The sequence below is a fragment of the Bacillus sp. AF62 genome, from assembly GCF_050312695.1.
GTDB lineage: Bacteria > Bacillota > Bacilli > Bacillales > Bacillaceae_G > Bacillus_A > Bacillus_A cereus.
Genome location: NZ_JBNPJZ010000122.1, coordinates 1 through 115,343, shown reverse-complemented (window position 1 = coordinate 115,343; position 115,343 = coordinate 1). Strand labels below are relative to the sequence as shown.

The following is a 115,343-nucleotide window of genomic DNA, read 5'->3' as shown; positions in this document are numbered from 1 at the left end:
TGTTCAGGCATTTCAAGTACTTTCGCCAAGTCTTTTGCTGTTTTTAAAATATCTTCACTCGTAATTCCCTTCACCCTTGTATACGTAATTGTGCGAAGAGATTTATTATTAACAACTGTTTTCCCTTCTCGATCTAAAATTTGTCCACGTGGAACTGGAATACTAGTTATTGCATTTTGACTACTTTCCACTTGGTTCTTATAAGCCTCTCCCTCAACGATTTGTACCTTTCCTAGCTGCATAATAATAGCTGAGAATAGTACAAATATGCAAAGGAACATTATATTTAATCGAATAGATATATATGTCTTCTGCTTCTTGCCTTTTTGTTCTTTCATAAATCCTCCATTTAATCCTTTCAGAAATTGCTACAAATACTAAAAGCATTCCTTATATATTAGATACCGATAATCGGTTATAAATATCGCCTCAATTTTTTGCTTAATCCTTGTAAGCAACCATTCCTTTTCGTTTAGCTACGGAATTAATAACTCTCCCTTCCTGTTTTCTCTCTATTTTTTTGCCACTTGCATGAGAAGTGCTAAACTGTATAATGACTCTTATTAAACTTACATATAAACTTGCTAGTAAATTTTCATGCTAATTATTCCTTTCTTCATGCTGTAATACTTAATAGACAACCTAAACAATAAAGTTGTTCCACATTTACAAAAAAAATAATTAAATATAAGATGAAATAGGCTACATAAGGGAGGGTTATATGTTACATATAAAAAGATGGAGATTTTTTGCGGTTTTTTCTATCGTAGGTTTGATTTTACTAATTTTATTAAAAATCAACTTCATTTCAATTACTATCGCAACTTCTTCAGCTGAAAGAGGAAAGATTTTTGATCAAAATGGTGTAATACTAGCTACAAATAAGAAAGTTAAGTCTCTATATTGCACTTCTAATGACGAAAAGCTATCGAAACAAGATACATCAAACACATTAGCTTTTTTTAATCAATTTTCAAGCGAGTTTCAACATGATATTTCTACAGAGAACATAAAATCTCAATTACAACAATCTTGTAAAAAGCAGACTATGAATGATATACCGTTATACTCTGATATAACTGAGAATGAACTTGCATTCATAAACAAAAACAAACCCAATAATGTAATAATTAAAGATGAATGGATTCGATATTATCCTAAACACGAAATTGGTTCACAGGTAATTGGGTATGTAGAAAATGACCTTAATTCAAAGCATATCGCTGTTGGAAAAAGCGGGATTGAGCTGCAATATGAAAATGATTTAAAAGGAAAACCAGGTAAAACTCTTATTTTTAAATTGAATAATAAAAAGTTCTTATGGAACATTCAAAAAGTACAAAAAGGAAAAGATGTACGGCTAGCTTTAGACTTTGAGTTGCAGCAAAAAGCAGAAGAAGCATTAAGATCTCAAATTAAGAAAACACCTGATGCTAAAGCTGGTTATGCTGTAGTGAGCGATGCAAAAACTGGCGCGATTTTAACTATGGTCAACTCGGCAGTTTTTGATCCAAATATATTAAATACACATGTATCTTCTAGAAAAGAAAACATTAAATCTCTTTCGCAAAATAAAGCAATTCAAAAATTAAAGTATGGTGAATCTTATGTAAATATGGCTTCTACTATAAAACCACTTACTATTTTAATTGGATTAAACGAAAAGCTTTTCCAACCCGAAGATACTTATTTAGATAAAGGGACTTTTCAGTATGATAATCAAAATAACATTACGAATGCACCTGGAACGCCAACAGGTGAGATTACACCGAGGCAGGCTATCATTAATTCATCTAACACATTTATGACAGCAAAAGTAGCTCTGCCCCTATTCAATCAAAATAATGGGAATATAGAAAAAGTGGCACATATATGGACAGATTATTTAATGCAATTCGGCCTACGTTCTAAAACCGGGATTGATTTACCCTTTGAAGAAGACGGACAATATGAATTCCATCCATCTAATAAGTTTGAAAATGGGATCTCCGCTTTATTAAACGCCTCTTGGGGAGGAAATGAAGTGCATACCTCTCTTCAACTCGCTCAATATGTAGCAACTTTGGCAAGTAAAGGTGATAAATATAAACCTCAAACTGTAAGTGCAATTATTAGTCCGGACGGTAAGGAAACAAAAAAGTTTAAACCAATTTTAGAAAGTTCAAATCGTTACCCGATGAACTTTTGGAGTGTCGTGCAAGGTGGAATGAGTCAAAATATAGAGGAAATTAAAAAGTTGCCCTTTGACGTCGCAGGTAAAACAGGTATTACAGGTTTTCCAAATGAGCAAGAAAGAATGATAAATCATTCTCTTTTCATTGCATATGCTCCTACCGAAGATCCACAAATTGCCGTTTCTGTCGTTATTCCTGGTAGTAATTCAGAAAAAAACATCGCTGCTCTCGTTACATCAGAAATTTTAGAGTCTTGGCATACACTTCAAAAAGAGAATAAAAACAAAGAGGAAGGTTCATTAAAGTGAACCTTCCTCTTTTACCAAATAGAATCTATATTTATTATTTTCCATTCACCATTTTCATTTTTTTCGAACATAAATGAATACTTAATATCAGTTAAAACATACTCTTTTTGTACGTATCCAGTATTGCCATTAATTGTCGATATTTTTATATATCCATCATTTTGCACTTTTTCTGGAATCCAAGCTTTTACCATTTCATTAGATATTTCATATAACACTTGTGATTCTCGTTTTGGTTCAGCTAAAATTTTCGTTTTATTTCCAGTAACCGTTGCATATATAAAATGCGCTTGCTTTGGTTGGTTACTTTCTGTCAATCCACTTGGTACTTTGTATACTTTTTTTGTATCATTTGCAAACTCTCCCCCCATTGTAAGGGCGACTTGCAACTCATGAAAAATATCTTCATCAAACTTCAGTTCATCCTTCTTATAACTCTTCCCTTTAAATAGAACTTCATCATTTAACGCTTTGTACAAGTCATTTTCATTTTTTGAGTTCGTACTTTGATATAGTTCATTCATAAATTGTTTTAATGATGGATCTTGAGCAGACTCATCTTTTGTTTTAGGCTTAATTTGAGTACTACTTTGTACTGGTGATTTATTATCATCAAGCCAAGGTTGTTGAACAATGAAAAATAACATTGTACAAACTAAAACAACTACAATAGGTAATGCTTTTTTACGAAATGGTCTTTTATGTTTTACAAAATCCACTTCATTATTTTCGTATATAGACTGCTTTATTTTAGAAATAAATTCTTCTTCATCTTTACGATTCTCCATTGGGCCTTTTTTTATTTTTCTATACCAGTCAGGATTTTGTTTATTGTTCATCACTACTACCCTCCCCTATTAATTTTGAAACCTTACTTCTCGCTCTACTTAATCTCGATTTTACAGTTCCAATGGATACTCCTAATGTTTCAGCCATTTCTTCATAAGATAATTCATATTTTGCGTCCAATATAATTATTTCACGGTGCTTTTTAGGTAGTTCTAATACAACCTTCCACACATCATTCATTTCTTCTTGCTTAAAAAATTCTTGTTCTGCTGACAGGGATTGCTTATCGTCACTAAAAAATCCTATTAAAGATATCCTTTTAAAATAAGAGGATTTCAAATAGTTTATTGCCGTATTTCTTGTGATTTTTAATATCCACGTTTTAATAGATGACTCCTTTCGAAATGAATTCCAATTTTTAAACACCTTTATAAATACATCTTGCGTGATATCATCTGATAAGTGTGGATCTTTCGTAATAATAAATGAATAATTCCATACATCTTGCCAATAATCTTTTATAACATAGTCCAGCTCATCATGATTACACTTTTCAATAAACGTCTGTTCCATTTCCACACCTCAAACTTATTTGAATAAACATAAGACTGCCCTCACTTTTTTATTATGGTTTCAATATATAGACAAGATACAAGTTTCATTTGTTCCATTGTTTATCTTTTTCAGGCAGAATAATACTACTAAAAAACAAGTAAAGCATACAATGATAAAAATCCACTCACAACAATCTGTTTTTTTGAATTTAATGTAGCACTCCACTTGTCCATTTCAATTTGCTATCTCCTTCTATTTACCATTAGCAATGCCAACTTTTCAGAAATGAAAATTAAGATAAGGCATTAACTTTCTAGAGTCGCAGCAAAAAAGCATTCTCGATTAGAAAGAATGCTTTTTTGAAATTTAATTATTCTATATTTTCCCCAATGTATATCTTTGAGTTAAGCAAACATGTAATAAATTTAGTCAAAAAATTCACCTTATAATTAAGTATTATTTCTGAAATACATGTTTTACTTTTTCACCTGGAACATTACTTCCTCCTCTTCCTTTTACATCTTCAATCATCATTGTAACAATCATGTCTGGCGCATTTGCATCGAAAGCTGCGAACCATCCCAGTTCTTTTCCGTCTGCTTCTTTCGACTCTTTCAGTTCTGCTGTACCAGTTTTACCAGCAAGCGTTACACCATCAACCTTTGCAACTCTCCCTGCACCATCAGGGTCATTAATGACTTTGATTAATGCACTCTTTAATATCTCTTGATTCTTTTTAGAAACCACATTTTCTTTCCAATTCCCTGCTACTTTTGCTTCTTTTAAAAGATGTGGCGACGGAATATTCCCTTCATTCACAATCGGTGCATATGTTAATGCTAAATGAAGTGGCGTCATTAATACTTGTCCTTGTCCATAGCCCGTGTCTGCTAGTTGAATATCGTTTTTTATCCCATCTTTTGCAATGATTGAAATAGGAAATTCGTATTCGATTGGTAATTTTTCATGAAATCCGTACTTTTTAAATTCCTTTACATACTGATCTTTTCCCATTTTCAAAGCTTGTTGAGCAAAATAAATATTATCAGAGTACTTCATTGCCTTATCAAAATCAATTGGACTTGCATCCTTTACACGCGTTACATAGTAATTTCCCCAAGATGAATCTTTTGTCCACTTCAATCCTTGAATTTTAAATTCTTCCTTCGGATTTATTGTGTTTGTTTCCAAACCAATTGCACCTGTGATCGTTTTAAATACGGAACCTGGTACAAATGCTTGTGTAAAGCGATTCGTCATTGGTAGTTTCGAGTCGTTACTCCATGCTTCTCGTTGGGCTTTCGATGCTCCTCTAACTATTATATTTGGATTATAAGCAGGGCTACTTACAAGTGCGATTGTTTCACCTGTTTTAGGATTGACCGCTGCACTAGACCCTGCTTCAGTTTTCATCTCATTAAAGATTTTTTCTTGAATTGCAGCATCAATTGTTAACGTAACATTTTCTCCTTCTTTTGCTTCTTTTTTTGCTACGTTTTTAATCTCTTTCCCCTTCTCATCTTCTATAAATACGCGTCCACCCTTTTCACCACGCAATTTATTTTCTAACACTTTCTCTAAACCGGTCTTACCTACTAAATCATCTGCTTGATAACCTTGTTTTTGAAGTGATTTTAACTCCTCCGCATTCACCTTTCCTATATATCCAGTTAAGTGTGCCGCTACTTCACCTAATGGATACGTACGAATATTTACTGGACGAGATGAAACTCCTTCTAATTCAATATAATCATTCTGTCTGGTTCCCTCTTTTAAAATACCAATTGGTACAAAGGAGTCTGGTTTTATCCATTTTGCTGTGAGCTTTTGTTCGACCTCTTCTATAGACATATCAAGTAATTGTGCTACTATTTCTTTCGTTTGCACTGCTGTTTCGCCTAGTTTCTCTGGAATAATTCCAACCTCAGTTGCTTTACCATTCGTTGCAAGCCCTTTTCCATTGCGATCATATATTTCTCCGCGTTTTCCTTGCTCTATTTGCATACGTACTTTGTAATCTTTTTTCATACCTGGGAAGATGAAGTCTGGTGTCCAATCTGTTTTCCAAGACTCTTTATCTTTCACAAGTTTTGCTTCATGGATGAATGAAACTGGTCCTACATCCGTATCCATCTTAACTTCAAAAAGAAAAAGCTCTTTATCTTTCGTATTCTCTCCTTTCATTTTAACTTTTAAATTCTTAGCTCCAATCCCCTCATAGATTTTTTGATATTTTTCTGTGAATTCTTTTTTAGAAATCGATTTTTTTGCATGATCTGATAAATGATCATACATATTTGCAAATTTTTTATCATTCCATAAATTGATATATTCTTCAAATGCTTGTTTTGGCGGTTCGTTTTTATTACATCCTACCAACAAAACTGCGAAACAAACGAAAAGCAGCATCCATAATTTTTTCAATTCAATCTTCTCCCTTAGTTAAAAATGATGATTCCTTTCTTAATTTATTTAATAAAAAATGTTTTAACGCTTAATAGACAGTGTAAGTAATGACATTGTTCCATATTTACAAAAAAATTAATTTACGCTTAAGTTGCATTGGAAGAAGGAGTTTTGTAAGCTTCTTACAAACTTAAGGAGCGCACATATTTAGCGAACGTTATCATTATTAATGGTGTTTTAAAAAATACATTTGAAATACCTTTTAGTTCGTTTTCGCCGATTTTTCCTTTTTTCTTTATAGATTTTTGATACAAAAAATAGAATCCTAATAATAAGGATTCTACATCAATAAATAACAAAAATTACTTAGAGTATAAGTATCATTTTCATCACTTCGAGCCGTTAATAGGTAGATTTATTTTTCTTAATCTGGTGGTGAGAGGATTCTATCCATTTTGGGTAACGAATCAATAGGGACTGATGATGTAAGCCCCTCGTTATTAGCTCTTTCGCGTATAAGTCCCTTTTTATTCATTTTTTCAGCAGTTGTTCTACTAATAAATAGTAAATTACTAGTAGCAGTATCCATAGAATCCCCAAAATTAGTCGGTAACTTTATGTCGAGCTTGTTATATCTTTGTATGAGTCAATTATAGAGCTTCTTGTTTGTTCGTTTATCGCGCCTACTTCTATTGAAATTCCATTTGCTGGAGAGTCTTTTGTACTAAATAATGAACATGCTCCTAACACGGTAATCGAAATACCTGCTACTATTAATAACCCGAGTCTTTTTTCATTCTATATTCTCCTTATTTTTATTTTTTTGAATTGAATTAAATGATTGTTTTATACATTTTCTTCAAATATTGAGCACCAACAAAGTAGAAGTATATAATTTGTAAAACTAAGAAACAAACCAATACTATAACGGAACTACCCAAGACTGAAAAATCAGCTAACTTTTGCAAGGCCATAAAAGCTATGGTACTATGTATAATTGCTATTACAATGGGTAAAAAGAATAGTAATACAAGTTGATGTGACACAATTTTCTTTAATTCGAGTCTACTTAAACCAACTTTTGCTATCATTTTATATTGCTACTGATTTCGTTCTAAGTCCGTGTATAATCGGAAATATAAAAAACTTGCAGCAAATGTAAAGAAAACAATGCCTATTAATACACTCATAATGGATGCAAGTCCAAAACCTTGTTTCATCACTATCCATGTAGATATTAAAGAAGAAAAATTAAGGACTATTTCCTCTTACAGGTACTCCATTTCCATTTGTAAGTTTTGGTGGAAGTTCTTTAATGGTCAATTTAATAGCAATAGGGATATTAATTAATATTTCAATTTTTAATAAAATTAATTTTTATAATTATAATATATAATTTTCTAGTTTTATTTAAAAAATTTTAAATTCGACTTCATTTATTAATCTATCTTTAAAGAGCTTCTAATTATTTTTTAAACTTTCTAAAAATTAATATCTATGTTCATTTTAATACAAAAAAGGCAGGCATAAATATATGCCTGCCTTCCGTTCTCATAATCAATTAAACCTAAAACAACGTGAGGTTAACCAAATCTAGGTACTGTCTTCTACGCCCTATTTTTTACTTTTCTAAAACAATTTCTGCTATTTCATTAGCATATTTTTTAGAGTCAAATCCATCATAGTTACTTAGTACTACAACAGACAAATATTCTCCTGGAAACCGCATAAAGTGAGAACGGTAACCTGCCCAGCTTCCTGAATGCTCCAAGTATCGACACTTAAAATCTTCTGCAACTCTCAGCCCAAAAGCATAATCTTCGTTTTCAATAATCGTCTCTCCAGCTGGAGAAAATTTCGGGCCTATTTCTCTCATTCTTTTAACAAGTTCTTTTCCGCCAACGGTGCCTGTAGTTAAATTTTCTCCCCATCTTACAAGATCTTCAACATTTGTATGAACTGCTCCATCCCCTGTATGTTCCCAAGGGCTTTCATAGACCATATATGCTCCTTGTTCATTCTTTGAATACCCTTTAGCAATTGATATAGTAGTTGGGTAGCAATCCACAATTGTTGTGTCTTTCATATTTAAAGGGTCAAAAATACGTTCCTTTGCAAACTGACGTAAAGACTTCCCGCTTGCCTTCTCTACCACTAGTGACAATAAAAAATATCCTGTATTGCTATACTCAAATTTTGTGCCAACAGGGAACTTTGCAATTTGATGACCATTAAGGTGTTTTAGCGATTCTTCCACAGTTAATATATCAGTAAATTTAATATTTTCTGCTTGAGCCAATTCCATATAATCAACTAGTCCACCAGTGTGATGAATTAGATGTCTCAATGTTACAGGTTCAGCATATGTTCCTATACACGGGACGAATCTTACAATTGAATCATCTAAACTCAATCTTCCCTCTTGTTCTAAGAGTAATATAGAAAACGCTGTAAATTGTTTAGAAACTGAGGCAATATTAAAAATACTTTTTGTGGTTATAGGTAAATTTTCCTCTATAGAAGCTAAACCGACTGCACCTTTATAAGTCACACCTTTATCAAAACAAGCAATATATGCAAAGCCAGGAGCTTTTGATGAAAACTTTTTTAATAATTGTTTAATCGATGTATGCGTCTTTTCATTATATGCATTATTCACCTCAATCACATCCCCTTTCCTTTAAATGATTAGAAATATATTATCCTGTTATCTTTTTCAGTTACAAATTAGAACAAAATCTTGTTCTGGGGTTACTATAAAATTTTAGCTTGCTGGCCACGGGATACCGCCAGCATTTCAGAAAAAACCCACGCTAAGCTATAAACACAATAAGCTGTCCATATGGACAGCTTATTTACATAATTTTCGAAAGCTGAAGTTAAAAGTTTTTAGTTTCTTGCTCACTTAAAGCACCCGTTACTTTAAGTGTATTTCTTCACAACCTTATTTCTAAAATTAGAAAAAGATTTTACTCTTTTTTAAAAATAAAGCCAGTAGTTAATCAACGAAGGTTCAATCTTAATATTTTCTTGATTTAATGATAATAGAAGATGGTCTCCGTTTTTCATTTATTAATTCTGGCATTTTTTCTAATCCTGTTGGAGTTGACTCTGGCTCAATAATTTTCTCTATTACAAGACCGTTGTCTATAAGAGTATTAATTAATGTTGAAATTGTTCTGTGATATTTAACAACACCATCTATCCACCAATGTTCCTCCCTTTTTCCTTCTTCTTGGTAATTATCTAATGCCCAATGTAATCTATTTCCATTATTATCCTTAAACCAATTATTCATTTCCTTTCGAGCTGTTACTATTGGATGTTCTGTTGAAAAGATAAATTCACCATCATTTTTTAGCAGACCTCTTATTTTCTTAATTAGATGTGAATAATCTTCTATGTAATGTATAACTAAAGAACTTGTTATTAAGTCAAATTTTTGATTTGGCAAATTAAATTCTTCTATTGGTACACACATATAATCTATTTTTTCATTTTTGTTATACATTTCAGCTTGTTCAATCATATTTCTTGAGATGTCCACTCCTATAACTTTCGAGGCACCATTTTCTACACAATACATAGAAAAGTGACCAGTTCCACATCCCAAATCTAATACAGACTTATCTGTAAGATTAGCAATTATAGATTTAATTGCTGGCTGTTCAACAAAATCATTAAAGGTAAATCCAGCTTCACGTAATGACTTATACTTTTTAAAGAAAAACGGATTATCATAAATGTTTTGTTTCATTATATACCTCCTATAATACAATCTATATTTTTTATATTCTAGGGGACATCCAAAAATTCCTATATTAACCAAAATACACTTCAACTAACCTGCCATTTAGTTGAATAAGGAACAGTGTATATTCTATACAGGTTAGGTTGACATAACGTCTCATTATCGGTAGCAAGGAAAAAGAGGAACCCTACTCTCTCAAGGAAACCTCCTTTTTTCGTTCTATGGACCTATGCATTTTTTCATACATTCCTATTCTAGCGCGGTTTTAGGTTTCTCGTTTGTTTTTGGATCAACAAAAAAACTGTATTAAATCTTGTTTGATCCTAGGGGTCACTATATATGAACACTACGTATTTGACTTTCTCAATGACCAACATTACTTAATGTGGTAAAATAATATTCGGATGGGAATCCAATGTTATTAAAATTAAAGTGGTTATCAAGTCGGAGCAAGGCACTTTAGGGTGTCTTTTCTTTTTAAAATATATAAGCGCACCATCCCTTTCCTAATAGAGGTCCACTCATGCCTCCTTACAGGGAGAATGATAAGGCATTTTTTATTTACCCAATTACCGAACTCTCACATGTTTTAAATAGTTACAATACTTGTATTGCTTCAATAACATATAATCATTCTTAAGAATGTCATTAAAATGTATTAATAGATTCTAGTGTAACAAAATAAATTGTGCTATGATGCGAGCAAATATAAAGCTATCTAACGGAGGGATTCACATGCCGCATGTTGTGTTTCGTGGAATTACTACTGAACAATTAAAACACATAAGCAAGCCATTAGTAGAAGAGCTCGCAGAGATTTGTGAGTGTGGTACGGATAATTTTACGTTGGAACTACCAAGTTCTACGTTTATATTCAATGGAGAAGAAATAGAAGCGTTTCCTCTTATTGAAGTGAAATGGTTCGAGCGTGGACAGGAAATTCGTGATCGATTTGCCAAGGCCATTACTACATATGTAATGGATTTTGGACTTCCAGAAGTAGAGGTTGTATTTACGGTTTACACAGAATCAGCGTATTATATTAACGGGAAGCATTGTGCAAGTTAGAGCTATTTGAAAGATTTTTGTAACATTTATAAGGGGTAGAACCACATCGCTATCAAGCTAACTAGACAAAATACCCCCTAAAAAGAAAAAGGCGTTATTCTTTTTGAGAAATCATAGGAAAGGATAACGCCTTTATATCAATATGGGGTATAGCCGAGATACGTGTAAAAACAGGTCATAGACTTACGTTTATTTCCAATTACGTTTGAAATCAACTATTATTTTTCTATAAAATTACAGTTTAGATGATATTTAGCTAATTGTCTAAAGAAAATGTATGCATAGCTTTGCTGTGTGTTTTATCAATGTAGTTTTTAAATAATGTTTGGTCAAGTTGATACTAATACCCTCGATAAACGAAAGAAAATTAAGAGTGTTCCGAGAAAAAGTAATTAAAAAACGATCTTAATTTATTAAATTGAGTTATCCTTTCATACAAAAATCTGATTATTTATGTAATTGGCATTCCATTAAAACGCTCATTTGCAGAAGAACATTATTCAAGTGAAGCCCTCTATAATTCAATTACAACACCTTGAAAGTTTATGATACTATCCTGATCATACTTTTTATATTTAATGTTTTAAGGAAAAAAGCTATACTATAAGCGAAACTAAAAATCAGAAAGAAAATACCAGAACATGGAAAATTATATGCTATTTATCCTTACAGCACTCCTTATTATAATGATGCCTGGTCCCGGTTTTGCTTTAGTTACAAAAAACACTATCTCTCATGGTAGAAATGGTGGGATAAAGACCGTCTTAGGAACGGTATCTGGAATGATGATTCATACAATAATGGCTACACTAGGACTCTCTGCTATCTTAATGAAATTTGCTATACTATTTACATTAATAAAATATGCTGGGGCATTTTATTTAATTTATTTAGCTGTAAAGTCAATTAAAAGTGCCTTTTCTAAAAAAGAAGATATGTCAAGTTCAATGGAAATAAACTCTAAGGATATTGGAACGGTTAAAAGTTTTAGACAAGGATTTACCACGGCAATCTTAAACCCAAAAACGGCTGTATTTTTCCTTAGTTTTCTACCCCAATTTATTGTGAGTAATCAAAGTCATTTCTTCCAATTTCTTTTGTTGGGATTCACATTTACGACTTTGACAGCAATATGGTATTTATTTTATATCTCTCTAATACGTCAATTAAGAACTTTTTTAAGAAAAGAAAAGGTGAACCGTACAATAGAGGGTATTATTGGCACAGTATTATTAGTATTTGGAGTTAGGCTATTTTTCCAAAAATAAATATGTAATAGAGAGAGTTTAAAACTTTCGGTTTTTCCAATAAATGAATCAATATAAAAAGTATGGCTTTCAAACAGTAAAAAAGTGAACAAACGGGTGTGTTTGTGAAATAAGCTTCAATAAAATAAAAGTTTACATTGGAGTTTTGAATCATTTATAACTAATTTTGTAATAAATTTCTCAATATAGATATACTTGTTAATTACAGTTCTAATATTCAAAATTAACAAAAAATAATTTATAATAACAATATGATGGTTATCCTTTTTTTACTCCTTTTGCTAAAGATAAGATCGTGTTTCCGGATCTTATCTTTTTATTTTTGGATTTTAGATACAAGAAAAGGAATCCTTAATAGCTTAAGGATTCTGCAACAGGAAAGAACAAACACATAATAATAAAAAGAATTACTTATATTATAAGTTAAAAATAAGACAAATATGTTGAGAAAACTCGGAATGGATCGAATATTTATATGTACTTATTTATAATTGATTAAGAGTTGGAGTAGTAATCTGTCATCTGTTCCTTTTTTAAAGAAGGTTGATTTCAATCTTCTATTTTTTTGTTTTTTCCTCTTCTCTCGAAAAAAAGAAAAAGAATTACTTAAGAATTGTGGAAATTACTTGCTTGTAGACTAGTTGTTGCTTACCATGAACCATCATTAGGACGGTAAATTTATCTGTTGCAAGGATCTGCCCACGTACTGGAACGCCATTCTTTAAAAATACAGTAACTTCCCCTCTATTTTATCTTGGTATGGCATGTTTGTAATAATGCTAGGAATGATAGCACACAGTTATGTTTCCCATAAAGGTGAAACAGTGCATAACCAAAATATTAGTGCTTAATTGATATTTTAAAATGTACAGTATCAACCCTTTTCTAGCTAGTAAAAGTAATGTTATTATTATAAGTTTTATGTCAGAAATTGATTAAGTAAAAGAATATGAACAAAAGCCGATACCCTTAATATATAGAGGAAATCGGCTTTTTCTTTATAAAAATTTTTCTTAGCTTCCTTTACATTAAAGGGCTAGTTTGTATATTTGAGGAGATGTGCGAGACAGGTGTATATTTAGGGTAATCTAATATTTTCCATTCGAATATGATAGAATAGAAGTATATCCAAAATGGAGGAATAGCAAATGAACTCAAACACAAAACAGTTTATTTATGATATCCAGCAAAGAAAGAACAATTATATAGAAAATGCTTTAATAGCAATACAACATCCTAAAAAAGAGCAATCTGAACAGGTCATTCAAAATATAGTAGAGAAGATGGATATGATGATTAGTCTAGTTACTACGTACATGAGGATTGAATCTGGATCTACGGAAGAATTAAAAGAACTTCAGAAAGAAATTATCCATGCTCAAGCATATATCCAAAAACGAAAATTTGAAGAAACACAGAGATAAAACCCTGTGTTTTTATTTGATGCTCTATGACGCTAATCTGTTATAAATAAAATTACATGTAATTTTATTATTGTTTTGGCATAATCCATACAATTTGTTGAATGCGTACAATATATGGTGCCGTATCTTCAATGAGCAAATGATCTGGTTTCACATCTTTTAACTTTCCTCTTACATTACCTCTTACAGTTTCAATAACCACATGTTTACCAATTACTGATTGTAATGTCTGATATACGTAGGGATTAGGTGTACTTACCATATGGTGTTCACTCAAGTCATTTCCTTTCGAATAACTCATTCTATAAGACTCCTTTCTAATTTGCATTCTTTCTCCTAATATATGATATAAATCTTATAAATATGCTAGAAGGATAATTCATTATAGGAACGGAAATAACATTTTAATAGGGTACGGTTTCTATTTCTACATTGCTAAAAAAATGATTTATATAAAGTTACTTTTACCAGTTAACAAGAGATGATAAAGGGATATTTTGAATGTACATCTAGTTTGTTCCTTTTAGGATATGTATGATTTTAAATACGCTCTTTATTAGAATAGTGCTCATACTTTTTTTGAGATTCTTTCGTAATACGTGCATTAAGTAAAATTGCTAACAATAAAAACACTCCATATTTCTCCCCTTTAGCTCCTATGATAATCACACTACTACAAACAAGTATTATTAATAGGATAAACGAAACTGAATAAATACGGTCATAATTCTTTGACATCTTTTCGTATTTTATGCGTTCTTTCCTTGCATCCATCTAAATTCCTCCTTTAAATTATCCATTCCACTATCAAATAAATCTCGCCCTTAAAAAGGAAACAATATATCGTTATATAAATTAGTTTGTTTTTTTATCAACTAATTTATATAACATAAAAAGAAACCCTATCAATATTAAGCTTTCTACCATGATAATCCCGACCCTCTCCTTCCTTTTAACCCCAACACATCAGATAAAAGTTATGTATATCCCATATTAGCTGCAGCAAGCAAAAAGGATCCCCCTTTTCTTAAAGGCTGATCCTTTTCTCCTTGCATGCAACTATTTTTACCTATTCTTGATTAATTAGAATAATAGCTGGTCCAGCTACGCGAATTCCACCAACTTCGATTTTTTCATAAGGCTCAACTGTAATAGAAATAATCCCTTCTCGCTTCTTTAATTCATTACTTAATTCTTTTGTTAACATTTTTTTCATGTGTGGACTCCTTCTTACTGCTTAATTTACTATTGTTATGTAAATAAAATAAAAAATGGTTTCTTGGTCTGGAAACCATTTTTTGTAGTTTACCATATGGTGTTACCAGTTCGTTTATCAATTTTACGTAAAGAAGATAAACAATTACTATTCACTGTCTCAGTAGATGTAAGGAACTCTTAAAGATGGCGGTGAGATTGATTGTTTTTTCTTCTAGAAATAATGACTTAGATAGTATATTACCTAAAACAATGAAAGCCCTACCTCTCTTCCATCCTTACGGCTCCTTGTCCGTGCCAGTGTGAATCAGGATTGCAAAAATCAAGTGACTATTTAATCGAGTTATTTGATGAAACTTCGAAAGTTCGTAAAAGAAATTTAAAAATAAAAATGGATTAGATTGAAGTAATAACAAAAGAGGTTCCTACTCTAAAAGTGAGTTGAAGAAATTTAATGTCTTTGAAATGATTTGCTTTTAATACTCATCACATTTCCGAAAAAATTCAGGATGTTTTCGGCGGATATAATACATTGTCTATAATGAACCTTAACAGAAACTTTTTATTTGATTTTCAGTGATCCCTTTAATTAATTCTAGTTCACTGATCAAAAACTTATATGCATCATCCAACAATTTTTTTTCGCTTGTATTCAGTGCTTTTTCTTTCTTCATACGCATTAAATCGCGTACAACTTCAGCACCTTCTTGTATTTCACCCGTTTTTATTTTGTCCGTGTTCACTTTATGCCTTTGCTTCCACGGCAGTAATTTACATGATTCTTCATGCTGAAAAATGTGTATAATGTGCTTTAATGCAAGTATATCAGTAACTGGGCGTATATTCGAATTTAATATTTTACCCTTAGGAATCATGACTTGCATCTTACTGATCGACATTTTTATGACATAATACTGTTGTTTTTTCCCTGAGAATTCTTTTTCTTCTATGGCTTCAATTATACCTGCTCCGTGCATTGGATAAACAATGTTATCGCCAATTTGAAACATATAATCCACCTCCATATGTGGTAACCTTCTCAAGCTTAACACATATGTTGTTTTTTATCAAATATTTAATAATATCACAAGTTTATTTTTGATGTCAATCATTTTTTTCTTCAGAAGTTAAATCAAGTAAAACAGCCGCAAAATAATAGAGAGCGTTCCAGATTTCCAATAAAAGAAAAGGGAATTCCCGCGCGTATATTCTGAAATCTCTACCCATTAACTTAGATCAGTTTTTCCTTGAAAACGGCCAAATCGATCCCTTATTTTTTTCAATCTTATATGGTACTCCAAAATCTCAATTCTTGCTTTTTCAGCAAGAGGGGCAATTGGTCGTAAGTCTTTTAATCCCCAATACTCAACCACTACATCAAGTACTTGATCAAAATATTGTAGTGGTCCATAGTTTGCTTCTTTTGCAATGACAGCCATTCTATTTTCAAAATCAGGCATGACGGCACCTGGCATTTTAAAATTCCTAATCACATTGGCAATATGGTAGCAATAATTTGGTTCCAATTCTAAATGTGTTCGAATAACATCTCGATAAAAAGCATAATGAAGTGTTTCATCTTTTGCAAGACGGCGTAATAATGTAGCAAGATCTGGATCATGCTTACTTGCAACCTTAGCAACATTATTGTAAAACACCATCGTTGCAAGTTCTTGTAGCGTCGTATACGTCATGGCTTCGATTGGTGTATGAAAATCAGGCTCAAACCCACCCTCAACGACTGACTTTCTTAATTCATGTATACGTTTAGGGTTCACACTTCGAGTGAGTAGTAAATATGTCTCCAATAAATTCGAATGTTGATCCTCTTCTGAAGTCCATGTGTGAATAAAGTCCGTAATAACAGAAAGGGATCCTTTAAAAGTCGCAGATAAATACGTTGTAAACCATGGTAAATTCACTTCTGTTAATAAAGCTGTTTCAATGGCTGTAATTACACCAGAAGGAAGAGTAACTTGACTTTCATCCCAAGGAACTCTTTTAAAGTCCATTCCCTTATCCCATGGTAAAAACTCATGATAACCCCAGTCTATCTTCTGAGCTCTTATTTTATGTTGTTCATACAGTTCTTTTAAACGTGGTTCTAATCGGAAATCTAAATCATTTGTTAGCATCTATAAGTGCCCCCTTTTCTTATCATATAAATTGTCATTCTATTTTTACTCTTAAAATTTTCTACAAATAAATATTACGTTCCTTTTTAAATTCAAACATAATAAATTTGTAACAAAATTCTTTAAGAGCGCTATATTTTTATATGATTTTTTTATCAAAAGGAGGACCGTTACATCTATTTTCTTTTTATAAAATCGATACTGAGGCATACAATATGTTAGTTAGCCTAAATAAAGAAACTAACCTCAGTAAATACAGAATAACATTCATGGATGAAGATACTCGTCATGTTATAAATCTTCGTGAGTGTGAAAAGGTGCATACTTATAAAGAATCGTTTTATAATAAAGATAGATAGTGTTTTATACACACTAACAACTACTAGATTAGATTAAGCACTTGATAACCAAATACAGTGGATGAGATAGCCTTAAACGACAAATCCCAACTAGAACAATGTACATTGGCTATGTATGGTGAGTTAGACCAAATTTTGTTATACAACAAAAAAAGGAAGAGGCGATAAACATGCAGTCAACGGAAGCGCATATGAAGGAAAAACAACGTAGAGAAAAAATAGAAATTATATTTAGTCACAGGGTAAAAGGAGAGAGTTATTTTCACGGCTCTTCCTATCGATGGAAAAACATTGTATATCAAAATTATAATAGGATACAACAAAATGAGTTGGAAGTTGAACAACTCATCTCAAAAATAGAAAAAGCAGGGATTCGTTTTACGCAGCACCGTTCACTCATACACTATCCCGTCATTGATTTTGTAAAATATATAGCTAAGATTTATAAGGAACCACTCGAAATACAATAATCATATTTAAAGGAAACCTTTATAAAAGGTTTATTTTCGAGGCTTTTTTAACTAAAACCTTAAAAAATCATTACAACATTCTTTTTATTTTCAATACTCTTCGGTTTTGTTATAATATCAACCATAGCGTATTATATTCGTTTGTATATTTTCATATTTTGGGGATTTTATTACACAAAAAGACAACTCTTAATTGGAGTTGTCTTTTATTTTTCTCGATATACACAATACTATTCTGATACAAAAACATCAAGATTCTTACAACCAAAGAAAAAGTAGGATTTCTAATAAGAGAGATCCTACTTTATTTCCTCATATTCCGTCATTATTTTATGAAACGTGTTTTTCTTTAGCTCTAACATTTGCATAAACATAGTAACTGTCTTTTCTTCACCTTTACATTTATTACAAAAAATGTTATTATTAAAATGAATTATTTTTGTTCGGTGTAAAGGATTTGTAACTTTTCACCTTTATAATCACTGAGAGCAAGGATAGTATTACAATGTGTGTGTTTACACACTAGGAGGCAATACAAATGGAAAAAGGTAATGTAAAATGGTTTAATGGCGAAAAAGGCTTCGGATTCATCGAACGTGAAGGTGGAGACGATGTATTCGTTCATTTCTCAGCGATTCAAGGCGAAGGTTACAAAACTTTAGAAGAAGGTCAAGCAGTGACTTTTGATTTGGAGCAAGGTCAACGTGGACCTCAAGCTTCAAACGTACGTAAAGCTTCTTAATTTTACAAACCAGGGAAGGCAGGCTCTTTTATGAGAGTCTGCTTTTTTTCCGTGAAACAAAGAATCCCCCACTCATAAAGGACATGAAAACAGTAAATCAAATGGTAAACCAAGTCTAGCATATACTTACGGAGTATCCTAATTTAATTTTTGAGCTACCAACTTTATAAGCCTTTTTTTCTAGCATAAAAGTACCCCCTAAATAAAATTTTTCTTTTTTTACAGGTAATTTCTTTGAAAGGTCAGCTTATTTTTTTTAGTTAATGAGATATGTGGTGGTATCTTGCTATTTAGATATGCAATTAGGCATTTTCTATTTATTTAAATTTCCCACTATAATACCAAAACAAGTAATCATTTGTTTCTTTCACAATCGCGCCTGATTGTTGAAGATCATATTATAACTTAAGCCCCTGTAGTTGAAGTATAGGAACGATTAAAAATACGGTTATATAGGCTTTTATTCATATATATCACACCTGTAACGTATTATGTAAAATCTTGAAAAGTCTTTATATAGCTATTTTTATTATCTTTGCATAATAATCTGTATCATCATCAATATTCAAAGGAAAAGCCAAGAAACGTTGATTTCACAGTATTTCTTGGCTTTTTATTGTGCACTCAACTTTGAACTGCACCTCCTTGTTAGATGTGTCTAGCAAATGGGGTGCAGTTCAAACGTAGTTTGAGGGCGTTTGGAAATGCTTGTTGTACTAAAGGCTACTTCACTTTTATTTGCTTCGCAGTGTTTATTTCTTATTAATCGAGCTTTTTAAGTTTAAACAGGATTTCTTATTTAACTGATATCGTACAGTTTTATTAAACTGCTGCTTGTCTCAATTCCTCTAAGTCTTCTTTAGTGAAATGGTATATTTCATTGCAGAAATGGCAATTCGCTTCTGCCTGTCCGTCTGTATAAATCATGTCTTGAATCTCTTCACTTCCTAAACTGATTATGGTATTGGCAACTCTCTCTTCAGAGCATTGACACTGGAATTGAACCGTCATTTTTTCTAGAACTTTTACATTTCCTTCACCAAGTATTTGCTCAAGTATTTGTTCCGGCGCCATACCTTTAGCAATCATAGAAGAGATTGGTGCTATTACTTTGAGTCTTTCTTCTATTTCGCTAATTACTTCATTCTCTGCGCCTGGCATAAGTTGTATGATGAAACCACCGGCTGTTTGAATTGTGTTATCAGGGTTCACTAGCACACCTACTCCTACAGCAGAAGATGTTTGTTCGGAATTAAAAAGATAAGATGTAAAATCTTCACCTATTTCACCAGATACAATGGGGATTTGCCCCATAAAAGGATGTTGTAATCCTATATCTTTTGATATTGTCATCAATCCATCTGTTCCTACAGCTCTTTTCACATCTAACTTTCCTTGGTCATTAAGGTCAAAATGAGTTTGAGGATTGGATACATAGCCTCTAACTTCTCCTTTGGCGTTTGTATCAACGAGAATTGTGCCAATAGGTCCGCCACCATTGATTTTCACTGTTATTTTTTCTTCACCTTTAAGCATTGCTCACAACATCACACTAGCAGTCATTGATCGCCCTAGTGCAGCTGATGCAGTTGGCCACGTATTGTGGCGACGTTGCGCTTCTCCAATTGTTCCGGTTGTATTGACTGCATAAGCACGTACTTGTTCATTATAAGCTAGTGCTTTTACTAAATAGTCTTTCATTTTCTTCTTCCTTCCTTTATTTAAATCAATTCCTGTGCCAATAATTTATAAACATTAAGACGCTTTTCTTGTGAATGAGGACTGCTACAAATCATCGCTTCGTCAAAACCATAATAAGTTTGTTCTTCTTGCAATCTTGCGGCAACTTCTTTTGCCTCTCCGACTAAATGGATTTTACGGTTTTCCTTCATAATCATTCGATCCATTTCTGTCAATGGATAATCATGGGCTTCCTCAGGCGTCATAACTTGCCCAATTTTGCCTCTCATAAACAGTAAGCGAAAAATATCTTGTGGCTTTGCTTCAAACTCAGCTTCGTCTTTTGTTTCCGCTGTTGTCACCATATAGGAAACCTTAATTTGTGGTTTTTCCATAAAAGCTGACGGTTGAAAATTCTTTTTGTATTCATCTAAAATTTCTTTCGTCATCTCACCATTAAAAAATTGTGCAAAAGAATAACCAACACCCCTGCGCCCAGCTTGGATGGCACTGTTACCACTTGAACCCAAAAGCCAAGCTTCTGGTAAAACGATTTGGGACGGTGTTGCGATAGTTCTATGATACAAATGATCTTCAGGTACTTCGTCGTTGATCAACTGCAATGCAGTATCAAATTTTTCATACATTTTATTTACCATCGGTTGACGTCCCTCTGATAATGCATAAGTAGCGTATTGATCCCCACCAGGAGCTCGCCCCACACCAAAATCAATGCGCCCTGGGGAAAATGCACTTAAGGTTTTAAACACCTCTGCCAGTTTTAACGGAGAATAATGCATAATCATCACTCCTCCGGTTCCAATCCGAATGTTTCTCGTCTTAGCAGTCAGATAAGCTGTTGAAACTTCAGGAGCTGAGCTTGCAAAAACATTCGTATCAGGACCTGCATGATGTTCTGCCAACCACATACGATGATAACCTAATTCATCGCCTAAAACCGCTAGCTCCTCCGCCTTTTTCAAAGCATCTGCAGCCTTATTCCCTATCGTAATAGGAGCTTGGTCCAAAATACTTAATTTCATATAAATCCCATCCTCCAGATATAGTTTTGCTTCTACAAATCCATTTTCTTTTCTTTACGCAATTTTTCGGGTGTAACATCATTTCCGAGAGGGTCAAGTATCTTCATCCCTGAAAAAGTATTAATAACTTGTCCGCGAATTTCGCGTAAATAATCTTCACGCAATACTTGTTGCTCTACGCGTTCAGCGTTTGTCAAACCTGCTTGTCGCTGTTTTTTCGCCAACTCATTAATACGCCCTAATATATTAATCATTTATTCCTCTCCATTCTCTTTATTAGTTTTAGATATAAGGTCATTCCCTACTTATTTAGTTAGTGCAGGAAAATGCGGTACTACATATTCACCCAATTCTTGAATTACTTCAGTAATCGGACGGTTTACATTTTTTAAAACAAGAATGACATGATTTACCCCCATACTTTGTAACGCATACAGGTAATCAATTAAAAACTTATGACCTGATGTAAAACCGACTTTGATTGGAATTGGATATGGTGAAGCCATTTGATTTTCTAATAAATTGATAACTAAAGGCTGGAAGAACGGCTTGAAACTGACTGTTAGTTTACGCCAAAGCTTAATAAGCTCCAGCTGTCGATTGGCCTCTTGGGCATAGAAAATCCAGCCGTCTGTATTTTCTGCTAACCACTCCACTGTTTGACCTGAATATCCTGTACTCAAAATGGGAATATCATTTAAAAGCGGCTTAGGAATCACATCCCCGTCTATTAGTCCAACTCGCTTTGACTGTATTTTGGGAAATGATTCTTGCCACACTTTTCTCATAACCAAAATGGACTCCCTAAACAATTCATCACGTTCATCTCGTTCTACTTTAAATGCAGGAAATTCGATAGGGCGGTCTCCAGTTGCAACACCAAATAAGAAGCGTTGCTTAGACATGTCATCGAAAGATGCAGCTGATTTCGCTAAGTGCAGAGGATGTCGTAATGTAGTGACTACACTAGCAGTACCAAGCGCTATTTTTTTCGTATGTGCACTTAAGTATGCTAGTAATAGGAAAGGATCATACAAAACTCCATTATCTCCGAAATTCGAATCATAAAGTGGTGAATCTCTTACAAACAACGAAGCAAACCCTAAATCTTCTGCTTGTTTTGCCAGTACTGTTTGTTCTGTTAAATCCATTGTCCCGAGATTTTCCTGAGAAATCTCAAAAGGGAACGAAATGCCAAGCGTCAATTTATTTTCTTTAAATGTTCGTGTAAAACCTTGATGCGATTTAAATTTATCCAAATTTAATCCTCCTGACTTTGGCTCTTTTCTGTTATAAAACCACTTTTTCTTTTATCCATTCCTGCAGTACTTGCACTTCTTGTTGGTAGCTCTTATTTATTTCTTCATATTAATTCTCTATCTCGGATATTAATACTGATATCTAGCCCGAATACTACATTCATATTTTTTCAACTCTAAAGTTATCGAGAATACTACACATCGCTTTCAAAATTCTTCACACATTCCAATAATGTTAATCTAGGGCGTTCTCATCTGTTCCAACTGGTGATTTAAAAACGAGTCAAAGATGTTCCATTATTTCTACTTCCCCCTAACCAATTTTCAAAGTCAATCGTATCCCATACCTCTTTTCCATCTCCTCGAACAGGAAAGTCATCAATTCTTACTTTATGATTTGTATGACTGTTAGCTATCAAAAGTAACGACTAATCAAGTAAGCTCGTAATAGCTACTAAGTGGCGGGTGGTTCACTTGAATAACACTTATTAAGTTAACAGTGAAATTAGTATGAATAATCAAATCCTCAATAAAATATAGAGGAAAAATTATAATTATATTGAATATAATAACGTGTTTTTAAATATACCTTTAAAGGGGTGTTGTCGATGAGAAAATACTTCTATTTGATTGGGCAAAAAAACAAGAGGATAACGTTTCACTAGCCCATAAACAACGTGGTTCCTCTTCAATATTAGAAGGAGAGTATCAGGTTGAAGAAAATTTATTTAAATCCTATTGACAAAAGTAATTGGGAAGAAGCAATTAGACTGTCTGTTAAAGAAGAACAACAAACATTTATTGCATCCAACCTTTATTCTATCGCAGAAGTTCAATTTCTAGATAACTTCTATGCAAAAGGTATTTATCTTGATGAAAAAATGATAGGATTTACTATGTTTGGGATAGATTCTGATGATAATAATTATTGGATTTACAGACTTATGATTGATGAAGAATTTCAAGGGAAAGGTATAGGCAAACAAGCTATATACCTAATTATTGATGAGATAAGACGAAATAATTACACCAATATTCCGTTAATCATGATTGGATATAATCCTGAAAACCTTACTGCAAAATTTGCATATAGAAAAGCAGGATTTATTGAAACCGAATTATCATCTTGGGGTGAACAGTTAGCTGAGTATTCCCTATAAGCACTTAAATTTTCCACAATGACTTTTAAACTTAAAGAAATGGGTCAAATAGTTGAGCAATATAAGTAGAAATGATTAAACTTTTTATAAAAAATAATCAACTGAAAATATTAAGAGCGTGTTTTGGTTATTTTTTTCAAAACACGCTCTTTTCTTTGTCTACCTGCTAGATTCAGCAATGAAAATATTTTTAAAAGGATTTGGACTGTTAGCACTACACATACTGTTTAAACTGACAGCCAACGTATGTTTACCGCCAAGTGTACCTTCAGTAAAAGTAATGAATCCTGGAATGTCACCTGTATGTTCCCATATTGGGGCACTGCTTGGAAGCTTAGTTTCATAAATTCCAAGACCGCATGAATAAAAAAACAATGATTATATACATATTGGAAATAAATTTATTTTACTAATAGTGAATATTCACCATTTTTATCATCAAATTTATACACATTCAGATAATATTTCCCTGGTTTCGCTACGAATTTTCCCTTTATAGTATTTCCTTCATCTTCACCACAAGCTACGTAATTTTGCATGTCTGATTCATGATAAAGTACCCATGTCATCCCAATATTTTGTTCATTTACCACAGAAATATCTACTTCTTTTGGATCTGTAACATTAAACGTATAAACATCTGTTTGATCAGGAGTAACCAGATTTCCTTTTACAAGCGTATTAAACGGGAGTACCTTCTCCTCTTCATAAGATTCACCTGTTTGCGGATCTTGTTTTACAGTAACTTTTGTATGTTCTTTACTTTCTTTTCCTCTACTATCTTTCACAGTTAGTTCCACAGTATATGTTCCTTTTTCTCCATATACGTGGGTAGGATTCGCTTTTGTACTTGTTGAACCATCCCCAAAGTTCCATAGATAAGAAATAACTTTTCCATTTTCACTTGTTGTACCATCGCTATGGAATTGAATTTCTTCATTTACTATCCCGCTGTATGGTCCATTCATATTTACTATAGTAGTCGTTTTTTCTTTTTCCTCTGTCGCAACACCATGGAAAACAATATCATATTCAAACTGATTAGCTGCATTCACACGATAGTTTACAAAAAAGGCTGTAACTGTTTTATAGCCGCTCCACCCTTTTTGGGATAACTGCTCTAAAGTTTGGTTTACTTTTTTACTCATCGTTTTCCAATCTTCAGACTCACCTTTTGATGTACCCCCTGTGTACTTGCCTTCCACGGTAAATGTATTAAAGAATTGCGACTCGTGTTTGGTAATTTTTTCATCTTTTATATTTGCTACATCCACAATTTCGTTTTTCACTTCCGCTAACGGCTTTGGTGCGTGTTGAATTAAATAATCATTTGTTACTTGCGGTACATTATATTTATCTTGATTATCAATCAACTGTTGCATATACGTTTGATATTCTGCATTCAATTGTGTATTGTTGCTTAATGCTTCACGATACGAGTCATAATTTTTCACATCGTTTGCACGGATTAAATCTTGAAGCTTATCAAATGTTTCAAATTGATGATTATACAAATATGACTGTAGTGCAAAGGAATACTTATAAAAGTCCCATGATCCATATTTTGCGAACAAGGTTTGCTTTGCTGTATAACGGCTTGCAGGATCAGGTGACAAGCCACTTATCATACTTTTACGCGGAACAACATTATTTGTACGTGTAGATCCTGCAAAAAATTCTGCATTCCCTTCTTGGAACCAAGTTAATCGTTCATTTTGATACATTTCTCCACTTCCAAATAAACCAGGAACCTCATACCTTCCTTGTAAATAATGAGTGAATTCATGACGGAATAACTCTTCTAAACTATAGATACTCTGCTTTGGCGTACGCTCATATGTAAAGAAGGTTCCCTTCTCTTCAATGTAAATTCCACCGTTGTTTGTTTCGTATCCGTATAATTGTCTATTTAATTGATATTCATCGGGATCATTATAAATTACTATCGTCAATACATCGTCTGCATTCCCCGGTTCTAATGCTTTATCATTCCCAATTACCCGGTAATATTGTGCTTTTACTTCTTTGGCTGCCCAATATAATCTCTTAATTTTTTCTTCTGTTACTTTATCGCCCGTCTTAAAGACAATAGATCCGTCATCAAATGTATATGTTTTAGGTAAGTATTGTTGTTTCCCTTCTTCACGTATTTTCTGTAAATCTACTGTATTTCCACTATAATCTTTTCCACCATAGTTTGTTTTAATTTGTTCTACTGCTACAAAATAAGGCCCACTTAGATGAGGATACAAGCTCATCGCTTGTGTAATAACTTCCAATCCTTTGTATGGATTACTATGAAATTTCCCTAAACGACCTGCATAATAAATGCCATTATTAATTAGCCAACTATTTTCATTTGTTATATTCCCCACGAGAGCAATTCTATTAACCTCATTTATAAAGTTATCCATCTTTCCATACCACATTGTTTCATAAGGTTTCTTATTCGTATCCTGCAAATAAGACTGTATATCATAATCAATTCCTTTTACAATTTCATATACAGCTTGTCCTTTCGCATAATCACTTACATACGTAGAAAGGTTATCATTATACTGTTTTAAAATATTTACCGCATACTGTACTGTTTCAGTATCACTAGAAGCATTACCAATTAATTTTCCATACGCAGCAACTACTCTATCTTGCTCGGCTGTACCTAATGCAAAGTTTAGATTTTTTGCAATCGCTTTTAATGCTGGTAAACATTTGTCATGGAAGCTTCTCTCTTTTAAGTAACTTAATTCATTATTATAATATCCCACATAAAAAGCAGAACGTAGTACTTCAACAAATGTTTCAATGCCCTTTGAGTCCTCTTTAGTAAACGATTTTCCTCGTTGTCCTAATTCATTAATGATAACGTTCATGCGTTCTTTATTCTGATAAAATGCTTTCGTATCTTGATTAAATTGAAATAAATCAGTAATTTGATTCCAAGAAATTTTTGAGAGTGTATCAATGAGTTCTCTATCAGGCATTTTATTTAGTTCTGCCAGAGTGTAGCTTTGCTTTAATTGACTTTCATCACGTTTCATAGCCAGAGTAGGTCGTTGCGAAAAATCACCTACCTTTAAACGCTCTTCAAAAGTCAATATTTCTTCAGTTTTTGTAGCATGTACCATTTCATCTTTTGAATTTTCTGTCCCAATGGGTTTCATCTGTAAGATATTATAGGGTACTTTTTCTTCTGCTGATACCTGTGTTTGAATACTTCCAAATGATAATGCCACCGTACTAATCCCAATCATCATTTGAGTAAATTTTAAATTCTTGTTCATGATGTTTCCTCCAATTATATATTCCATCACATAATATAACATTTCGCATACATCAATTATTTAAATATGTAATATTTCATATTATATTAAATGCATTTATAAATAATATAATTCAGAAAGTAACATTATTGAATTACTTTCTTTTTCCCATCCTTTCATATGAATTAATTAAATTTTTTTGTTTGGGATTTACATATTCGTTATACGAAACTAATATCTCTAGTAAGGTCTCGCTAGATATTTGAAGATAATAGTTATAATTCATCAAATATAAATATACCTAATTAAATATCTATATAGCGAGATAATACCACATGTTTGTATACACAATTTTACAATATAAATACTACATTAAGAGTCAACCTATGACATAGAAGTCTTAGTCACTTACTCAAAAAAATTAAAAAATCAACACTTACCAATACCTCTGTAGGTGTGGGTGAGTGTTGATTTTTAACTTTATTTAGAAATGTAAAATGCTTAAAAATTCTACCTATGTAATTTATAAACTTACAAATTATAACGTAACTAATCCTATTCAACACATACATAGGGTATTAGCAGTTTTAAATTTTTTATCATCTAAAAAAAGAATTATGTACTTTTATACCGATACATTCTAAATAATGACACTTACAATTATTTAAGGATGTGAAATACCGATGGGTATAACTGCAAATATTTTTTAGTAATTTCATGAATCGGGAAATTGAATCAGTTGTAGATTCAGTTTTAAATAAGGGATATTTTATAATGTAGGATTATGTATTAATGAAGAAATAATTCTGTTTACAAGATCATCTGTTATCCACTCTGTTTGCATATCATTGGAATCTTTTTGATTCATCGAATCAATAAACTTTTTGAATTTGGGAAATAAGACAATGGAGGTAATCCAATAAATTGCATGGTTTGTCGAAAAGAAATAAAAAATCCCTTGTTCTTTCCCTTCCAATAAGATTTCTTTTAATTGTTCAAAATTCCCAATAATATATGGTTTGATTTTTTCTAATTGTGAACTTTCGTTGATAATTTCCTCATATGCAAGAGTTCCAATTTCAGGATGTTGTTTTATATGTGTAATAAAGAAAGTTAAATATTGTCTTAGAGCAGTTTTAGGATTATTTTGCGTTTCTTCAAGAAAATTGGGTAGTTTTTTTCCAAAACCATATTTTTTAAATACCTCTAAGTAAAGGTTCTCTTTTCCGTTAAAGTAATACGAAGCCATAGCAACATTCACTTTTGCTTCTTTTGCAATTTCATGGATACTTGTACCATCATAGCCACGTTCTCCAAATTTTTTCTTAGCCGCTTCTAGAATATTTTCAATTGTTTGTTCGCGAGATTTTCCCATTCTATACACCTCAAATAATAAATGATTTCAAAAAAAATATGTGATTTAAATCACATATTTTTGAAATTCAATTATATATTTAAAATGATGATTTAACAACTGATCAGATATTAAGTTCTTTTTATAAGAACCTTTTCTCTCCATTAATGAATAGAGATGGAGAGAAATAAAATTTGTCTAAAAAATATTAAACTTATCTTTAAGTATTTGATAATATTGTTTCTCTGTTATTTCTTTTTTAGATTTATTTCCATGTTGGGTTTCTGTAAAGCTTTGTTTAGTAAGTGCAATATGACCATGATCAATCAATTTACAAATAATATTCCCCTTATTTACTGGCGATTCCGGATGCTCTATAACCATATTTTGTATAGCATTCACTTTTTTTTCATTAATTGCATTTAAATAAAAAGCATAACCAATAGACCAGGTATCAGTAAGATCAGAATCCAGAAAATGAGAAGTTTCTCCATTTTTTCCTTTCTTCATTTCAAATACGTGAGTCCCTTTCTCTGTGTTTTTTTTACGAACACGATATTCTCCCGTCACAGAAGTTACACTTTCACCATGAATAGGAACAGGTTGTAAAGGAAGATACGATGCAAAACCAGCATCTATTATATAGTTTTCATTTTTGTGCTGTAAAACGATGAGTACATGGCCATCATCAGGATTCCATTTTCTTATTTTCGGATCATATAGAGTTCCAGCTACTCGATACACATTAAATCCACAATCACATAAAAAATAATATAATAAAGAATTAATTTCATAGCATAATCCACCACGATTCTTTAAAAGCAGTTTTTCTTCAATATTATTTCTAGAAAAATCTTGCATGTTTCCTTCCATGACATCTATGTTTTCATACGGTAATAAGTGCCCCATCTGTAAAAGAATTGTATGCAAATCTTCAAATTCCACATTTTCTTTTGGTTGAATTCTCAATTTTGAGAAAAACTTCTTTTGTAACTCAGTTAACATAATATATCCCCTTCCATTCACAAAAACATCATTATAATAATATATTAAGAATATAAATTATATATTATGCAACTAGAATAACAAATTTTAGGGAATTATGCACATCGTCAGCGTGCACAAAAAGTATATATGAATTTGATTTTCTGAAATTTCTAAGACTACATTATAGATGTGCATAGCTAAAAACTATTAACTCAAAGAATTTGAGAATATGGACATTTTAAGCGAGATTGAGATAATTATATTCACAAAAGAATTGATGCCAATTTTATGATTTTGAAAATAAAAGTCCAAACAAAAATAAAAGACGCTCAAATGAACGTCTTTTATTTTTGTATAATAAGATTGCTCTCACATTTACGACAAGTAATTTTCTCTTCTTCAAAAATGAATAGATTCTCAGCATCACATTCTGGGCATACAACTGCAAATGGTGTTTTTATATTTTTATAGCATAGGAAAGATATGACTGCCAGGAATAGAGCAGGTATAACAAGCATCATCAGTAAGAATAGTCCTGCAAAAACGCCTGTAATCATGGAAAGCGGTTTCATTAGTTTTCTACCCACGGAGTTTACTTGATTATCCTTCTTACGAAAAGCAGTAACAAGGTAAGTATTGGTTTCTCTTACCGGCTCAAATACTTTTATCGTATTGTAATCTTGTTCATTCATAGTGGGATAGGAAGTGTTTGGTCTTTGAAATCCTCGTTGTTTATAATAGTTATTTGACTCTGCTATTCGTGGTGTATACGAGATTCCAGTGCCAGGTACATAAGTTGTTACTCTTGATTCAGGCGGAACGGTTCTTCCTCCCGAATCAGTGTATGTAAAGTTAATTTTCACACCCGGAGAAACTTGGATAATTCTACGAATCTTATAACCCATAATATTGTATCCTCTCAATCTAATTATTAGAAATCTTTACTAATTATAACAGTTTCAATCTTATCATTAATATATTAAGATTTAAATGAATAAATGAAAAAGGGGGATACTGCGCTTTACTAATTTAAGGCACCTTAAGGAGTCTTCCTCAGATTTGATAACCACTTTAACTTAATAATATGGATTTATATTAATTACCATTAGTTTAAGTATTTTTTACTTTCAAACATAACCCATAAAAAGAGAGCACTCCCTGTAAGTGCTCTCTCATAAAAAGTATCGGTAAATGGATTTATAGCCAATTTGCACACCGTTTTTAAAATGGATTTACAAAACGGATTCTTTCTAAAATGTTTTTAATGTTTACTTTCTATATACCAAAGAAAATACATTCATTAACGAGCATTTTGTATTACTTTTATTAGGTCATTTATATTTTCAACTTTCTGCTGAAACTGACTAATTCTACTATGTAGTAATGAAGGATTTTTATCTTCTCTTGAAATAACTCGTTTTAATTCGTGTTCTAATTTATCATACACATCAAAGAAATTATCAAATTCTACACTTGCAAGTTCTTCATTTTCACGATAAAATCTTTTAGCTTCTAAATAAGTTATATATGATTTATTTAAAAATCCTAATGAAATTAGATATTTAGAATTGTTTTCTTGATAAATAGCAATATCACATGCTGTTTTAATATCAGAATAAGTTTTTTGAATGAATTGTTGTAATTCGTAAATATTATACTTTAGTTCGTTATTCATTTAATTCCCTTCCATCCCATCTATTCTATAAAAATTTTCACTTTGATAAAAATAAGAATGTATTATTGTTACTGTATCCACATTTATTAATTTTTTTCTTGTTCCGTAATAATAAATCTTGAAAGCAATTCAGTTAATGCTTCTACCTTTTCTTTCATCCTGTTGGATTGAATTGAAATTTCTTTGATTGAAACTGCTTGTGATTGAATTGATTGTACTGTTTGAATTGTTTCTTTTTCTACTTGTGTTGCAGTATCAGATACTAGTGAAAGAGACGCATTTACTTCTTCTGTGCCGGCAGACATCTCTTCTGTTGCTGCAGAGACTTCTTGAATTTGACTTGTAATTTTATCAATATCTCTCATAATAGATGAGAATGTTTGATCCGCTTTGTGGGCCGCTTCTTTTCCTTCTGCTGCCTTTTGTTCTCCTTTTTGCATGACTTGAACTGTATCTTGAGTATCTTGTTGAATAGATTTAATTAAATGGTTAATTTCATTTGCGGACTCTTTAGACTTTTCAGCTAAATCTCTCACTTCTGCTGCAACCACTGCAAATCCTTTCCCATTCTCTCCAGCACGTGCCGCTTCAATAGCAGCATTTAGAGCAAGAAGATTCGTTTGCTCAGCAATATTAGTGATTGCATCCAGGGCTGTATCAATCTGTTGTGTACGTGTAACAAGTCTATCTATTACTTTTGATGTTTCCTCGACAACATCATGCACACTGTTCATTTGAAGAATAGAGTGCTTTATCACTTCACTACCGGTATGTATTTGTTCTGTGGTTGTTACTGCTACTTCAGCAACTACTGCTGAAGATTCAGCTACTGTTTGCACACCAATTGTTATTTCTTCCATTGAGGATGAACTCTCTTGAATGCTAGTTACCTGTCCTGCTATTTTTTCTTTTACTTCAGAAATGGTCTGAACAATCTCATTTGAAATATTAGATGCTCGCTTTGTGTCTTGTAAAACCCCCTCCGTAGAAGAAATCACTTCTTGTGTTGTCACCTTAACATTCGCAATTAATTGTTGTAGGTTATCTAACATACTATTGAAAGACTGTACAATAATTCCTAACTCATTATTTGCTTTATAAGACGTACGTATTGTTAAATCACCTGCAGCTACTTTTTCCATATCATTTTGTAATAAAATAAGCGGTTTTCGTATAGTAAATCTAATAATATATCCAATAAATATAACTATGACAATTGCTAAAATTGATATAACCACAAACATTATCATTGTATTTTGAGCACTATTATTATTAACTTTCTGTAACTGGTTTGCATTGTTGCTGTTATATATAATTAGTTCACGAATTGACTGAATTGTTTTTTGCATATTAGGTTCAATTTCTTTTAGATAATAGGCATATGCTTCCTCATTATTGGATTTCCCTAATTCTTGCGCTTTTTTCATCAGAGTTCTTAATTCATTAAATGCTTCATGAAATTTGCTATATAGTTCTTTTTCTTTATTAGAAATAACTTTAGTTTCAAACTGCTTTAATAACTGATCGTTTTCCTTTCGAATTCCATCCATTTCTTTTATTAAATCGTTCATTCTTTTTTCATCTTTGGACACCATTATTTCCATAAAATTCATATTAACATGATAAAAGTTAGATTCTACAATTCCTATCCATTCAATAGGCAATAAGCTGTCCTCATACATATTAGAGGAAGCATTCTTTCCTTTTTCTAGTCCCGAAAAACCTATTAGGGATAATACTATACAAGCGATACTTGATATAGCTATTAATATGTTTAGTTTTGTACCAACCCTACTGTTTCTTAATAATTCCAATTAAAACTCTCCATCCTTATATATAATTAAATTGATATATTGTATAATAATAATCTAGTATATACGATATTTATTTTTAAAATATAAAAAAATGTATAATTCTTAAAAATAATAAATATCGAATTTTTCAAGAAGTATATTCTATTGACTCGATAACTATATATTATTTAATTAATACTCCCCTAGATTTTATAGCGTTTGGCTAATCTAATCCTTCGTTTGATGTGTAATTAAAAAGACACCTTAATTTAAGGTGTCTTTCAATTTATTAAACAGCAAGAAAATAGCACAATAATCATTTTCTATCTTTTTGATATCTGTTTCATGGTTATCTTTCTTGTATTATGTAACATTGGTAATAAATAGAAATATAAAAACTATTGAATTGGTCCTAATAACCCCATAATTTCTTCAGCTTTTGGATTTTTAATGCTGTAGTAAATTTCTAACCCCTGACGATTTCCCTTTAAAACCTTCCCTCTCATTTTAGATAAATGTTGGGATACTGTTGATTGTGGAATGTTTAAAATTTCGGTCATTTGGGTTACATTTAGTGTTTTATGTTTAGAAAGCTCACTGATCAGTTTTAAACGCATTGGGTGTGCCATAACTTTTAAAAGCTCTACATCTTCTTCTAAAATTGTGTTCTCTACGTTGTGATTTACAAATCTCGTCATAGTATCTTCTCTCCCTTATTTGTTTTCTTCTGTTGTAGTGTAACTTCCGTATTACATAATATTAGTATGTTTGAATGTTTATCGTTAAATATATTAAATAAATTATACAACTTTAGTTTGTGCCGTTAGTGGAGTTAATGTGTGGTTCGTATGAAGTTTTTATTTACTATTTTCTATTTAAGTGTGAATGCTCCTTTGGAGAAATTAATTATTAAGATGACAACTTTTAAAGTGACAAAGGTAGCCTTTCAACACTTTGAGCGTAACTTCGGGGTGTACCCTCCTAAATGTCCAACGCTTGGACGTTCTCTTGGTACGATTGATATTTTACGCAGGAACCGAGTGGTACGGTTTTCGCACTCTATTTTCTCCCCACCACCTCCTATATCAAGTTATCAAAGAACTTCATATAGCTAGAAAAAAATTTATGTACATAATCAAAAAAAGACAAACTCTCCAAGATGAAAAGTTTGTCCAAAACCGTGACCCCTTTGGTTCAACACTATAAAATTCAGTTCCGACAAGAATCTTTCTTTTTTCATATCCCACGATTTTTGCATCAATACTAACAATAGTGGATTAGAATAGTGACTTAATACTTGCTAGTACAGTAAGTATACCTATTATAATGACAAATACATTGCTCATCTTACCTCTATATTTAGCTAGTACAGGCACTTTACGAATTGCATACATTGGTAATAGACATAAGATAGCAGCAACTAGCGGACCGCTAAGGGCATCAATGATTCCAAGAATACTTGGATTTGTATAAGCAACATACCAACATGTTAATACAACAAAAGTAAGAATCATTGTCTTAACTGTTTTTTCTCCTATATCTTTCCCACGTTTTTTACCGGACTTGATAATCATGTCACGCATTACCTCATACGCTCCTATATAATGGCCAAGGAAAGACTTTGTAATAGCCACAAATGCAATCATAGGAGCTGCAATAGTGATTACTGGCGAATTAAGCTCATTAGCAAGGTATGATAGGATTGACAAGTTCTGTTCTTTTGCCACCTTAAGATCATCTGGAGTCAAACTTAAAGTACTGCTCCAAACAAAGAACATAACAACAGCGAATGTCATGATATAACAAACTTTTTGTATTTGGGCACATTTGGCATCAGTAGCTTCTATTCCATACGTAGCTCTCTGTTTCATAACAAATGACGAAATCATAGGCGAATGATTAAACGAAAATACGATGATTGGAAGTATCATCCATATCGTTCCTAAATATCCTGTTCCTGTTGAGGCAGTAGAAACACTTGAAAAACTAAGCATTGACGTATTCCACTGTGGAATCAAAGATATTGCGATAAAAAGTAGAGAAGCTATAAAAGGATACACTAGCATGCTCATGATCTTTACAGTTATATCTTGACCAAAATTTAGTATAGCGATAAGACCGAGTACTAAGACAATCGATAAAATGGCCCTTGGAGGCTCCGGCATGTGCAATTGATGCACGATAAAACTACTAGCGGTATTTGTAAGTGCGACCGAGTACATCAGCACGATCGTATAAATGGAGACAAAATATACAATGTTAAAAATGATACTTGCCTTATTTCCAAAATACTCTCTTATAGTACCTGTAATCCCCTCATCAGCAGAGTTCGAAGCGTAAATCATTTTAGCAAGCGCCCTATGTGAATAATACATAACAGGATAGGCAAGTATGGTAATTAACAGCAATGATAATAAACCACCTGAACCTGCATTAATCGGTAAAAAAAGTACCCCTGCTCCAATTGCTGTTCCAAAAAGGCTCAATGCCCAGGTAGTATCCTGTTTATGCCACTTTTTAGGGTCTAGATAATTCTCATTTTTTACTGCAGTATTATCAGCTTGAAATTCTATGTTTTTTGCAGTATTCCCATTCATATAATAATTCCTCCTTGTGTCCTATTCTCAATTCTCTATTTAAGGTATAGGAATATAGACCGTTCTTGAAAAATGAATTGCTTATATAGTGCACCACAACAAATATCCCTCTTCTAAATTAATCAAAATTAAAAAATTAGCGAAGCATCAACCTGAAGGGTTTGTTACCACTTACAAAACATTTTAATTATATAGTAGTATATTTTATTGATAATTCCCCCAACATACAGGCATCCTTAAGCGAACAATAGAGTATAGAATGTTAAATATTTCACAATATAATCGATAGCTGTTTATTAATTGGATTGTTTCTCCCCAAAGATTTTATTTTTAATGGCAATCCCTGTAGGTGTAGCCGCAATTCCACCTAAACCTGTCTCTCTTAATTCGCGAGGCATCTGTCTTCCAACTCTATACATCGCTTCAATAACTTCGTCAGCATTGATGATATTGTTTACGCCAGCTAATGCGATGTCCGCTGCTGCTAAAGCATTTGTCGCTCCAATGGCATTTCTCTTTACACAAGGAATTTCTACCAAACCAGCGACCGGATCACAAACTAAACCGAGTAAATTTTGTAATGCAGTCGAAAAAGCTTCAGAAGATTGCTGTGGCGTTCCACCCGCAGCTTCTACCGCAGCTGCAGCCGCCATCGCTGAGGCACTTCCTACTTCAGCTTGACATCCTCCGTACGCTCCTGAAATACAAGCGTTGTTTGCGACTATAGTTCCAAATAACGCTGAAGTGAATAGAAAATGAATCATATCTTCATGACTTAACTGCAACGTATCTTTAATACTAAATAAGACCCCTGGAATTGTCCCACTCGCACCTGCTGTTGGAGTTGCACAAATAGCTCCTAATGCAGCATTTACTTCATTAACACCGATAGCACTTTGGATCGCTAACACCATCAAATCTCCAGAAAGAGCTTTCCTATTTTCTCGATAGTTTTTAATTTTAACAGCATCACCTCCGGTTAAACCGGTTGGAGAAAATACACCGTCACCCTCAATACTTTTATTTATAGCATTTTGCATAGTCGTTAAATTTCGTTCCATTTTACTCCAAACTTCTTCATAAGAAGTTTTAGTTTGTTCGATTTCCTGTTCGATTGCTAATTCATAAATTGGCTTTTGGCTTTTATTAGCTGCATCCACAATTTCTTTTATGGCCATATACATATTTTTCACTCCTTAATGTAATTAAAGAATAATAAGATTAGCTATATTACTGAAACTTCCTAATTCCTTCTGAGCATTACCAGGCAATAGCGAATCTAAAGCGAATGCATATAAATATTTTGTTTTATCTTCCAAACTATGAAAGTTGTTAATTTCCACATCATATTGTTTAAAGATCCTGCGTAAGACAAATTCAAAGTCAGCTCTTTCTGAAATCGCAATAACAACTGGTAATGGCCCCGGCAGATCTAAGCTAAATCCATCAATTTCAACATGTTTGACTTCAATCAATCCACCACCGACCGAAATACCCATCGTTCTAATACTGCAACTTTCATCCTCTACATATACATCTGCCGTATTTGGATGACCGGCAGGACTATCACCCGATTTTTCAATAAAGGTAATGTCAATTCCTTTAGATTCTGCTATTTTAATAGCATCTGGCACTTTACTGTCATCGGCAGCAAAGCCTAATATACCAGCAATAATTGCAAAATCAGTTCCGTGACCTTTATGGGTTTCAGCGAATGATTCATAATACTTTACTACAACTTTTTTTGGAAGACCTTGAAATAATTTATTAGCAACTGTTCCAATAGCCAATGCACCTGCAGTATGTGAACTTGAAGGACCTATCATAATGGGTCCAATCACATCAAAACAACTTTTGTATTTAATAACCTTTTTTTCTTTAATAGATGCTACATTTATATTCATATAAGCACCCCCATAATTTATTATTTTTAATTGCAGTTGTATCTAAGTTATTAGAATGCTCAATTCAAAATAAGATCCGTTTGATAACGCTTTCTTTCTTGAGTTGAATAAACTTCCCTTCTGATCCACAACCCTCCGTATAGCAATCATATCAGTATGTCCAATTTTAGAAAATTACTGACAAGGTTTGTAGAATTTTCGAACCAAATCGAGGTTTGATTTTTTCTCTAGAGGTAATATATTATTTCTCGACGCCCTCATTATAGCTTGTATATTTATAAGTTTAATCTTTTTATATTTTCAGAAAGATCGAATAGACAGAATTTTGAATGGGTAATAAATTACACTTAGTATTTAGCAATTGTGTCCTTTTTTTGAAGCTGTATTAGTTAGTAGAAAAGCAAAAATAACACAGAGTTCCTTTCATAAACATATTGATTATATTGGAAAATCATTATAAAGATACTTATATTGTCCTTTGTCGGAACATCTTATTTCGGACAAGAAAGCTGTTGCAATAAATAATTCATTCAGATGAAAAGGAATACATTAATGAAATTTAAAACCACTTCCGTATACTAATTACACAATTTGTATAAATATTAATTATCAGAAAAAATAAACTTCCCATTCGGATCTTAACATAAAGGATACATTCCAAATAACAATGGAGATTCTGCTTTATCAATTTCTTTATACGTTATATTTCCCTCTTTACCTGCAACAGCAACTTGTACTTTTTCATTTGTTTTCACATCTTCTGCACCTATTGCACCACCCGCCAATAATCCTGTACTTAACAGACTCTCGTGAACAAAAGTTAGAGAGTTATGGAACAAAATATAATGTGTATGTACATACATTTCTTTTAAAAGAAGTTTTGTAGTATGCAACTGAATTAAAAAAATATAGATTTTTATGACTCTTTTTAGGGGATATAGCAAAGTGGGATCTTTTATATGCACATTGCTATACCGAACTAGATTTCAGCATAGTATTTTTTTGCAACTCATTGATTTTTACCAAACACGTATAAAAACCAACAATATGAAAATAAACGACTGGCTAAAATTTTACTTTCAATAAAATAAAAAAGAACCTGCAAATTTGCAGATTCTCCTGATAATGATTTATATGAGTAAGACTCGGAAATATAATACAATGATTCAAAAATAAGTTCAAGTAAATTCAAAGAACCCGCTGGAGTTCGAGTTCTTTCAGAAGTGATGATGTTTTCTAGGCTTAGCAAAGTGAGAAAATACAAGAATATAATACATCGAGATTTAGAGAATTTCAATACTTAAATTAGAGGTTATTTTAATATGATGGAACATCAGCATTTTGAAGGAATAGCAATGAATACCTTATACATTCCCAGTCTACATAACGCTTTATTATCAGTAGAAAGAAAAAGGAAAAGGAAAATCCCTACTTTCACAATAAATCCGCCTTGCTACTCTATTCATTTTTTGATACATTCCTATCCACCGTTTTAGGCTTCTCTTTTGTACTGTGTTAGCCGAAAAATTGTATAAATCATAATTCGTTTTTCTTCCACCTGTTTCACCCTTTCTACACCCTAGTTTTACAAAATAAGAAGTCATCAAAACTTATATTTATTACTTTCTGTTATCTCCTTTCTCTTGTTCTATGCATAGTCTATCTGAATTTTTATTAGCTGCTAAAAAAAGAATTTACAGGACGATTAAAAAAAGCCAAGTGCATTGCACTCGGCTTTATGGTCGATTAAACAATTTTACTTCAGACGTATTAAATTGATGTAGATAGTCTTTAGTAGAAGTATAGCCTGAATTCATGAGTGTTTTCTTTTCTTCTTCTGTGATATCGAAATTAAACGACGGCGTAAAGAATGTATTGATAAATACAGTGCGGGCAGCATCTTCTTTGGTTGTTTTTCCGCTCTCATGACCTTTAATCATCGTTTGAGACAAATTCCATGCAAAATGAATAAGAGAATGGCCAATATGATGTTCTGTTGAAGTTGCGATATGTTTTAACATGGCAATCTCGGCCTGAGATTCTAAACGGAAACCCAGCGTTTCTTTGTTGTAGACAATTTCATCTGCAGGATCAAAAAAAGATGCATTTTATTTCGTGTGTAAGCTTCTTAGTGTAGAATGATCCTCCGTATTGCTTACCAGTTTATTAACCTCGTCAATCGTATCTGTGGTCGTGAAGTGTTCTTCTTTATTCACAAAACTTTTCCGATCAAATAAACGAATTGGGTAGTTATCGAGTACACCTCCGTCTACATAATAATCTTTATCCCATTCTACAGATTTAAAAAAGAATGGGATGGACATCGAAATCCGCACAGCAACTACTAACGGGACATCAGGTGTCGTTTCGCGAGAAAACGTACGAAGCTGGTGTGTAGAAATGTTCGTTCCTTGGAAAAACACGTCTTTTCCTGTTTTGTCATATAACTGCTGAAAGGTTGTGTCCTTACTCCCTGTCCACTTTTCAACGATCTTTCCTACCCACTCAGTGAAGAAATCCCCTTTATAGATACCAAAACCATCAAAAAATAAACGAATATTATCTTGTACAATCGAAAAATCATCATCTTTAAACGCTTTGAAATTCATGTCTTTGTGGATTTTCACAAGATCTGCGAATGGAATGGAAAGACCTAAAAGTAATGCAGTAATCGCTCCTGCTGAAGTCCCCCCAAATCGTTGTATTTCTGGTAAAATCCCTTCTTCATTTAGTGCACGGATGGCACCTATATAAGCGCTTCCCTTTACCCCGCCACCTTCAAATACTAAGTTACGAAATGGATATGCCATTATATACCTCCAATAGAGAAATTTCCGATCTGTTATAGTATCGGAAGTATATTGAAATATATTCCAAATGGTATTAAGAAAGCTTCATGCCCTCCGATACGTATGGCGGAATTATCTTTATTCAATGGATGAATTGTTTGAAAGAGAAGGAATCTGCTTGGAATGGTAATTTAGTAGGATAGGAAACAGGAAACGGAGCGTGTCTATGGATGCACTAACTAATACCCCTTTTTGAATCGTATATAACGTAACTTCTTTTCCGATGTATCCTCAAAGTAAAATCACGAGCAAAAAACCAAGAAACAATCTACATTTCATAAATCCCTCACCATCTATAACATACAATCCAGTGAAATAATTTGTTTCAGATACGTAGAAATATGATTTAACCAGCGATCAATAATCAGGTCTTCTTACCCTAAATATACTTGAATCTATTTGTTTCCATACCGGAAGAGTTAAATCATTTTGTTCCCATTCATGCAATTAAACGGATATGTATAATTGCATATCTGTTTAATCACTTTTAGTGCTATATTTTAATAGCGATGAATGCTATTATTTCATAAGTTGTCAACAAGCGTTATGTATGTATGAGAAAAAGGAAGGAGCCAAATAGGTCCCTTCCTTTTTCTACTAATTAAATAAATTACCCTCTGGTAAAAATTTAATTAGTGATGCTCCTTTACAAGCATCTGATTATGCATTAAAAATGCTAGCTTTGCTTGCTGTCGGAAAAATTAAAGAGGATAGCATTAAGTTATTAAGAGACAAAAATTCATCAACACGAAGACAGATTCGTCTTGGCTAGATAAATTTGGTGATAAATACAGAAAGTAACTCTTACGATTCAATGATTCCTTTTCCTGCCTTCTACCCTTGCCACTTCTGTTTCATGACTTGTAAATATAGATCTTCAAACTCGTTAAAATGGACGCGAAAAGCACCTAATGTATCGATATAAGCAGTAATCACATCTTCTTTATTAAAATGGATCCCTTCCTGTGCTATATCATAGCTATCATCAAGGCTGTATAAATCAAAATATTCCTCTTCCCAATATACGCCTCTGTTTACTAATAAACGAGTGGAGCAGGTAAGCGCTTGTTTTACATTACATTTCTGAGCTACTAACTTTTCATTTAAGACTGAAAGAAGGATGTTTACCGAATGTTTTTCATCAACTATGCGGCTATATGACAGTAAAGCCGATTCTATATATATCAGTTTTGCTTTAGACATTAAAGATATCTCCACAATTTCATATGGCGGGTGATCATTTGCTGCAATCAACCTATCGCACCATGAAATAACCTCCTCTCTATTCCAAAGCCCGCAGCCTAGTCCTAATGCATACAAGTGGGATAACTTTTGATAAGATTTCAATATGTTTCACCTTCAATTTAACTGTATTGTGGGATTACATTCATTTTGGAAATAATCACACTTAGTAATAAATACAATAAGCTGCCCAAACGGACAGCTTATTTGCATTAAAAACGCTACACATAAACTTTTGCTTTTTTTCGACGAATAAGCCACCAAACTAAAGATAGCAGTACTAGAGGGAACGGAATTACCTAAATAAAGAAAAATACTTTCCAAAAATCGTGCATCGTACTACCAGGGGAATCTGTTGCCATCCCGCCAATAAAAAAAGACAATGGAATGACAAGTATATTTATACCTAAACTAATCATTAGAAATGATAGATTCTCCTTCCAGGTTATTGGTAATGCAGCCACGATAAATAAAACCAATGCAGTACCCAGTATAAGAAACAGTGCTCCAAAAAAAAATACAAAGTATAAAATACCATTGATTAAAGGTTCCACAATAGCCCTCCTAAGGATTCATCCTATAGAAACACTCATGTTATTTAGAAAGTCAGGATGCTAAACCTCTTAGTTCTCTTTCAATTTCTTCATCGCTATAGTCTTCTTGTCTTCTACCATTTTATCAGCTTAGAATACTTTATCTACATGCTTATATTCTGGACTGCGTTAGGACATATGTTTCTATTGTACAACCCGCTAGCAAGAAACTCACACTTAGCCCTGCTAATACGATACCTTTAAAGGCTCTGTTCATATTCATTTATCCCTTTTATCTTTTCGTATTTTTTTCTCCATCCATAGACAGTCCATTATGAACGTTTTCATTATAAGTATTGTCTGCTGTTACTGTTTTACTTTCCTTACTATCTGTTTCGGCCCTGATTCTTCTCGTTTACCGTTTCAGTATTACGCTTCAATTCGCATTATCATTACATAAAAAGGACATACCTATTCATATATACCCCTTTATTATTTTATAAAGATTATACAAAAATTAACAATTAATCATTTACTCAACAATAGATAATATGGATAAAGAAAAAATACTAGAGAGTATCACAGTGTAGTAGTCTCCTAGTATCTTTTCATAGTATTTTAACGGCTATGCAAATGAGGAGGGATAAAAAAAGACCTCTTACGGAAAGATAAGAGGTCATCAAGAAGATAAAAATGTTGTATTTGAAACACGCGAGTTTCTAATTCATATTATAACACAATATATTCATATATTCAATATATACATAAAACGAAGGATATATGTTCAAAAAACACACGGAATATTAATTTGGAACAGTATATTTTATTCTTTTAACCTATTTCTTCTACAATGCCGTGATTGTAACAATGAATGGTCTCCTCTATATACTGATGAGCAATTGTAGCAAGTTTTTCTAAATTCTCTTCCGTTACCTCATGAGTAAACAGAACAAAATTACTGTCGGATTCGAAGTTTGTTGAAATGGAACCATCGATCCGTTATGAAATGTTGAGCTTGCATCTCCTAGATTCCATGTAAATATTCGCTAATTCCAATCCCCTTTCGTGTCTATTTTATGTTTAATATAGTCTCGTACCGTATAAACGGGAAATGTTGTTAATTTGAAAAGAGAGCGGAATAAAATTTCTTTATCGCCTCTGTTCTTTCTTCTGTATGATAGAAAAAACGGAGAAAGATGGAATTTTATCTATCCTCATCACTTGTTAGAAAATTCTAATTTGATTAAATTAAAAGAAAATGATATATTGATTTTAGAATAATAATCCAATTAATGGATGACAACCTGATACCTGTAAGTGGACTATGACAATGTCAGATAAACGGGAGGAATTTAATATGAAAAAATTATGTTCATTTGCTTTAATCGGTGCCTTAACCTTTTCGGGTTTTATCGTTTTAGACAGTACGCTACCTGATAAAGCGCGCGCTGAAGTAAATACGATTAAGCAAGCTTCAGCTGTTGTGGATGATTGGCCATGGCAGACGTATTTCTTATTGCATCACAACGTGGACTATCTACAAGAATTAGCCCCTGGTACGTTAAAACAAGGTGATACGTTTGATACGACGGTATATATAGGCGGAAAAGATGTAGGTGTTGTAAAGATTTATCGATTGAACGGAGAAGGTAAATTGCAACGCTACAAAACCATTTCTGCAGGTGAGGCTGGACACCACTACTATTCTAGGTTCAAAACACCAATTACAACGGTTTACACACCAGGTACATATGTGGCAGTACTAAAAGTAGATAATTCATATTATTATGGTGGCTCCTTCCAAATTACAAAGTAAAACATATAGGTATATTTGTCTGAAACGCACTGGGTTACGGTGCGTTTTTGTTATCTAACAAATAAATGATCATGCGGGAAGTCAAAGCATATTATCGAAACGGAGCTGAATGTGATGAAAATTGTAACAGTTAATGCGGATGCAACAGTCCATGTTGGTATTTTAAAAGGGATGACAGGATGTGTTACTAGTTATGATGCGGATACTGGGATGGCCGAAATCTAATTGGATCCATTTACAACGGTTATAATTAGGTCTGTATTTCTAACGCAATAAGGTTTGTATAGGACTCTTTAGAAAATTAATATTTGATTTTTATAGTGACTCAATACATTGATTAAAACTGAGTTACATATTTTAAAATTATCAACAGGAGAATCTGCAAATTTACGGGTTCTTATTTAAAACATAATGCCAGAAAAGCTGAGGTGAATAAAGTGCAAATTTTAAAACCTTTAAAACGTGACGTATACATTTTTCTTCCATTGTCTATTTATTTTTCCTCCATTTTTATTTCATTCTATATCATAGAGAATACATTCAACTTGCTAAGTTTTTTACCAGCACTTGGAACCCTGTATGTCTGGGTAACTAGTGTGATAGACATTAAAAATAAAAACTACAAAATAAAAAAGCATCTGAACTAGATGCTTTGCTCTTAATGTTATAGAATATTGACGCCCATGACCATACAGCTACCAAAAACAATACATACCAAACCTAAAAATATTAAAAAATCTGGCAGATCAAAATGTTCGAGTAACGCGCCTATTAATAATAAAAAGGGATATACTAGAATTTCAATCCAGGTTACGCCCCCTGCTTTCTTTATTTCTCGGTAAGATACAACGCTGACAAGTAAAACGCCTACTACAATCAACCCTATCCCTAACATCATCCATTCATCCTTTTGAAAATTTAGTATTTCACTTTCATATACTGCTCTTTTACGAGCACCAATAATTCCCTCAATTTCTTCTCTACAGGATGTTCTTGATTTTCAGATACTTCTCTCCCGTATGATGAAAAGCTTTGTGAGCAAGCACTAGTTGTAACTTCCAATTTCGCGTATGAGAATGTATGCTCATTTTCTTTACCAATGTTTTCAGTAGTGCTTCCATTTGAACCAACGCGTATACAGCTTTCATCAAGTTTGGTGCGCTTATCTTCCTTGTTAACCGTGTAATACGTGTCATTGACTTCCCCATATTTCATATCGGCTGTAGATGTAACTGCGGTCCCGTCTGTAGAAAAAGTGACGACACGAAATCCATCTTCTTCTGGCAACAACTCAGCTCCTGGAACATTATATAGTACCAATAGGTCTCCTTCGTATGCTTCTGGAATGAGATAAATGGTATCTGTAGTGTCTTGTCCGAATCGGATACAACCGCTTAAAAGAATCATAATAAAGATCCCACAATACATTATAACTTTTCTCATAGAGTCTCTCCCGTTATGTGTAAGAATGGTATAGTATGTATTATATAATGCAATATATTTCCTTGGATAGAATAAGTTTCTAGTTTGAAGACGATTTTACTATTGTTATATAAAATATTTATGTCAGTGGATGATTAGCACGAAGAGAAATGGAGTGAATTGATGAGCAGACGTTTTGCATTAACATATGAAAATAAGATTTTGAGAAAGATAATGATTACCGTAAGCATTATCATACTCGTTTTCATTGCAACAGGGTGTGATTCTGTCCAAAATGAGGCAAAGGATGTAACGGACATTCCGCTTAACAGCAAACTAGATTCCCTTATTTCAGAAAGTATCATTGCCTGGAATCAAGACAAATTAAATCATACAGAAAAACAATTTGAGACGCATGTAATCTATGGAACTGAGATGAAGGATGAAAAAATGTATGTCTACCTCCATTCCCTCATGCAAGGATATAACCGCGAAACACAGACAGTTCCTCAAGCAGGACATTTACTTCCAGTCCGTGTGACAGTCACAAAAAATGGGGATGATTACATCATTGAAGATTACCGTGAACCAGGAGATGGTGCTGAAAATGAACCTGCTTTGCGCAACATGTTCCCGAATAAGTATGCGGATCAAGCACTTGCTATATCAAATAAAATAATACAATCATTAGAATCTCGTATGCAAGAATCCGTTTCTAAGTGGCTGGAACAAACAAATAATGAGAGACAAAAAAGATAACAAATATACTATTTATAATTGAATACAAAACAAAAAAGGAGAGAAATAATCTCTCCTTTTTCTACTTTATACCTAGCATTATTTGTTATATCCACCAAGTTGCTGTTCTGCCATAGCAACGAGACGTTTTGTGATTTCTCCACCTACAGAGCCGTTCGCTCTTGCAGTTGAATCCGCACCTAATTGTACGCCGAATTCTTGTGCAATTTCATATTTCATTTGATCCAGTGCGCTTTCTGCACCTGCAACCACTAAAGAGTTGTTACGATTGTTTGCCATCACATATCACCTCCTGTACGTTTAATATGCTACGAAACAAAGAAAATATTATTAGTAAATAAATCCATTTATAACGTGTACTTTTCAACCATTTTACTTTCCCATTACAATTTCAGCATAATAACAGTACAAGTTTTCTTTATTTGCATGAGTTTACAGAATGTGAAATATGATTATGAAGAGTTTTATTTTACAAAAAAATTTATCGATGTAGTTGTATTGCAAGTTCTTCTAAAATATTGACAGATAATATGCCGTGTGTTAAATTCAAAACATTTAAATATTAAGGAGATGAGTGACAGGTGTCAGTTAATAAGATAGAAGAATATTGGTATATGTACGCTAAAGAAAATGAGTTAAACATGAGTGTTCCAGATGCATGGATGTTTGGAGATGGTTCCAAAGAAATGGGAGATGAATTAGGAAGTTTAGTAGTTAAAGGAATCAAAACAGGAACATGCGCTGCACATTGTGTTTATGAGCTTGAAGGGGAAGAAATTCAAAAAGTTGGTCAGTACGATATTGTATTGGATGGAGACAATAATCCATTAGCAATTATAAAATATACAAAGATCGATTTACTAAAAATGAATGAAGTAACAAGTAATTTTGCAAGATCTGAAGGTGAAGGCGATTTAAGCTATGATTATTGGTATAGTGAGCACGTTAAATTTTTCACTTGGGAATTAAGTCGGTATGGACTTACTTTTACTCCAGACTTAATGCTCGTTTGTCAAACGTTTAAAGTAATGGATGTTTATAAAAATTAAACATGAATGAAAATCAAACATGTTTATTTTATATTATGTTTTTAAGCATTTCGTCATGTAAAAAAACAAAATCCCCTTAATACAGGGGTTTTGTAATCTATACTGTTCATAATCCTTAGTAAACCGCTGATACTTTTTGGATAGTTCATACTCAATTTTATCGTACGCCATTGTACCTGCTAATTCTTTACGTGTCTATTCTTCAATATATCAAAATAATATAATCAATTCCATCATCTTAACGCCTCGCTATTTGGTTCAAAACTAGAGCCATTCGTGGATAAAGCAGAACAACTTTCCCCTTCTTATGCCATACTTATCCTTTATTGTTCCTTTATACCTTTAGTAATTGTGTATCGGTAAGGCTTATCGCCTTCTCATACAACTTTGGATGAAGTGAATAGCTGAAAATAAAAGGAACTCTCAGAATAAAGTTTTTAATCAAGTGCGTTCCTTTTATTACTTACTATTTAGCCTACGTACATATTACATAGTGTATTTTTTTATCCAATAAATTGGATTAAAACCTGGTTAAACTTTTCCCGCTCTTCCCAGAATGTGCCGTGACCACTGAATTGAAAAGGTACAAGTTGTGCATTTCCCAATAATTTTTGCGTCTCTTCTCCCTTAGTAAATGGAACAATTTTATCGTGAATACCGTGAATAATTAGCGTCTGTACATTTATTTTACCAAGATCGCTATACACATTTTCATCTCTCAATGTTCTCATAATCGCAGCTGTCGACCAACTAGCCGCTTCCAATCCTAACTGTAGAAACCATTCGAAAAATGGTCCAGTGATTTTCTGAAAGAAAAATTGATCTGTTACACCCTGCAACATATTAGGGCGATCGTTCAGTGTGTCTGTAATGAACTTATTCGCAATCCCTTTTTCCACACTAGTTGGAGATGCAGCACCAATTAGGACTAATTTGGATACTCCAAATCCTTGATAACGAGCCATATAACGAATTGAAATTGCACCACCTGTGGAGTGTCCTGCTAGTGTGACATCTTTAAGCTGTAACGCTTTAATTACTACTGCTATATCATCTGCCAATCTATCAAAATTGTATCCACTGTATGGTTTGTCTGAATTGCCGTACCCCCTCCAATCAATGCCTATACATCGATATCCCATTGCTGGAAGTACATTGTACTGATATTCGAATTGCTTATGGTTTAATGGCCACCCATGTATAAAAAGTATTGTTTTCTTACCTTTCGAATTTATATCTTCTACAAAAATTCTTACATCAGATTCAACAGGTATTAAGTATCCCATGCAGACTCCCCCATGTAATAAAGATTGCCTCTACAATAAGATATTCAGCTTAAGAGAATCTATGCTGTTTCAAGTCTACTCTAAATTGCCCTAAGGACCGGTTCGACTACAAATAATGATTCATGAAATTCACGTTACATATACAATCGCAACAGTTGTGTTAGAGAGATCCTACTTTCAATTCCTTCATTTGTAAATAAGGTGTTGGAAGCTTTCTACGTACTAAATTTAAATTTACATCTAAATCTTGGACAAATGCGATTTGCGGACCCACAATATTGTATTCAATTTCAGCTTTTGTAATATCTCTTTTTCTTTCTTTGACACATTTACTAACAAACAATTTAATTTATCTGTATCGAACTGAATAAGTATATAGCCATTTAAAATACTATCCTGAATATCTTCCATTTGATTTGTTATTTTTGAATTCTCAAAGGGTAATACAGACTGAATATCTTGTAACGAATCGAAGCTCTTCTCTTTTATATAAGTCAAAACCTCTTCATGAAATATATTTACATCGACTAATGTTCTAAAATATGAAATGACTATAGCGGAATTATTAGAAGCAATTTCCAACGTTATAAAATCTTTAGATTTTTTAGTAATTTTATTAAATCCTGCAAAGATTCTATAGAGTAAACAGATATTCTTTCATGTGGTTTCAATTGATAATACCCTTCCTTTCAGAAAGAAACTATATATAGTTTTCAGGAAATTGCTATTTTTAAAATTAGGGATGGTGATATATAAATATACTTATTTAATTAATAATAAAGCCTTTTTAACTAACTTAACCAAAATTAGTTAAAAAATGTATTAAAAGTAAAAATTTGAAATACCTCCAAGAAAAATTACAATATTAAAAACATCCTTTCTTTTGGTTCTAAAGAAAGGATGTTTTTATAACAGGCTTTTTCAAGTGTCTATTCTATAGGGTACATTTACCAGTGTTCTTCTCTTTATTATTTCATTAAGTAACATTGGCATTACATTCTGTATGGTTTCTTAAAAAATTTCAGTAAGAGAATATCTTAATTTTGAAGTGTACAAATAGGGAGAGTGACTTCAACTGTAGTCCCCTTATTCATTTCACTCTTAATAAATATCTTTCCCTGATGTGTTTCAATGATTTTATAACAGATCATTAATCCTAAGCCAATCCCCTCTTCTTTAATACTATAAAAAGGTTCTCCGAGGTATGGTATACGTTCTTTTGGAATCCCACACCCTTGATCGATAAAACGAATGCTTACTTGATTATTATCAAGTATATTTATTTGAATCAGAATTTCCCCTCCCATCGGCATAGATTCAATTGCATTTTTTAATATATTAACAAATACTTGTTTTAATTGATTTCCTTCACATGAAATCAATGGAATACCAGGGTTAAGATCGATTCTAAATTTTATATTATGCATCATTGCTTGAGGTTGTAATAGCATTAAAACTTGATCCATTAGCACACTAATGTTATTAGGTTGCATTTTTACTACCTGTGGTTTGGCTACCGCCATAAATTCAGTTGTTATGCTCTCTATACGCTCAATCTCTGATGATACTATATTAATATAACCCTGATTATTCTCATTTTCCGTTGATTTTAGTAATTGCATGAACCCTTTCATTGCAGTTAATGGATTATTAATCTCATGAGCCATTACAGTCGCTAATTGTCCTACAACAGCAAGTTTTTCAGATTTTCGTAATAATTCTTCTGTTTTTAGCCGTTCAGTGATATCACGAGAAATACTTAGAAAAACTTTTTTACCATTTAAGTTAAAAACACGAACACTAAACTCAGTTGTTATTACTTTTCCTGTTGGAAAAACATATTCATCTTGCAAAGTGAAGGAAGTTTGTCCTTTTTTAATTTTTTCTAATAACCTTACGATTATTTGAGAATCTTGTGGTACTATATTTGAAAATGATAATGAGAGCAACTCTTCTCTACTATATCCAAATCTTCTACACCCAACAGGGTTTACCTCAATAAATCGACTTGGAGCATTATCTTCATTCAGCTCTACTACATATACCGCATCAGTTGCTTGTTCGATTAGTGCACGGTACTTCATTTCACTATCTCTTAATTGCTGGTGTAATCGATGCCGTTCTCTTTCTGCTTGTTTTCTTTCAGAGATGTCTCTACATATTGCTGATAAAGCTATCACATTTCCTCTTACATCTAGTATAGGAGAAACTGTCAGACTGATATCAAGAAGACTCCCATCACTCCGTTGTCTAACAGTTTCTAATCTAGTAACCACCGATTCTCCTGTTAGAATTTTCTGAATATTTTTAAGTGATTCTTCCATTAAAAAATCTGGTACACAAGGTAATCTCTTACCTATGATTTCTTGTGATGACCACCCAAATATCTTTTCATAAGCTTTATTGGCTTGTAAAATATGCCCTTCTCGATCAGAAATGGTAATAGCATCTAGATTGTGCTTTATAAATGATTCCAATAATTCTTTGGTAGCGCTTAATTCTGATTCTACCTTTTTCCTTTCGGTTATATCAACTGTAGAACCAACAACTTCAATAACTTGTCCATTTCGTTTAATCGGCCTAAGCGCAATAAGAATAATAGTTTTATCATTTGGCCAAGGTAATTCAAATATAATTTCTTTTCCTTCCCATGCCTGAAGATAGTACTTCATCAATTGTGGAACTAAATGCGGAGGAACAATAGAAGCATCAATAGTACGTAAGCTTTTTCCTACCACCTGTTCAGAATAAAATCCGTTTTGATAATAAAACTGTCCATCACATAAAGTGTGTATAAAGTGCTTATCCACTTTTTTAAATTTAAAAATTCCTCCTTGAAGCTCATGTACGGTATCTGCAAGTTCTTGCTTCGATTTTTTTAATTCTCGATTCATTTTAGATAAGTCCTGTGTTAAATAATACAATCTCTGGTAGGCTTCCATAAGAAATAGCCCAATTAAAAGTCCTAACGCTATATATAATAGGCCTCCTGTGTAAAGTAATGTAGTATTAAATAATACGCCAACTAACCACTTTATTCCAATAAAAACAGAAAAATATAACGATGCACTTTTAAAAGGATGTAGTTTTTTAAAATAAGTTTTAAAAGTAGAAAATAGAATCCCCATACCTAAATAAGCAATCACAGGAGGTTCCCAATACCCTCCAGTGTAAAAGATACGCATTACAATTATGCTAATTAACGTAATCCAACCAGCAATACGACCAAAGTAAATAAAAGATAGAATAAGAGGAACAACTCGAAGATCGTAGGAAAATCCCATGTATGGAAAAGAAAAGAACATTAACGTAACTGCAATAATCCCTCCATAGAGCTTTTCGAAATATCGACTAGAATTAATTGTAAACACTTGAATAAATATTGCTGCGCTAACTAATAAAGAAAAAATAGAAAGGTTGATGAAATAATCTTTAATAATCATGTAATGTCCCTCCTTGCATTAAGTGTATTCGACAAAAAAGCTAAAAATCCTACAAATTTTATAAACAGTTCAAATGCATAAATTTTAAACTAGGATAAAATCTGGAAAAGTAAATAAGGAGCACAGCAGATGAGATATTTTAATGAAAAATAGTTCAAAAAAGATAATAGTAACCGTTGACTACTATTATCTTTTTTCTTTAAGTTATCGTAATACGTATGAAACTCTAAGGGACGTGGTATGTCATTTCATCAAACAATGATTATATGCTGAGTCATGAATATAGAAATTTCAGCAGTAATTTTTGAAAAATAACATAAAAAACAAAACTATCTTTGAAAATGGAAAAAATCTATATGAATGTCAACTAATCTATGTACAAAAACGTTCACTTAATTTTGCATAAAATCACTCCACTTAGGAAGCTAAGTAGTTCTTCAAGGTCGATAAGAACACCTGTAGATGCTTCAAGATAACTACATAATTGTATGGGTAATGTACTTGAAACCTTTCGGTAAAACCATACACATAATACAACTAACTCCTTGGTTCAATATTTACTTTTTCGCTGAACAAATTCTTTTTCTTGAGCAAAATATTCTAGGATATAAGGAGATTTTTCGATTAACTTGGTGTCTAGTTTATTCTCCAGCTCCAATTACTTCGTTACTTTCAGATTCAGTTCATTATATTTTGTACTTTGTCTTTATACACAACATATTCTTTACCATCCACTACTGCTACTACCGCAAATTCATCATTTGGATTGAATGAAAGCCAATCAGCCCACATGTTAGTATTAGCCCCTCCACTCCACATATTATGAACAGTGTTTTTAGTTAAATTCATAACTTTATAAGACGCATTTGGTGCATTTGTTCCAGTCTTTATTTCAAAAGTGTATGCGTTATGAATTTTTTTATAAAAGTAGAAAACGTTTGCTGGACGAAGCTGCTTCAAAAAATCCTGTTCTTTTTTCTCTGCAATTTTTATCCCTTCTTGCAAAGTGACAACATCTGTTTTTAATGTTTTCCAACTGTTTTTCGCTGCATTCAAGCTAGGGGTTAAGAATTTATATTTATTTTGATCAGCTTTTTGATCTGCTTTATCAATATGTCCCAGTACACCCGAATATTGAGAATCTAAATCCTCCCATTGCGTAGACATATAAGTAAGAGCAGTGATAGCACTATCAAGCATACTATGCATATCACTAATATTATGAAATGCAACTCCAACTACACGATTCAATGTTATTTTATAATCTACAGTCTGACGCAATTTTGCTAATTCAGGTTCTAGCCAACCTAACTTACCTCTTGCATCACCTATCATGATGCCACCAGCAATCAAGGTTGGAATAAAGGGGATTTTCACCATGTCTAATCCCTTAGATTCTATGTCTTTCTGATATTTTACTTGTCCTAAAAGGTCCTCTAGACGCTTTTGGTCAGCCTCCACATCAGCACCTTGGTTTTTTAAAATCGATTGCAATGTCTCTTTATGACTTCCAAATGTTCTAACATCTTCTCCAATAGCATTTTTTAATTGAATTAATTCTTCTATTAATGCTTTTGCAGACTTTTGATTTTGTTGAATTCCTCCCTGTAAATCTGTAATTCCTTTTTTTAAAGTATCTCCATTTCCAGTATTGATCGCCTCTACTAATGTTTCATAATAATTTTCAAATTTTGTATCGTATTCTATAATGCCTGTCAATGTATCTAAAAGCTGTTTTTTTACTTGTGTATTCCATGTAACAGCATGTGCTCTTGCATTCTTTTGATCTTGTACAATTTTACTAGGTAAATCTGCATTTCCATTAATAGTTATTCCTTCAAAACTCACATCTGGATTATGAATTAGCAAATAAGAATATTCATTCATAGCTTTTGCAAATAAACCAGCATCTTGCAAAGCTTTTTTCATCTGTTCTTCATTTGCTGAAAGAGATATATTTTCATTGTTCGTTTGTTCAATTTCAATCGCAAAAGTTTCTAGTGGTATGACTGCATAAGTAGTTGTTATAGTTAAAAACGCTGATACAGCGAGTAGTTTATTAGGGATTTTTTTCATCATTTCGTATTCCTCCTATATAAGGTATGGTTTCAAGTTCTAATCTTATTAAAAAGCGATGTCTTTCAAAATGAGTTCTACATCTTTTATCAGTATCGTTTGAACTTTCTTTAGCAGCCTTCAAATCATTAAGTATTAAAGAAAATGTATATAATCTGCTTCAAATTAACCGATTCTGTTGCAAATTTTAAAAAAGCAATTAAACTACAAGGTTATTTTTTATTCGAATCATACTTATATATAATTGAAAGGCGAAGTCTTTAATGAGACTCCGCCTTTCTGTTATATAAGGATTTATTAATTATTACTTTTCTGTTTAACAGTGTAATCATAGACTTTCTATGTTTTAGTTCACTTTACGCAGAATTAATATTTCCCTATTTTTGTGGAGTAACAGTTTCCACTTTTAATTCCTTTATTCCTTCTTTTAATGTAACAGCATCTGTTCGTAATGTTTTCCAACTGTCTTTCGCTGCATTTAAATTAGGTTTTAAGAATTTAAATTTATTTTGATCGGCTTTTTGAGCTGCATTCTCAATATGCCCTAGAACGCCCGAATATTGAGAATCTAAATCATGCCACTGCGTGGACATATAAGTAAGAGCGTTAATAGCATCATCAAGCGCCTTGTGCATTTCATTAATATTACTGTAAGCAACTCCAACTACACGATTTAAGGTTACTTTATAATCCACGGTCTGACGTAATTCTGCTAATAAAGGCTCTAACTTACCTAAATTCTCCCTTGCTACTCCCACTATAATACCGCCAATTATTGGTAGACCCAAAATAGCACCCTTCATTACATTAAACCCATCAGATTCTAATTGTTTATAATAGTTTACTGATCCTAATACTTCTTCTAGACGCTTTTGATCGGCATCAACATCTGCACCTTGATTTTTTAAAATTGACTGCAAGAGCTCTTTATTACCTCCAAAAGCTCTAACATCATGTCCAATAGAGTCTCTTAATTTAGTTAATTCTTCTATTAGTTGTTGTGCATACTTTTGATTTTGTTGAATTTCACCTCGCAAATCTGTAATCCCTTCTTTTAAAGTTTCTCCATCCCCTGTATTAATCGCTTCTACCATTGTTTCATAATAATTGTCAAATGTTGTATCGTATTCAACAATACCATTCAATGTATCTAAAAGCTGTTTTTTTACTTTCGTATCCCAAGTAACAGCATGTGCCCTTGCATTCTTTTGATCTTGTACGATTCTACCAGGTAAATCTACATATCCATTAATGGTAATTCCCTCAAAATTCACATCAGGATTCTTAATTAACATATAAGAATAGGCATTCATAGATTTTGCAAATAATCCAGCCTTTTGCAAAGTCTCTTTCATTCTCGCTTCATTTGCAGAAAGAGCCGTATCTCCATTGTTCGTTTGTTCAATTTCACTTGCAAAAGTTGTTACTGGTGAAACTACATTAGCAGTTGTAATAGTTAATAGCGTCGATACAGCTAGTAATTTATAAGGGATTTTTTTTATCATTTCATTTTCCTCCAATTTAGGTTTTAAATTTCAGTTCTACTCCTGTTTAAAAGCAATATCTTTTGAAATGAATTCTGCATCTTTATGAATATCATTCCAACTTTCTTTAGCGGCTTTTAAATCATCTGGTATTAAAGAGAATTTGTGGTCTTGCATAGAATCGATATTATCCAGTAAATCTGTATAATTTGCCCCCATTGTATTCCATTGCTTTTGAATATTTGTTAGAGACAATATCGCTTGATCTACAGTCTGATATAAATATGCCAATGTTTCTTTCGCGTTAGTAAGCGAAAGAACTGCTTGATTAGCACGATCTGCTTTCATACTTAATTCTCCGATTTTGTTAGAAATTTCATTATAGGAGTCCATATGCTTAGATGCTGTGACACCAGCCGCAGTTCCTAGACCGATACCAGCTGCGCCAAGAGCCGAGAGTCCACCAACAACAGCCGGTGTTGCTGTACCGCCAGTTACAACAATAACTACCGCTCCTCCAATAGCTGCAATAACTAAAATAGCTGCTCCCAATCCACCACCAATTGACCATGCTAATACATCATCAAAATGTTTTTTCTGAGTAGAACGAAGTTGCTCAATTTCAGCTTGAAGTTGTGGAATCGTTGCCTGTTGACCTGCTAATATTGCAGTTAATCCACCTTTCCCATCTGGACCACCAACATTATTTTTAAAATCTGTAGAATTTTGATATAGTTTTCCTTTGAAGTCTTGTAGCATCTTAATCACATCTGTAACTTCTTTTGAATTTGTATTGATTGTAGTAATTAAATCATTTATACCCTCTTTTAGACCTGCCTTATCTTTCTTTTGTACAGTTTCTACTAATGTGTCGTAATAATTTTGAAATTGATCATCGTAATTTACAATATTACGAGCAGTTTTTTGAATCTGTGGCTTCGCTGTATCTAACCAGTAATTCGCATTGATTCGTGACAGCTCTTGATTAAGGTGAATATTTTTGAGCAACTCTCCCCCCTCTGAGCCTAAATCAATATTAGATAAATTTACATTTGGTTGCTTAATCATTGTTTTTGCGTATAAATCCATTACTAGAATATGAGACCCTGTTTCAGCTAATGCTTTCTTCAGTCCTTCGGGGCCTAATGCATAATTGCCTACTTTTTGTTCTTGAGCGGTCGTTTCTTGTGCAAATGCATGAATAGTGTTACCGGTAGTAGCAGTTATAACAGTTGCTAATGTAGCTAAAGTTAGTACTTTGAATGGAAATTTTTTCATCAATATTCTCCTTCTTTCGCTAAATGCTTATAATCTTTATGAATTCCGAAAAAACGAAATATTAAAATTTATATACTTGTTCTTCAAGGTAACTTATTACATTTTTTAATTGTCTTAATGTATCTTTTTGAGACTGCTCGCTAGTTGTATCAACATTAGTAGATAATTTTGTAATGCTATTTTTTATTAGATTTAAATCTTCTTTATAGCGCTTTAGTAGATCAAGTTCTACATCTACTTGATTTGCAAACGTATGCAAATCATTTTGTGTAAGAAGAAGCATTGATTTTTGTAAATCAGCTATTGATAGTTTCGTTGTTAAATCATATATTTTTTGATTTTGTTTCTCTAAATCATCTAAATATGCTCGCTGTTCTGCTGTTAATTTATTTACTTCAGCAAAAACGCCAAATGTTTTCTTAATCTTTTCGGTATCAATGACCTTCATCAGGTCATACTCTTGTGTTTTTGCTGCGGCTGCGGCTGCTATTTCACCTTGTTTGCTTTTCTCAATTGCTTCACGAGCTGCTTTTTTTGCTGATTCAATCTCTAGAGCAGTTTTACCTTGCTCTGTTGCTTCTTGCACTGCTTTTTTCTCTGCTTCTAGAATAGAGTTGTTAATTTCTTTTCCTTTGTTATACGCTGCCACCCCTGCTTGAGCAGCTGGTTCAATAATTTCTTTTGAAAGACTATAAACTTCTTTGAATATAGCAAATCCCTGTTCATTTAAAGCCCCTGGTATTAAGGCAATTTGCTGTAAATCATTTTGAATTGCTTTTTTGGTATTTAATATTTCATTTTTTAACTGGTCTATTTTTCCTGTTCCATCTGTACTTAGTATGCCTTGAGCAGTTGCCACATTGGTATCAAAATCTTTTAATTTTTTATCAAGCTGTAATTTAAGATCTGTTAATTCATTGATTTGCCGTTGCGTATTTTCTTGATTCGTCATAGCCATTTCTTGAAGTACTTCAAGTCTATCCGAAAACCCTTCTCTATCTTCTTTATTGTCTACAAACGATTTTAATGTCGGGTAATAGCTATTAAATTTTGTTACAAATCCTTTACTTTTTGAATTTAATAGAATTAACTGTGGATAGAGTTCCGATGACCATTCCTTCATATCCTGTTTGATTAGGAATTGATTTGTATTTAAAGCTGTGACTTCCTCTAACTGTACATTAGGACTCATTAAAGATTGATCAATATACGTTTGGATTAATTTAGATTGCGCACCTAATTTTCGTAATGAAGAGGAAATATCCATGCCTTCCTGTTGAGTTTCCGCTTGAACGATTGGTGTTGCAAGAGTATTGATAGGAATATTTGCTCCAGTTACAATGGATGTGACTAATAATCCTGTAATTATTTTAGTTTTCATTCCGTACACTCCTTTACCATTGTTTTTATAACTTAATTCATATAACTTGTATGACCTCTCTCTTTGTAAACTGATTAAGAAGGAGAAATCTTTCAGATAGGATAATATCGTTATTTTTTACTTCTAATAGAATGTAAGGATTTTACTTACCTCTCACTTCGATACTCTATTTTTTCAAATATAAATAACAAAAATTTATTAACTATATTTGAATCAAGCACCCTATGAATAGTAAATGTGTAATTCTTCCCTAGAATTGCGGTTTAACTTACAGAACCGCGAGAATCAATAAACCAATGCTTACAGTTAATCTTGTTATAACATTGTTTAATTTGAATTTAATAATATTACTCTTAGTTTTATCAGCAAACTCCATACTAGACTACAAAAGATAAAATTATACTGTACATCGCTTATACTTTTATTGCGGAATAACTTCACTTTTGTTATGCAGAAACTTAGAACACGTTTATTACAAATTTGATTCTTGACCTCTTGTGAATAAATTTGCTATTTAGAATATTATTAACGACATAATGTTACTTACAACTTCACTATAATTCCTATTAGCGTAACCTTCTCCTTTCTGTCTGGTCATACCAGTTATGTTGTTCATTAAAACATTAAATTTTTAATGCGTAAATAGAAAAATTTTGTCGATTAAGCTCGATAATTTACTGTTAAATAAAAATATGCCCCGAAAAAATTATATAAATATAGTTATTCGTAAATTTCATTTCTGTAATTGTAATGATTACAAATTAATGTGTATACGGTTAAAAATAACTATTTTCGCTCAACCAAGAAATTTTATTTTAGAAAAAATACTTATAGAATAATATAATAGGTCTTTTTATACTTTTTTACCTTTATTTAGTTATGTATAATTGCATAAAATGTAGATATATTTAGTAATATATGTTATATTGTTGATCTTTTTACAAAACATCCTAATATCATTATTAATAAATATCTAATATGAAGATATTAGTCTATAAACTTATCTTCGTTATAAACGTAGGTTTTAAATGACAAAAAAGCTACAAAGTTTCCTTGGAGCACATTGCAGCCTTCTATCTTTTTGTTTCCTTTAGCAAAATAATGGTTAGTGAATTTTCATTTTTTGGGATACTTATACCCATGTTTAAGTCTTTACATTGGAGACAGCAGATAACAAGCTTATATTACTGTATATTTTTCACGGTACTGCCTGGGAGTCATGCTAGTGATTTTTTTGAAAACTCTTATAAAATAACTTTGGTCATTAAAGTTAAGCCACGCACAGATATCTGATAACGAATAAGTAGTGAGTGTTAATAATTTTTTTGCTTCTTCCACTCGTTCCCTTTGAATATATTCGCTTAAAGTAATTCCCATTTCTTTTTTAAATAGTTTAGACAGATAAGTAGGCGTAATTTCTAAATGATTAGCAAGTTCATTCAGAGATATTCCATCGTAAACATTTTTATTAATATGTTTTATACATGTAGTAACCGCGTAAGAATATTTTTTTGCATTGTATTCTTTCACACGATCTGCAAAAGTACGTAAAGCATCCCCTGACAATCGCTTTACAGATTCTACATTATCTAATTGTTCCAGGGTTTGTATATATAAAATACTATGAGCAAAAGCAATATCTGGTGGCAGGTTTCCTTCTATTGCATATCGAGTGGCTAAGGTAATCGCAATAATTCCAAGGTTTTTTTGATTCCTGAGCGGATCCTCTATTAGCATAAGTTCAACATCTTCTTGCGAAACCGCATACATATACTGTATTAACTTTTTTTTATTGCCTTCTTTAATAGTCGAAAAGAAATCATTTACTAATGCCATATTGTGCGTTTTAGGTTTGTTTTGTCGGCGTTTTAAAATATATAAATCAGGTTTCACATTTTTATTAGGAATTTCCTCTAGTACTTTATTTTTTTCCAAGACAATATCTACATCTAACTTTTCATTGAAAATCATGTAATGTAATAAAATTCCCATATCAATTAATGTAGTTTTTTTAATCTCAGATAAACACTGATAATAGGCAAGTCTTTCTTGAATGTTATCATTTGATTTAAATTCTTTCTGAAATTTTATGATCATATCATCTGAATCTTTTGGATGTATAGTAGGACCGATTATAATAGTCCCTTTAATATCATCATGATTTTCTATATGAATTAGAACAAAATTTTCAAGATAGTTGTTACTTCGAAAAAGTGGCAAGTTAAAGGGATCGTTTTCTTGATAAATATCACTAAGATGTTCTTCTTTTGAAGAATAAAAAGGACTACAAACATTATCAGATGTAGAATGATATAAAATTTTTCTGTCTGCAGATAAAATATGTACAGGGGCATTAAATGCTTTATGTGCAAGATCACACAAGTGTTGTATATCGATAGAAGTATTCATTACATTCTCCTTTATAGATCCATAAAATATATTCTGTTAGATATAATTCACGACAAATAATACTATAAAATATCAAATTAGTACAATTCACAACAAAATATTACTATATCTTTTTTATAAAAATCATATATTATTTAATTGTAGTTAGCATCTAAACATCAGAGTAGATAAGTAAATGAAATAAGTTAAGTTCTTTTCTTAATTCTACAAGGTATAATTATTGAACTTGAGAAAACAGTGAAGTACTACAAAATACAGTGGTAGTCAATGCGAGGACCAAGCTGGAAAAAGATTTAAAATACAGCGAAAGTAACAGGAGATACTGTACCACCGCAAGAAACAACAGTCAAAGTTCCAATTCAATCACTTATACAAATTGAATTCAAAAAAATAAATACTGCTAATTTAAATATGAAACTGAAAAACTATTTTGCTCCAAATTTTAAAAAAAGATAATAAAGAAGTTGTGAAATTGGAAACAGATGAAAGCGATACGGTTATTTTTGAAGCACTATGCTTTGAAAAGTACAAGGTGGAGGAAATTCAAGTACTCAACTAAACATAAAAAAACGAATGGAATATTCAAAAAAATGACACTATATTACTGGTCGCAACATTAGTTTTACTTTCCACAAAAGAGGAAAATATATAGACTTTACAAATACTAAAAATAGCAAATTAGATAGTTTTATTACCGCATCACATAAAGTGAAACTTTAATCAGTGGGGGTTTTGTTCATCCCCACTGATTATTAGCCCACACCAATCGGGCTTTTACGGACAGTTGATCCCCCACCTAACTTCTTTGCTTCCGCTGAATTTTGAGGTGGGGATCTTACTGCCCAGCAAACAGCGAGATAAACTTATTATTAATTTCCAAATACAATAGTTGTTAATCAACAAAAAACTTCAATAACCAAGGTGCACAGTAAATTGACCTCAAAACAATAATTACTACAATATCAGGTTTTGCTTATTCTATAAAAAAGAAATATCACTTAAAAACTATTCCTTTATATCGATTTAGACATAAAACATTTTATTATATCGGCTTAAGTATTATGGAATTAAAATTATAAATAACACCAAAAACCTTTTAAAGGCTTATACATCGTTCGTATCGAATTTATCACCTTTCGATACCTATGTCATTAGCACAACTAAAAAAGATTATTACAAAGGAATCTGAGAGGTTTTTTCAATTTAGAAATTTATTTTTTTGTAAATTAAAGGAAAAATAATCCGTATATATACGGATTATTTTCTTAGTGTAGTCTGTATTGACCTGTTAACTGTTTTTCAGCCATTCAAACTAAGCGTTTTGTAATCTCTCCAACGATCCGAACCATTTGCAGATGATGTGATGTATCAGGTCCCAGTGTGACCCCTAGTTCAAAAGCACTTTCATACTTCATTTGCTCAATAGTACTTGTAGTAGCAGAAATAAGAATTTCATTTGTATTACTTTCGCATGAGTGACCTAATTTATTCCAGTATTTTTATAGGAACCCTTTCCCTCCCCTTATTCCACCAATTAAATTTGAAACACAAATGTACATTGCATTTCAATATAACAATAAAAGCTACAAAAGCAACGAATTTACTATTTTAAAGTTAAGTGTTTAACCTTTAAGTACTTAAATTCTTTTTTCCAGATAAAGCATACATTATATCTTGATGTTTTATTGTCCTCTTATAATTATGTGGTATCGGGAATTTATTTCGGTGTTCTTTTATTATAATTAAAGTTTGAAGTTCTATGCTCAATACTTTTGCGAGGACATGATAGTTATATCCATTGTTTAACAGAGAAATTATGTCATAAAACATAGTTTTTCCACCCACTAATTTTACTAATTTATTCTTTAACTCATCCCTTTTTTCTTTAGCTTCATCAATTTCTAACAACATAGATTTTTTATTTGTCTGCTTAATGTATTGAGTATACAACTCTGGGAATTCTTTTTGTACTTCTTTGTTTAATACTGGTTTATATTTAATCATATAAGTAACTTGTAACAATGAGCGTTTTAACAAACTATCTTCAATGAGATACGCTACTTTATTAAATAAATGTACATATTCCTCAATATTGGAATAACTATTAAAATGAGCTAATACTCTACTTTTTATACTAAAAGCCTTGCCTACATAAATAATATTGTCATTATAGTCTTTAATGAAATAAATACCACTGTCAGATTTTTTCAATTTATTATCCAATTCTTCTATACTCATAAAATGCAATTCACTCATACTTCTCTCTCCTTAGCAGTTTTAAATCGTAAAAAACAAGCAAGGTTTCTAAAAAAGTACTTAGCTGCCCTAGCATCTCTTATTTTATCTCTTGCTAAATGTCAAAAAACTGTTTCTATGTTACTCAACTATCAATATGATTATTAATAAAATTTTCGATCATTATTATCTCGCAATTTTATCATGTAATTTCGAGATCGTTTCCTCATTTAAATTACTGTGTTTTATCGAATAAAGGAAATATACTACTACCCCAATAGTAATCCAAATACTAAAGTACCTCCATGTCCTTAACGGTAAATTTAGCATTAAAAACACACAGCATACAATTGCAACGCATGGTAATACAGGTACAAAAGGTACCATAAATCCACGTTTTAAATTTGGGTGTGATTTACGAAGGATAATAACTGATAGACAAACTAACGCAAACGTCACCAAACTACCGATATTAACTAAATTAACTAATTCTTTCAAATCAATAAACCCAGCTATTATAGAGCTCCCTATTCCTGCCAATCCAGTTATAAAAGTGGGTGCTCCAGTTTTCTTATTAACTTTCGCAAATGATTTCGGTAACAATCCATCACGACTCATTGCAAAGAATACTCGTGTTGCCGCATACATATTGGAAAAAATAACAGCCATAAGGCCAATTACAGCACCTGCAGCAATTGCACCAGCGACTTTTCCTTGTCCTACAACTTCCATTACATACGCCATTGCCTCAGGAACATTTAATTCTTTATAGGAAACCATTCCTGTCATAACAAGGCATACCATAACATAAATAATTGTACATATGATTAATGATGCAATAATACCAATCGGAAGATTACGTTTCGGATCTTTTACTTCTTCTGCTGAAGTTGCTAATATATCAAAACCCGTAAAAGCGAATAAAATAGCTGCTCCACCCGTAAAAACTCCACTTAAACCGTATGGTGCAATTGGTATCCAGTTCATTGGTTTTACATAGAATATACCAACCGTAATAAACAACAAAATCATTCCAATTTTAATCAATACCATTATATTATTGATTCGTTTGCTTTCCCTCGTACCACGGGATAACATCCATGCTAATATCAATGTAATGATTACTGCTGGTAGATTCACAATACCACCATGCGAAGGAATCGTTACTAGAGCTTTAGGTATCTCTAATCCAAACCCCTTTATTAAATTGTGAAAATAGCCTGTCCATCCAGCAGCGACAGCCGCTGTTGCCACGATATATATTAACAGCAATGACCAACCTACTAGATGAGCAACAAACTCACCAATTGTTGCATATGAGTACGTATATACACTACCAGATGCCGGGAGTGTGGAAGCAATTTCTGCGTAACATAATGCTATAAATCCACATATAATTGCTGCAAGTACAAATGAAAAAATAACTGCTGGACCAGCATCTCTTGCTGCTACTAATCCAGTTAATACAAGAACACCCGTTCCAACTATTGAGCCTATCCCTAACATAATTAAATCAAATGCTCCTAATGTTTTCGTTAAAGTCTTGCTTTGATTATGCTCTAGCAATTGTGTAACGGATTTCTTTTTTAGTAAATTACTCATATTTTCTGTATCCCCTTTAAAATAAGGTTTGTTTTTCTCTTTAGTGTTGTATATAAATTTACTTAGTTATTAACTAGCCTCATAATATTTCTTTTACATTAAATAGATTTGAAATATTATATAAATTCGCTTCTCACTTACTAGTTAAACTAGACATTTCCATAGATTTTTGCGTACAACGTTTCATAGCTGAAATGATAGCTGTTCTTAAACCTTTTTCTTCTAGCGTTACTACAGCTTCTATCGTCGTTCCACCTGGAGAACAAACCATATCCTTCAATTCACCTGGATGTATTCCTGTTTCCAATACCATTTTTGCAGAACCTAATACAGCCTGAGCCGCAAATTTATAAGCTTGTTTTCTCGGCATACCGCCAAGTACAGCAGCATCTGCCATGGCTTCTATAAACATATACACATATGCTGGAGAAGAACCACTAATAGATGTAACAACATCCATTAGTTTTTCATTTACGACCTCCGTCTGGCCGAAAATATTAAATATGTTAAGTACCTCTTTTATATCTTTTTCTGTAACCATTTCATTAAAACATAACGCAGACATTCCTTCTCCAACAAGTGCCGGTGTATTAGGCATTACTCTAACAACCTTTAACTTTCTACCAAATTCATTCTCAGTGCTCTTAATACTTTTTCCTGCAGCAATAGTTACAACGATTACATCATTTTTTATTTGATCTTTTATTTGGTTAATTACCGATGAGTATAAATCTGGTTTGATTGATAAAATTAAAATATCAGCACTGTTAGCGACTTCATTATTGTTAGTAGTTATAGTTATGCCATATTCATTACTAGCATTTTTTAAATTAATGACGTTTAAATCTGAACAAATTATTTGATCCGGAGAAACTATATTTTTTTTAATCATCCCACCTATCATAGCAATACCCATGTTTCCACATCCGATGAATCCTATTTGTTTATTCATAATAATTTGCTCTTGCTCCTTCTACTCTAAATTTTATTGATTTTGAAATTATTATTCTAAATAAGGACTATTACAATTACTTGGTTTATCAATAGAATTTCAAAATTCTCCTCCCTATATAGAGCTTACATATACCTCTAATAACTTCTTTGCTTTCGCTGAATTTTGAGGTGGGGGTCTTACTGCCCGGCAAATAGCCGGATAAAATCATTTCTTTAATCTATAATAAGAAGGACATAAAAAAACAAAAAGTTACAAAAATTTTTAAATTAAAATTTTTGTAACTTTTTGTTTTGATGCAAATATAATTTCAATTAAGGTATCTCACCGTTTTAAACTTGACGCTCCATAATCTTGTATAGTTACATTTATATGATATTTAATCGGTACCTTACTAAATGTTTGATCCCAATTTTTTTTTGACTTTCTCCCATGTTCTCGGGTGTTTAATTCTTAATTGGTTGCCAAAACCCGCAATATCGACTTGGTATTCTTTTTGTATTTTTTTTGTAACATGATGTACTAAGTGCTTTACTTCTTTTTCAATAGCGTTTTCTTCCCTTTTTAAAAATTCATTTTCAAAATCTTTTCCTGATTGCATCCAATTTTCAGACAAACGCCCTTCTGATTCAATGTTTACATCAAAGGAAATATTATTTCCGTTAACATGTGGTATGATTTTGCTTTTTATTGACTTTATTTCGTATATAATGAGTTTCTTTGATTCTTTATCAAAAGTTTTTACCACACCACCATTCCTTTTTCCGTTTATCCATACTACTCCTTCCAATTCCTGTTCATTTAAAAAGCCCATCAACTTTTTTGTCTTTCCTTTAATTACAGCAGCTCCTGCAAATTTTGTTTCTCCTTTTATCGAGATTACATTTTGCAAAAGAAAACTGGACCCTGACCGCATCTTTCCTTCCAATTTAGCGAGCGATACAGGAGGTAAAATCCTTGTTGTTCTATTTCTATTATCTGCAATTCCAGACAAACGAAATGCTGGGATTTCTCCTTTTTTGTTTGATTCCAGTACCTCCTTCGCTAGACCCTTGCTAATTAAGAGCATACAGCTAAGCCGAACTTCATTGTCACGGAGATACTGTTCAAGTAATTGTTCTAAACTGTATGTACGTACAAGACTATCACTAATAACAATGTTTTTTAAATGTGGGCTGAACATTGTGCTCTCTCTTTTCAATGAAAACTCACGAACAATTTGATGAATGGAATCACCGGTCTCAGAAACATTTATATAACGTTTTTGTTGTCCATTTCCTTTACTTTGTGCTTGCGAACTAACAATTTGATAAGTAGCTGTTATAAGATTTCTTTTAGGATAACCTCCTTCCTCATCCTCTTTCTCAATTGTTGAATCCTTCCCTTTATCTAGTGCTATACCTGCAGTTAAGCTCAGCTCTTCTACTTCTTTACTGCTCCAACATCCTGTTAAAAATAGAAGCAAAAGCGTCCATAACAAAGCCAAATAGAACCGCATATAATTAAATTTATGTTTCACACTACTCCTCCTTTTAATCGCGTAATAATAAGAAGAAGCAGTGGCAGTAAACCAAATAAAAATAAAGCAGCATTACCGAGCATATCCCCCAATTTAAGCAAGTCATTTATATTTTTCGAAGTCATAGCAATGATGTAAATGATTGGAATTAAAGCAAAAATAAACGGATGAATACTCTTTTTAAAGAGTTGTGCTAATCCTAATGCAGCTGCATAATAACTAATCGTATAGGTAGCAAATATTTGCATAATCCATATTACAAGCAGTAAAGATTCAAAACGTTCAAATATCAATCCAGAAATTTCAAAACTGCGCATAAGGTCAATTGTCGGCCATGTTCTTGTTACAACTCCATCAATTGATAATGCACCAATGACCATTACAACAGTTATTACATAAAAGATTAACGGAATAGAAATTCCAACTAAAATAGCTTTTACTGCTTTATTTCGTTGTTCCATAAATACCAAAAGAATTAACATAATTTCAGGACCTGTATATGCGAGAGACGTTGTTTTTATCCCATCTAATACCGGTTTAATTCCCAAACCTAATACGGGACGGAGATTATCTATCTCGAATATTCCGATGCTCATAAAGGAAATGATTAAAAAAATAAAAACAGTAATAGGAAATATTATTTCAAACATCCGTGCAATTGAATTAATACCACTCATAATCAAATAGAGACCTATCCACATAAAAGGCATAACAATAGCCCATGTGGGGGTTCCTTCTAGCAAAAAAAAGCTTATTACTTCTGCCATTGAACGAATTTGAAATGCTGAAGTTGTAAGAAAATACCCTATAATAAGAAAACTAAGCAACCTGCCTATCCATTTCCCTACAATATCTTGACTGTATTGATAAAATGTTTTATTTGGAAACTGCTGACTTAATTTGACCATAATTACTCCTGAAACCATTGCGAGTATCCCACCTAATATAACACTTAGCCATACATCTGGTGTTTTCACTTTTTCCACAGATGCTCTGGGCAAAGTAAGAATTCCTGTCCCAAGTATGTAATTTACAATAATAACAACTGCTTGTGAAGTTGTTATTCGGTCTTTAGGTATAGTAATCACTGAAGGCCACTTCCTTTCGTCATCAGCTACCTTTTGCGGATAGTTTTTTTGGTATGCATTATTTTCGGTCGACGTCTCATTATTTTTAATGGCATGCGAACCATAAAATCTTTCCAGTCACTAAATCGATATGGAACAGCAGGGCTGGTATAAGGAACGCCAAAACTTTTCAGTTTCACTAAATGACTGCAAAGTAAAAGAAAGAAGAGAATAACTCCATACAATCCAAATATCGCAGCACAAAACATAGCTACAAAACGAAGAATGCGTAACGTAATTCCCACACTATATTGCGGAATAGTAAAAGAAGAAATAGCTGTTACCGCAACAACGATAACCATTATTGGACTAACAATTCCTGCTTCTACGGCAGCCTGACCAATTATTAAACCGCCCACAATTCCCATTGCCGGTCCAATGGGTTTAGGCAGACGTAAACCTGCTTCTCGTAAAACTTCGATAGCTACCTCCATAATTAACGCTTCTATTAAAGCGGGAAAAGGAACTCCTTCTCGCGATCCGATAATAGAAATAGCGAGCTTAGTGGGAATTAATCCTGGATGAAATGAAATAAAAGAAATATACAGTGCTGGAGCAAATAATGAAACAAAAGCTGTCATGAAGCGTAATAAGCGGAGAAGCGTACCAGGAAGCCACCTTTCATAATAATCTTCTGGTGATTGCAGCAGCATGCTAAATGTAACTGGAGCAATTAAAACAAATGGTGTTCCATCTAACAAAATAGCTACTCGACCTTCCATCAAAGCACTAATAACACGATCAGGTCGTTCTGTATTTTGAATCTGCGGAAAGGGACTGAGATAATTATCTTCAATGAGTTGCTCTATATAACCAGATTCGAGTACACTGTCTATGTCAATTTTCTGAATTCTGTTTTTTATTTCATCCACCAATTCTGTACTAGCAAGATCTTTAATAAATGCGACGACTAACTCTTTCTTTGCACGTTCTCCTACTGGTAGCTTTACTAATGATAAGCTCTCATCCGCACAGTGTCGTCGCAAAAGTGAGGTATTATCACTTAATACTTCAGTAAAACCGACCCGTGGCCCTCTGACTAATGCCTCCGATACTGGTTCTTCAATGTTTCGTTTATTTGCTTTTGTTGTACCAAGAATAAACACATCTGCTAAACCATCAATTAAAAGAGCTGTTGAACCTATCAATACTTTGGGTATTAAATCTTTTATGTAATGGACTTCTGCTACTTCACTAATTGTAAGAACTTTATTTTTAATATATTCTTTTGAAACAGTCCCCTCCACATAAGAAGATTCATTTTTATATTCATCAGAAAAATCATCCATTAGTAATTTCATAATATGTTTGTCAATTATCTCTTTATCTGATAGACCATCAACAAAAACGATCCCAGCTTGAATATCTGTGCGTCCAATATTAAACTTCCGAAAGCGAACATCAGAATTATGTCCGATTTGTTGCTTTATAAGTTCTAAGTTAGAGGCAAAATCATTTGTGAAATGAACGTTTGCATTTTGAGATGGTTTATGATCTTGTTTCGTTTTACTTTGAATATTATTTTTTTTCACTTGTTTGTCTCTTGACTTCCACCAACTCATTCTTCCCACTCTTTCTCTGCCATACGAACCCAATGAAAAAATCTTGAGATAGTATACGGAATTAAAAACAAGATAAAAGCTTGTACAAAGACTTTCCAATCTGGAAGATAAGAAGTAATTACGTTCCACATTTTTATCACCCAATTTATATACTCTGCTAGGATTGAGATTTTTAAAAAACGATATGTACTTAATAAAAAATAACTATAAGATTAAAGAGCAGAAAAGCGAGACATTATGCTTATTTAGTACCAATAACCTAATTAGTATAAAAACATTTCTGACCTAAAATACCATTTCCAATTATAATTTGTTAAATATTATCTCCTTTTCCCTTATTTATATGCCCGCATTTGAATTTCAAATAATATAAGGATCAATGATATTTCCTCTTAAAGAAAAAAAGATGCTAGAAGATAGCATCTTTTTTTAAATTCAACTTACTATGTATTTATATTTTATTGTGAAAATACTCGTTTTTTTAATGAATATTAATGTTTAAAAAAATAAAAATACATATTCTTTTGTTCTAAGTTCATACACTTCTATCGAATCGATACGGAATTTTCTGATTTTAAAACTAATATGAAATAAAAGAGAATAAAAAGAAAAATTATTATCAATCTATCAATTGAAAATAATTATTAGCAAGAGTTTATCATCTTAACTCCAGGTGTATTCGTTTTGCTTCAAAATAAAGAACTTGAATAAATTTTTTCGTATCAATACGAGCAGGTAATGTTGGTTCATTATTCAATTCTGTCATCTTTCTCCTTACGGTAGTAAAATCAAAAAATCTAGAAGCATAATTTTCGAACTTCGGGTTTAAAAAATCAGTAAGTCCAAGGGATGCTAAATGGTTTAATGATTGATAAATTGCTCTCCGAATCCGTTGTTTGGAAGCTTCTATGAACCTTTTTAATTCGGCATCTTCAGCTGAATCCCCAAGTTTTTTTTGAGCCAAATTCATAAAAATCTCTTTTAGTGAGGGAAAGCCTTGTTCCAACGTGTTATCTTGTTCATATTTATATAAATAATCTAGCATATCCATTAAATCTTTACTTCCACTTTCACTGGCTATTCCTAATTCAGACAAAAGAAAATGAATGGAATTTTGAAAATGATTGAAAGTATTTAAATGTTTTTCATTACGGTATTTTTCTTGCACACTTGAATTACTATCCAATTTTAGTACCATATTAAGCGATTCTTGAATGTTTTTTATTGATTTTTCCAAACGAATTCGTTCAATGACTTTCCGAACAACTGTTAATACTTCAATCCGGTTAATTGGCTTAATAATATAGTATTCAACACCAAGCGAATAAGCCTCAGCAATTAATTCTTTTGATTCTACTTGAGAGACCATGATGATTTTCCCTTTAAACGAAGGCTTTATTTGACGAATTGTTTTTATTCCATCTTGATTCGGCATTAACAAATCGATAAATAAAATGTCTATATTTTTAAGGATTACCATTTGTTGCTCTAAAGATAAACCATCCTCAGCTTCTCCTATAACCTCCCCAAGATCTTCATCCTCGATAATTTGAGCCAACATTGAGCGAACCGCTTTTTCATCATCTACTATATAAAAATACATAGAATCACCCTTTCGAAATTATATGATCAATCCCTAATTTAATTATAAAAATTGATCCTTTTCCTTCGGTTCTGTCCTCAAGCGTAACATCACCTTCAAGTTGTGCGACCATTTCTTTAACATACGATAATCCGATACCTGTCGATGGATTGCCTAAATCATCATATTTAGAAGTAAACCCAGGCTCAAAAATTGAATCTTTATATTTTGAAGAAATACCAGGACCATTATCGCCTATTTGAAATTCAACAAAATGGTGGTCTTTATTAATGTCAATTGTGATGGTTCCCATACCTTGGATAGCTTCTACAGCGTTTGTAACGATATTATTTATAATAGATAAGATTGTATAAATATGATAATGAGGATGCACACCATCAATTTTATACACAAATTGGATATCTTTCTCTAACAACTGTGCATATTTCGTATTTGCCCGTATAATGATATTTACTAGTTCATGTACAGACATATAATCTGTAAAACTTTCATCTGAAATTAATTTTGAAAGTCCCGCAAAAATACGTTGGTTATCCTTTTTAACGTCATGGACCTCACCAGCAATTTGTAATGCCTGTTGCCTTAAATCCTCAAACTGAAAATCCATCTGTTTATGCTCAAAAGAGTCCAAAGTTTTATATAAATCATAGGATTTTTTTGTTATATTCTCAGCATCTTGTAATGTTTTTTTTAAATGAACAGCATCTTCATATAAATTAGAGATGAGCATGAGCATATGTTCATTTTGTTTCTTTATATGTCGCTCCCTTGATTGTGCTTCATACAATTTCATCATATTGAAAAAGCTTAGAACTATAAAACTATGGGAACATGCGATAACAATGATCTCATTTATTGCCTCGGATGTGATCGATGTTTTTAATACGAAATATTGAATCATTAATTCCACACAGTCTGACAGTATTTCAATCATGCAACCAATAAAACCAATCATTAGTGGTTGATGATAAAAACGTTTGATTTTTGCTAAATGAAAGAGATACGAATAAGTAAAATAAAAGAAAAAACTAGGATAGTGAGTATGAAAAGCGGCTAGCCAATCCATATTTTCCTTTATAATGACATCCATTGAGATACGAAATACTACCACGACTATCGCTGTTAAAAAACCCGGTAAAAATGCTGGAACTCGTCGAAACAATAACAAAAAAAAGAAAAATGTTGGTGCACCAAAGCTCATTCTAAATGTTTCATTTAAGGGAAATGACTTTATTTCACCTACTAAGGGTACTGTAAGTATCATTAAAACGAGAATATAGATGTCTTTTTTTACTAAATTACTAAGATTCAAAATAATCACTTCTCACTTTCGCCTAACAGTCAGTATACAAACCTATTTGCATTAATACAATACTTACTCTATTTTTTTCAAAAACTGATAAATAAGTTATAAACGAAAGCATTATAGATTGTGAGTATTCATTACACTCTTCTACTTTAGAAAGATACTTTATAACTCAAAAATGTTCAGACACAATATAAGGTCTGAACACTTTTGGACTCGCTCTAACACCAAAATATCTGTGCTCCTTTTTAAAATATACTTAAATCCCATTCTTTTGCAATATGTTCTAACAACATAATTCCTGGTAAACTATTCCCATACTCATCAATGGCTGGTCCGTAAATACCAATACCACATCCATCTTGAAACGATAAATCCTTCCTAGATTTTGAGGGAACAAGTGTCATAATTCCGCCGGATACCCCACTCTTAGTTGGTAATCCAATGAAAGCAGCAAATTTTCCGGAAGCATTGTACATTCCACAAGTAAGCATTAAAGCTTTTGTTAACCTAGTTACTTCTTTAGGGAGCACTTGTTCTTTGCGAATAGGATGATATCCATCATGTGCTAGTATAAGCCCTATTAAGGCAATATCTTCTGTATTTATTTCAATCGAACATTGTTTTAGGTAAACCTCTAGTGTCTCCTCCACATCTGATTCTAGAAAACCATTCTCCTTTAAATAGTATGCTAATGCTCTATTACGATGAGCCGTTTCCCATTCTGATTGAAATACTATTTCATTAATAGCGGGACGCTTCTCTATCATTTTTTCAATTAATACGTATAGAGATTCTAATTTTTCTTGCACCGATGTCCCTGGCAAAAGTGAAGCTATCGTAATTGCTCCAGCATTAATCATAGGATTAAAAGGTTTTCCTGGTTTATGTATCTCTAAACGAATAATTGAATTAAAGGCATCTCCAGTTGGCTCTACGTCAACTCGTTCTAATATATAAGAAATACCGCGACTTAAACAAGCGGCTATAAAACCGATTACTTTTGATATACTTTGTAATGTGAAAGGTATCTCCCAATCTCCTGATTTTATCATTGTTCCATCTGGCTTTACTATACAAATACCTAACTGCGATACATTTATTTCCCCCAGAGCAGGAATATAACTGGCGCTTCGTCCCTTAGCTGCATACGTTCGATAATGAGCTACCCATTGATCTAAGCAAACTTTTTCTTGACCCTCAACTTGAACGCTAGAATCCTTTATCATTTAATCATATTCCCCCGTACTATTAACTTTATATAGAATGATTTTTTCTTTACTATAATCAATACTATTTGCACTAGAACCAAGAAAAATATTCAGACATATTGCAGTCTGAATATCCTTCTTATTACACACTTTTCTTTTTTGAAGTTTTCTCATAACTATCCCAACATTCAATATTTTCAAGTCCTTTAATGTTTTCTTTATAAAAAATAGGATCTTTACCAGCTTTTTTCTGGTTTATATAATCTTGTAACGCCGCAAATGCTACTTTTGAAAGTAAGGTAATAGCAATTAAATTAATAATAACCATAAAGCCCATAAATAAGTCCGCTAAATCCCATACAATTTGAATCTTGGCAACAGAACCAAATACAATCATAGCCAACACACTTATTCTGTATATCATTAACCACACTTTACTTGTATGTAAGAAGCGAATATTTGTTTCACCATAATAATAGTTGCCAATTAACGCACCAAATCCAAATAAAAAAACAAAGATAGCAAGACAACCCGATGCCCAAGGACCTATGTGTTCACTTAATGCTGCTTGTGTAAGTGCAATACCATTTAACCCCGGTTGTTTATATGCATCAGACAGCAAAATAATAAAGGCAGTGCTAGTACAAATGATCAGTGTATCCGTTAATACACCAAATGCTTGAATCAGTCCTTGTTTCACCGGATGACTTGTTGTTGCTGTTGCGGCAACGTTTGGTGCACTTCCCATACCAGCTTCATTTGAAAATAAACCACGTTTAACTCCATTCATAAGTGCTGCACCAATTGAACCGCCTGCTATTTGTTTAAAACCAAATGCGTTTTGAACAATAAGAGAAAGAACTTCCGGCATTTTTGATATGTTGGTAACTACAACAAATAATGCAACTCCAATGTATAATACCGCTAAAAATACCACCTTGTATTCAGCCATTTTTGCAATACGTTGTACACCACCAAAAATAATCGCAGCGAAAGCAATGGCCATGATTATCCCAACTGTTAGACGATCTGTACCAAATGAGTTTTGAAAAGCAATTGTAACTGTATTTGATTGTACTGAATTGAATACAAGACCAAAAGTAATTGTGATTAAAATAGAGAATAATACTCCCATCCAACGTTTATTCAACCCTTTTTCCATATAATAGGATGGACCACCGCGGAAACCAGTTTTATCTTTTACTTTATATATCTGTGCTAATGTGCTTTCGACAAAACTGGAGGCCGAGCTAATAATAGAAATAATCCACATCCAAAATACAGCTCCAGGACCACCTAATGCAATTGCAATCGCAATTCCTGTGATATTCCCTGTTCCAACGCGGGCTGCCATACCAATACAAAACGCTTGAAAAGGAGAGATTTGATCTTTAGAACCACTTTTCCCCTCCATTAATACACGGACCATCTCTTTTAACATTCGAAACTGTACAAAATTCAATCTAAATGTAAAATAAATTCCGCAAATAACAAGCATAATAATTAACAATTTAGACCATAAAAAATCATTTGTTGATCCGACTAAGTCTACAAAAAGCCTTTCCATACCATCACTCCATGCCAAAATTTTTATATCATAATCTATATAAAATCACCTATATTTCCTGGTACAAATACCTCTTTCATATTCAAATACAACAAGGATAAAAATTTTCTATATTAATCGGATTGGCCTGTTTAAGCAAACATCACAACATGTAACCGTAAAACTGAAATTTTGAAGTACTTAACGCTTATACAAACGGATGCTCTACCCCTTTCTGCAAACTAATATTTTTATCCACTAACATTGTTGTACTATTATGTTTGTTTCGTTTACCGGTGATTTAAATCATAATAATCAATAGTGATTAAGTGTTTTTTTGTTAATTGTCTCAAGAACATGGAAATATCTCCTTTCTCGCTACTAATCTCAAGAATAGGCTAGGTAAAAACTTCGCGAAAAATCTATAAAGCGCTTTCACTATTCAACTAAGAAAACCTTGTCTTTAATTTATAATTAAAAGTACAGATTTTTATAAAAACAAAAAAATATTTTAAGTTTTTTTTCATCTAAAAAACACTGAGATTTTGTGAATTTTATACAGTATCCAAACGTCGCAGATTCCGTTCTACCTAACCTTTGACAAGCCTCTATTTTCTTCATAAAAACATGCATACTTTTCTCTTTTAGAAGTTCATATAAAGGATTTGAAATCAAGAATCAACGGAATATTATAAGAATATTTAAAAAATAAAACATTTAATTTATTTATGGTATCATACAAAAAACATTTGTTTTATCAATTAATCATTCCTCTATATTGCACATATTTACAACATTACAGACACTTAGCAAAAAAGGATTTTGTTGAAGGGATGAAACATTACAAAACTCTTATTTAGGACCTTATGTCATCCTCTTTTCTAGCAATATCGAGTTATCCAAAAATATGATTTTGACAGCTCCACAAATAAAAAACTACTCATATTATTATTTTTTTGAAAACGTTATTAATATGATTCCATTTAAGTTTCAAATTTTAGAACAACCAATTGATAAGAAAAGCTATTAATTTTATTGCAATATAAGAGGATTTGTTGAATATCTATCATTAAATGTATATTTCCTTTGCTTTTCATTCTACTAACATAGATTACAGGTGGTGTATTGTGAAAGAAATAGTATTCGTTCAAAATAAAAAAAGACTCCTTATGAAATTCAAATTTTTAAAAAAGGATTTAATACTTACCATTTCACTGATACTAGCAATTGTAAGCTGCTTAATACATTCACCAAAGATCGAATATATTAACTTTGAAGTGTTAATTAGCTTATTTAATCTAATGGTGGCCATTAAGGCCTTTGAACAGCTAAAGATATTAGACAAACTTGCCGTTGTGATTTTAAATAAATGCAATAACAGCAGGTCAATATCTATTATTCTAATTTTGTTATGCTTTATTTGCTCCATGTTTGTAACAAATGATGTCGCTCTCCTCACTTTTTTACCAATAACACTTGTCATTAGTAAAAAAACACAAATGAACATGATGGATACAATCATCCTGCAGACAATTGCGGCAAACATCGGTAGTAGCTTGATGCCTATGGGGAACCCACAAAATTTATACCTATATTCTTACTATGGAATTAAGCTCATCCCATTTTTAGGTTCAATCCTGCTTTTAGCTGTACTTGGAATTAGTTTGTTATTTATATTTACTCAAAAACTTCAAAAAACAGATTTGAAAATAGAACTACCTGTTATTACCGTGAAAAATCGAAAAAAAGCTACCGTCTGGATTTTGATACTTATCACTATCATTGCATCTATTTTTGGTGTCATTAATTATTACATTGCACTAATAGTCACATTGATAGCAGCATTTACGTTAGATAGAAACTTACTATTTAAGATTGATTACTTTCTTCTAATAACCTTTGTCTGTTTTTTTATTTTTATCGGAAACATTTCCCATTCGGATGCGCTGGAGACATTTGCTCGCACTAATTTAAGAGGTGATACTTCAGTCTTCTTTAGTTCCATATTTTTGAGTCAATTGATTAGCAATTTTCCTACTTCAATTCTTCTATCAAACTTTACTTCTGATTGGAAAGCTTTATTACTAGGAGTAAATATTGGAGGGCTTGGAACAATTATCGCATCTTTAGCCAGTGTAATCTCCTATAAACTATTCATTCAGGCCAATGTTAAAGAGAGTAAGGCGTATTTAATTAAATTTAGCATTTACAACTTTTCATTTTTAATCATACTTACATGTATACAATACTTTATATTTAAATTTCTATAACTTTAAAAAGTGATTACTACTAGAATAATAAAAACCAAAACTTTCTCAACATTAAATTGAGAAAGTTTTTATTTTAAAGTACATAATACTTACAATTAGCATTATAAGCAAGATCCACAAATTGCATCAATTAACTCACCAGTTATCCAACGACTGTCTGATGATGAAAGAAAACCTCTAAAAACTAGTTGATAATCTTTTAGAATTTAACTTTCCTATAATACTCTTTGCTATTTCTTCAATATTTTCATTTAGAAAGAAATGACTACCTTCAAAAGAATGAAAAGTACACGTTTTACTTGTATATTGCTTCCATTTTATTACTTGATCATATGTAGTAAATTCATCATTTTTCCCATTAAATATAAGAAAATCAATATCACATGGTTGTATATTATTATCATGAATGTATGTCTCGACAATCTTAAAATCTGCTCTTAAAATAGGGAGAAAAATCTCCATTAATTCTTCTGATTGAAGTACCCCAGATGGTGTACCTCCCATTGCAATAACTTCTCTTTTAAATTGTTCATTAGGAAGATTATATCGGATATTTTTTATTTTACTATTTGGATGGTTTCTACCGGACAAAACAAGAAATTCAGGTAATTCGTTATTAGAATCCTGTATTTTTCTGGCTACTTCATAGGCAATCAAACTCCCCATGCTATGCCCGAATAGAATGTACGGCGAAGCATCTATTTGCTTAACTATACTAGTGTAGGCATCATTTACGGCCTCTTCCATACCTTGGTACAAGCTTTCTTCAATTCTATATCCTCTGCCAGCTAATTCTATCGGGACTACTTCAATATATGGATTAAAGTAATTTTTCCATTTTGCGTAGTTAAACGCAGATCCCCCAGCATGTGGAAAGCAAAAAAGTTTAGTCTTCTGCATTGATTTTCTCCTTACTTTCAAATTTGTATATAGTTTGGCAAATTGTATAAATGTCTTTAATTATTATCTCTTGCGGAAATTCATCTCTTGTTGCACAAGCAGATAACTTATAATTTGGATCAATGTTATATTGTTTAAAGTAAAAGTTTTTAGGTATATGCTTGTATGAAATTGAAGTTCGTGATTCTTTTTTTATAGAGAATGAATTTAATGGGGTATAAAGCCCTTTTCCAATCGTTTTTATATAGCTTTCTTTTAATGTCCATAAATCATAAAAATAATTAATTTGTTCATCAGAATTCATATTAGATATATCATAAAATTCTTCCGCTGAAAAAAATTCTTTTGCTAATTTAAAAGCCTCTATTTCTGAAACTTTTTCTATATCAATACCCACATTAAAATTAGCAGTAGTACAAACCACCCATTCTCCTGAATGAGACACATTAAAATGAAAGTCAGAAAAGTTTTCAACAAAAGGTTTTCCATACTCATTATATATAAATCTAATTTCTTCATTATTAATTTTATACTTTTGGCAGATTAGAGATCGGATTAGTAAATCCCCTATCAGGGTCCTATTAATGTCGCATGAATTTAATAATCGCTTCATTCGCTCTTTCTTCCCATTTGAAACCAAGTTACTAAGTTTCTTAAACAAATGACTTTCAATATTCTTTGGTATTTTCACAGCGTGAATTTGTATGATAAATCACGTCCTTTTTTAAAGAATGGCTTCGTATATGTACGTTACAGAAATTCAAATTAACTTTATTAACTTTCATATACAATAGGAAAGGTGCATATTTACATATCAATGAAAATATACACCTTTCCTCAGTTATATCATCAAGGTATTCTCTTCTATTACAAAGAATTCAGAGCATTTACATCATACTTTGAGCAACTCATATAGGTTTATATGTATCTATCAAGTAATTTTTGCACTATCCCCTTAAAAAATAATGCTCTTGATATATTCATCATTGCCTACACTTGTTTGCAGTTATTGGGCTGCCCTTTTCATTCATAAGCGTTACATCTTTTGTGCTCTCTACTTTTCCGTTAATGAAAGGGATGTTTCTTTTATTCCTTCAAATTCATTTAGTACATACATAGCTATTTTTTCAACTGCAGGTGAATCCACTATCTCTTCATGTGATCCAGAAACAGAATACATATTTACTCTTCCTTTTAATAAAGGTCCCCAATCTGTAAACAACTCTTTTCCTTCCTCAGCACTAAAGTAGAGAACTTTTCCAAAGTATGGTATCAAATCATTCTCTGCCATTAAGTTCAGGCATTTCCTATGAGCATTGATAACTTGCTTTAAATTCATAAGATCTGCATCTGGCGGGAGTACTCCTTCCATAATTAATCGCTCCACAAGCATATCTTGTTTATGGATGAGGCCTTCTTCCTGCTCAGTAAAATCTCTAGGAATGAAATGCTCATATATATATGAGAGCATTTCTTCTCTTGTTTTATAATCCTGCTCTGATGGTACTTTTGTATCCATTAGTACCAACAACTCAACTTCCTCACCTTGACTCCTTAGTACAGTTGCGACTTTATAAGCAATTGCACCGCCTAAAGACCATCCTCCAAGACGATATGGACCTTCTGGCTGAACACTTTTTATTTCTTCGATGTAAAATTGAATTACTTCCGGCAAGGTCAACTCGTCAATTTCTTTCTTTTCTATAAGAGGATTCTGTAAACCATAAAATGAACAATGGTTCTTAAGTAATCTTGCTAGTTGAATGTAACAGAATACATTCCCCATAAACGGATGAATGCAGAAGAACGGTCTTTTTTCTGATTCTTGCAGTGGAACCAGCGCTGATACTGATTTCGTCATATCATACTTATCACGAATAAGGCATGCGATTCCTTCCACTGTTGGATTCTTAACCAATGTAGACACCTTAATCTCTTTTCCAAACTTCTCCCTAATTTTTGAAACTAGTTTAATTACAAGGAGAGAGTGTCCCCCTCTATTAAAGAAATCATCATTTACATAGACATCTTCTATCTGTAACACATCCTGCCAGATTTTAATCAACTGATATTCAATTTCATCCCTTGGAATGATTGGTGTAGAGAAGTTATTTTCTCTTTGAATAGTTAAATTGTTCAATGCCTTTCGATCAACTTTTCCATTCGTTGTAAGAGGCATCTCGTCTACCTTAATAAAGTGTGCAGGAACCATATAATTCGGTACTTGTCTCTTGAGATATTCACGCCAATCATGCATACTTCCATCTCCAACTACATAAGCAACCAATCTCTGCTCTCCTAATTTATCCTCTGTTACCAAAACTACTGCTTCTTTTACCAATGGATGCCCCTCTAGATTCGCTTCAATCTCTTCAAGTTCAATACGAAAGCCCCTAATTTTCACTTGATTATCAATTCTTCTCAAGTAATCTAAATTACCATCAGGTAAATAACGAACCAAATCTCCCGTACGATATAAACGCTCTTCTTCATTAAATGGATGACGGATAAATCGCTCTGCTGTTAATTCTGGACGATTCAAGTATCCTCTCGCTATACCTGCACCACCGATATATAGCTCACCTGTTACACCAACTGGAACAGGTAGCAAATTTTTATCCAATACATAAGTTTGAACGTTCGGCAACGGACGTCCAATCGTAACTCTCTTACTATCTGTTTGAATATGATAACACGTTGCATCAACCGTACATTCTGTAGGACCGTATACGTTATAAAAATCAATTTTTTCGGTCTCTACTAGCTGTTCCCATAATGACGGCATGATTGCTTCACCACCGACTAATATCTTACTTGGTACATGAACATCAGCACTTATTTCTAGCAACCCTCCATCTATAAGTAATTGAAGTAATGAAGGTGTCATATCAAACATTTCCAATTTATTCTCCCTAATATAGGACACAAATTGTTCCGGATTAGTGCGAACTTCACTTGGGATAATATATAAACTTGAACCATAAAGCAACATTTGTAATTGCTGAATAGATACATCAAAGGCAATTGACGCATTCAAACCGACGCGCATATTACTAGGTATGTCATGTGAGAAAACTTCTTTTTGTAAACCATAGGATAGGTTTATTACAGAATGGTGCTGTACTAAAGCCCCCTTTGGATTCCCTGTCGAACCAGAAGTATAGATAACATACGCTAAGTTTTCCCCTGTTACCTCACATATTGGTGAAAGTTTGCTTTCTTGAGAAAGCATTGCTTGGTCCCTATCTAGGCAAACTGTCTTGATGTCTTTAGGTATCCATCCTAGTAATACCTCATTTGTAACTAACACTTTAATTCCCGTGTCTTGTAAAATATATTGCAGGCGGCTTTCCGGATTCGATGGATCCAATGGAACATAGGCTGCTCCAGCCTTCCAAATTCCCATGAGACCAACAATCATCTCAACTGATCGATCAAAGCAGAGGCCAACTAATGACTCTGTCCCAATTCCACATTTCTGTAAATGATGGGCTAATTGATTAGCTCTTTCATTCAGCTCTCGATACTTTAGTTGCTGTTTTTCATCTACCACTGCCACCGCGTCAGGTGTACGATTTACTTGCTCTTCGAATAGTTGATGAATTACATTCTCACGTGGATAGGATATAGCATTATTATTCCATTCTTCCAATAGCTTTCTTTGTTCAGCCTCCGTAATATATACTAGCTCCGATAGATTTTGATCAATGTTTTTGAGCATTTGCATTAACACTTTGTGTAAATGACCCAGCATTCGTTCAATGGTTACTCTATTAAACTTACTACGGTCATACATTAACTTTAACGATAACTGAATTCCTGGAACTACAGCCAATCCTAATGGATAGTGGGTTTGTTCTACCCCTTTCAATTCACCAATTTCCAGATTTTCTGAAGATTCTTCTTTCACTGGATAATTTTCAAACACATATAAACAATTGAACAGCGGTGTACCTCTAGGAACCTCACTCCACCCCTGAATCTCTGTCAAAGAAGCATACTCATATTGTCTTCTTTCTATCTCTTCCTCTTGTATCTTCTGCAACCAATCTATTACTTTTATATCATCCATCAATTGAATTCGCGTCGGTGACGTTGTAATGAAAGGACCTACGATGTTTTCAACATCAATAATCTCCGTAGAACGCCCTGAGCTTGTTACACCAAAAACAATGTCATTTTCTCCACTATATCGGCTCATGAGATATGCCCATGCACCTTGAATTACTGTACTCAAAGTAAGTTTATTTCGTTTCGCCCATCCTTGTAACGCTTGAGTCTGCTCTTCTGATAAATACGTAACCTTCTCTGTGTAACCTTTTTCTTCCTCTTTACTTTCTAAGCCCAGTAAAGTTGGTGCAGTAAAACCTTTTAGCTTCTCTCTCCAGAATTGTTCCGCCTGCTCCTTATCTTGTTCTCTGAGCCATTGGATATATTTCTTATATGATGAGGACTTAGGTAACTTCACAGCTTCTCCATTCATGCTCTTCTGATAGACTGTAAGTAATTCATTAAAGACTAATGGTAAACTCCACCCATCCAGTAAAATATGGTGATGTGTCCAAACAATCCGATATTCTTCCTCACCTTCTTGAATGACTGTTATCCGCATCAATGGTGCTTCATCAAATTGGAAGGCTTGTTTTCGATCTAATGCCAAAAAGACTTTTCTTTTTTCCTCTATCTCTTCACTTGTCATTGTACGCCAGTCTTCTTTGTTCACTTTAAATGGGATATTTTCATACACCACTTGTATTGGTTCTTCAATTTCATCCCATACAAATGCTGTACGAAAAATTTCATGCCGCTGAATTACAGATTTCCACGCCTGCTCAAATGTAGGAATATCCATTTCCCCTTGAATCATAAAACTCAATTGCACTATATACGGTGCAACATGTTCATCCCCTTGATCATGCAATGTGTGGAAAATCATACCTTCTTGCAAAGGTGATAGTGGATATAAATCAGTAATCTGATTGTTCTTTCCACGATGCATTTTTTTTAGTACATTTGTCAAACCTTCTTGGCTAAGATTAGCCATTGCAAAATCCGAAATGGTCAGTGCAGATTCTCTATCTGAAGATTGAATCAATCTACTCAGTTGATATAGCATATTCTGTGCAATACTTTGAATCGTTGATTTGGCAAATTGTCCAACATTGTATACCCAAGTGAACTGAAGTTTTCCATCCGTTACAACCCCAATTACATCAATTACATGCGATCGCTTGGAACCGGCAGCATGATCTAAACGCTTAAATTCGTTCTCTGGAATAAACATTGCATCGCTAGAAAACATTTGGTCAAATTGTCCAAGATAGTTAAAACTAATAGACGGTGTATATTGGGAGCTTAATGGCTCACACATTGTTGTGTTCATGTAACGCAACACCCCATAATCAACACCCTTATTAGGAATTTTGCGAACTTGTTCTTTAACTGCTTTTAATGCTGCAATTGGCGTATTAGCATTAGTAATATTTAAATGAACTGGGTAAATACTTGTAAACCATCCCACGGTTCTCGATAAATCAACATCTTCAATAATCTCTTCTCGACCATGTCCCTCTAAATCTACGCTTAATATCGGCTGCCCCGTACATGCTGCTGTAGCTTGTACCAATGCTGCTAATAATACTTCATTGATTTGGACACGGTGAGTGCTTAAAGTCTCTTGCAATAACATACGGGTCTCATTCTCGTTTAACACCACAGTAATTTCCTCAGTTACTGCGCTTACTGGATTACTTATAGTACCATCTACTGGCAGTATAACTACGTCTTGTTCAACCTGCTGCTCCCAGTAATGTAGCACTTCTTTTGATATTCCAGTTTGAGCGTAATGTTGTAATTTCTCCGACCATTCTTTAAAAGATGTACTCTTCATAGGTAATTTAATTTTTTGCCCTTGGACTGCTTGCGTATATGCTGTTTGCAAATCTTCCAATAAAATTCGCCAAGAAACACCATCGACGGCTAAATGATGAATTGTCCAAAATAATCGGCCAGTCTTCTCACCTTCATCAAAATACACCATTCTCATTAAAGGACCATCATGTAAATTCAATCTTTCTTGTGCAACATTAATCTCTTTTTGAATAACTTCATGCCAATCCGCTTCCGGCACTTCGTCTAATGAAATGACAGTCAGCATCAATTGTTCTTCAATTCCTTCATTCCACTGTTCCCAAGTCCCATTAGGTAAACGTTCATATCTTAAACGCAGGGCATCATGATGAAGTAGAAGGTTACGCGCTGCCTTTTCCAGTGATCCTATGTCCAATTTTTCTTTCGTTCTAAAGAACATGGATTGATTCCAATGATGTGGATTAGGATGATTTTGTGCAAAAAACCTTTGCTGAATAGGTGTAAGTATCGTCTCTCCAGTTATAATTCCTTGTTCAGCTTGTACACCTTGTTCTTCTTTGACTACTTGCGCCAACTCAGCAATCGTTTGGTGTTCAAATAGTTGTTTTGGTGTCAACTGTAAACCAGCTTGCTTTGCGCGAGAGACAATCTGAATGCTAAGAATTGAATCTCCACCAATTTCAAAAAAGTTATCATAAATACCAATACGTTTTGAACCTAGCACACGTTCCCAAATCATAGAAAGCTTATGTTCACTTTCATTTCTTGGGGCCGCGTAGCCTTCTTGTGTTCCTTGATAATCTGGTATAGGTAACGATTTCCGATCAACCTTTCCATTTATGGTTAGCGGTAATTCTTTCATTTCGACAAAGTAGGAAGGTATCATATGGATTGGCAGTTTTGTTTTAAGATACTCTCGCCATTCTTCTACACTACCTTCGCCCACTACATAAGCTACTAACCTCTTATCTCCCGACTGATTTTCCCTAACTATTACAACTACCTCTTTTACCAAGTCATGCTCTTGTAAAGTCGACTCAATCTCCCCAAGTTCGATTCGAAATCCTCTAATCTTCACTTGATTATCCATTCTTCCTAAGTAGTCTATATTACCATCAGGAAGATATCTCACAAGATCGCCTGTTCTATATAACCTCTCGCCTTCTTTGAATGGATGAGAAATAAATCGTTCGAATGTTAACTCTGGACGATTCAAGTACCCCTTTGCTAGACCTGCTCCTCCGATATAAAGTTCCCCCATCACACCAACTGGAACTGGCAACCTATTACTATCTAATACATAAGTTTGGACGTTAGGCAATGGACGCCCAATTGTTACTCTCTTACTATCTTTTTTGATATGATAGCATGTTGCATCAACCGTACATTCTGTAGGACCATATACATTATAAAACTGTATTTTATCAGTCTCTACTAGCTGTTCCCATAATGACGGCATAATTGCTTCACCACCAACCAGTACCTTACTTGGAACATGAACGCCATCGCACGTTTCTAACAATCCGGCATCTATAAGTAATTGAAGCAATGAAGGTGTTATATCAAAGATTTCTAACTTGTTCTCCCTAATATAAGCTACAAACTGCTCCGGATCACTTCGTACTTCATTCGGAATAATATACAAACTTGAACCATAAAGCAGCATTTGTAATTGCTGGATAGATGCATCAAAGGCAATTGACGCATTTAAACCGACATGCATGTTAGATGGTATCTCATGTTCGAAAACTTCTTTTTGTAAACCATGCGACAAGTTTAGTACAGAATGATGCTGTATCAAGACACCCTTTGGATTCCCCGTTGATCCTGAAGTATAGATAACATACGCTAAGTTTTCTCCTGTTACTTCACATTTTGGTGAAAGAATGCTTTCTTGTGAAATCATTGCTTGATCCCTATCTAGACAAACTATCTTGATTTCTTTAGGTATCCAGTCTTCCAATGACTCGTTCGTAACTAATACTTGAATTCCAGTGTCCTCCAAAATATATCGTAGACGACTTTCTGGATATGATGGGTCTAATGGAACATAGGCTGCTCCAGCCTTCCAAATCCCCATAATACTAACAATCATCTCAACTGAACGCTCAAAGCAAAGTCCAACCAATGATTCATTCCCAATCCCGCATTGCTGAAGATAGTGGGTCAATTGATTAGCTTTTTCATTCAGCTCTCGATACGTTAACTGCTGTTTTTCATCTACCACTGCTACCGCATCAGGTGTACGATTTACTTGCTCTTTAAACAGCTGATGAATCGTACTTTCCTGTGGATATGCTACAGCATCATTATTCCACTCCTCCAACTGTTTTTGCTGTAATCCTGACAATATAGGCAACTTAGCTAATGATTTATCAGGATTCTCCACGATTACATTCAACCAGTTCCCAAAATGTTCAGCCATGGATTCAATAGTTAAGCTGTCAAATAAATCAGTTCTATAAACAAAAGTAAGTAATAAACCCTCTTCCACTTCTGCAGCAGTTAAACTTAAATCAAACTTAGCGATAGGAGCATTACTTTCCATTACTTCTATATTTCTTCCATGTAGTTCTGGTAGCTTCTGTCCCGTATTTTGCAAAGTAAACATGGTTTGGAAAATCGGAGAATGGCTTGTATTTCGTTCAGGTTGGATAACCTCTACAATTTTCTCAAACGGAACATCTTGATACTCATACGCCTTCAATGCTTTTATCCTCACTTGAGACAACAACTCTTGAAATGCCGGTGCATTACTTAAATCAGCTCGATAAACCAATGTATTGACAAAGAAACCAATCAGCCCTTCAATTTCTCGATAATTTCGATTTGCAATTGGGCTGCCAACAATAATATCCGTTTGTCCCGTATAACGAGCAAGGAAACTTTGATACGATGCCAATAAGGTCATGAAAAGTGTGGCCCCTTCTTGACGACTTAGTTCGTTTAATTTATCCAGTAATGAGCGCGATAACAAAACATTATGAGTTAATCCATGGTGGGTTTGCACTGGCGGACGCGGACGATCCATTGGCAACATTAAGACTGGTAACTCACCGGATAATTCTTCCTTCCAATACGTAAGTTGTTGATATAGTACTTCATCTTTCAACCATTCTCTTTGCCACTGAGCAAAATCGGCATATTGAACTGGTAGTGGTTCCAGCTCTGCTTGTTTTTCACCAATCGCATTCTCATAAAATGCCATCCATTCTTGAAGCAAGATTTCCATCGACCATCCATCTGAGATAATATGATGCATATTACATAGAAGAACCCATTCTTCTTCTGAAATTCTTATGAGTTTCCCACGGAACAATGGCCCTTTTTCTAAATCAAATGGAGATTCGACTTCAGTTTGAATCCATTGCTCCAACTTTCTTTCTCGCTCCTCTAATGAAAGCTTAGTTAAGTCCATTTGCAGAAGCGGACGGAAAACGTACGGTTGAATCTGCTGCATAGGATGGCCATCCTCTTCATAAAATACAGTCCGCAAAGATTCATGACGCTCTATCAACTGATTCCATCCCAACTCCAATGCCTCAGGTAACCAATTCCCTGTAAGACGGCATGCCATTGGCATATTATAAAGTGCACTATTAGGTGCAAATTGATCAATAAACCATAAGCGCTGTTGGGCATAAGACAGTGGAATATTTCCCCCTCGTTCCATCGGCATCAATGGTGGAATTTCTCGTTTTTCGCTCCCCTTACGTAACTGATCTATTCGTTTCGATAATGCCTCGACCGTTGAATATTCGAACAGTTCACGTACTGGCAATTTGATTTGAAAGACTTCCTGTAAGCGTGAGACCACTTGTGTAGCAAGTAGAGAGTGACCACCAAGCTCAAAGAAAGAATCCTGAACATCAATGTCTCTTATTCCTAGCACTTGACTCCATACTGAAGCAATAAGTTCTTCCAGCGGAGTTCTTGGGTATACAGTATTTTCAGCGGATTGTTCACTAAGTATAGGCAATGCCTTCAAATCAAGCTTTCCATTCGGTGTAAGTGGTAAAAATTCCATCTCAATAAAGTTTGTTGGAACCATGTAATTAGGTAAATGTGTTTGTAGATGTTCTCGCCATTCATGGACACTTCCTTCACCAACTACATAAGCTACTAATCTCTTATCACCTTGATTATCCTCTCGCGCCAATACAACAGCTTCTTTCACAGAAGAATGCGCCTGCAAAACAGCTTCTATTTCTCCCAATTCAATCCGGAAACCACGAATTTTCACTTGGTCATCTATACGTCCATGGAACTGGAGATTACCATCAGAAAGATAACTTGCTTTGTCTCCTGTATAATAGAGACGTTCTCCTGACTTGAAAGGATGTGGAATAAATTTTTCCTTTGTAAGATCCGGACGATTAGCATATCCACGTGCAAGGCTCTTCCCTCCAATATAGAGATCTCCAATTACACCAATTGGTACTAGCTGAAGATGAGAATCTAACACATAAACTTCTGTATTCGCAATCGGTCGACCAATCGATGGCGTACCCGTTGTCACTCCTACAGGTACGTAACAATCTGTGGTAACAACGGTATTTTCCGATGGACCATACTGATTAATTACCGCAAAAGGAATATTGTTAGATGGATACTGCGTTAATTGATCCCCACCAGTAATGATAAAACGAAGCTCCGTTTTATCTGGCCAAGATAATTTCAATAGTCTTTCCAGAATAGGCGTAGGTGCAAAACTAACTGTTATTTGTGAATCGATGAGCCAGTCCCTTAGCGCTTCTGGATTAATTCTCAGTTCCTCTGTTGACAAGTAGAGTGCTGCGCCAGCAGTTAGATACGGCCAAATCTCCTGGACAGCCGAATCAAAAGCAACCCCTGCAATCTGAGTCGCACGATCCTCTGCTGAAATATGATAAACTTCTTGATGCCAAGAAACCATATTCATTAATGAGCGATTTTCAACCATGACACCCTTCGGTTTTCCTGTAGAACCAGAGGTATAAACAATATAGGCTAAGTTCTCTGGATTTATTTGACGTGTAGGTGCGATTACGCTTTCCACTGTTAGTTCTTCTAACCTCACCATTTCGACGTGTGCGAAATGTCCTTCTTGTCCTTCCGCCGTCACTACAAATTGAATTCCTGCATCTTCAATCATGTATTCTAACCTTGATTTTGGATATAACGGATCTAAAACAACATAAGCTCCACCAGCTTTTAAAATGCCTAGTAAACTTGCCATTAGCTCAGCTGACCTCGGAAGATAAACTCCTACCACTGACTCTGGGGCTACTCCCTTTCGCCGTAAAACATTTGCCAACTGATTTGCTTGTGTATCCAGTTCACCATAAGTCCACTGTTTTGTTTGATCAACTACCGCAATCGCATCCGGACGCCTTGCTACTTGCTCCTCAAATCTGTCGCAAATAAGACCCTGATGAGACATTTCCATTACAGTGTCATTCCATGTTTCTAATAACAAAGTACGTTCGGGTTCTGATAGCATGCTCAGGTCATGCAACGGATTTTGTGGGCGATGAGAAACTTCATGTAGCCATTTCTCAAAGTGTCCTGCCATCCGTTCAATAGTAGTAGCATTGAATAAATCCTTATTGTACTCAAAAGTAAAAAGTAATTCCTCTTCCGTCTCAGTTGCCATTACACTTAAATCAAACTTTGCAATTGGACTATGGCTTTCTATCATTTCAATACTTCTACTAGATAACATCGGAAACTCTTGTTTCATATTTTGCAAGATGAACATAGTCTGGAAGATTGGCGAATGACTTGTACTTCGTTCCGGTTGCACAACTTCTACAATTTTTTCAAATGGAATATCTTGATATTCATACGCCTTCAATGCCTTTTGACGAACCTGATATAGTACATCTTGAAATGTCGGTCTACCACTTAAATTAGCTCGATAAACCAGCGTGTTAACGAAGAAACCAATTAGTCCTTCAATTTCTCTATAATTCCGATTCGCAATTGGGCTTCCGACCAGGATATCTTCTTGTCCCGTATAACGAGATAGAAAACTTTGATATGCAGCTAAAAGCGTCATGAAGAGTGTAGCCCCTTCTTTTCGACTAAGTTCATTCAATTTATCATGTAGCGTGCCTGGCAGAACCAGAGTGTATGTCGACCCGTGATGAGTTTGTATTGCGGGACGCGGGCGATCCATAGGAAGTTGGAGTACAGGAAGCTCCCCAGACAATTCTTCCCTCCAATATTGGAGTTGTTGATCAAGCACCTCCTCCTTTAGCCATCCTTTTTGCCACTGAGCAAAGTCTGCATATTGAACCGGTAATGGTTCAAGTTCCGCTACCTTTCCATCCGTTGCTTTCTCATAAAATGCCATCCATTCTTCAAGTAGGATTCCCATTGACCATCCATCTGAAATGATATGATGTAGAGTACAAAGGAGTATCCATTCTTCCTCTCCCACATGCAAAATACTTGTCCTGATTAATGGACCTTCTGTTAAATCAAATGGCACTTCTGTTTCTTGTTGAATTAAACGTTTAACTTCTTCTTCTTGATCTTCAGAAGAAAGCATAGTTAAATCCGTTTTCGGAATTGATTGAAAAGCATACGGTTCAATTTGCTGTACGGGTTGACCGTTCACTTCGTGAAAGACCGTCCGCAGTGATTCATGACGTTCTATTAGTTGATTCCATCCCGTTTCTAATGCTTCAAGTAGCCAATTCCCTGTAAGGTGGCATACCATTGGCATATTGTAAAGGGCACTATTAGGTGTAAATTGATCAATAAACCATAAGCGTTGTTGGGCATAAGATAGTGGGATAGCTTCTCCTCGTTTCATTGGTATTAGCGGCGGAATCTCTCGTTTTTTATCTCCTTTACGTAACTGATCTAATCGCTTTGCCAGTGACTCCACCGTTGTATATTCAAATAGTTCACGTACTGGTAATTCGATTTGAAAAATTCCCTGTAAACGTGAAACTACTTGAGTAGCTAGTAGTGAATGACCACCGATTTCAAAAAAGGAATCCTGAACATTAATATTTTTTATTCCTAACACTTGGCTCCAAACGGAAACGATAAGCTCCTCCACTGGTGTTCGTGATGAAGTAATATCTTCACTTATGAACTGTTCTTCTAATTCCAGTAAGGCTTTCCGATTCACCTTACCATTTGGAGTGAGTGGCATACCTTCAATTTTGAAAAAGTATGCCGGAACCATATAATGTGGCAGTTGCTTCTTGAGATATTCACGCCACTCCCCAGTATCGCCTTCACCCACTACATAAGCTATTAACTGCTTATCTCCTGGTCGATCTTCCTTCACCAACACGACTGCCTCTTTTACAGATGAGTGATCATGTAAAGCTGCTTCAATTTCTCCCAATTCAATTCGGAATCCTCTAATTTTAACTTGGTTATCTATTCTTCCAATATATTCTAAGTTACGATCATTCATATATCTCACCAAGTCACCCGTTCGATATAATCGTTCCCCGTCCTTAAAGGGATGCGGAATAAAACGTTCAGTAGTTAAATCCGGTCGATTGAAGTAGCCACGTGCTAATCCTACTCCTCCAAGGTAAAGTTCCCCTGCCACACCAATCGGGACCACTTGTTGATATTGATCTAACACATACAACTCTGTATTATCAATCGGACGACCAATCGGAATAAGCATTGGTTCTTTTTCTAAATCACAATCGTAATAAGTCACATCCACAGTTGCTTCAGTAGGACCATACAAGTTAATTAACTTTGTTTGCTGAGCATTGTAAAGGATCCCCTTAAACCGGCGAACCTGCTCAGTGTTTAACGCTTCTCCACTAGTAAAAACTTGAATTAAAGACGATACATCCCTTTTCGAATTATATAGTTCCATATACTCTAAGAAAGTAGATAACATCGACGGAACAAAGTGCATGGTGGACACACGATATCGTTCAATATACTCCTCAATCACCGCAGGGTCTTTCTCTCCTCCTGGTGGAAGTAAACAAACACGTGCTCCTACAAATGACCACCAAAATAATTCCCAGACAGAAACATCAAACGAAAACGGTGTCTTTTGTAGGATTGTATCCTCCTCAGACAATGGGTATTTTTTCTGCATCCACTGTAGGCGATTGATAACAGAATGATGTTCAATCATTACCCCCTTTGGATTTCCCGTCGAACCCGAAGTGTATATAATATAGGCTAAGTTATTTGCTGTTACTCCACTTACCGGAGCTAAATTACTCTCTTTAGAAATCATCACTTGATCCCGGTCTAAACAAATTGCTTGAATATCTTTAGGTAACCAGTCCTGTAGTGTTTCTTTTGTTAACAGCACTTGAATTTGTGAATTCTCCAAAATATATCTTAGGCGGTTTTCGGGATAACTTGGGTCCAGTGGGACATAAGCCCCACCTGCCTTCAAAATCCCAAAGAGACCAATAATCATATCAGGAGAACGTTCAATACATATACCAACCAATGATTCAGGTCCGATACCTCGTTTTTGTAGAAAATGTGCCAATTGATTCGATTTTTCATTCAGTTCTTGATATGTTAGCTTTCCACCCTCATAAACTACCGCCACTGCATCAGGTGTCCGTGCAACTTGCTGCTCAAATAGCTCATGAATCATACGATCATGACCATAAACTACGTCCGTATCATTCCATTCTTCTAGGAGTTGTTTTTGCTCAGTATCCGATAACATTGACAGCTTTGTATATGATTCATCTGGATGATACGTGATTTCATTTAGCCAGTTCTCAAAATGTACTGCCATACGCGCAATGGTACTACTATCAAATAAATCCGTGTTGTATTCAAATGAGACGAATAGACCTTCTTCCACTTCATAGGCAGTTAAGCTCAAATCAAATTTAGCAATAGACATATTACTTTCTACCATTTCAATACTTCTATCAGGCAAATCTAGTCGTTCTTGTTTTATATTCTGTAGCGTAAACATGGTCTGAAATATAGGGGAATGACTCATGCTTCGTTCAGGTTGCACAGCTTCTACCACTTTTTCAAATGGGATATCTTGATATTCGTATGCTTTTAACGCCTTTTTCTTTGTTTGGTTCAAAATCTCCCGAAAAGTAGGGGTGCCACTCAAATCTGATCGATAAACCAACGTATTAACAAAGAAACCAATTAATCCTTCTACTCCCTTATGGTTCCGATTTGCAATCGGGCTACCAACTAGAATATCTTTTTGTCCCGTATAACGAGCAAGAAAGCTCTGGTATGCGGCCATTAAAGTCATAAATAAAGTAGATCCTTCTTGTCGACTTATATCCTTCAATTGACTGAGCAATTTATAAGGAAAAATCACATGATGCGTAGCCCCAGAGTAAGTCTGCTTAACCGGCCGAGGTCGATCCACTGGCAGTTGTAAGATAGGAAGCTCCCCAGACAATTCTTCCTGCCAATACGTAAGCTGACGATTTAGCACATCACCTTGCAACCACTCCTTTTGCCACTTCGCAAAGTCTGCATATTGAATGGATAATGAACTTAATTTAGCAGGATTTCCACCCATTTCTTCTTCATAGAAAGCAAGTAATTCATTCATGAATATACCAATGGACCAAGCATCAGAAATAATATGATGCATCGTACACAGTAATAACCATTCATCCTTCTCTAATTGAACAAGCTGATTACGAATTAAAGGACCATTCATTAAATCAAATGGTTCTTGCGCTTCTCTCGCAATTAAACTATCTACCTCTTTTTCTTTTACTTCTGGAGGAAGTTGAGAGTAATCTCTTACAGGTAATGCTCTAGGAAGGAATTCGGCAATTTGTTGCACAGGTTGTTCTCCTACTTCTTTAAAAACAGTTCGTAATGATTCATGGCGTTCAATGAGTCGATTGAATCCCTTTTCTAATGCTTCAGGTATCCAATTTCCTTTTAGATGCCATACTGTTGGAATATTATATAAAGAACTGTTTGGGTTAAATCTGTCCATAAACCACAAACGTTGTTGTGCATAAGACAACGGGAGTGCTTCTTTATTCTCCTTTTTTTGCATTTGCTTCTGAAGCCATGCTCTCTTCTCAGGAGAAAGTGAACTCAGCTTTGCAAGTAAATCACTTCTCATTTTTTTACCCCTTCCTCAATCAAATTACTCTCGAATATCCCTTGTGCTTCTTCCTCTGATAGCTCCTCTAATTGCTTAAGTAGTTCCAGTAATTCTTCATCATTACTCACTTCTGCTTCTTTTTGAACATAGTCTTGAAGACTTACATTCTCCTTACTATCATTCTGCATTTCTTGATTTTTGTTATCGAGCAATTGATCAATCTGTTCTGCCAATTGCTGCACCGTATGAAACATAAATAAATCATGCAATGGTATCTCGATTCCAAAAGCCTCTTTAAGATTGGAAACAGCTTGCGTAGCGAGTAGTGAATGGCCACCAATTTCAAAAAACGAATCTTGAATTCCGATGTTTTCCATACCTAAAACTTCATGCCATATTGAAACGATTGTTTTTTCCGTAGACGTACGAGGAGCAATATAACCACTTGCTATCTCCTGTTTCTCTGGTGCTGGTAAAGCCTTCCTATCAATTTTCCCATTAGGAGTGAGTGGAAATGCATTTAATCCAACAAAATAGGCTGGGATCATATAATTTGGTAGTTGACCCTTGAGATAATCACGCCACTTTTGAGCATCTCCGTCTCCTACAACATAGGCAATTAAACGTGGGTCGCCAGGATAATCTTCCCGCACCATCACAATAGCTTCGTTAACTAGTGTATGCCTTTGTAATGTCGCTTCAATTTCTCCTAGTTCAATCCGGAACCCACGAATTTTTACTTGATGATCGATTCGTCCAACATACTCCAAATTTCCATCCGGCAAATACCTTACTAAATCTCCAGTCCGGTATATTCGCTCTCCTTCTTTAAACGGATGCGGTATAAAACGATTTTTCGTTAAGTCAGGGCGCTTTAAATATCCACGTGCTAATCCTGATCCACCAATGTACAACTCACCAACTACACCAATTGGAACCATTTTTTGTTCAGCACTTAGTACATATACTTCTGTATTGAATATTGGTTTACCAATCGGTGGAACCCTATGCATGACACCCTTTTCTAATTCCATATACGTGGAATACGTAGTATCTTCGGAAGGTCCATATAGGTTGTACACCTTTTCAATCGTATTTCTCTCGTATAAATCTTGAACAAGCGAATATGGCAATGGTTCTCCAGCCAAATTCATCACCTTTACCGAAGAAGGTATTGTTTTTGCTCGAACCAGTTCCTTTGCTGCCGATGGCACAGTATTAACCAAAGTCACACCTTTGGAAGACAACTTCTCTAGATGTAGCGCATTTTCAGTGACAATCACCTTACCACCCATCGTTAAGGGAACAAATACTTCAAAAACGGATAAATCAAAAGATAGCGAAGTTGAAGCTAACACTCCCGCTAATTCCTTTCGGGAATACGTGTGATGCGCCCAATGAATCATTGTTACTGTATTCCTGTGCTCAATCATTACTCCCTTTGGATTTCCAGTGGAACCTGAAGTATAAATAATATAGGCTAAGTTATCGCCCGTCACTTCACTCGTACATACCGTAGTTACTTCTTGTTCTATTTCTGCTCGATTACGATCAATACAAATCACGTTGACGAATTTAGGTATAGCCATTTTTTGTTGTAACTTTTCCTGTGTCACCAGTACCTTTATTTGAGCATCTTCTAAAATGTACTGCAGTCGACTTTCCGGATACGCTGGATCAATTGGGACATATGCTCCTCCCGCCTTTATAATTCCTAAGAGACCGACAATCATCTCGGATGAACGTGTAACGCAAATGCCAACTAATGATTCGCATGTTACACCATTTTTTTGTAAATAATGTGCCAACTGATTCGAGCGTTCATCCAACTCTCGATATGTTAGTTCTTCATCTTCGCACACTACTGCAATTGCTTCTGGTGTTTTTTTCACCTGTTTTTCAAACATTGTATGAATCGTACTTTCTTCCATATCTATAACACGCGATTTATTCCATTCCTCTAGTAGTTGCTTATATTCTACTTTCGATAACATATTCAGTTCTGATAGTACACATTTTGGATGAGAGACAATTTGATTTAACCAATGTTTAAAATGACTTGCCATACGTTCAATGGTTGTATCATTAAACAAATCAGTATTATATTCAAAGGTTAGTGATAATCCTTCTTCCGTCTCAGAAGCAAATAAACTCAAATCAAATTTGGCAACAGAAGCATGGCTTTCCATGAGTTCCATTTGTCTTTCAGATAGCTGAAGAAACTCTTGTTTCGTATTCTGTAAAGTAAACATAGTTTGGAATATTGGTGAATGACTTGTATTCCGTTCAGGTTTTACGGATTCTACCACTTTCTCAAATGGAATGTCCTGATACTCGTATGCTTTTAGCGCTTTTTTTCTTACCTGCGACAAAAGTTCTTGGAACGTCGGATTTTCACTGAAATCAGCTCGATAAACCAACGTATTTGCAAAGAATCCAATTAATCCCTCAATCTCTTTCACATTTCGATTAGCGATGGGGCTTCCAACTATAATGTCGTCCTGTCCTGTATAACGAGAAAGGAAGCTTTGATACGCTGCCATCAATGTCATAAATAAAGTGCACCCTTCTTGCAGACTTAAATCTTTGAGCTTTTCCTGTAGGGAATTCGCCACTATTAAGGACTGACTTGCACCACGATGGGTTTGAACTGCAGATCTAGGACGATCCATCGGTAATTGTAAAACCGGTAGTTCCCCAGATAATTCTTCCTTCCAATATTGAAGGTGCTGATTCAAATTCTCCTCTTTTTGCCATTCCTTCTGCCACATGACAAAATCTGCATATTGGATAGATAACTCCTTCAATTCCACTGGTTTTCCGGTTAGTGCTCCTTCATAAAAAGCCATCCATTCTTCAAGTAAGATTCCCATTGACCATCCATCTGAAATAATATGATGCATCGTACAAATGAGAACCCATTCTTCCCTGTCCACTTTCAATATTCGTGTTCGAATCAGAGGATCTTGTCCAAAATGAAATGGTTCCTCAGCTTCGTTTTGAATGAGCCGTTTCATTTCTCTTTCCCTATCTTCCAAAGAAAGATCTGTTAGATTCGTTTGAGGAATATGTCTGAACACATGAGATTGAACCTGTTGAAAAGGTTCACCCTCTTGTTCTAGAATTGTAGTCCTTAATGATTCATGACGCTCCAACAATTGATTCCATCCGACCTCCAATGCTTGAATTGACCATTTACCTGTTAAGCGACACGCTGCATGAATATTGTACATAGCACTATTTGGCATTAATTGATCAATAAACCATAGACGTTTCTGCGCATAGGAAAGTGGGATAACTTCTTCTCGTTTCATAGGTACAAGAGGAGCAACCTCTCGTTTTTTATCTTCTTTTCGTAACTGATCCACTCGTTTCGCCAATGCTTCCACTGTATCGTGCTTGAAAAGTTCACGTAATGGAATTTTAATTTGGAACAGTTCTTGCAATCTAGAGACGATTTGAGTAGCAAGTAGTGAGTGCCCACCACGTTCAAAGAAGGAATCCTGAATACCAATATTTTCTGTTCCTAACACTTGACTCCAAACCGAGGCAATAAGCTCTTCCGATGGCGTCCGGGGTAGCACATTTAAATCTTCAATAGCTTGCTCATCAGATGCTGGCAAGGCCTTTCGATCAATTTTCCCATTCGGAGTAAGCGGGAAGTGTTCTAACTCTATAAAGTGCGCTGGAATCATATGATTTGGTAATTGGTTTTGTAAATACTCTCTCCACTCTTGGGTATTTCCATCGCTTATTACATATGCAACCAATCGTTGATCACCTGGACGATCTTCTCTAACTAATACAACAGCCTCTTTAATAAACGAACATTTTTCTAAAATGGCTTCAATTTCTCCTAATTCAATCCTAAAACCACGCATTTTGACTTGATGGTCCATTCTACCTATAAATTCTATATTTCCATCAGTTAGATATCTTACTGAATCTCCTGTTCGATATAGTCGTTCTCCCAATTGGAATGGATGCGAAACGAATTTTTCAGCAGTAAGATTCGGACGATTTAAGTATCCACGTGCTAAACCAGCACCACCAATATATAACTCACCCTCAATTCCTATTGATTGCAAGCGTTGATTTTGGTCTAATACATATAATTGCGTGTTCTGTATTGGCTGCCCAATAGAAACAAATTCTTGATTAGGCTGAATATCAAATGCATTGACATAAATAGTGGCTTCAGTTGGCCCATAAAAGTTGGTTAATTTCACTTGTCCACTATAATTCCATTTTTGTTGAAAACGTCTAACTAACCCTGAACTTAGTTCTTCTCCACCAGAAAATACATGGCGTACGGACGAACAATTCATGTTCAATTCAATATGATTGAAGTAATCTAAGAAAACAGATAACATCGAAGGTACAAATTGAACTATAGTAACCTGATGTTGTTTAATCACTTCAGCTATAATAGAAGGATCTTTTTCTCCACCTGGAGGTAGGAAAGATACACTTGCACCAACGTGAATGCCCCAAAACAATTCCCAAACAGAGACATCAAATGAGAATGGCGTTTTCTGCAAGACCACATCTTTTTCAGAAAGCGGATATTTATGTTGCATCCATTCTAGATAATTAATTACTGAATGATGCTCAATCATTACTCCCTTTGGATTCCCTGTAGATCCTGAAGTATACATAACATACGCTAAATTTTCTCCTGTTACACCACTTATACATGGGGTTGTTTCTTCTTTTTCAATTGCAGTGTAATCTTTATTCATACAAATCGTTTCTATATTTTCAGATACAAACAAATTTTTAGAATTCTCTTCCGTCACTAGTACTTCGATTCCAGCATCCTCTAATATATATCGAAGTCGACTCTCTGGATAAGTAGGGTCAAGTGGAACATACGCTGCTCCTGATTTTAGAATACCTAATAACGCTATCATCATTTGTAATGAACGTTCCATATATACCCCAACTAGAGACTCTGGGCCTACACCATGCTTTTGTAAATAATGAGCTAACTGATTTGCACGCTTCTCCAACTCTTTATAGGTAATTTGTTCATTTTCGTAACTAGCCGCGATTGCTTCCGGTGTTTTTTTTACTTGCTCCTCAAACATCGTATGAATCATGCCTTCAGCCGAATAATTAACTTGAGTATGATTCCATTCCTCTAGTAACTGTATTTGTTCTTCTTCTGTTAAATGAGTAATTTCAAATAGTTTTGAATCTAAGCTCTTCGTCATCTGAATTAATATTTGCAATAAGTGATTCTGAATCCGATTTATTGCTTCTTCATTAAAATAGCTTCGATCATACATCAACTTTAAAGTAATTTTCTTACCGGGCATTACAATGAGTGTTAAAGGATAATTTGTTTGTTCCGTGCTTTTAACATCTAGTAATCTTAAATCATCATTTCTCTTATCTTGAATTGGATAATTTTCAAACACATACAAGGTATGAAATAAGGAGCAATTTCGCGGAACCTCACTCCAGCCTTGAATATCTATCAACGAATTATACTCATACTGTCTTCGTTCCATTTCTTTCATTTGTATTTTACGAAGCCAATCTACTACTGATGTATTATCCGTTAATCGAATTCTGGTAGGTAATGTGTTAATAAATAGCCCCACCATATTCTCTGCTCCTATTAAATCAGTAGGACGTCCAGCGCTAGTTACGCCAAATACGACGTCACTGTCACCGCTATACCTACTCATCAAATAAGCCCATGCACCTTGTACTAACGTATTCAACGTTAATCGATTATTTCGTACCCACTTTTGTAAACTCTCAGTAAGTTCCTCAGATACTTGATAAGCACACTCTCCATAACCCTTCTCTTGTCCTTGATCCTTTCTTTCCATTGCTAATGGAGTAGGTGCATAGAACCCTTTTAATTCTTCTTTCCAAAATTCCTCTGCTTGACTTTGATCTTGTTTATTTATCCATTGAATATATTTTTTATAAGGAAGAGATTTAGGAAGATTCAACAATTCTCCCTTTATCATCTTGAGATAAACTTCCATCACTTCACTAAGGATCAATGACACACTCCATCCATCTAGCAAAATATGATGATGTGTCCAGATAATTCTCGTTTCCTCTTTTGCTTCTTTAATCGCAGTGACTCTCATCAATGGTGCTTCATCCAATAAAAATCCTTTCCTACGATCTGCAGTCAAAAACTGTTGTAATTTCTTCTCGTTCTCCTCATGCGAATAGGTACTCCAATCCTCTTGATGAATAGTAAAAGGAAGACGTTCGTAAACTGCTTGTAGAGGTTTTTCTACTTCTTCCCAAACAAATACTGAGCGCAGAACCTCATGTCGTTGAATAACATATTCCCAAGCTTTTTCAAAAGTAGCAACATCCAATTGCCCCCCGAGCAAGAAACCTACTTGTACAATATAGGAAAAAGAATGTTCATCATCTTGATCGTATAAAGTATGAAACAGTATTCCTTTTTGCAAAGGTGATAAACCATATATATCAATAACGTCTCCCATTTTTACACCCTCTTCTTTGTTAATTTAAGTAATACTTTGCTTAAGCTTTCTTCCGTAAGATCCTCTGCATCAGCAAAATCTGATACCGTAAAAGCAGACTCTGTTGTTGGTTTATTTATAAGTTGACGGAGATGCCTTAACATACCATCTGCTATCACTTGAATTTTTAATTTAGAAAACTGTTCCCTACTATACATCCAAATAAAATGTAACTTTTCATCTTTCACCATTCCGATAACTTCAATTAGATGAGATGGTTTGGAATCTGGAGCATGATCTAAAAATGTAAACCCTGCCTCTTGCACAAACAAAGATTCCTTTGAAAACACCTGATCAAATTGGCCCAGATAGTTAAAGCTTATCGAAGGCTTTTGCTGATAAAACGGAAGTATTTCTTTATTCAAGTAACGTAAAATACCATAGTCAACTCCGCGATTTGGAATTCGACGTAATTGTTCTTTGACAGCCTTTAACCCTTCAATAGGTGTCTGAGTTCCTTGAAAATTGAGATGAACGGGATAAATACTCGTGAACCAGCCCACTGTCCTTGATAAATCAATACCTTCAATCATCTCTTCTCTTCCGTGTCCTTCTAGATGAATAGAAACGGTTTGCTGATTTATACAATCAACGATAGCTTGTCCTAATGCCGTTAATAGTACCTCATCAATCCTTGTCTTATGAGTGACTAGAACTTCGTGTAACAATGTTTGTGTTTCTTCTATTCCTAAAGTCCTCGTCACTTGATCAATCGATTCTTCTGTTGTTTCTTGTATTGGATAGTCCATTGGAATTTTCATCGTTTCTTTTTCTACTTGTTCATTCCAATAATTTTGTACTTCTTTTGAAATACCCGAATCACTGTATGTCTGGAGTCGTTCAGACCACTCTTTAAAAGATGTACTTTTCGCAGGTAAGCGAACTTCTTGACCTTGTTTCATCTGGTTATATACCACCTGTAAATCTTCCAATAGAATCCTCCATGACACTCCATCTATTACTAAATGATGAATCACCCAGAATATTCGATCATTTCCAGTCAAGTTATCTTCAAAGTACACTACTCTCATTAACGGACCAGTAACTAAATTGAAACTAGCTTGATTAATGTTCATCTCTTCTTGTATTATTTTATTCCACTCTTTTTCATTAACTTGATCACGTTTTACAACATGGAGTACTGACAGCTCATCAGTCCCTTCATTTCTCTGCCTCCACGTTCCGTTTGGTAACTGTTCGTACCGGAAACGTAAAGCATCATGATGTTTCAGTAAATTTAATATCGCTCCCTCTAGTAATTTCACATTCAATCTTTCTTTTACTCTTAAAAGCATTGATTGATTCCAATGCTCTGTATGTGGATGTTCTTGCTCGAAGAACCAGCACTGAATTGGAGTAAGAGGCACATCACCTATCACAATTCCCTGCTCCGCTTGTACTCCCTGCGTTTCTATAGCCACTTGTGCCAGCTCAGCGATAGTTGGGCATTCAAACATTTGCTTTGGAGTAAGTTTTAACCCCACTTGACTTGCTTGAGATATGATTTGAATACTGAGAATCGAGTCGCCACCAATTTCAAAGAAATCATCATAGATTCCCACCTTTTTAACACCTAATACTCGCTTCCAAATGGTAGTCAGTATCTGTTCGTTACTATTCCGAGGGCCAACACATTCACTATTAATCTGCTTTTCCTCTGGCATAGGTAAGGCCTCTCGATCAACTTTACCGTTAGCTGTAAGTGGAATAGCTTCCATCGCCACAAATCCCGAAGGAACCATATAACTTGGTAGTTTCGCTTTAAGATACTCTCTCCACGCATCTACATTTCCATCTCCTACAACATATGCTACTAATCTTTTATCACCCGGCTGATCTTCTCTTACAATTACAACTGCCTCTGTTACAGATGCATTTGTATTTAAAGTAGACTCAATTTCCCCAATCTCAATTCTGAAACCACGTATTTTAACCTGATGATCAATTCTTCCACGATAATCTAGATTCCCATCTGGCAAATACCTAGCTAAGTCTCCTGTCCGGTATAATCTTTCTTTCGAATTACTACTAAATGGATGAGATATAAAACGCTCTGCTGTTAATTCAGGTCTATTTAAATATCCACGTGCCAATCCTGCTCCACCAATATAAAGTTCACCATCAACACCTATAGGAACAGGTTGTTGATAAGCGTCAAGTATATACACTTCTAAATCGGGAATCCGCTTTCCAATATTACTTCTTGAAGCATGCTGCACATCATCTAGAGTAATTGGATAATATGTAACATGAACTGTAGTTTCTGTAATTCCATACATATTAATTAACTGTGGTTTTTTCTCTCCATACCTTTGAAACCACGGTAACAAGCTAATAGGTTCTAACGCTTCTCCGCCAAATATTACGTAACGCAGCTGCAAATTTTTATTCTTATCTTCTTGTTCACACACTCGTATTAATTGTCGAAATGCGGAAGGTGTCTGATTTAGAACTGTGACTTCTTCCTCCACCAATAATTGATAAAAATCCTTAGGTGATCGACTAATCCAGTACGGAACAACAACTAATTTTCCACCATATAATAACGCTCCCCAAATTTCCCATACTGAGAAATCAAATGCATACGAATGAAAAAGCGTCCAAGTATCTTTTTCATTAAACTGATACCAACAATCCGTCGATTTAAATAGCCGAATAACATTGTGATGCTCTATCATAACGCCCTTTGGATTTCCCGTTGATCCCGAAGTATAGATTACATATGCCAGATTTTGGGGACCGACACTAGAAACCGGAAAAGACTTACTTTCTTTCCCAATCTCATCTTGATCACGATCCAGGCAAATCGACTCAACATTTTCTGGTAACCAGTTCAATTTTTTTAAACTTTCTTGCGTTACGAATAACTGAATGCTAGCATCTTCTAAAATATATTGAAGTCGTTGCTCTGGATATGTTGGATCAAGTGGGACATAAGCCCCACCAGCCTTCAAAATCCCTAAAATACCTACAATCATCTCGTGGGAACGTTCAACGCACAGTCCAACTAAAGTATCAGGTCCTACTCCCTTTTTCTGCAGATAATGAGCTAACTGGTTTGCACGTTCATTAAGCTCCTTATAAGTAATTTTTTCTTTTTCATACGTAACTGCAATAGAATTTGGATAAATCATCGCTTGCCGTTCGAACATTTCATGAATAGTTACTTGAGGTGGGACATCCAGTTTAGGATTGTTGAACTCAACTAAACTTTTTCTTTTATCTTCCTCAGAAATGATTTCTATTTCAGCCACCTTCTGCTTTGGGTTTACAAAAATATTTCCCAGTATCACTAGCATAACGTTAAAGAATCGTTCTATCTCTTCCTTAGAAAATAGCTCCTCACGATAATCAATATGTACATGTAAAGAGTCTATATCAATTAGATTTTCAATATGCACTGCAAAATCTTGTACTTCTTCACGGTTTGGAATCCATAGTGAGTCACCACTTTCATCACGATCCCTATAATCAATCGTAGTTCCGAAAAGTCTCACATTACTGTTATTCTCTTTATTAATCTGCTTTAATAACAAATCAAATGGATATTTCTGGTGTCTTAATGATTTACTTTGTTTTCTGGACACTCTACTAATAAATGAAAGTACTTCTTCTTCTGGATCAATATCCATTCTTAAAGGAACTGTACTCACCATCATTCCAATCAATTTTCGTTCCATTTTAGTCATACGGTTGCCGTAAGCCATTCCTAAACCAATATCAAGCGATGAGGTCCACCGATACATGGACAACGAGAAAGCAGCAACAAAAAGAGTATATAAACTAATTTTGTAATCTTCAGAAAATTTTTCTATCTTTCTCTTCAAATGTTCCGTTAATATAAACGTCTCACGTGATGCTTTGGTACTAACTTGGTACGTATTATAAGGCTTCAATCCAGTCACAGATGGCAGTGTTTTAAATTCCTCTAACCAAAATTTTTGATCTTTTTGAAAGCGACTACTATTCAAGTATGTTTGTTCGTTGGTCAGAAATTGAACATATGAATTTTTAATTTCACCCTCCTCATTCTCGTTATGCATATCATAATAATATTTTGCAATCTGCTCAGTAAATATTTGAATTGATAAACCATCCATAATAATATGATGAACATTTCCAAAGACTGCACATTCATTATCGTTTAATTTTATTAAAGCGAAATAGTATAAATTTGAATTAAATAATGTAAACGTTTCTTTTGTTTTCTGCTCAATCCATTCCTCAAGCAAATTTGTATTCTCCACATTACTGAAATCAAAAAACTCAAATTCTTGTTCTTCATGTTTAGTAAAATATTGTTTCGGTTCCTGATGCCCATTTTCTTTTAACCTAATGCACAGACCGTCATTTTCACTGATAACGCGATTCACAACTTGGTTTAATTTTGAATAATTCATTTTTCGATGAAGTTTAAATAAAAATCTTAAATTACATATTCCTTTATCAGAATGAACGACTTCTGTATACCATATTCTTCGCTGCGGATGGCTTAATGGATAGCATTCCTCATTGGTCATAAAAATCTTCCCTTCAAAAATTATTTGCTCTTATAGGTTCGTGTTTATGTTTAGCCCATAAATATTTCTGCAGTGAAACTCCAATTACTCCAATAATAACAAGCCCAATCCCTCCATAAACATAGAGTTGAGTTACTCCAAACAAATGCACTAATGGACCACTCATAGCAGGAGAAATAATTAGAACTGCGTTTGTTAAACTGCTTTGTATACCAAATACTCTTCCTACTTGATCTTGATCGGATTCTATTTGTAAAATGACTTGATTAGATACAAGCATCAGCCCACTTCCGATACCAGCGATAAAACTAATTAAATAGGCTAAAACGAAGACCGTACCGGGCGTTATCAAACCAATCCCCCCAAAACCAATTCCCATTAAAACCATACCTCCACATACTACCCAGCCATATTGAAATTGTTTTAATTTCTGAGTTAGTAATGCACCAAGTATTCCTCCAAGACCAATAATAGAAATGATATATCCCATTTTACTTTTATCATGTGGGAATAAGCTCTTAAATAAAGTTGGGAATTGTGAGTCTACTAATTGTAATACTGCCATGGCTATTGTAACGAAAATCATGGTTGATAATATTATCCGATTAGATAACACATAACCCCACCCTTGTACCCAAGCGGTCCAAGTACTTTGTTTTTGCTTTTCAACAAATTCTTTCGATATAGTTTCTTTAAATTTTATTGTGGGTATCAGAACCAAGGTAGCTAATAAACAACTTATAGCTCTTATAATGAGGCAGAACTCTGGTTGAAACCAGCTCAGCAACATGCCCCCTATAAGTGGGCCTACTATCTTTGTACCCTGCTCTACTATTCCGTTGATACTTACTGCTTTAGTAAGCAAGTCCGGGGATACAATCTGTCTTGTTAGTGTTTGCTGTGCAGGATAATAGAAAACAATAAAAATGGAACGAATCATTAATGCCACTAAGAGCCAGTGGATATCTTGTACAAATAAAAGAGCAATTGTTATTAGACCAACCATTAGGTTACAGAACATCATAATTGGAATTTTTCTAAAACGATCCGCAATAACACCTGCCCATGAGCCAAAAATAATTCCAGGAAGTGCATATGCAACAGGGATCAACCCAATCATAGTAGGATCTACTTCCCATTCAAACCCAACTATAGTCATAATCGCTAACATATCAATAAAAACACCAAGCATAAGCAATGAATAGGCAGAGAAAACTTGTAAATAAACCCTATTTCCTAATAGGCCTTTTGAATCGGTAGTTTTCATAAAAGCAAGCTCCTTAAGTTACTAATATAAACGCTTTTGCGTATAAGGTACCCCTTTATTAAACCTAATTAATTATTATTAACATCTCACCTAGAATTTAACTTCGTCAAAACTCAAACCAGCCTTATTTTTCATATATTTAAAATAGTCAGACAAACAAAAGCGTACCTATTTCTTCATTTTTATATCAACTGTTACAAAATATATCTTTACCTTACACTAATAACAGCTAAACGTTGCCTTAATATAACCCTTTACAGTCGTTTACACATTCAATTCACATCCTTTTTAAAGTTGGCTTTTTTCTATCTCAAATACTATCACACAAATATTTCACCTACTATATTCATAAAGTTGAAATATTCGAATCAGAAAATTCCGATAAAAAACAAAATCCAAAAATCATACCAAAAAATTATTTAGTTATATTGGCATTTTATAGATGGCTTTAGCCATAAGGATATTAAGAATTAAGTTTTTTAATTTTATTAACATAATAGTTTAAAGAGACTATAAATCCTACTAAACAAAAAGATAAATATACAATAAAGTATATTTATCTTTTCTTATCCTACATATTTTCTATGCAAATTAATTCCAATAACTAAAATTGATAATAAAAATATAATACTACCAATTACTAATTGCACTCATAACAGAATTGAATAATAAAGTATTAATACTTCTGCACCTACTACCTATTTTATTTATTAGATATTTATACTTCAAAAAAATTACACATTATTCACAATTAGGATGCATACCCAAAATATGATTTGAATATGTTATTATATTTTAATATAATATAAAATCAGTTTTTCTATAAGAGAACTTAATTTTTATGTAGTACGAAATTGTTAGTAATACAGTATATATTTTAATTTAGTTATAAAAATGTTTAAAGACCACCTATTTCCATAAGTGATCTTTCTTTGTGATTCTACATTTATGAACTACTGTAGAAATATATCGTAGATACGCTTTGTTTGCTAAATGTTTAGTTCTTTCCATTTACTAAAAAATATAAATTCATACACTTAATATCATATTCTTTAAATTGCAAACTATTATTTTATCTTCTGTACAGGCAAACTACTAAAAATTAATTCAGCAACTTTTACATATCCTTTTGAGTTTGGATGAATTAAATCCTTAGACCAAAGCGTATTATCATTAACTAAATGATGATTCCAAAAATCAACATGATGAAGCTTATACTCTCTGCTCAGTGAATGTATAACTTCATTTGCCTCTAATAATTGTTCTTTTATTACTTGTTTTTTTTCAGAAGCAAAAGGAAGCCTAACTGTAAAATCTGGAAGGTTTGCTATAATAATATCAGCCCCTGCTTTACTTAATGTATCTATCATAAATTCCATATCGTTCTTATATGCATCGTGATTCCAACGTCCTTTTAAAACATCGTTTGCCCCTGCAATGAGACTAACCAAATCTGGATTAAAAGTTAGCGCTTTTTCCAATTGCTGCGAACGAATTTCTTTAGTTACTAACCCACGCTTTGCAAAATTGGCATATTCTATATCGTTTTCACACAGTTGAACAAAATGATCTACCCAGCTTTTTAATGCAATTCCCTCAACTTCATCCCCTATCCCCTCTGTAAAACTATCGCCAATTGCTATAAATCGCTTCCACATATGTATTCCCCCTTTATTATTAACCATATCTATACTATACAATAGCTCACACCGTAATTGTTATTTCTAAGTGGTTTTCGATTTCAATTATATTCCACTTTACTATATTTATATTTAGAATCCAAAATTGATCGATTCCTAAGTATACTTAAGAATCGGTCATATTCATATATTTACTAAAGAGATAAAATCTATCTAGAAATTATACTTTTTTCAAAAAATTTATTGTTCTTTGTTTTGCCCAGTTGATACATTTCTTTTCGATTAAATGATATGAAACTATAGAAAAAAGTAGTGTCATTGCAATGCACAAAGTAAGAAGGAAAAAGATAGGTATCTTTGTATACAATAGTTTAAATAGTACCATCATGATTGGAAAATGACACAAATAGATACTGTATGAAATTTCTCCTAAATATACAAATACACTCTTATTTAGAAATGCTTTTACTTTTAGGTTACTCATAGCCATTATAATAAATATACTAACCCCCATTACGACACCCCAATCTTTTAATAAGAAAGTTGTATCATTACGGGAAAAACCATAAATTAAAATGGAATATAAATATAAGATAACCCCTAATGCAATAAGAAATCCTTTTTTAAATTTTTTCATATTCCTATATGAGTAGATAAGTTTTTCCTGATACTTAAAAAGTAACATTCCAACAATAAACATAGATGTAAAATGCAGTGTATCAGCATAACCATTATAAAATCCTTCAGCTTTCCCAATATGCAACATATTAAGAACAACACTAATTAATGAAAAGCTCAAAGCAAATAGTATCGTTTTCTTCCAATTCAGTTTATAAAAAAGAAGGAATAACAAAGGAAACACAATAGATATACGCATTTCTTGAGCCAATGACCAAATAACTGGATTATAATTTTCCGTAAAAAAGTTATTAAGAAGCACAAAGTGGTTTAGAATATCTAATTTTGTTATAGACCCTTGCCACCTATCATAGAACCAATCCCGTAATCCTACCACTTCATACGACGAAAATAAAATAAATAAAACAAAGGTAACGATTATCCAAAAATAATAAGGAATATAGATTCTTACAAATCTCTTAATTAAATATCCCCAATAATTTGTTTTTGAATGATAAAGTGCCATAGATAACACAAAACCACTTAGTACATAAAAAACGATAACAGCTTCCCCACCCGCCCATAAAAACCTAAGCGGGGAAAATTTAATAGAATTAGGCAACGATGGTAGCATTAAACAAAAATGTCCAAATACCACAGTAAGTGCCGCTAACCCTCGTATGGAATCTAATTCTTTTATTCTGTTACTCATAAAATGTTCTCCTTGTAAATTGTAAATTTTGCTGTTCATAAAGGCCACTATAAGAATGTAGTGGGAGAATTGTACATATTCTTTCTTTAAATTCCTAATATAAGCAGTACAAAGTTAATTTGACCTCCATTTCTTTATATACATAATTTAAAACAAAATATTTAATACAAAGAAAAGATTTTATTAAATTTTTATAAAGTGAAACATTTAGTTGTATCCTATAAAATTAGCTTTTTACTATATCAATCGCACTATCCCACATACTACTAAAAATAGATCCTGTTTTACGTATAAAACGTGTAAACCAATTTGCTTGTTCCACATTAGATTTTGTTACAAGGTCTATTTGTAATGATTTACCTGATAAAAACCCAGGATCTGTATTATCTTTAGGCGAGATAATCATTTTACTAATTGTTACACCTTTTTTAATAGGCACTTCTTGTTTTTTATTCAATACTTTAAATTCTTTTTTATAAATGTCTTTATTGCCCTTCGGCATTGGAAGTGAAACAGCTTGCTTCGTTTGAACTACTACATCTGTGTCTTTTGCATTTGCTACTCGCACTGTTTCATGCCCTTTTACTACTGAATCTTTTCTGTAGACATTCTTCACTTCAAAATTCGCAAATCCATAATCGTATAATTTCTTTGTTTCATCAAAACGTGCCGTATGAGATTTTGCTTTTATCACTACAGAAATTAGGCGCATACCATTTCTTTCTACTGTACCAGTGAAACAATCTCCCGCTTCTGGAGTCGTTCCTGTTTTCAAACCATCTACACCTTCATATTGCTTAATTAAACCTTTTAACATCCAGTTAAAGTTCGCCATATCAATTGGATATTTACCACCCTCTTGGAATGTTTTTTTAGGAATTTTTGCTGTATCTAATATTTTAGGAAAATCTTGAATAAGACGTTGCGCTAAAATTGCACAATCTCTTGCAGACATTTTATTTTTCTCGTCTAGAGTTGTCCCTTCTGGATGATATCCTTTTAAATCGTTATTTGTTAAGCCCGTAGAGTTTACAAATTTATAATCTTTCATTCCAAACTCTTTCGACTTATCGTTCATCATTTTTACAAAGTTGACTTCTTCACTAGCAATCTCTTCAACTAAAGCAATTGTTGCACCATTTGCAGAGTAAATTGCCATTGCCTCATATAACTCTTTTACCGTATAAGAGCCACCATTTTCTAATGGAACGTTTGATAATGAGCGATCTTGCGAAATCTTATGTGCATATTCAGAGATTTTAACTTTTTGATCCCATTTAAGTTTTCCTTTATCCACCGCTTCATGAACTAAGTATTCGCTCATCATTTTTGTCATACTAGCAATTGCCAATGATTCATCTGCATTTTTTTTATATAAAATTTTTCCGGAATTTGCTTCTATTAAAATTGCTGATCCCGCTTCAACGTCTATAGCAGAAACTGTTTCCGCTGCTGCTCTTCCAAATGTAACGAACATGCTAAAAAATAGTGTAAGCACTGTTACTATTGCAATAAATCTCTTGCAAAACATACCTTTCACTTCTGTTACCTCCAATATCTTTGTACTCAAAAAAAGCGTTATTCTAACATAATCTCAAAAAAATAGACAGTGTTCTCAAATTATATATACATATTAGACGTTAGGATCGCTTTCATATAGACCATCTCATCCGACACTTTTAGGTGCCCTAATACTTTGTATTCCCACACATATCCCTATTTTTAATCCCCTTATATTTTTCAAAATGATTCGCACTTTCATATTTTTTAGGATTACAATTAATAGACAATCTAAATAATACATTTGTTCCACATGTACAAAAAATAAAGTGAAACTTTAATCAGTTGGGGTCTTACTGCCCATTAATGCTTTATTAGCTATCAAGGATTTTAATTACTCAATTCAGCTATTTGCTAGACTTATATTAGAGATGAATTTTCTTTAGTCTAAACTATTAGTTTTTTGTAATAAAAAAACTACACCCTATACTGGATGTAGTTTTTCTAACTGATTTATTTATTTTTCACTTCATTTTTATAAAAAGCAAATAATGGTTCGATGGATGGACTAGATAACAGCGGAATTGCCTTCTCAATCAATTTCCTATCCCAATCAAACCAACGCATTTCCATTAACATGTTTATTTCTGTATCAGTGAATCGTTTCTTTATTTCCTTAGCAGGATTTCCACCAACTATTGTATACGGCGGAACATCTTTACTTACGACAGATCCTGCAGCAACAATTGCCCCTTCACCAATAGTAACGCCAGGCATTATTATAGCATTCATTCCAATCCAAGCATCACTTTTTATGACTGTATCACCCTTAGGTTCATATGATTGTTCAATTTGCTCAGCGAATGGATATACTGTAATCCATTCTGAGTGATGATTATGGTTACCACCCATTAAAATGACTACTCCACTTGCAATGCAAACATAATTCCCAATAATGAGTTTATCAAGATGCCATCCCATCTGTTCAATTGGATTGAAAAGTGCTTGAGACTTAGCATCCCCCCACAAATACCTTACACAGCCATCTTCAAAATTTTGATGACTATAATAGCCTGAATAATAGGAGTACTCTCCCACTTCAATGAGTGGATTTGTTACTATATCTTTTATATACTTTGTTTCTGACCAATGATTAAATAATGGATACTTCATAACTTTATTCCTCGCTTCTAAGTATTATATATTTTGCTATTTACTTAGAAGCTTACTACGACAGCTACATTTTTTAGCTTTCTCAAACGACGAATCATTATCTTCAAGCCTTTCTTTTATACTAAAAAAAGCATAACGCAATACATTACACTAGTCAAATTGTGTAATTTTGAACACATCTTAAACAGCGTAATACTGCAATAAGAACATGAAAACACTCAAACTTTGATCCAAATAATATATTGATTACATTCAGTTTATATTTTGTAAAAAAATTTTAATTGCCATGACAAAGCAAACAATAACCACTATTGGTCGTATTAATGCCGTCCCTTTTGTAAGCACCATCTTCGCCCCAATATATGATCCTATAATTTGACCAAGCATCATAATCAATCCAATTGTCCAATCGATTTGGCCAAAAATAATAAAATACAACAAAGCAGCGAAATTACTTGTAAAATTCAAAATCTTAGCATTTGCAGTTGCCCGTGTAGCACTATATCCACATAAGAGAATGAACGCTAAAGCAATTAAACTACCTGTTCCTGGGCCAAAGAAACCATCATAAAATCCAAGGAATGGAGCCACTGTTAACGCAAACAACAACATACTTATTTTTCTCGGTCGATCTTCGTTTGCTATATTTGGAGATAATAGAAAATAAAGACCAATAATAATAAGTAAAAAAGGTAATATCATGATTAGATATTCTGCCCGTATCTGTAAAACAAGCCATCCACCGAAAACGGATCCCAAAAAGGTCATTAAGATGGACAAACGCATATCTTTGAGATTAATTTCTTTCTTCTTAATAAAAATCATTGTTGCCATGAGGGTTCCGCTACTCCCTTGTAGTTTATTAGTTGCTATCGCTACAGAAGGAGACATACCTACTAATAACATTATCGGGATAGTTATCATACCACCGCCCCCAGCAATTGTATCTATCCATCCTGCTAATACAGCTACTAAAAATAGTAGTATGAGTAATTCAATAGTAAAATCCATACAAAGAATAGGGGCAGGCTTGAGCTATTATAACCCAAACCTCCCCATCGCCCCTCCTCTCTTTAAACTAGTTAATGATATCTGTAAAGTAACTTTCTTTCTGATCACGTAATCGGCTGGAAACGTACTGCCTGCAAACAATTCTTCTTCCGTACTTATTATCTCCAATCGGGATTTTATATTCTTCCTCAGATAACCTTTCCCTACCATGAGTTACATTTGTTTGTTTACCATAGTATGAATTTGGGATAATTAATAAATCTTCAGATGTAAGTGGAACCTTATAAGTGGGCGTTGTTCGTAAGAGTTCTAAAAATATGTCAAATTTCAATTTTTCTTCTTCACTTTCTCCCACATAAATCAATTTATTTTCTGCTCCATTCAAACAAGTTGCAATAATATCACCATTATCATCCAAAAATATAATTTGGTTTATTTCCCCTACAAATCCAGATATTTCACCATCCGCCATTCCTGCGATATGAGCAATAGGCATTTTACTTATCGCCAATATATCATCTTTACTGAAGTGATTTTCTTCAAGATGCTTTTGAAGTAATTTTGGCGTTCCAATATGAGTTTGAGTTTTTAAATTTAACACTCCTTTTAATAAAAGAGCATCAACTCTAGTAAATTTTCCACAAGTAATTTCAGACACTATTCGTTCCACGGATTTATTAAGTCTATTTGATACAATTTCTAAATTCGTATTGAATGTTTTCAATCTTGCTTCAATATCTGATTGGTCTTTCATATCTGTATACACTGTAGCATCGTTATGTTGATAAAAGTTCCCACCACCGGTGCTTGCACCGACATTTCGCAAAACTTCATCGTTGTTCAAAGGGGAAATGAGGTGAAATCTATTTTTCCCTGCATGTTCGGATGGGTGAATTAAAGCATCATAATTAAAAAGTGTGGCGAAAAGCCATGTGACCCATTCTGCATAAAAATATTTTTTCATTCTATCGTCTTCGTCTTCACCATAATTAAAACCTTTGCGATTCTCCCCAGGTAATAGTGTTTCCATAGGATCACATGGAATATTTTTAATAAGAGTAGGTGGTACGTTCCCACCACAATTCGCTACTTTTATCATATGTAGTAGTTTTTTCATGTCTGAATTCGAAGTTTTCTTTAAATAATCAATCAAACAATTAAGCCACTCTCTTGAAAAGCTTGCAGCTATTTCTTGATCACAAGTATAAGGATTATGAGTTTTTAATTCATGGTCTATTAGATTCTTCATTTTATCCTTCAATACATTAGGAATGCTAATTTCTTCGATTTCTGTAATCTGCAGTGTTCCTTTATTCATTATAAAACCTCCGTTGTTTTATTTTTTCACACCATATCTTCTATTAAATGACTACCTACTTCTTTTTTGCTCCTTTGCTTTTCTTCAAAGCTATTAGAACTACCAATTTACAGATAAAAAACGTGGAGTATAAGAGATTTCTTCTTAGTCACATTTCCCCCACGAATCTCCGTTAAATTGGCAAATTTAATTTGAAAATCTGATTCATTTTCATACTTTACTTTCAAACTATGTTTATATGATTTTCAATTCAAGTAAGAGTATTTCATTTTCTAAAGTTTTCTTGAGTTTAAAATCAGAATTTTCAAGATAAATATATTGACACTAAAAATATAACACGAAACCAAAAAATGTAAATAAATAGTTTTTTTATAAAAAATAGTCAGACTATTTATAAGGTAATTCGTATTTCATTGAACCAACTACGGCCTCTCAATTTTATTGATAACAATAAAAAGGTCCCCTAAATGGTGATAGAGGACCTTTTTCCAAGTATATTCTATTTTAAATTTCTTACTTACCTTTTATTTTAAAAGATATTGCTGTAACTTCTTTATTAACAGTTCCATCCCGTTTGGACTTACAATAATCTTCCCATTCGCTAACGAAATATTGCTGTCTGAAATATCCCCTGTAAGTGCACAAGCTCTTGGTGATTGATATTTTCGTAAAATAATCTGGTCCTCTTCTATAAACATTTCAAGAGAATCTTTTTCTACAATTCCTAAACTCCGTCTTATTTCCATTGGAATAACAATACGCCCCATGCTATCTGCTTTACGAGTAATTCCTCTTGATTTCATAAAATGCCACCCTTTATATTTATCTAAGAACCTGTTTAGAATCTATGGTATAATCTGTACAAAAAAGGATATTTTCTATGATACATAATTATACAAGTA

The 115,343-nt window shown here is 33.5% G+C and carries 72 protein-coding genes and 14 pseudogenes (1 of these 86 running past the window's edge); 14 read left to right on the top strand and 72 right to left on the bottom strand.

Going from position 1 to position 115,343, the window contains the following annotated elements:
* Window positions 1-338: the start of a peptidoglycan D,D-transpeptidase FtsI family protein gene (locus tag ACQRBL_RS29210; RefSeq protein WP_411996079.1), read on the bottom strand. The gene continues 1,795 nt to the left of window position 1, outside the view; only the first 338 of its 2,133 coding nucleotides appear in the window; the start codon lies at window positions 336-338; its stop codon lies beyond the left edge, outside the window.
* A gap of 383 nt (window positions 339-721) precedes the next feature.
* Between ACQRBL_RS29210 and ACQRBL_RS29205 the strand changes: the two genes are divergently transcribed.
* Window positions 722-2,482, top strand: a complete 1,761-nt coding sequence (locus tag ACQRBL_RS29205) for a peptidoglycan D,D-transpeptidase FtsI family protein (protein ID WP_098564039.1) — start codon at window positions 722-724, stop codon at window positions 2,480-2,482.
* A gap of 11 nt (window positions 2,483-2,493) precedes the next feature.
* Here ACQRBL_RS29205 and ACQRBL_RS29200 read toward each other — a convergent pair whose 3' ends face one another.
* The 5 genes and pseudogenes from ACQRBL_RS29200 to ACQRBL_RS29180 all read right to left on the bottom strand — a co-directional run.
* On the bottom strand, window positions 2,494-3,321 hold the full coding sequence (locus ACQRBL_RS29200; RefSeq protein WP_001060759.1) for an SH3 domain-containing protein: 828 nt from the start codon (window positions 3,319-3,321) through the stop codon (window positions 2,494-2,496).
* Window positions 3,311-3,844 (bottom strand): RNA polymerase sigma factor, encoded by a 534-nt coding sequence (locus ACQRBL_RS29195; RefSeq protein ID WP_000438327.1) that lies wholly within the window; start codon window positions 3,842-3,844, stop codon window positions 3,311-3,313. The genes ACQRBL_RS29200 and ACQRBL_RS29195 overlap by 11 nt, the downstream gene beginning before the upstream one ends.
* Window positions 3,845-4,282: 438 nt before the next feature.
* The gene (locus ACQRBL_RS29190; protein ID WP_327897478.1) at window positions 4,283-6,250 is read right to left on the bottom strand and encodes a penicillin-binding transpeptidase domain-containing protein; all 1,968 of its coding nucleotides are present in this window, start codon (window positions 6,248-6,250) and stop codon (window positions 4,283-4,285) included.
* Window positions 6,251-6,677: 427 nt separating this feature from the next.
* Window positions 6,678-7,006 (bottom strand): annotated as a pseudogene (locus ACQRBL_RS29185) (lipoprotein BA_5634 family protein); the annotation flags it as partial.
* 59 nt (window positions 7,007-7,065) lie between these two features.
* Window positions 7,066-7,482 (bottom strand): annotated as a pseudogene (locus ACQRBL_RS29180) (ABC transporter permease); the annotation flags it as partial.
* Window positions 7,483-7,487: 5 nt separating this feature from the next.
* Here ACQRBL_RS29180 and ACQRBL_RS29175 point away from each other — a divergent pair.
* Window positions 7,488-7,628, top strand: a pseudogene (locus tag ACQRBL_RS29175) (FtsW/RodA/SpoVE family cell cycle protein); the annotation flags it as partial.
* A 225-nt stretch (window positions 7,629-7,853) separates the two neighbouring features.
* On the opposite strand, the gene ACQRBL_RS29170 reads toward ACQRBL_RS29175, so the two are convergent.
* Together ACQRBL_RS29170 and ACQRBL_RS29165 are read right to left on the bottom strand one after the other, a co-directional pair.
* A complete protein-coding gene (locus tag ACQRBL_RS29170; RefSeq protein ID WP_411996078.1) occupies window positions 7,854-8,891 on the bottom strand; it encodes a serine hydrolase domain-containing protein in 1,038 nt (345 codons plus the stop codon).
* Between the two features lie 360 nt (window positions 8,892-9,251).
* Window positions 9,252-9,989 carry a class I SAM-dependent methyltransferase gene (locus ACQRBL_RS29165; RefSeq protein WP_023521993.1) on the bottom strand — a complete coding sequence of 246 codons (738 nt, stop codon included), beginning with the start codon at window positions 9,987-9,989 and terminating at the stop codon, window positions 9,252-9,254.
* A gap of 729 nt (window positions 9,990-10,718) precedes the next feature.
* Here ACQRBL_RS29165 and ACQRBL_RS29160 point away from each other — a divergent pair.
* Together ACQRBL_RS29160 and ACQRBL_RS29155 are read left to right on the top strand one after the other, a co-directional pair.
* Window positions 10,719-11,051, top strand: coding sequence for a DUF1904 family protein (locus tag ACQRBL_RS29160; RefSeq protein WP_023521992.1), 333 nt, complete (start codon window positions 10,719-10,721; stop codon window positions 11,049-11,051).
* 641 nt (window positions 11,052-11,692) lie between these two features.
* Entirely contained in the window at window positions 11,693-12,319 is a 627-nt protein-coding gene (locus ACQRBL_RS29155; RefSeq protein WP_411996076.1) for a LysE family translocator, read from the top strand.
* 602 nt (window positions 12,320-12,921) lie between these two features.
* On the opposite strand, the pseudogene ACQRBL_RS29150 reads toward ACQRBL_RS29155, so the two are convergent.
* A pseudogene (locus ACQRBL_RS29150) lies at window positions 12,922-13,065 on the bottom strand (RNA chaperone Hfq); the annotation flags it as partial.
* On the opposite strand from ACQRBL_RS29150, the pseudogene ACQRBL_RS29145 reads away from it, so the two are divergent.
* Together ACQRBL_RS29145 and ACQRBL_RS29140 are read left to right on the top strand one after the other, a co-directional pair.
* Window positions 13,048-13,170 (top strand): annotated as a pseudogene (locus tag ACQRBL_RS29145) (multidrug resistance efflux transporter family protein); the annotation flags it as partial. The pseudogenes ACQRBL_RS29150 and ACQRBL_RS29145 overlap by 18 nt on opposite strands.
* Before the next feature lie 297 nt (window positions 13,171-13,467).
* The gene (locus tag ACQRBL_RS29140; protein WP_001087712.1) at window positions 13,468-13,743 is read left to right on the top strand and encodes a hypothetical protein; all 276 of its coding nucleotides are present in this window, start codon (window positions 13,468-13,470) and stop codon (window positions 13,741-13,743) included.
* Between the two features lie 67 nt (window positions 13,744-13,810).
* Here the strand turns inward: ACQRBL_RS29140 and ACQRBL_RS29135 are convergent, their stop codons facing one another.
* The 5 genes from ACQRBL_RS29135 to ACQRBL_RS29115 all read right to left on the bottom strand — a co-directional run bounded on the left by ACQRBL_RS29135 (window position 13,811) and on the right by ACQRBL_RS29115 (window position 17,093).
* Complete coding sequence (locus ACQRBL_RS29135; RefSeq protein ID WP_023521990.1) at window positions 13,811-14,044, bottom strand: YuzF family protein; 234 nt, start codon at window positions 14,042-14,044, stop codon at window positions 13,811-13,813.
* A gap of 239 nt (window positions 14,045-14,283) precedes the next feature.
* A complete protein-coding gene (locus ACQRBL_RS29130; RefSeq protein ID WP_023521989.1) occupies window positions 14,284-14,517 on the bottom strand; it encodes a hypothetical protein in 234 nt (77 codons plus the stop codon).
* Window positions 14,518-14,812: 295 nt separating this feature from the next.
* Window positions 14,813-14,959 (bottom strand): BC1881 family protein, encoded by a 147-nt coding sequence (locus ACQRBL_RS29125; protein WP_411996075.1) that lies wholly within the window; start codon window positions 14,957-14,959, stop codon window positions 14,813-14,815.
* Window positions 14,960-15,506: 547 nt separating this feature from the next.
* Window positions 15,507-15,968 (bottom strand): CarD family transcriptional regulator, encoded by a 462-nt coding sequence (locus ACQRBL_RS29120; protein WP_000486310.1) that lies wholly within the window; start codon window positions 15,966-15,968, stop codon window positions 15,507-15,509.
* A 216-nt stretch (window positions 15,969-16,184) separates the two neighbouring features.
* Window positions 16,185-17,093 carry an acyl-ACP desaturase gene (locus ACQRBL_RS29115; protein ID WP_327979084.1) on the bottom strand — a complete coding sequence of 303 codons (909 nt, stop codon included), beginning with the start codon at window positions 17,091-17,093 and terminating at the stop codon, window positions 16,185-16,187.
* Between the two features lie 529 nt (window positions 17,094-17,622).
* Between ACQRBL_RS29115 and ACQRBL_RS29110 the strand changes: the two genes are divergently transcribed.
* Window positions 17,623-17,922, top strand: coding sequence for a hypothetical protein (locus tag ACQRBL_RS29110; protein WP_023521984.1), 300 nt, complete (start codon window positions 17,623-17,625; stop codon window positions 17,920-17,922).
* A 299-nt stretch (window positions 17,923-18,221) separates the two neighbouring features.
* Here ACQRBL_RS29110 and ACQRBL_RS29105 read toward each other — a convergent pair.
* Window positions 18,222-18,329, bottom strand: a pseudogene (locus ACQRBL_RS29105) (integrase); the annotation flags it as partial.
* Between the two features lie 131 nt (window positions 18,330-18,460).
* Between ACQRBL_RS29105 and ACQRBL_RS29100 the strand changes: the two are divergent.
* Complete coding sequence (locus ACQRBL_RS29100; protein ID WP_000410775.1) at window positions 18,461-18,664, top strand: cold-shock protein; 204 nt, start codon at window positions 18,461-18,463, stop codon at window positions 18,662-18,664.
* 822 nt (window positions 18,665-19,486) lie between these two features.
* Here ACQRBL_RS29100 and hslO read toward each other — a convergent pair.
* The 4 genes and pseudogenes from hslO to ACQRBL_RS29080 all read right to left on the bottom strand — a co-directional run bounded on the left by hslO (window position 19,487) and on the right by ACQRBL_RS29080 (window position 22,646).
* Window positions 19,487-20,365: pseudogene (gene hslO, locus ACQRBL_RS29095) on the bottom strand (Hsp33 family molecular chaperone HslO).
* Window positions 20,366-20,385: 20 nt separating this feature from the next.
* Window positions 20,386-21,387, bottom strand: coding sequence for an LLM class flavin-dependent oxidoreductase (locus ACQRBL_RS29090; protein WP_098377323.1), 1,002 nt, complete (start codon window positions 21,385-21,387; stop codon window positions 20,386-20,388).
* A gap of 32 nt (window positions 21,388-21,419) precedes the next feature.
* Window positions 21,420-21,641, bottom strand: a complete 222-nt coding sequence (locus tag ACQRBL_RS29085; RefSeq protein ID WP_098377324.1) for a DUF896 domain-containing protein — start codon at window positions 21,639-21,641, stop codon at window positions 21,420-21,422.
* A 51-nt stretch (window positions 21,642-21,692) separates the two neighbouring features.
* The gene (locus ACQRBL_RS29080) at window positions 21,693-22,646 is read right to left on the bottom strand and encodes an LLM class oxidoreductase (protein ID WP_411996074.1); all 954 of its coding nucleotides are present in this window, start codon (window positions 22,644-22,646) and stop codon (window positions 21,693-21,695) included.
* A 713-nt stretch (window positions 22,647-23,359) separates the two neighbouring features.
* Between ACQRBL_RS29080 and ACQRBL_RS29075 the strand changes: the two genes are divergently transcribed.
* Window positions 23,360-23,806: a GNAT family N-acetyltransferase gene (locus ACQRBL_RS29075; RefSeq protein ID WP_411996073.1), complete on the top strand. Its 447-nt coding sequence runs from the start codon at window positions 23,360-23,362 to the stop codon at window positions 23,804-23,806.
* Between the two features lie 159 nt (window positions 23,807-23,965).
* On the opposite strand, the pseudogene ACQRBL_RS29070 reads toward ACQRBL_RS29075, so the two are convergent.
* The 15 genes and pseudogenes from ACQRBL_RS29070 to ACQRBL_RS29000 form a co-directional block, all read right to left on the bottom strand.
* Window positions 23,966-24,163, bottom strand: a pseudogene (locus ACQRBL_RS29070) (peptide hydrolase); the annotation flags it as partial.
* Window positions 24,164-24,207: 44 nt separating this feature from the next.
* Window positions 24,208-27,090: a collagenase ColA gene (gene colA, locus ACQRBL_RS29065; RefSeq protein ID WP_411996072.1), complete on the bottom strand. Its 2,883-nt coding sequence runs from the start codon at window positions 27,088-27,090 to the stop codon at window positions 24,208-24,210.
* A gap of 748 nt (window positions 27,091-27,838) precedes the next feature.
* Window positions 27,839-28,444: a TetR/AcrR family transcriptional regulator gene (locus ACQRBL_RS29060; protein WP_023521978.1), complete on the bottom strand. Its 606-nt coding sequence runs from the start codon at window positions 28,442-28,444 to the stop codon at window positions 27,839-27,841.
* 177 nt (window positions 28,445-28,621) lie between these two features.
* A complete protein-coding gene (locus ACQRBL_RS29055; RefSeq protein ID WP_098377328.1) occupies window positions 28,622-29,428 on the bottom strand; it encodes an arylamine N-acetyltransferase family protein in 807 nt (268 codons plus the stop codon).
* A gap of 326 nt (window positions 29,429-29,754) precedes the next feature.
* On the bottom strand, window positions 29,755-30,315 hold the full coding sequence (locus ACQRBL_RS29050; RefSeq protein WP_098377329.1) for a hypothetical protein: 561 nt from the start codon (window positions 30,313-30,315) through the stop codon (window positions 29,755-29,757).
* Window positions 30,316-30,710: 395 nt separating this feature from the next.
* The gene (locus tag ACQRBL_RS29045; protein WP_023521975.1) at window positions 30,711-31,085 is read right to left on the bottom strand and encodes a hypothetical protein; all 375 of its coding nucleotides are present in this window, start codon (window positions 31,083-31,085) and stop codon (window positions 30,711-30,713) included.
* A gap of 86 nt (window positions 31,086-31,171) precedes the next feature.
* Window positions 31,172-32,899 (bottom strand): methyl-accepting chemotaxis protein, encoded by a 1,728-nt coding sequence (locus ACQRBL_RS29040; RefSeq protein WP_043924660.1) that lies wholly within the window; start codon window positions 32,897-32,899, stop codon window positions 31,172-31,174.
* A 377-nt stretch (window positions 32,900-33,276) separates the two neighbouring features.
* Window positions 33,277-33,576, bottom strand: a complete 300-nt coding sequence (locus ACQRBL_RS29035; protein WP_000196664.1) for an ArsR/SmtB family transcription factor — start codon at window positions 33,574-33,576, stop codon at window positions 33,277-33,279.
* A gap of 579 nt (window positions 33,577-34,155) precedes the next feature.
* Window positions 34,156-35,475 carry an aromatic amino acid transport family protein gene (locus ACQRBL_RS29030; RefSeq protein WP_001014211.1) on the bottom strand — a complete coding sequence of 440 codons (1,320 nt, stop codon included), beginning with the start codon at window positions 35,473-35,475 and terminating at the stop codon, window positions 34,156-34,158.
* A 296-nt stretch (window positions 35,476-35,771) separates the two neighbouring features.
* On the bottom strand, window positions 35,772-36,659 hold the full coding sequence (gene sdaAA / locus ACQRBL_RS29025; protein WP_000281773.1) for an L-serine ammonia-lyase, iron-sulfur-dependent, subunit alpha: 888 nt from the start codon (window positions 36,657-36,659) through the stop codon (window positions 35,772-35,774).
* A gap of 21 nt (window positions 36,660-36,680) precedes the next feature.
* Window positions 36,681-37,379: an L-serine ammonia-lyase, iron-sulfur-dependent subunit beta gene (gene sdaAB, locus ACQRBL_RS29020; RefSeq protein WP_023521973.1), complete on the bottom strand. Its 699-nt coding sequence runs from the start codon at window positions 37,377-37,379 to the stop codon at window positions 36,681-36,683.
* Window positions 37,380-38,017: 638 nt separating this feature from the next.
* The gene (locus ACQRBL_RS29015; RefSeq protein WP_170925376.1) at window positions 38,018-38,242 is read right to left on the bottom strand and encodes a hypothetical protein; all 225 of its coding nucleotides are present in this window, start codon (window positions 38,240-38,242) and stop codon (window positions 38,018-38,020) included.
* Window positions 38,243-39,115: 873 nt separating this feature from the next.
* Window positions 39,116-40,189: pseudogene (locus tag ACQRBL_RS29010) on the bottom strand (patatin-like phospholipase family protein).
* A gap of 873 nt (window positions 40,190-41,062) precedes the next feature.
* Window positions 41,063-41,575 (bottom strand): hypothetical protein, encoded by a 513-nt coding sequence (locus ACQRBL_RS29005; protein WP_000844525.1) that lies wholly within the window; start codon window positions 41,573-41,575, stop codon window positions 41,063-41,065.
* A 116-nt stretch (window positions 41,576-41,691) separates the two neighbouring features.
* Window positions 41,692-42,024, bottom strand: a pseudogene (locus ACQRBL_RS29000) (hypothetical protein).
* 1,336 nt (window positions 42,025-43,360) lie between these two features.
* Between ACQRBL_RS29000 and ACQRBL_RS28995 the strand changes: the two are divergent.
* Entirely contained in the window at window positions 43,361-43,819 is a 459-nt protein-coding gene (locus ACQRBL_RS28995; protein WP_023521971.1) for a DUF5065 family protein, read from the top strand.
* A gap of 664 nt (window positions 43,820-44,483) precedes the next feature.
* On the opposite strand, the gene ACQRBL_RS28990 is transcribed toward ACQRBL_RS28995, so the two are convergent.
* Complete coding sequence (locus ACQRBL_RS28990) at window positions 44,484-44,717, bottom strand: hypothetical protein (protein ID WP_002094019.1); 234 nt, start codon at window positions 44,715-44,717, stop codon at window positions 44,484-44,486.
* 20 nt (window positions 44,718-44,737) lie between these two features.
* Window positions 44,738-45,262, bottom strand: a complete 525-nt coding sequence (locus ACQRBL_RS28985; protein WP_411996071.1) for a DUF6843 domain-containing protein — start codon at window positions 45,260-45,262, stop codon at window positions 44,738-44,740.
* Window positions 45,263-45,424: 162 nt separating this feature from the next.
* On the opposite strand from ACQRBL_RS28985, the gene ACQRBL_RS28980 reads away from it, so the two are divergent.
* Window positions 45,425-46,000 (top strand): peptidase M56, encoded by a 576-nt coding sequence (locus tag ACQRBL_RS28980; RefSeq protein WP_097961773.1) that lies wholly within the window; start codon window positions 45,425-45,427, stop codon window positions 45,998-46,000.
* A gap of 78 nt (window positions 46,001-46,078) precedes the next feature.
* Here ACQRBL_RS28980 and ACQRBL_RS28975 read toward each other — a convergent pair whose 3' ends face one another.
* The gene (locus ACQRBL_RS28975; RefSeq protein ID WP_000002881.1) at window positions 46,079-46,279 is read right to left on the bottom strand and encodes an alpha/beta-type small acid-soluble spore protein; all 201 of its coding nucleotides are present in this window, start codon (window positions 46,277-46,279) and stop codon (window positions 46,079-46,081) included.
* Window positions 46,280-46,581: 302 nt separating this feature from the next.
* Here ACQRBL_RS28975 and ACQRBL_RS28970 point away from each other — a divergent pair, with 302 nt between their 5' ends.
* Complete coding sequence (locus tag ACQRBL_RS28970; RefSeq protein ID WP_000115718.1) at window positions 46,582-47,049, top strand: ASCH domain-containing protein; 468 nt, start codon at window positions 46,582-46,584, stop codon at window positions 47,047-47,049.
* Between the two features lie 503 nt (window positions 47,050-47,552).
* Here the strand turns inward: ACQRBL_RS28970 and ACQRBL_RS28965 are convergent.
* The 9 genes and pseudogenes from ACQRBL_RS28965 to ACQRBL_RS28925 form a co-directional block, all read right to left on the bottom strand.
* Window positions 47,553-48,335 (bottom strand): alpha/beta fold hydrolase, encoded by a 783-nt coding sequence (locus ACQRBL_RS28965; protein WP_411996070.1) that lies wholly within the window; start codon window positions 48,333-48,335, stop codon window positions 47,553-47,555.
* A 160-nt stretch (window positions 48,336-48,495) separates the two neighbouring features.
* Window positions 48,496-48,917, bottom strand: a pseudogene (locus ACQRBL_RS28960) (spore germination protein).
* A 455-nt stretch (window positions 48,918-49,372) separates the two neighbouring features.
* Window positions 49,373-51,778, bottom strand: coding sequence for a PAS domain S-box protein (locus ACQRBL_RS28955; RefSeq protein ID WP_098377331.1), 2,406 nt, complete (start codon window positions 51,776-51,778; stop codon window positions 49,373-49,375).
* 430 nt (window positions 51,779-52,208) lie between these two features.
* Window positions 52,209-52,436: pseudogene (locus ACQRBL_RS28950) on the bottom strand (hypothetical protein); the annotation flags it as partial.
* A gap of 20 nt (window positions 52,437-52,456) precedes the next feature.
* Window positions 52,457-53,857: a hemolytic enterotoxin HBL binding subunit HblA gene (gene hblA / locus ACQRBL_RS28945; protein ID WP_065483642.1), complete on the bottom strand. Its 1,401-nt coding sequence runs from the start codon at window positions 53,855-53,857 to the stop codon at window positions 52,457-52,459.
* Window positions 53,858-54,231: 374 nt separating this feature from the next.
* Window positions 54,232-55,359 (bottom strand): hemolytic enterotoxin HBL binding subunit HblB, encoded by a 1,128-nt coding sequence (gene hblB, locus ACQRBL_RS28940; protein WP_000591971.1) that lies wholly within the window; start codon window positions 55,357-55,359, stop codon window positions 54,232-54,234.
* 36 nt (window positions 55,360-55,395) lie between these two features.
* Window positions 55,396-56,616 (bottom strand): hemolytic enterotoxin HBL lytic component L1, encoded by a 1,221-nt coding sequence (gene hblD / locus ACQRBL_RS28935; RefSeq protein WP_023521966.1) that lies wholly within the window; start codon window positions 56,614-56,616, stop codon window positions 55,396-55,398.
* A gap of 61 nt (window positions 56,617-56,677) precedes the next feature.
* The gene (gene hblC, locus ACQRBL_RS28930) at window positions 56,678-57,997 is read right to left on the bottom strand and encodes a hemolytic enterotoxin HBL lytic component L2 (protein ID WP_078993245.1); all 1,320 of its coding nucleotides are present in this window, start codon (window positions 57,995-57,997) and stop codon (window positions 56,678-56,680) included.
* Between the two features lie 1,179 nt (window positions 57,998-59,176).
* A complete protein-coding gene (locus tag ACQRBL_RS28925) occupies window positions 59,177-60,406 on the bottom strand; it encodes a helix-turn-helix domain-containing protein (protein ID WP_023521964.1) in 1,230 nt (409 codons plus the stop codon).
* A gap of 430 nt (window positions 60,407-60,836) precedes the next feature.
* Here ACQRBL_RS28925 and ACQRBL_RS28920 point away from each other — a divergent pair, with 430 nt between their 5' ends.
* Window positions 60,837-60,965, top strand: a complete 129-nt coding sequence (locus ACQRBL_RS28920) for a hypothetical protein (protein ID WP_003270913.1) — start codon at window positions 60,837-60,839, stop codon at window positions 60,963-60,965.
* A 748-nt stretch (window positions 60,966-61,713) separates the two neighbouring features.
* Here ACQRBL_RS28920 and ACQRBL_RS28915 read toward each other — a convergent pair.
* The 12 genes and pseudogenes from ACQRBL_RS28915 to ACQRBL_RS28860 form a co-directional block, all read right to left on the bottom strand.
* Window positions 61,714-61,857: a small, acid-soluble spore protein, alpha/beta type gene (locus tag ACQRBL_RS28915; protein WP_071729993.1), complete on the bottom strand. Its 144-nt coding sequence runs from the start codon at window positions 61,855-61,857 to the stop codon at window positions 61,714-61,716.
* Window positions 61,858-62,035: 178 nt separating this feature from the next.
* Window positions 62,036-62,662, bottom strand: a complete 627-nt coding sequence (locus tag ACQRBL_RS28910) for an excinuclease ABC subunit C (protein WP_001292161.1) — start codon at window positions 62,660-62,662, stop codon at window positions 62,036-62,038.
* A gap of 165 nt (window positions 62,663-62,827) precedes the next feature.
* Window positions 62,828-64,243, bottom strand: coding sequence for an amino acid permease (locus ACQRBL_RS28905; RefSeq protein WP_411996069.1), 1,416 nt, complete (start codon window positions 64,241-64,243; stop codon window positions 62,828-62,830).
* Between the two features lie 133 nt (window positions 64,244-64,376).
* Window positions 64,377-65,195 carry a pyrroline-5-carboxylate reductase gene (proC, locus tag ACQRBL_RS28900; protein WP_001041296.1) on the bottom strand — a complete coding sequence of 273 codons (819 nt, stop codon included), beginning with the start codon at window positions 65,193-65,195 and terminating at the stop codon, window positions 64,377-64,379.
* 324 nt (window positions 65,196-65,519) lie between these two features.
* Window positions 65,520-66,714: pseudogene (locus tag ACQRBL_RS28895) on the bottom strand (Ger(x)C family spore germination protein).
* On the bottom strand, window positions 66,711-67,802 hold the full coding sequence (locus ACQRBL_RS28890; RefSeq protein WP_078993247.1) for a spore germination protein: 1,092 nt from the start codon (window positions 67,800-67,802) through the stop codon (window positions 66,711-66,713). The pseudogene ACQRBL_RS28895 and the gene ACQRBL_RS28890 overlap by 4 nt, the downstream one beginning before the upstream one ends.
* Before the next feature lie 26 nt (window positions 67,803-67,828).
* Window positions 67,829-69,403 (bottom strand): spore germination protein, encoded by a 1,575-nt coding sequence (locus tag ACQRBL_RS28885; protein ID WP_000119220.1) that lies wholly within the window; start codon window positions 69,401-69,403, stop codon window positions 67,829-67,831.
* A complete protein-coding gene (locus ACQRBL_RS28880; protein WP_000267389.1) occupies window positions 69,400-69,534 on the bottom strand; it encodes a hypothetical protein in 135 nt (44 codons plus the stop codon). Before ACQRBL_RS28880 ends, ACQRBL_RS28885 begins: the two co-directional genes overlap by 4 nt.
* Window positions 69,535-70,061: 527 nt before the next feature.
* Window positions 70,062-71,006 (bottom strand): response regulator, encoded by a 945-nt coding sequence (locus tag ACQRBL_RS28875; RefSeq protein ID WP_000274088.1) that lies wholly within the window; start codon window positions 71,004-71,006, stop codon window positions 70,062-70,064.
* Between the two features lie 4 nt (window positions 71,007-71,010).
* Window positions 71,011-72,327, bottom strand: coding sequence for a sensor histidine kinase (locus tag ACQRBL_RS28870; RefSeq protein WP_000584810.1), 1,317 nt, complete (start codon window positions 72,325-72,327; stop codon window positions 71,011-71,013).
* 233 nt (window positions 72,328-72,560) lie between these two features.
* Window positions 72,561-73,541 carry a glutaminase GlsA gene (gene glsA / locus ACQRBL_RS28865; RefSeq protein ID WP_411996068.1) on the bottom strand — a complete coding sequence of 327 codons (981 nt, stop codon included), beginning with the start codon at window positions 73,539-73,541 and terminating at the stop codon, window positions 72,561-72,563.
* A 124-nt stretch (window positions 73,542-73,665) separates the two neighbouring features.
* Window positions 73,666-75,090, bottom strand: a complete 1,425-nt coding sequence (locus ACQRBL_RS28860; RefSeq protein ID WP_097920108.1) for an alanine/glycine:cation symporter family protein — start codon at window positions 75,088-75,090, stop codon at window positions 73,666-73,668.
* A 1,106-nt stretch (window positions 75,091-76,196) separates the two neighbouring features.
* Here ACQRBL_RS28860 and ACQRBL_RS28855 point away from each other — a divergent pair.
* Entirely contained in the window at window positions 76,197-77,339 is a 1,143-nt protein-coding gene (locus ACQRBL_RS28855) for an anion transporter (RefSeq protein WP_023521955.1), read from the top strand.
* Window positions 77,340-77,440: 101 nt separating this feature from the next.
* On the opposite strand, the pseudogene ACQRBL_RS28850 reads toward ACQRBL_RS28855, so the two are convergent.
* The 14 genes and pseudogenes from ACQRBL_RS28850 to ACQRBL_RS28785 form a co-directional block, all read right to left on the bottom strand.
* Window positions 77,441-77,515 (bottom strand): annotated as a pseudogene (locus ACQRBL_RS28850) (short-chain dehydrogenase); the annotation flags it as partial.
* Window position 77,516: 1 nt separating this feature from the next.
* Window positions 77,517-78,239 carry a thioesterase II family protein gene (locus ACQRBL_RS28845; protein WP_023521954.1) on the bottom strand — a complete coding sequence of 241 codons (723 nt, stop codon included), beginning with the start codon at window positions 78,237-78,239 and terminating at the stop codon, window positions 77,517-77,519.
* Window positions 78,226-78,930, bottom strand: a complete 705-nt coding sequence (locus tag ACQRBL_RS28840; protein ID WP_002042141.1) for a 4'-phosphopantetheinyl transferase family protein — start codon at window positions 78,928-78,930, stop codon at window positions 78,226-78,228. The genes ACQRBL_RS28845 and ACQRBL_RS28840 overlap by 14 nt, the downstream gene beginning before the upstream one ends.
* A 363-nt stretch (window positions 78,931-79,293) precedes the next feature.
* Window positions 79,294-94,176 carry a non-ribosomal peptide synthase/polyketide synthase gene (locus ACQRBL_RS28835; protein ID WP_427736118.1) on the bottom strand — a complete coding sequence of 4,961 codons (14,883 nt, stop codon included), beginning with the start codon at window positions 94,174-94,176 and terminating at the stop codon, window positions 79,294-79,296.
* Complete coding sequence (locus tag ACQRBL_RS28830) at window positions 94,173-100,643, bottom strand: non-ribosomal peptide synthetase (protein ID WP_098377335.1); 6,471 nt, start codon at window positions 100,641-100,643, stop codon at window positions 94,173-94,175. The genes ACQRBL_RS28835 and ACQRBL_RS28830 overlap by 4 nt, the downstream gene beginning before the upstream one ends.
* 2 nt (window positions 100,644-100,645) lie before the next feature.
* Complete coding sequence (locus ACQRBL_RS28825; RefSeq protein WP_411996067.1) at window positions 100,646-105,202, bottom strand: amino acid adenylation domain-containing protein; 4,557 nt, start codon at window positions 105,200-105,202, stop codon at window positions 100,646-100,648.
* Between the two features lie 13 nt (window positions 105,203-105,215).
* Window positions 105,216-106,469 (bottom strand): MFS transporter, encoded by a 1,254-nt coding sequence (locus ACQRBL_RS28820; RefSeq protein ID WP_000858613.1) that lies wholly within the window; start codon window positions 106,467-106,469, stop codon window positions 105,216-105,218.
* A gap of 1,067 nt (window positions 106,470-107,536) precedes the next feature.
* Window positions 107,537-108,127 carry an SGNH/GDSL hydrolase family protein gene (locus ACQRBL_RS28815; RefSeq protein WP_023521949.1) on the bottom strand — a complete coding sequence of 197 codons (591 nt, stop codon included), beginning with the start codon at window positions 108,125-108,127 and terminating at the stop codon, window positions 107,537-107,539.
* Between the two features lie 202 nt (window positions 108,128-108,329).
* Entirely contained in the window at window positions 108,330-109,478 is a 1,149-nt protein-coding gene (locus tag ACQRBL_RS28810) for an acyltransferase family protein (RefSeq protein ID WP_003270581.1), read from the bottom strand.
* 187 nt (window positions 109,479-109,665) lie between these two features.
* A complete protein-coding gene (locus ACQRBL_RS28805; RefSeq protein WP_411996066.1) occupies window positions 109,666-110,979 on the bottom strand; it encodes a D-alanyl-D-alanine carboxypeptidase family protein in 1,314 nt (437 codons plus the stop codon).
* A 473-nt stretch (window positions 110,980-111,452) separates the two neighbouring features.
* Complete coding sequence (locus tag ACQRBL_RS28800) at window positions 111,453-112,112, bottom strand: CatB-related O-acetyltransferase (RefSeq protein WP_000876934.1); 660 nt, start codon at window positions 112,110-112,112, stop codon at window positions 111,453-111,455.
* Window positions 112,113-112,364: 252 nt separating this feature from the next.
* On the bottom strand, window positions 112,365-113,123 hold the full coding sequence (locus ACQRBL_RS28795; protein ID WP_000347983.1) for a TSUP family transporter: 759 nt from the start codon (window positions 113,121-113,123) through the stop codon (window positions 112,365-112,367).
* A gap of 67 nt (window positions 113,124-113,190) precedes the next feature.
* Window positions 113,191-114,441 (bottom strand): hypothetical protein, encoded by a 1,251-nt coding sequence (locus ACQRBL_RS28790; protein ID WP_411996065.1) that lies wholly within the window; start codon window positions 114,439-114,441, stop codon window positions 113,191-113,193.
* A gap of 524 nt (window positions 114,442-114,965) precedes the next feature.
* A complete protein-coding gene (locus ACQRBL_RS28785; RefSeq protein ID WP_000842216.1) occupies window positions 114,966-115,244 on the bottom strand; it encodes an AbrB/MazE/SpoVT family DNA-binding domain-containing protein in 279 nt (92 codons plus the stop codon).
* Window positions 115,245-115,343: the final 99 nt, after the last annotated feature.

Bases quoted from the DNA above. Each gene is read 5' to 3' on its own strand.
- ACQRBL_RS29205 (WP_098564039.1), top strand. From the start codon at position 722: ATGTTACATATAAAAAGATGGAGATTTTTTGCGGTTTTTTCTATCGTA.
- ACQRBL_RS29200 (WP_001060759.1), bottom strand. From the start codon at position 3,321: ATGAACAATAAACAAAATCCTGACTGGTATAGAAAAATAAAAAAAGGC.
- ACQRBL_RS29195 (WP_000438327.1), bottom strand. From the start codon at position 3,844: ATGGAACAGACGTTTATTGAAAAGTGTAATCATGATGAGCTGGACTAT.
- ACQRBL_RS29165 (WP_023521993.1), bottom strand. From the start codon at position 9,989: ATGAAACAAAACATTTATGATAATCCGTTTTTCTTTAAAAAGTATAAG.
- ACQRBL_RS29160 (WP_023521992.1), top strand. From the start codon at position 10,719: ATGCCGCATGTTGTGTTTCGTGGAATTACTACTGAACAATTAAAACAC.
- ACQRBL_RS29155 (WP_411996076.1), top strand. From the start codon at position 11,693: ATGGAAAATTATATGCTATTTATCCTTACAGCACTCCTTATTATAATG.
- ACQRBL_RS29140 (WP_001087712.1), top strand. From the start codon at position 13,468: ATGAACTCAAACACAAAACAGTTTATTTATGATATCCAGCAAAGAAAG.
- ACQRBL_RS29135 (WP_023521990.1), bottom strand. From the start codon at position 14,044: ATGAGTTATTCGAAAGGAAATGACTTGAGTGAACACCATATGGTAAGT.
- ACQRBL_RS29130 (WP_023521989.1), bottom strand. From the start codon at position 14,517: ATGGATGCAAGGAAAGAACGCATAAAATACGAAAAGATGTCAAAGAAT.
- ACQRBL_RS29125 (WP_411996075.1), bottom strand. From the start codon at position 14,959: ATGAAAAAAATGTTAACAAAAGAATTAAGTAATGAATTAAAGAAGCGA.
- ACQRBL_RS29120 (WP_000486310.1), bottom strand. From the start codon at position 15,968: ATGTTTCAAATTGGCGATAACATTGTTTATCCAATGCACGGAGCAGGT.
- ACQRBL_RS29115 (WP_327979084.1), bottom strand. From the start codon at position 17,093: ATGCTAACAAATGATTTAGATTTCCGATTAGAACCACGTTTAAAAGAA.
- ACQRBL_RS29110 (WP_023521984.1), top strand. From the start codon at position 17,623: ATGCAGTCAACGGAAGCGCATATGAAGGAAAAACAACGTAGAGAAAAA.
- ACQRBL_RS29100 (WP_000410775.1), top strand. From the start codon at position 18,461: ATGGAAAAAGGTAATGTAAAATGGTTTAATGGCGAAAAAGGCTTCGGA.
- ACQRBL_RS29090 (WP_098377323.1), bottom strand. From the start codon at position 21,387: ATGAAATTAAGTATTTTGGACCAAGCTCCTATTACGATAGGGAATAAG.
- ACQRBL_RS29085 (WP_098377324.1), bottom strand. From the start codon at position 21,641: ATGATTAATATATTAGGGCGTATTAATGAGTTGGCGAAAAAACAGCGA.
- colA (WP_411996072.1), bottom strand. From the start codon at position 27,090: ATGAACAAGAATTTAAAATTTACTCAAATGATGATTGGGATTAGTACG.
- ACQRBL_RS29060 (WP_023521978.1), bottom strand. From the start codon at position 28,444: ATGGGAAAATCTCGCGAACAAACAATTGAAAATATTCTAGAAGCGGCT.
- ACQRBL_RS29055 (WP_098377328.1), bottom strand. From the start codon at position 29,428: ATGTTAACTGAGTTACAAAAGAAGTTTTTCTCAAAATTGAGAATTCAA.
- ACQRBL_RS29050 (WP_098377329.1), bottom strand. From the start codon at position 30,315: ATGGGTTATAAGATTCGTAGAATTATCCAAGTTTCTCCGGGTGTGAAA.
- ACQRBL_RS29045 (WP_023521975.1), bottom strand. From the start codon at position 31,085: ATGAATAACGAACTAAAGTATAATATTTACGAATTACAACAATTCATT.
- ACQRBL_RS29035 (WP_000196664.1), bottom strand. From the start codon at position 33,576: ATGACGAGATTTGTAAATCACAACGTAGAGAACACAATTTTAGAAGAA.
- ACQRBL_RS29030 (WP_001014211.1), bottom strand. From the start codon at position 35,475: ATGAATGGGAATACTGCAAAAAACATAGAATTTCAAGCTGATAATACT.
- sdaAA (WP_000281773.1), bottom strand. From the start codon at position 36,659: ATGTATATGGCCATAAAAGAAATTGTGGATGCAGCTAATAAAAGCCAA.
- sdaAB (WP_023521973.1), bottom strand. From the start codon at position 37,379: ATGAATATAAATGTAGCATCTATTAAAGAAAAAAAGGTTATTAAATAC.
- ACQRBL_RS29015 (WP_170925376.1), bottom strand. From the start codon at position 38,242: ATGTATGTACATACACATTATATTTTGTTCCATAACTCTCTAACTTTT.
- ACQRBL_RS28995 (WP_023521971.1), top strand. From the start codon at position 43,361: ATGAAAAAATTATGTTCATTTGCTTTAATCGGTGCCTTAACCTTTTCG.
- ACQRBL_RS28990 (WP_002094019.1), bottom strand. From the start codon at position 44,717: ATGATGTTAGGGATAGGGTTGATTGTAGTAGGCGTTTTACTTGTCAGC.
- ACQRBL_RS28985 (WP_411996071.1), bottom strand. From the start codon at position 45,262: ATGAGAAAAGTTATAATGTATTGTGGGATCTTTATTATGATTCTTTTA.
- ACQRBL_RS28980 (WP_097961773.1), top strand. From the start codon at position 45,425: ATGAGCAGACGTTTTGCATTAACATATGAAAATAAGATTTTGAGAAAG.
- ACQRBL_RS28975 (WP_000002881.1), bottom strand. From the start codon at position 46,279: ATGGCAAACAATCGTAACAACTCTTTAGTGGTTGCAGGTGCAGAAAGC.
- ACQRBL_RS28965 (WP_411996070.1), bottom strand. From the start codon at position 48,335: ATGGGATACTTAATACCTGTTGAATCTGATGTAAGAATTTTTGTAGAA.
- ACQRBL_RS28955 (WP_098377331.1), bottom strand. From the start codon at position 51,778: ATGATTATTAAAGATTATTTCATCAACCTTTCTATTTTTTCTTTATTA.
- hblA (WP_065483642.1), bottom strand. From the start codon at position 53,857: ATGATGAAAAAAATCCCTAATAAACTACTCGCTGTATCAGCGTTTTTA.
- hblB (WP_000591971.1), bottom strand. From the start codon at position 55,359: ATGATAAAAAAAATCCCTTATAAATTACTAGCTGTATCGACGCTATTA.
- hblD (WP_023521966.1), bottom strand. From the start codon at position 56,616: ATGAAAAAATTTCCATTCAAAGTACTAACTTTAGCTACATTAGCAACT.
- hblC (WP_078993245.1), bottom strand. From the start codon at position 57,997: ATGAAAACTAAAATAATTACAGGATTATTAGTCACATCCATTGTAACT.
- ACQRBL_RS28925 (WP_023521964.1), bottom strand. From the start codon at position 60,406: ATGAATACTTCTATCGATATACAACACTTGTGTGATCTTGCACATAAA.
- ACQRBL_RS28910 (WP_001292161.1), bottom strand. From the start codon at position 62,662: ATGAGTGAATTGCATTTTATGAGTATAGAAGAATTGGATAATAAATTG.
- ACQRBL_RS28905 (WP_411996069.1), bottom strand. From the start codon at position 64,243: ATGAGTAATTTACTAAAAAAGAAATCCGTTACACAATTGCTAGAGCAT.
- proC (WP_001041296.1), bottom strand. From the start codon at position 65,195: ATGAATAAACAAATAGGATTCATCGGATGTGGAAACATGGGTATTGCT.
- ACQRBL_RS28885 (WP_000119220.1), bottom strand. From the start codon at position 69,403: ATGAGTTGGTGGAAGTCAAGAGACAAACAAGTGAAAAAAAATAATATT.
- ACQRBL_RS28880 (WP_000267389.1), bottom strand. From the start codon at position 69,534: ATGTGGAACGTAATTACTTCTTATCTTCCAGATTGGAAAGTCTTTGTA.
- ACQRBL_RS28875 (WP_000274088.1), bottom strand. From the start codon at position 71,006: ATGTATTTTTATATAGTAGATGATGAAAAAGCGGTTCGCTCAATGTTG.
- glsA (WP_411996068.1), bottom strand. From the start codon at position 73,541: ATGATAAAGGATTCTAGCGTTCAAGTTGAGGGTCAAGAAAAAGTTTGC.
- ACQRBL_RS28860 (WP_097920108.1), bottom strand. From the start codon at position 75,090: ATGGAAAGGCTTTTTGTAGACTTAGTCGGATCAACAAATGATTTTTTA.
- ACQRBL_RS28845 (WP_023521954.1), bottom strand. From the start codon at position 78,239: ATGCAGAAGACTAAACTTTTTTGCTTTCCACATGCTGGGGGATCTGCG.
- ACQRBL_RS28835 (WP_427736118.1), bottom strand. From the start codon at position 94,176: ATGAGAAGTGATTTACTTGCAAAGCTGAGTTCACTTTCTCCTGAGAAG.
- ACQRBL_RS28830 (WP_098377335.1), bottom strand. From the start codon at position 100,643: ATGGGAGACGTTATTGATATATATGGTTTATCACCTTTGCAAAAAGGA.
- ACQRBL_RS28825 (WP_411996067.1), bottom strand. From the start codon at position 105,202: ATGACCAATGAGGAATGCTATCCATTAAGCCATCCGCAGCGAAGAATA.
- ACQRBL_RS28820 (WP_000858613.1), bottom strand. From the start codon at position 106,469: ATGAAAACTACCGATTCAAAAGGCCTATTAGGAAATAGGGTTTATTTA.
- ACQRBL_RS28815 (WP_023521949.1), bottom strand. From the start codon at position 108,127: ATGTGGAAGCGATTTATAGCAATTGGCGATAGTTTTACAGAGGGGATA.
- ACQRBL_RS28810 (WP_003270581.1), bottom strand. From the start codon at position 109,478: ATGAACAGCAAAATTTACAATTTACAAGGAGAACATTTTATGAGTAAC.
- ACQRBL_RS28800 (WP_000876934.1), bottom strand. From the start codon at position 112,112: ATGAAGTATCCATTATTTAATCATTGGTCAGAAACAAAGTATATAAAA.
- ACQRBL_RS28795 (WP_000347983.1), bottom strand. From the start codon at position 113,123: ATGGATTTTACTATTGAATTACTCATACTACTATTTTTAGTAGCTGTA.
- ACQRBL_RS28790 (WP_411996065.1), bottom strand. From the start codon at position 114,441: ATGAATAAAGGAACACTGCAGATTACAGAAATCGAAGAAATTAGCATT.
- ACQRBL_RS28785 (WP_000842216.1), bottom strand. From the start codon at position 115,244: ATGAAATCAAGAGGAATTACTCGTAAAGCAGATAGCATGGGGCGTATT.